This window comes from Streptomyces sp. NPDC001532, assembly GCF_040298625.1.
In the GTDB taxonomy this organism is placed as follows: Bacteria; Actinomycetota; Actinomycetes; order Streptomycetales; family Streptomycetaceae; genus Streptomyces.
Map to the genome: position 1 here is coordinate 112,409 of NZ_JBEPAL010000002.1, position 111,973 is coordinate 224,381.

The window sequence follows — 111,973 nt, forward strand, 5'->3', positions numbered from 1 at the left end:
TCTGCTGGAGCTTGTTGCACTCGGCCCGGTCGCTGGCGCCGCTCATGTACGCCACGACGATCTTGTCGTCGGCCGTCTTCTGCGGGGTGACCGCGCAGATCTTCTGCGGGAGGACGATCGGGTCCCAGGTGGGCCTGCCGTCGCCGACGTCGTAGGCGACGACCTCCTTGTACGCGGCCTTCACCGCCGTCTTGTCGGTGATCCACATGCCGGGGGCGTCGGCGCCGGAACCGGGCGCGTCGGGCGCCTCCTTGTACCAGAGCACCTTCGACTCGCCCGCCTGGCGGCCCTCGTTGAGGTTGTCCGGGTCCTCGCCGCCGTCGCCGCTGCCGTCGCCCGGGTCGACCGGGGCCTCGGTGGCGGTGGGCTTGGCGTCGTCGCTCTTCTCGGCGACCGGTTCCTTCGTGCCGCCGTCGTCGTCACCGGCCGCGACCGCGTACACCCCACCGCCGACCAGCAGCAGCGCCACCACGGCCGCGCCGATGGCGAGCGCGGGCTTGCCCTTGAAGGGGTTGCGCGAGCCGGGGCCGGGCGGCGGGGTGCCGGGGGCGCCCGGGAACTGGGCCTGCGGGTAGCCGTAGCCGGGCTGCTGGCCGGGCTGGCCGTACGGGCCGGGCTGCTGCGGGTAACCGGCCTGCTGGGGCTGGCCGTAGGGGCCGGGGGTGGCGGGCTGGCCGTAGGGGCCGGGGGCGTTGTAGGGGCCCGGCTGCTGCGGGGTGCCGTACGGGCCGGGCTGCTGCGGGTAGCCGTAACCGGGCTGCGGCGGGGCGCCCTGCGGGGGCGGCGGGGTCTGCGGCGGCTGCGCGGGCGGGGGAGGCGTGCCCTGCCGCGGGTCCTGCGGGGCGCCGAAGCCGCCCGGCTGCGGCGGCTGGTTGGGCGGCTGGGTCATCTGCGGTTCCCCCTTGTGACCGATGTGGCGCCGCGCCCCGGTGGCGCTGCGTTTCCGCCACACCCGTGATTCTCAGACGTTCTCAGACGGTTCTCAGAGGGCCCTTTCTATCACCCGCCACCGACAGCGGAGCGGGCCGGATCCTCCCCTGTGCCCAAGGGAGAACCGGCCCGTGATGCCGTCGTTACGCGCCTTCACGCGCCCTTCACGCCGGCTACGCGTCCTCGGCGAGTTCGAGCCAGCGCAGCTCCAGCTCCTCGCGCTGGTTCGCCAGCTCCCGCAGTTCGGCGTCGAGTTCGGCCACCTTCGCGAAGTCCGTGGCGTTCTCGGCGATCTGCGCGTGCAGCTTGGTCTCCCGCTCGGAGACCTTGTCCAACTGCCGCTCGATCTTCTGGAGTTCCTTCTTCGCGGCGCGCTGGTCGGCGGCGCTCTTCTCCGCGGCCGGCCGGGGCGCGGCCGGGGCGACGGCGGCCGCGGCCGCCTCCTCCATGCGCTGCCGCCGCTCCAGGTACTCGTCGATGCCGCGCGGCAGCATCCGCAGGGTGCCGTCGCCGAGCAGGGCGAACACGCGGTCGGTGGTGCGCTCGACGAAGAACCGGTCGTGGGAGATGACGATCATCGAGCCGGGCCAGCCGTCGAGGACGTCCTCCAGCTGGGTCAGGGTCTCGATGTCGAGGTCGTTGGTGGGCTCGTCGAGGAAGAGGACGTTGGGCTCGTCCATGAGCAGGCGCAGCAGTTGCAGCCGGCGCCGCTCACCGCCGGACAGGTCGGAGACGGGCGTCCACTGCTTCTCCTTGCCGAAGCCGAACGTCTCGCACAGCTGGCCCGCGGTCATCTCGCGGCCCTTGCCCAGGTCGACGCGCTCGCGCACCCGCTGGACGGCCTCCAGGACCCGCCAGTCGGGGTCGAGTTCGGCGACCTCCTGGGAGAGGTAGGCCAGCTTGACCGTCTTGCCCACGGTGATCCGGCCCGCGGCGGGCTGGGCCTCGCCCTCGGTGCGGGCGGCCTCGGCCATGGCGCGCAGCAGGGTCGTCTTGCCGGCGCCGTTGACGCCGACCAGGCCGATGCGGTCGCCGGGGCCGAGCTGCCACGTCACATGCTTGAGCAGCACCTTGGGGCCGGCCTGGACGGTGATGTCCTCCAGGTCGAAGACGGTCCTGCCGAGCCGCGAGGAGGCGAACTTCATCAGTTCGCTGCTGTCGCGGGGCGGCGGCACGTCCTTGATCAGTTCGTTGGCGGCCTCCACCCGGAAGCGCGGCTTGGAGGTGCGGGCGGGGGCGCCGCGGCGCAGCCAGGCCAGCTCCTTGCGGACCAGGTTCTGCCGCTTGGCCTCCTCGGTCGCGGCGATCCGCTCGCGTTCGGCGCGGGCGAAGACGTAGTCGGAGTAGCCGCCCTCGTACTCGTAGACGTCGCCGCGCTGGACGTCCCACATGCGGGTGCAGACCTGGTCGAGGAACCAGCGGTCGTGGGTGACGCAGACGAGTGCCGAGCGGCGCTCGCGCAGGTGCTTCGCCAGCCAGGCGATGCCCTCGACGTCGAGGTGGTTGGTGGGCTCGTCGAGGACGATCAGGTCCTGTTCCTCGATGAGCAGCTTGGCGAGCGCGATCCGGCGGCGCTCACCGCCGGAGAGCGGGCCGATGACGGTGTCCAGGCCCTGCGGGAAGCCGGGCAGGTCCAGCCCGCCGAACAGTCCGGTGAGCACGTCCCGGACCTTGGCGTTGCCCGCCCACTCGTGGTCGGCCATGTCCCGGATGACCTCGTGCCGGACGGTCGCCTCCGGGTCGAGGGAGTCGTGCTGGGTGAGCACGCCCAGCCGCAGTCCGCCCGAGTGGGTGACCCGGCCGGAGTCCGCCTCCTCCAGCCTGGCGAGCATCCGGATCAGGGTGGTCTTGCCGTCGCCGTTGCGGCCGACGACACCGATGCGGTCCCCTTCCGAGACGCCCAGGGAGATGCCGTCGAGCAGGGCACGGGTGCCGTACACCTTGCTGACGTTCTCGACATTGACCAGGTTGACGGCCATTTTTCTCCTGCCCCGGGGGATCGCTCGACCTTCCAGGGTAGTCGGGGCGGCGGCCGTCCTTGCCCGGCCTCAGCCGCCGAGCACCGTCGCACCGGGTGCGGGGCCCGAGGCGGTACGGACCGTGCGGCAGGTTCCGGAGGCGCGCAGGGCCTCGGCGACCTTCGCCGCGGCGGCGGGGTCGCGCACCAGGAAGGCGGTGGTGGGGCCGGAGCCGGAGACCAGGGCGGCGAGGGCGCCGGCGGCGCGGCCCGCCGCCAGGGTGTCGGCCAGTTCCGGGAAGAGGGAGAGCGCGGCGGGCTGGAGGTCGTTGGTGACGGTCGCGGCGAGCGCGTCCGGGTCGCCCTTGGCGAGGGCGGCCAGGAGGTCGGCGGAGGCGACGGGCTCGGGGATGTCGGTGCCCGCGCCGAGCCGGTCGAACTCACGGAAGACGGCCGGTGTGGACAGTCCGCGCGCGGCCATCGCGAACACCCAGTGGAAGGTGCCGCCGACCTCCAGCGCGGTCAGCCGCTCGCCCCGCCCGGTGCCCAGCGCCGCCCCGCCGACCAGGCTGAACGGCACGTCGCTGCCGAGTTCGGCGCAGATCTCCAGGAGCTCCTCGCGACTGGCGCCGGTGCCCCACAGCGCGTCGCAGGCGAGCAGCGCGCCCGCGCCGTCCGCGCTGCCGCCCGCCATGCCGCCCGCGACGGGGATGTCCTTGGCGATGTGCAGGTGCACGTCAGGGGTACGGCCGTACCGCGCGGCCAGCGCCTCGGCGGCGCGGGCGGCGAGGTTCGTGCGGTCCAGGGGCACCTGGCCGGCGTCGGGGCCCTCGCAGGTGACGCGCAGCCCGTCGGGCGAGGGCGTGACCGTGACCTCGTCGTAGAGGCCGACCGCGAGGAAGACGTTCGCCAGGTCGTGGAAGCCGTCGGGGCGGGCGGCGCCGACCGCGAGCTGGACGTTGACCTTGGCCGGGACGCGGACGGTGACACTCACTGCTGCACGGGCTCCTCGGTGCGGGCGGACGTCTTGTGCTCGGCGATGCGGGCGAACTCCTCGACGGTCAGGGACTCGCCGCGCGCCTGCGGTGAGACGCCCGCCGCGACGAGCGCCGCCTCCGCGGCCGCCGCCGAACCGGCCCACCCGGCGAGCGCGGCCCGCAGCGTCTTGCGGCGCTGGGCGAAGGCCGCGTCGACCACCGCGAAGACCTCCTTGCGGGAGGCGCTGGTGGTGATCGGCTCGGTCCGCCGGACCAGGGAGACCAGTCCACTGTCGACGTTCGGGGCCGGCCAGAAGACCTTGCGGCCGATCGCACCGGCCCGCTTCACCTCGGCGTACCAGTTCGCCTTGACCGACGGCACGCCGTACACCTTGTTGCCGGGTTCCGCGGCCAGCCGGTCGGCGACCTCCGCCTGCACCATCACCAGGGTGCGCTCGATGCTCGGGAAGGTCTCGAGCATGTGCAGCAGGACCGGCACGGCGACGTTGTACGGCAGGTTCGCGACCAGCGCGGTCGGGGCCGGGCCGGGCAGTTCGGCGACGTGCATCGCGTCGGAGTGCACCAGCGCGAACCGCTCGGCGCGCTCCGGCATCCGCGCGGCGATCGTCGCCGGCAGCGCGGACGCCAGCACGTCGTCGATCTCGACGGCCGTGACCCGGTCGGCCACCTCCAGCAGGGCCAGGGTGAGCGAGCCGAGCCCCGGGCCGACTTCGACGACCACGTCGTCGGGCCGCACCTCGGCGGTGCGGACGATACGGCGGACCGTGTTCGCGTCGATCACGAAGTTCTGGCCGCGCTGCTTGGTGGGGCGGACGCCGAGGGCGGCCGCCAGTTCACGGATGTCGGCGGGGCCCAGCAGGGCGTCGGGGGTGGGGCTGCTCACGGCACCAGGGTACGGGGGTGCGGGGGGCGGGTCGGCCGTGGCGGGTGCCAGGCGGGTGGTCACCCCTGGAGCCGGGCGCCGCAGTGCGGCCAGGGACTCGCCCCGCGCTGGGTGTACAGCTTCTTCGCCCGCAGGGTCTGCTCGGCGGCGGGCGCGTCCTGGGGGCGGCCGGAGCCACCGAGGCTCTGCCAGGTGCGGGTGTCGAACTGGTACAGCCCGCCGTACGTGCCGGACGGGTCGACCGCGTCCGGCCGGCCGCCGGACTCGCACACCGCGAGCCCCTGCCAGTCCAGGTCGTCCGCACCCCGCACGGAGGTCGGCAGCGGCCTGGTGCCGACCTTCACCACCCGGGTCCGCGGCTCGCGCACCACCTCGGTGCGGATCCGGCGCGGCTTCTGCCGGACGCCGTTGACGGTCCGCAGGGAGTAGGTGACCCGGCGCAGGCCCGGCTGACCGGCCTGCTCGACGACCTCCGTGCCGCGGAACACCGCGGGGTCCTCGATCCGCCGCACCTGGAACGGGATCCGCTCCTCGCGCACCTCCCTGCCGCCGGTGATCCGCAGCACGGTGACGGTCTGCCCGTCGCGCGGGAAGCTGCCGGGCGGGACGGAGGTGGTGTCCTGGCCGCGCAGGGTGATCCCGGCCTGCTCGACGGCCTCGCCGACGGTCGCGGCGTTGGTGCGGAGGGTGCGGGCGCGGCCGTCGGCCATGATCGTGACGGACCGCTCGGTGCGGACGTCCAGAGTGAGGCCTTCCCGCCCGATGCGCCGGGAGCGCGAGGTGGAGACGTATGCCCCCTCCGCGCGCACCCCCAGTTCTCTGAGCGCCCCGTCCACCGTGCGTGCCGTCGTCCACGCCTCGCGCCGGTGTCCGTCGAGGGTGAGCCGGATGGGGCGCCCGTAGCGCACCACGACCTCGTCGCCGCTGGTGAGCGCGGTACCGGGGGCGGGCGCGACCACGTCGTGCGCCCCTACGGCGACGCCCTCGTCGGCGAGCAGCTCGGTCACGTCGTCGGCGTAGGTGTGCAGGGTGCGCGGGGTGCCGTCGACGCTCAGCTCGATCGCCTTGTCCTCGGCGACGAAGGCGGTGGTGCCGCCGGCGAGGAAGGCGACGACCAGGGCCCGCGGGAGCAGCCGGCGCATGGAGCCGTCCGCGCGCTCGGCGTACCGCGCCCGGCGCCGGCGTGCGGCGCGTCTGTTCGCTCCGGCGCGTACGGCGGCCGGGGGCGCGGGGGCGGGGGTGAGGTGGATCGTCGGCGCGAGGTGGAACGGGGCCGTGTGGATCGTCGGGGCGGTGTGGATCGTGGGGGCGGTACGGATCGTGGGGGCGGTGGTGTCGTGGGCGAACGCCGGCGGGTGGCCGACGTCACCGAACGTCATCGTCGGCGCGTCGTGGAAGGCGGGGGCGGGGGCGCCGCCGAACGCCTGCGCGGGCGCGATCCCGTAGCCGTGCGTGGGCACGTCCGGCCACCGCTGCACCTCGGGCCCGTCCGGCCACCGCTGGACCTCGGGCCCGTTTGGCCACCGCTCGTAGGCGGGCGCGTAGGTGTCCTCGTACGCCGGCGCCTCGAACGCCGTCCCATAATCCACCGTCTCCGCGGAGTGCGGATCGAAGCCTTCGTGGACCGGGGACGGACCGGGCGGGCCGTCCGTCATGCCCACGCCGTCGCCGCCGTACTGCGGCGCGTACTCGGCGCCGTAGCCATATCGCGCGTCCCGCGCGTACTGCGAACTGCTCACGCCGACACACTCCAGGGGGCCAGAGGGTCCAGAGAGGGGGCCCGGGGGTCCGATCGGGCCCCCAGAACCTAGCGGAGCGTCCGTCACTCTCCAAAGCGACGCGGCTACGCACCGTCGCGCGGGGCCTGAGGTGAACCCTTGTGAGCGTTACCGGCGAGTTGTCCGTCAGTAGCCGAAGGCGCGTGCCGTGTTCGCCGCGAGAGCCGTCGCCAGCGCGTCCTCGTCCATGCCGCGCACCTCGGCCATCGCGCGCACCGTGATCGGAATGAGATACGGGGCGTTGGGCCGTCCGCGGTACGGCGCCGGCGTCAGGAACGGCGCGTCGGTCTCGACGAGCAGCAGCTCCGGCGGGGCCACCGCCACCGCGTCCCGCAGGTTCTGGGCGTTCTTGAAGGTGACGTTGCCGGCGAAGGACATGAAGTACCCGGCGCGGGCGCAGATCTCGGCCATCTCGGCGTCCCCGGAGTAGCAGTGGAACACCGTCCGCTCCGGCGCGCCCTCCTCCTTCAGGACGCGCAGCACGTCCGCGTGGGCCTCGCGGTCGTGGATGACCAGCGCCTTGCCGTGCCGCTTGGCGATCTCTATGTGGGCGCGGAAGGAGGCCTCCTGCGCCTCCTTGCCCTCGGGCCCGGTGCGGAAGTGGTCGAGGCCGGTCTCGCCGACGCCCTTGACCTGGGGCAGCGCGGCCAGCCGGTCGATCTCGGCCAGCGCCTCGTCCAGTCCGGCCGTTCCGCCGGGCTCGCGGGCGCCCTGCCGGGACCAGCCTCCCCCAGCCCCAGGGGGCTGGGAGGTGCCCCCAGGGTCGCCGTGGACGATGCGCGGGGCCTCGTTGGGGTGCAGGGCGACGGTCGCGTGGACGTTCTCGTAGGCCGCGGCGGTCTCGGCCGCCCACCGGGAGCCGCGCACGTCGCAGCCGACCTGTACGAGCGTCGTCACGCCCACGGACTCGGCCTTGAGCAGTGCCTCGGCGACCGTGCCGGACTGCATGTCGAGGTGGGTGTGGGAGTCGGCGACCGGCACCCGAAGGGGCTCGGGCAGCGGCGGGGCCGCGTCGTGGGAAGACATGCCCCGATCCTACGAAAGGGGCATGCCTCGCAGCACGGGCTTGATCGCTTTCGTGACGGGCGGCGTGCTCAGCTCGCGCGGCGCTGGAACACGTGCAGCAGGTCGGACAGGTGCCAGTGGTGCTCCCGCGCGACCGCCGGCACCGGCACCGGCACCGGCACCTGAGCCGGCTCCGCGGCCTCCGCCGATCCCCCGGCCTCCTCCGATCCCCCGGCCCCCGCCGATCCCCCGACCTCCTCCGATCCCCTGGCCTCCGCCGGTCCAGCGGGCTCCGCGGGCCGGTGCGGCCGGGTCCGGGCCGCGCTCAGGGCCGAGGACACCTGCCCGGCGCGCATGATCCGCACCAGGTGCCCGTCGCAGTTGCGGCAGCCCGGCCGGCTCAGCGGCGACGGCACGATCCGCCCGTCCGCCACGTACCGCACGAACGCGCGGCCCCCGGCATCGACGTGGTGCTCTATCTCGAACGACTGCTCCCACGCGTGCCCGCAGCGCATACAGGCGAAGGAGTACGACTCGTGGACGACGGCGGTCGCCCCGCCACGCAGGCGGGTGTGCCCGGCGATCTCGCTCATACCGGCTCCAAGTGTCCGCTGGAGAAGGGCCGTTGGGGCCCTGTCACCCAGTGGAGCGCCGCCCGGCCGGGAAGGCACGCGAACTGTCCACTGTTGAACCGTTTTTGGCCGTCTCTTGCAGAAACACCCGAACCGCTTTACCGGCGGATGAGGAACACCGCCGGCGGACTCAGCCGGCGGACGACCGCTTGTCGGCGACCACCGCGTCGAAGACGACCCGCTTCGGCACCCCCGCCTCCACGGCGACCGCCGCGATGGCCTCCTTGCGCCGCTCCCCCGCCTCCTCGCGCACCCGCACCCGGCGCACCAGCTCCGCGTCGTCCAGCTCCTGCGGCCCGCGCTCGGGCGCGCCCTCGACCACCACGGTGATCTCCCCGCGCACCCCCTCGGCCGCCCACCGCGCCAGCTCCGCCAGCGGGCCGCGCCTGACCTCCTCGTACGTCTTGGTCAGCTCACGGCAGACGGCGGCGCGCCGCTCGGCGCCGAAGACCTCGGCCATCGCGGCGAGCGTGTCGTCGAGGCGGTGCGGGGCCTCGAAGTAGACGAGCGTGCGCCGCTCCTCGGCGACCTCGCGCAGCCGCGACAGCCGCTCGCCCGCCTTGCGCGGCAGGAATCCCTCGAAGCAGAAGCGGTCCACCGGCAGCCCGGACAGCGCGAGCGCCGTGAGCACCGCGGACGGGCCGGGCACGGCGGTGACCCGCACGTCCCGCTCCACGGCCGCCGCGACCAGCCGGTAGCCGGGGTCGGACACCGACGGCATGCCCGCGTCGGTGACGAGCAGTACGCGCGCGCCGCCGAGCAGCGCCTCGACCAGTTCGGGCGTACGGGCGGACTCGTTGCCCTCGAAGTACGACACGACGCGGCCCTTGGGGGTGACGTCCAGCGCCTGGGTGAGGCGCCGCAGCCGCCGGGTGTCCTCCGCGGCGATCACATCGGCCCCGGCCAGCTCCTCGGCGAGCCGGGGCGGGGCGTCGGAGATGTCGCCGATGGGGGTGCCGGCGAGGACCAGGGTTCCGGGAGTGTCTGTCACGGTTCCATCCTCGCAGGGGCCATGCACGGGACTCACACAGCGCCGTTCCCTACGATGGCGCGGTGACCAGTACCGCGTCCTCCACGGACACCCGGCAGGACCAGGCCGCCCCCGACCCGAGGCAGTCGTGGCAGCGGCGGCTGCGCCGTTTCGGCCACCTCGCCAAGCCCGGCGGCGACGTCCGGGACCGTCTGGTGCCGCCGTACGCCGAGCCGAGCCCGCGGCTGTGGGCGGCGCTCGGGGTGCCGCACGGGCTCGCCACCCGGATCGTGCGCTGGTCCGGCTGGCTCGGACCGCTGCTGGTGACGCTGTTCGCCGGTGTGCTGCGGTTCTGGAACCTGGGCAGCCCCAAGGCGGTGATATTCGACGAGACGTACTACGCCAAGGACGCGTGGGCGCTCGTCCACCGCGGTTTCGAGGTCAACTGGGACAAGAACGCCAACGGCCTGGTCCTGGACCTGGGCAGCAAGGTCGACATCCCGGCGGACGCGGCGTACGTGGTGCATCCGCCGGTCGGCAAGTACGTCATCGGGCTGGGCGAGCTGATCTTCGGGTTCGACCCGTTCGGCTGGCGGTTCATGACGGCGCTGCTCGGCACGCTGTCGGTGCTGATGCTGTGCCGGATCGGCCGGCGGCTGTTCCGCTCCACGTTCCTGGGCTGCCTGGCGGGCGCGCTGCTGGCGGTGGACGGTCTGCACTTCGTGATGAGCCGGACCGCGCTGCTCGACGGCGTGCTGATGTTCTTCGTGCTGGCCGCGTTCGGCTGCCTGGTGGTGGACCGCGACAAGGCGCGCGCGAGGCTGGCCGCGGCACTCCCGGTGGACGCCGACGGCCGGGTCCGTCCGGACGCGTACGCGGCGGAGCACACCCGCCTCGGGTGGCGGCCCTGGCGGCTGCTGGCGGGGCTGATGCTGGGCCTGGCCATCGGCACCAAGTGGAACGGGCTGTACATCCTGGCCGCGTTCGGGGTGCTGACGGTCCTGTGGGACGTGGGCTCCCGCCGGGTGGCGGGCGCGCGGCAGCCGTATCTCGCGGTGCTCCGGCGCGATCTGGGCTGGGCGTTCCTGTCGACGGTGCCGGTCGCGGTCGTCACCTACATCGTGAGCTGGACCGGCTGGATCCTCTCCCCGAGCGACGGCACCGGCGGCTACTACCGCAACTGGGCCGCCACCGACGGCAAGGACAGCAGCTGGTCCTGGCTGTTCCCGGACTGGTGGCGCAGCCTGTGGCACTACGAGAACCAGGTGTACGAGTTCCACGTCGGCCTGTCCTCGCCGCACACCTACCAGTCGAACCCGTGGAGCTGGATCGTCAGCGGCCGCCCGGTGTCGTACTTCTACGAGTCGCCCGCGCCCGGCGTGGACGGCTGCCCCACGGACGCCGGCGAGAAGTGCGCGCGCGAGGTGCTGGCGCTGGGCACGCCGATGCTGTGGTGGGTGGCCTGTTTCGCGCTGCTGTACGTGCTGTGGCGCTGGCTGTTCCGCCGCGACTGGCGCGCGGGCGCGATCGCGTGCGCCGTCGTGGCCGGCTATCTGCCGTGGTTCCTGTACCAGGAGCGGACGATCTTCTTCTTCTACGCCGTGGTCTTCGTGCCGTTCCTGTGCCTGGCGGTGGCGATGCTCCTGGGCGCCCTGATCGGCCCGCCCGGCTCCGGCGAGACCCGCCGGGTGGCGGGGGCGACGAGCGCGGGGGTGCTGGTGCTGCTGATCGCCTGGAACTTCATCTACTTCTGGCCGATCCACACCGGCCAGGCCATCCCGATCGACGACTGGCGGTCGCGGATGTGGCTGGACACCTGGGTCTGACGGGCTGTCGTGAGGGCCGTCGGACCGGATGTGTGTAGCTAACAATCAGGGAAACTCGCGTCCCCGCTGTCACCACCCGCCCCTACAGTGCGAGGGATCACAACGGGGAGGGGGCGCGTCATGCGCAAGGGAGTCAAGGGGGCCGTCGTCGGCACGGTGTTCGCCGTGATGGTCGGCGGTGCGGGGTACGGGGTGTTCAACATCGTGTCCGCGCTGAACGGCGACGGGGGATCCGGCGGCACCGACACGGTGAAGAGCGGGCCGCCGAGCGGTGACGAGGTCGAGGACACCACGCGGAAGTTCTTCGCGGCCTGGGAGAAGGCGCAGGGGCGGACCGCGGCGTCGTACACCAACAACGCCGAGCAGGCCGAGCCGCTGCTGACCGCGTTCGGCTCGGAGGCCCACATCACCGGGGTGAGCATCACGCCGGGCAAGGCCCAGGGCGCCACGGTGCCGTTCTCCGTGAAGGGGACGGTGTCCTTCGAGGGCCGGTCGAAGCCGCTGGCCTACGACAGCTCGCTCACCGTGGTGCGCGGGGTGACCACCGGCCGGGCGCTGGTCGACTGGGACGCCTCGGTCGTCCATCCCCGGCTGAAGGACGGCGACACGCTGGTCACGGGCGAGTCGGCGAGCCCGCCCATCGAGGCGGTGGACCGCGACGGCACCGTGCTGACCGGGGAGGAGTACCCCTCGCTCGGCCCGATCCTCGACGAGCTGCGCAAGCGCTACGGCGACAAGGCCGGCGGCACTCCGGGCGTGGAGCTGGTGGTGCGGCACGCCGAAGGGACCGGCGCGGCCGACACACCGCTGCTGACGCTGGCCGAGGGCAAGGCCGGCGAGCTGCCGACGACGCTCAGCGCCCGTGTCCAGGCGGCCGCCGAGAAGGCGGTGCGGAAGTACGCGGAGTCGTCCGTGGTCGCCGTCAAGCCGAGCACCGGTGAGGTGCTGGCGGTCGCCAACAACCGCGAGGACGGCTGGAACGCCGCGTTCCTCGGGCAGGTGGCGCCCGGCTCCACCATGAAGATCCTCAGCGCCGCGACCTTGATAGACACCGGCCTGACCAGCATGAACGGTCCGGCGCCGTGCCCGCCCACAGCCATCTCGGAGAGCCAGACCTTCGGCAACCTGCCGGGTCTGGAGCCGAACACGAGCGCCACTCTCGCGGACAGCTTCGCCCGCTCCTGCAACACCGCCTTCATCAAGTTCGCCGACGAGGTGAAGGTCGACTCCCTCACCCGGGAGGCCGAGGACCGGTTCGGCATCGGCCGCACCTGGAACGTCGGCGTGCCGTCGTTCGACGGTTCGGTGCCGGCCGCCGGCGGCCCGGACAAGGCGGCCAATCTGATAGGCCAGGGCCAGGTGCAGATGAGCCCGCTGAACGTGGCGTCGGTGACGGCGACCGCGTCGACGGGTGCCTTCCGGCAGCCGGTGATCGTGCCGCAGGCCCTCGACGACCGGGAGCTGGCCACCGCGCGCGGTCTGGACGCGAGCACGGTCCAGCAGCTCCGGGTGATGATGAACCGCACCGCCACCAGCGGTACCGCGGCCCCCGTGATGTCGAAGCTGAGCGGCAGCATCGGCGCGAAGACGGGGTCCGCCGAGGTGGACGACCAGGCCAAGGCCAACAGCTGGTTCACCGGCTACCGCGACGACGTCGCGGCGGCCGCCATGGCCCAGCAGGGCGGACGCGGCGGTGACGCGGCGGGGCCGATCGTGGTGGACGTACTGCGGGCAGGTGGCTGATCTCACCCGTCGGGGCGGGACTCCGGGGTGGTGCCGTCGTTGGGGACGGTGAAGGCTGTGAGGTCGGTGGGGCCGTGGGTGCCCCACGGCTGAGGGGCCCCGGAGCACCGGGGACGGCGCGGAGGTTCGAAGAAGCAGTGGGCAACAGAAGGCGCGTCGCCGAGCGGCGGAAGACGAGTCCCGTCGTCGTCGGCGCAGTGATCGCCGCGGTCGTCGGCGGTGCCGGGCTCGGCGCCTACGCGCTGTTCGGCGGCGGCGCGGCCGCCGAGGACGCTGCGGCGACCGCGGAGGCGCGGACCAAGGCCGTCAGGACGGGGCCGCTGTCCGAGGCCGAGGTCACCGGCGCGGCCGAGCGCTTCCTCACCGCCTGGCAGCGGGGCGAAGCGGGCCGGGCGGCCGCCGCCACCGACGACACCGCCGCGGCCAAGGCCCTGCTCACCGGCTGGACGAAGACGGCCCGTATCAAGGACGTCACCCTCACCCCCGGCGTCCGCACCGGCGACAAGGTGCCGTTCTCGGTGAAGGGCACGGTGAGCCACAAGGGCACCAGCAAGCCGCTGGCGTACGACAGCGCGCTCACCGTGGTGCGCCGCGCCTCGGACGGGGAGCCGCTGGTCGACTGGGCGCCGGCGGTGGTCCACCCGGACCTGCGGGAGGGCGACACGCTCGTCACCGGCGAGGCCGGCACCCCGCCGGTGAAGGCGCTCGACCGGGACGGCGGCGAGCTGACCCCCGAGAAGTACCCCTCGCTGGCGCCGGTCCTCGACGGGCTGCGCGAGAAGTACGGCAAGACGGCGGGCGGCACGGCGGGCGTCGAGCTGCGGGTGGTGCGCGGCAAGGCGTCGGAGGCGAAGAAGCTGTCCGACAAGACGCTGGTGGAGCTGAGCGAGGGCACGCCGGGCACGGTGCGCACGACGCTCAGCCCGAAGCTCCAGTCGGCCGCGGAGCGCCAGGTCGCCGCGCGGGCGCGCGCCTCGGTGGTGGTGCTGCGGCCCTCGACCGGCGAGATCCTGGCGGTGGCCAACTCCTCGCAGGGCTTCAACACCGCCTTCCAGGGCTCCTTGGCGCCCGGTTCCACGATGAAGGTCATCACCGCCTCGCTGCTGATCGAGAAGGGGCTGGCCTCCGCCGACAAGGCGCATCCGTGCCCGAAGTACTTCACCTACGGCCACTGGAAGTTCCAGAACGACGACAAGTTCGAGATCAAGGGCGGCACCTTCAAGGCGGCCTTCGCGCGGTCCTGCAACACGGCCTTCATCAGCCAGGCCCCGGAGCTGGCGGACGACGACCTGACCAAGCAGGCCCAGCAGGTGTTCGGGCTGTCGATGAACAACTGGGCGGTCGGGGTGCCCACCTTCGACGGCTCGGTGCCGGTGCAGTCCCAGGCGCAGATGGGCGCCTCGCTGATCGGCCAGGGCGGGGTGCGGATGAACCCGCTGAACATGGCGTCGGTGTCGGCGACGGTGAAGTCGGGCGTGTTCCGCCAGCCGTATCTGGTGGCCCCGTCGGTGGACGGGCGGCGGCTGGCGACGGCCTCGCGCACGATGTCGGCGTCGACGCTGGCGCAGCTGCGGGACCTGATGTCCTACACGGCGGCGTACGGGACGGCGGCGGAGGCGATGGCCGGGGTCGGCGGTGACGTCGGCGCGAAGACCGGGTCGGCGGAGGTCGACGGCCAGAAGAAGCCCAACGGGTGGTTCACGGCGTACCGCGACGACCTGGCGGCGGCGGGCGTCGTGCAGGCGGCCGGGCACGGCGGCGAGACGGCGGGGCCGATCGTGGCGTCGCTGCTGAAGGTCGGCGGCTGATCCGGCCGCCGGCTGCCCGGCTGTCCGGCTGTCCGGCTGTCCCAGGGGTGCCGTGCCGTCAGTGGGCGGTGCTCACCGGGGTGGCCAGATAGGTGCGGCGCAGGAAGCGCATCAGCGCCTTGGTGTCGAACTGCACCACCGAGACGCCGTGCGGGTCGTGGAACTCCACCACGGCCTGCACCCGTCCGCACGGCCACACCCGGACGTTCCCGGAGCCGGCCGGTGCGCGCAGGCCCTGTTCGAGCAGGGAGCGGGCGAAGGTCCACTCGCGGGTGCCGGAGTGGACGCCGGGCAGGCCTATCCGGACCGAGCGCGGGTCACTGTCGGGGTCGTAGCGGAGGACGACGGGAACCGCTCCTCGTTCGTCGTCCACCCGGACGTCCGTGTCCGTGACGATGTGGGCTCGCGCGTACTGCTCGACTACAGACATCGGACGGCCCCTAACCCAGCGTGACCTGTTGGGAAGCTGTGAATCCGCTTCCACTCCAATGTCCCATATCTTTGGTTTTACGCCTGCGGAAGCGGTCTGCGACGAGATCCTGTCGCTCTTGCAAGACGTTCGCATTAAGCCACTATCATCGAACGGTGCATGTACCCGACGGATTCATCAACGCCCCCACCTCGGTAGCCACCGGAGTCGTCGCCGCGGCCGCCGTCGCCGTCAGCCTGCGCGGCGCCCGCCGTGAGCTGGACGAGCGCACCGCGCCCCTGGCCGGCCTCGTGGCGGCGTTCGTCTTCGCCGTCCAGATGCTCAACTTCCCGGTCGCCGCCGGCACCAGCGGACATCTGCTCGGCGGCGCGCTCGCCGCGATACTCGTCGGCCCCTACACCGGCGTCCTGTGCATATCCGTTGTCCTGCTCATGCAGGGCATCCTCTTCGCCGACGGCGGTCTGACCGCGCTCGGTGTGAACATCACCGACATGGCCGTGGTCACCGTGATCGTCGCCTACGCCGTCTTCCGCGGCCTGGTGAAGGTGCTGCCGCGCACCCGCCGCTCCGTCACCGCCGCCTCCTTCGTCGCCTCGCTGCTCTCCGTCCCGGCCGCCGCCCTCGCCTTCACCTTCCTGTACTGGATCGGCGGCACCACCGACGTCTCCATCGGCAAGGTCGCCACCGCCATGGTCGGCGTGCACGTCCTCATCGGCATCGGCGAGGCCGCGATCACCGCGCTGACCGTCGGCGCCGTCATCGCCGTACGCCCCGACCTGGTGTACGGGGCCCGCGACCTGCGCCGCCCGCTGAAGCTGCGGATCGGTGGCGAACTGGTCGACGCGCCCGCGCCCGAGGTCGCCGTGGCGGCCCGTGCCTCCCACCGCAAGCTGTGGCTCGGCGGGCTCGCCGCCTCCCTGGTGCTCGCCGGGTTCGTCAGCTTCTACGCCTCCGCCGATCCCGACGGCCTGGAGAAGGTCGCCGCCGACCAGGGCATCGACAAGAAGGCGGAGGACCACGCCAACGCCGACTCCCCGCTCGCCGACTACGGCGTCAAGGACGTCGACAACGCCCGGCTCTCCGGCGGGCTCGCCGGAGTGATCGGCGTCGGTCTCACCGTCGTCGCCGGCACGGGTGTGTTCTGGGCGGTGCGCCGCCGCCGCGGCGGCGACACCTCGCCGTCCTCCACCGTCGTCGAGAACGTCTGACCCGCCATGGGCGCGGGTCACGCACACCGGCTGTACCGGCACGGGCACTCGCCCGTGCACGGGCTGCCGCCGCACACCAAGCTCGCCGCCGTCTTCGCCTTCGTGCTGGTCGTGGTCTCCACGCCGCGCGAGGCGATGTGGGCGTTCGGGGTGTACGCGGCGCTGCTGGCCCTCGTCGCGTACCACGCGCGCGTGCCCGCGGGTTTCCTGCTCAAGCGGCTGCTGATCGAGGTGCCGTTCGTGGCGTTCGCGGTGCTGATGCCGTTCGTGGCGGAGGGCGAGCGGGTCGAGGTCCTGGGCCTCTCGCTGAGCGTCAGCGGTCTGTGGGGCGCCTGGAACGTGCTGGCCAAGGGCACCCTCGGTGTCGCCGCCTCCGTCCTGCTGGCCGCCACCACCGAACTGCGCGAGCTGCTGCTGGGCCTCCAGCGGCTGCGGCTGCCGCCGCTGCTGGTGCAGATCGCCTCCTTCATGATCCGCTACGGCGATGTCATCGCCGACGAGATGCGGCGCATGCGCATCGCGCGCGAGTCGCGCGGGTTCGAGGCGCGCGGGGTACGGCACTGGGGAGTGCTCGCGAAGTCCGCGGGTGCCCTCTTCATCCGCTCCTACGAGCGCGGCGAGCGCGTGCACCTGGCCATGGTGAGCCGGGGGTACGCCGGTGCCATGCCGGTCATCGACGAGGTGACCGCGTCCCGCGCGCAGTGGTCGTACGCCCTCGCCCTGCCGTCCGCCGCGCTCGTCGTCTGCCTGCTGGGATGGACCCTGTGACCGAAACGACCACCGACACCGCCCCCTCGCTGGAGGTCTCGGGCCTGGCCTTCGCCTACCCGGACGGGCACCAGGCCCTGTTCGGCGTGGACTTCTCGATCGGGCGCGGCGAGCGGGTCGCGCTGCTCGGGCCGAACGGTGCCGGCAAGACCACCCTCGTGCTGCACCTCAACGGCATCCTGACCGGCGGCGCCGGCACCGTGCGAGTCGCCGGGCTGCCGGTGGGCAAGCGGCACATGGCCGAGGTCCGCCGCAAGGTCGGCATCGTCTTCCAGGACCCGGACGACCAGCTGTTCATGCCGACGGTCCGGGAGGACGTGGCCTTCGGTCCGGCGGCCGCCGGGCTGAAGGGGGCCGAGCTGGAGGCGCGGGTGGACCACGCGCTCGAGCAGGTCGGCATGGCGGCGTTCAAGGACCGCCCGCCGCACCACCTCTCCTTCGGGCAGCGGCGCCGGGTGGCCGTCGCGACCGTGCTCGCGATGGAGCCGGAGATCCTGGTCCTGGACGAGCCGTCGTCCAACCTGGACCCCGCCTCCCGCCGCGAGCTCGCCGACATCCTGCGCTCCCTGGACGTGACGGTGCTCATGGTCACCCACGACCTGCCGTACGCCCTGGAGCTGTGCCCGCGCTCGCTGATCCTCAGCGAGGGCACCATCGCGGCCGACGGCCCGACCGGCGCGCTGCTCTCGGACGACACCCTGATGCGCGCCCACCGCCTGGAGCTGCCCTTCGGCTTCGACCCGCGGTCCGTGACAATGGGCGCGTGACGGGTCAAGACGACGAACTCGCCGACGCGGGCGCCGGGGCCGCCGGGCAACTGCTCCTCGACCAGCAGCTGTGCTTCGCCCTGTACGCCGCCCAGCGGGCGGTGACGGCCGCGTACCGGCCGCTCCTCGACGAGCTGGGCCTCACCTACCCGCAGTACCTGGTGCTGCTGGTGCTGTGGGAGCGCGGCGAGACGACGGTGAAGGAGCTGGCGGGCGCGCTGCGGCTGGACTACGGCACGGTGTCGCCGCTGCTGAAGCGACTGGAGAGCGCCGGTCTGGTGCGCCGGGAGCGCGCGCCGCACGACGAGCGCTCGGTGCTGGTCGCGTGCACCGGGCGCGCGGAGGAGCTGCGGGAGCGCGCGGCGCGGGTACCCGGCGCCCTGCGCACGGCGACGGGGCTCGATCCGGCGGAGGTCGCCCGGCTGCGCGAGGAGCTGTGGCGCGTCGCCCGCCGCGCGGACGACGCGGCGGCCCGCGCCCGCTGACGCCGACGGGCGCGCCCGGCACCCGCCACCCGGCGCCCGCGCCGACCAGCCGACTGTTACCCACGGTTGCCACCCCCTGGTCGCACCCCGCGAACCTACTCATCGGTACCTTGTGCACAATGCATCCGGACGCCGCCTCCGCGCGCTCCGCGCTGCCCGCCGCCGTGTCTGCCCTGGGGGAGGTCCCGCCGTGTTCGAAGGCGCCACCGTCGACACCCGCCCGACGAAGATCATGTACGTCGCCGAGGCGACCGCGCACGGCGGCCGGGACGGCTATGTCACCAGCCAGGACGGCCAGCTCGAACTGCGGGTCGCGATGCCGCCGGAGCTGGGCGGGGACGGCAACGGCACCAACCCGGAGCAGCTGTTCGCGGCGGGCTACAGCTCCTGCTTCCACAACGCGCTGGTCCTCGTCGGCCGCCGGGAGGGCTACGACCTGAGCGGCTCCACGGTCGCCGCGAAGGTCGGCATCGGCCCCAACCCGCAGCGCGGCTACGGCCTCGCCGTCGCCCTCAGCGTCTCGCTGCCGGTCCTCGACCAGGAGGTCGCCTCGCAGCTGGTGGACGCGGCCCACGAGGTCTGCCCGTACTCGAACGCCACCCGCGGCAACATCGACGTCACGATCCTGCTCGGCTAGCGAGAACGGGCGAGAAGCGGCCCGGACGGAGGAATCGCAGGCCGTCCGGCCGCGTTGCACCCACTGTCGCAGGTGAGTCACCGGAACGGAGTACGGACGTGGACGTGGATGTGAACGGCTCGGTCGCAGCGGGGTTCGAGCCGGTCAGGGACGCGTTCGTACGGAACTTCGAGACGCTGGGCGACCGGGGCGCCGCCGTCGCCGTCTACCGGGACGGGCACAAGGTCGTGGACCTGTGGGGCGGCACCCGGGACGTCGACGGCACCGAACCCTGGCAGCCCGGCACCGCCCAGATCGTCCGCTCGGCCACCAAGGGCGTCGCCGCGGCCGTCCTGCTGCTGCTCCACCAGCGCGGCGAGCTGGACCTGGACGCGCCGGTCGGCGAGTGGTGGCCGGAGTACAAGGCGGCGGGCAAGGAAGGCACCCTGGTCCGCCATCTGCTCGCGCACCGCGCGGGCGTGCCCGTGCTGGACCGCCCGCTGACCGTCGCGGAGGCCGCCGACCCGGTGCTCGGCGCGGCGGCGGTCGCGGCGCAGGCGCCGGTGTGGGAGCCGGGCACGGACCACGGGTACCACGCGCAGACGTACAGCTGGCTCACCGGCGAGCTGGTGCGCAGGGTCACCGGCCGGCCGATCGGCGAGTGGATCGCGCGGGAGATCGCGGGTCCGGTGGGGGCGGACTTCTGGCTGGGGCTGCCCGAGGACCGGGCGGCGCGCGCCGGCCGGGTCGGGCCGGTGGCGGCCCCGGAGGCGTCCGGCGCCCTGCGGACCCGGCCGAAGCGCGCGGTCGCCGACGCCTACGCCGACCCGGACTCCCTCACCCGCCGCGCCTTCGCGGCGATCACCCCGCAGCCCGACGAGAACGACCCCGCCTACCGTGCGGCCGCCCTCCCGGCCTCCAACGGCGTGGCCACCGCGGACGGCCTGGCCCGTGTCTACGCCGCACTGATCGGCGAGGTGGACGGCGGGACCCGGCTGTTCGCCCCGGAGACGGTCGAGCTGGCGCGCGGCGAGCAGTCCGCGGGCCCGGACCGGGTGCTGGTCGTCGGCACCCGCTTCGGCCTGGGCTACATGCTGCACGGCAGCGCGTCCCCGCTGCTGTCCCCCGGCTCCTTCGGCCACCCCGGCCGCGGCGGCGCGCTCGGCTTCGCCGATCCCGGGTCGGGCATCGCCTTCGGCTATGTGACGAACGGGTTCCGCAAGAGCGTCACGGCCGACCCCAGGGCGCAGGCCTTGGTGAGGGCGGTACGGACCGCCCTCACCGCGTCCTGACTCCCCGCCCGGACCCCTCAGACGTGGATGGGGTGCGAGATCCGCCCCGACGCCGAGTCGATCTCGCCGTGCGCCTTGGTGAGCAGTTGCATGGCGAGTTCGTTCAGCGCCCGCGCGCCGGCGATCTCCTCGCCGACCCTGGGCTGATTCGCGTCCGTGTGGTGCCTGCTGGCGCGGCCGCGGGACCGTACCTCGGTACCGTCCGGCAGGCGCACCAGCGCGACGGCCTCGGTGTGCTGGGTGTCCTCCTTGAATTCCAGCTCGACGTGCCATCCCACTGCGGTGTGCATCATGACGATCACCTCCGGAAGACCTGATTCCAGGGTGCGCCTGAAGGCGTACGGATGCATCCATTCGGGGATGTTCCGGATGTATTCGACGAAAAGGCAGGACCGGCGCGAGGACGGGCGGACGGAACATGGGCACTTATGCACGGCTCGGCAAGGTCGACACCTGGTACGCCGAGCACGGCGCCGGTGAGCCGCTGGTGCTGCTGCACGGCGGGCTGGTGGACTCCCGGTTCTTCGAGCCGAACCTGGGGCCGCTCGCCGAGCACTTCCACGTCTACACACCGGAGCGCCGGGGCCACGGCCACACCCCGGACGTACCGGGCCCGATCACCTACGGGCTGATGGCGGACGACACCGTCGCCTTCCTGGAGGCGGTCGTCGGCGGCCCGGCAGACCTGGTCGGTCACAGCGACGGGGCGGTCGTGGCGATGCTGGTGGCCATGCGGCGGCCGGATCTGGTGCGGCGGCTGGTGATGATCAGCGGCGGCTTCAGCAAGGACGGCGAGGCGGCGCCGGACGCCGGCTGGGACGTGGACGCGATCTTCGAGTTCCTGGGCCCGTCCTACGGCGAGGTGTCACCGGACGGCATCGGCCACTTCAAGGTGGTGGCGGCGAAGATCGGCGAGATGGCGGCGCGCGAGCCCTTCCTGAAGCCCGCCGACCTCGCCGCGGTGACGGCCCGTTCGCTGCTGGTCTTCTCGGACGACGACCTGGTGACCATGCGGCACGCGGCGGAGATGTACGAGGCGCTGCCGAACGCGGAGCTCGCCGTCGTCCCCGGCACCTCGCACTTCCTCACCCAGGAGAAGCCGGCCCTGGTCAACTCGCTCGTCCTGGACTTCCTCACCCGGGAGCCGGTCGCCACGGTGGCCCCGATCCGCCGGGCCCGCAGGCCCTGACGCGCCGGCGGGCGCACCGCCCGCTCCTCACCCCGCGTGCAGCATCAGCCCGATGCCGATCACCAGCAGTCCCGCCGCCGCGATCCGCGGCATGCCGAACCGCTCTTTGAAGAACACCGCCCCGATCGCCGCCCCCACGATGATGGACGACTCCCTGAGCGCCGCGATCGGCGCCAGCTCCGCCCGGGTCTGCGCCCACAGCACCAGCGCGTACGCCACCACGGACATCAGCGCGCCGAGCAGCCCCAGGGCCGCGTACGGGCGCAGGGTGGACGCGAGGTCGCCGCGCCACCGGTACAGGGCGTAGGCCGGGATGACCGTCCCCTGGATCAGCATCAGCCAGGCGATGTATCCGAGCGAGGTGCCGGAGGCGCGCACGCCGAGCCCGTCGACCAGGGTGTACACGGCGATGGTCAGGCCGGTGGCCAGCGCCGCCCCGATCGCCGCCCAGTCCGGGCGCCGTCCGCGCAGCCCCCACAGGGCGACTCCGGTCAGTCCGGCGCAGGACAGCGCGACGCCCGCGGCGGCCCAGCCGTCCGGCACCTCGTGCGCGAAGACGGCGGCCAGGACGGTGACAACGAGGGGCGCGCTGCCGCGGGCGATGGGGTAGGCCTGGCCGAAGTCGCCGAGCCGGAAGGACCGCATGAGCAGGGCGTAGTAGGCGATGTGGACGGCGGCCGAGCCGAGCAGGTACGGCCACGCGGCCGCCGCCGGGAACGCCGCGAACGGCACCAGGGCCAGCCCGATCAGGGCGCCGCCGCCGGATATGAGGGCGAACCCGACCAGCTTGTCGGTGATGCGGTGGGCGATGGCGTTCCAGCCGGCGTGGGTGACCGCGGCCGCCAGCACGGCCGCCGTGACCAGTGGGGTCACGCGTTCGGCTCGCGGACGTCCACCAGGGTGCCGCCGGCGTGTGCGACGAGCGTCTCGGGTTCCATCGGGAAGACCGTGTGCGGGTCGCCGGCCGCGGCCCACACCACGTCGTGGCCGAGCAGGCCGCGGTCGGCGAGGACGCGGGTCCTCGTGCGGTGCCCGAACGGCGGCACCCCTCCGATGGCGTACCCGGTGGTCTCCCGGACGACGTCGGCCCGGGCCCGGGTGACCTCGGTCGCGCCGAGCGCCTGCCGCACCAGTTCGAGGTCGACGCGGGAGGCGCCGTCCATGAGCACGAGGACCGGGACACGGTCGGCGGAGAAGATCAGCGACTTGCAGATCTGGCTCAGCTCGCAGCCGATCGCGGCGGCGGCCTCGGCGGCGGTACGGGTATGGTCCGGGAACCGGCGGACCCGTCCCAGCACCTCCGCCAGCCCCAGCTCCCGCAGGGCCTCGGCGAATCGTGGGTGGGCTCCGGCGTTCCCGGTGTCGGTGGCAGCGCTCGTCATGGAGGGCAACCTAGCGGTGCGTGTACACGGCACGCGACCGTGTTTCGCGCGCCGGAACGGCCCATGGGAACGAGGAAGCCGGTGAGGGCGCCCCGTCCCCACGGAACCCTCACCGGCTGGTCTCATTCGGTGCGCGCGGTCAGGCGCGGGCCAGTTCCCGGTCCTCGTCCGGGTCCTTGCGGCCGTCGGAGGCGGTGCGCAGGCCCTCGCCCTCCACGTCCACGTTGGGCAGCACCCGGTCCAGCCACTTCGGCAGCCACCAGGCCTTCCTGCCGAGCAGCGCGAGCACCGCCGGGACGATCGCCATGCGGACGAGGAACGCGTCGAAGAAGACCGCGATGGCCAGGCCGAAGCCGATCATCTTGACCATGGACTCGCTGGAGCCGATGAAGCCCGCGAAGACCGCCATCATGATCACCGCCGCGGCCGTGACGACCCGCGCGCCGTGCTTGAAGCCGGTCACGACCGCCTGGCTGGGCTTCTCGCCGTGGACGTACGCCTCGCGCATCCGGGTCACGAGGAACACCTCGTAGTCCATCGCCAGACCGAAGACCACGCCGACCATGAAGATCGGCATCATCGACATGACCGGGCCGGTCTCCTCGACGCCCATGAGGCCGGACAGCCAGCCCCACTGGAAGACCGCGACCACCGCGCCGAGCGCCGCCATCACGCTGAGCAGGAAGCCGAGGGCCGCCTTCAGCGGGACGAGGATCGAGCGGAAGACCACGATCAGCAGCAGGAAGGCGAGACCGACGACCAGCGCGAGATACGGCAGCAGCGCGTCGTTCAGCTTCTGCGAGACGTCGATGTTCATCGCCGTCGCGCCGGTGACCAGCACCTGCCCGTCCTTGCCCGCGGTCAGCTCGGCGCCGCTGTCGCGGATCGCGTGCACCAGGTCCTCGGTGGTGACCGAGGACGGCTTGGCGTCCGGGACGACGGTGATGGTGGCGGTGTCGCCGGCCTTGTTCGGCGCGGGCGGGGTCACCGTCACCACGTTGTCCAGGCTCTTGATCTCGCCGGAGACGTCGTCGAAGAGCGCCTGCGCGTCCGCGCTGCCCTTGCCGTCGACGACGACCATCAGCGGCCCGTTGAAGCCCGGCCCGAAGCCCTCCGACAGCAGGTCGTAGGCGCGGCGCTGGGTGGTCGAGGTCGGCTGGGAGCCGTCGTCGGGCAGGCCCAGTTCGAGCGAGGCGGCCGGGACGGCGGCGGCGCCGAGGCCGAGGATGCCGAGCAGCAGCACGGCCACCGGACGGCGGACGACGAAGCTGGCCCAGCGGGTGCCCATGTTGGGGCGCGCCGGCTTCTTCGCGGCGCGGCCGCCGCCGAGCAGCTTGCTCTTCTCGCCCGTCGGGCGGACCCGGCGGCCCGCGTAGCCGAGCAGCGCGGGGATCATGGTGAGGGCGATCAGCACGGCGATGGCGACGGTGCCCGCGGCGGCGACGCCCATCTTGGTCAGCATCGGGATGTTGACGACCGACAGGCCGACCAGGGCGATCACTACGGTCAGACCGGCGAAGACGACCGCGGAGCCGGCGGTGCCGACGGCCCGTCCGGCCGCCTCCTCGCGTTCGCGGCCCTCGGCGAGTTCCGCGCGGTAGCGGGAGACGATGAACAGGGCGTAGTCGATGCCGACCGCGAGGCCGATCATCGTGGCGAGGGTGGAGGTCGTCGAGCCGAGGTCGAGTGGGCTGGCCAGCGCGGTGATCGTGGCGACGCCGATGCCGACGCCGATGATGGCGGTGAGCAGCGGCAGCCCGGCCGCGAGCAGCGAACCGAAGGTGATCACGAGGACGACCGCGGCGACCGCGATACCGATGATCTCGGAGCTGCCGGTGTGCGGGACGGCCTGGAGCGCGTCACCGCCGATCTCCACGGTCAGCCCGGCGTCCCGCGCGTCGGCGGCGGCGTCCTCCAGGGCGTCCTTGCTGGCGTCCTCCAGCTCCATGCCGGAGACCTTGTAGGAGACCTGCGCGTAGGCGATGGTGCCGTCCTTGCTGACGGACTTCGCCTGGTACGGGTCGGCGACGGAGGCGACCTCGGAGCCGTCGGACAGCTCCCGCACGGTCTTCTGGACCGTCGCCTTGTTCTCGGCGTCGGTCATCTTCTCGCCGGCGGGCGCCTTGAAGACGACGCGCGCGGTGGCGCCGTCGGCGCTCATGCCGGGGAAGCGCTCCTCCAGCAGGTCGAAGGCCTTCTGGGCCTCGGTGCCGGGGATCGAGAAGGAGGTGGTGCCGGGGGCGGGCGCGCTCGCCGCGCCGACACCGGCGAGGGTCAGCAGCGCCACCCATATCAGGGCGACGACGTGGCGTCGCCGGAAGGCGAGCCGGCCGAGTTTGTAGAGGAACGTGGCCACGAGGGCTTACTCCCGGTCAGGTCGTTGATGGTGCGGGGCAGGGGTGATGGCGCCCGCGGGGAGGCAGGGGTCATCGGCCCGACGACGTGAGCGGTCGCGTCAGGTGCTGGTCGGAGCGTTGCTCAGGTGGTGGGGACGCCGAGGGCGGGGAGGACCACGGCGTCGATGTACGAGATGAGGAAGTGCTGGGTCGGCGGCAGTTCGTCGATCAGCGTCCGGGTGGCGAACGCGCCCAGCATCATGTGCAGCACGAACTCCATCGCCGGGTTGTCCGCACGGACCTCACCGCGGTCGACGGCGCGCCGCAGCACCCGCCTGAACTCGTCCAGCTCCGGTTCGACCACCAGTTCCTTGAACGCCCGCAGCAGATCGGGGTTCATGTGCACGGCCATGGCCAGGGCCCGCATCAGCGCGGAGTTCTGTTCCATGGCGCAGTCGTCCTCGCGGGTCACGAGGGCGAGGAGGTCGCCGCGGAGCGACCCGGTGTCGACGTCGGCGACGCCGCCCGGTTTCATCTGCCGCATCGCCGTCGCCACCAGTTCGGCCTTGCCGCCCCACTGGCGGTAGAGGGTGGCCTTGCTGGAGCGGGTGCGGGCGGCGACGGCGTCCATGGTCAGGGCGTCGTAGCCGACCTCGCGGAGCAGGTCGAGCACGGCGGCGTACAGCTCGGCCTCGCGCTCGGGTGTGAGCCGGCTGCGACGCGGGGTCGCGACTTCGGCCATGCCCTCACCTCTTCCTGGTCTCCGAACGACACGGTTTCGTACGCGTCCACAGTAGCGCGGCCGCTCAGCGAAACGAAACGGTTTCGTTCGTGTGCTGGGTCACGTCTGTTCGAGCCGCATAAACATCCGCATGGACATCCACGCAGGCATCGCATAGACATCCGGTCCCCGGTACCCCCACACCCCGGATCAACGCCCCGAATCCGCACGAGTTGCCCGGCTCCCGGCACCGGAAAAGCATGAAGAGGTGACCTATCTGCGCCTGCCCCACCTCCACGACGACCGGCTGTGCTTCGTCGCCGAGGACGACCTCTGGCTCGCACCCCTGGACGCCCCCGGCCGGGCCTGGCGGCTCACCGTCGACCGCACCAAGATCGGCCACCCGCGCTTCTCGCCCGACGGCCGTCACATCGCCTACACGAGCTGGCGCAGCCTCGTCCCGGAGATCCATGTGATCCCGGCGGCGGGCGGCCAGTCCCGCCGGCTCACCTACTGGGGCAGCCCCGACACCCAGGTCTGCGGCTGGACACCCCCCGAACCCGACGGCACCGCCGACATCCTCGCCGTCGCCTCCCACGGCCAGCCCTTCTCCTACTTCACCTGGGCCTACAAGGTCTCCCCCGACGGCGACCCCGGCCGCAAACTCCCCTGGGGCCCGGTCTCCGACATCCAGGTCGCCGACCTCGCCGACGGCCACAAGACCCTGCTGCTCACCGGCACCCCGCCGCACGAACCCGCCGCCTGGAAGCGCTACCGCGGCGGCGCCATGGGCCGCCTCTGGCTGCACGGCAGGCGGCTGCTCGCCGACCTGGAGGGCCACCTCCACTCCCCGATGTTCGTCGGTGACCGGATCGCCTTCCTCTCCGACCACGAGGGCGTCGGCAACCTCTACTCGTGCGCCCACGACGGCTCCGACCTGCGCCGCCACACCGACCACGACGCCTTCTACGCCCGGCACGCCGCCAGTGACGGCACCCGGGTGGTCTACCAGTGCGCGGGTGATCTGTGGCTCGTCGACGATCTGGCACCCGACTCCGTGCCGCGCCGGCTCGACGTACGGCTCGACGGGCCGCGCACCGGCCGCCGCCCCTACCAGGTCCCGGCCGCCCAGCACGTCGACGGCCTCTCCGTGGACGACACGGGCCGCGCCAGCGCCGTCGTCGTCCGCGGCAGCCTGTACTGGCTCACCCACCGCGACGGCCCCGCCCGCACCCTCACCGACACCCCCGGCGTCCGGATCCGGCTGCCGGAGATGCTCGGCTCCGGCGCCGAGGTGGCCTATGTGACGGACGCCGACGGCGAGGACGCCGTGGAGATCGCCTATCTGCCGCGGGCCACCGGCGACCGCGAGCCCCGGCGGCTCGCCTCCGGCGAACTCGGCCGCGTCCTCGAACTGGTCTCCGACCCGCAGGGCGACCGGCTCGCCATCGCCTCGCACGACGGACGGCTGCTGCTGCTCGACGCGACCGAGGAGTCCGGCGGCGAGGTCACCGAGCTGATCCGCTCCATCAACGGCCCCGTCCGCGACCTCGCCTTCTCGCCCGACGGGGCCTGGCTGACCTGGTCCCACCCGGGCATCGGCCGCAGCCTGCGGCAGATCAAGATGGCCCGGATCAAGGACCGCTTCGTCATCGACGTCACCAACGGCCGCTTCGAGGACGAGAACCCCGTCTTCACCCGCGACGGCCGCTACCTCGCCTTCCTCTCCTGGCGCGGCTTCGACCCGGTCTACGACGTCCACACCGGCGACCTGTCCTTCCCGCTCGGCTGCCGCCCCTACCTCGTCCCGCTCTCCTCCGCGACCCCCTCCCCCTTCGCCCTCGACCCCGACGGCCGCCCCGCCGCCGGCGGTCTCGGCCCGATCGGCGACACCGGGGACACCGGCGACGAGGAGGGCGGCGAGGGCGGCACGGCCACCGTCGAGGTCGAGGGCCTCGCCAACCGGGTCACGCCGTTCCCGGTCGCCGCCTCCAAGTACTCGGCGCTGCACCCGGTCGCGGGCGGCGGACTGGTCTGGCTGCGCTGGCCGATCTCCGGCGCGCTCGGCGAGACCTTCGTCAACCCCGACGACACCAGCGGCCGTCCGACCCTGGAGTACTTCAACATCAACAAGGCCAAGCGGTCCGAACTCGTCGGCCACCTCGACTGGTTCGCCGTCAGCGGCGACGGCAGCCGTCTCGTCGTCGTCGACGAGGGCGACCTGCGCGCGGTCCCCGCCACCGAGTCCGGCGACAGCGACACCACCACCTGGATCGACCTGCGCCGCATCCTGCACGAGGTCGACCCCGGCGCCGAGTGGCGGCAGGCCTACGCCGAGGCGGGCCGGCTCATCCGGGACTACTTCTGGGAACCGGGCATGTGCGGCATCGACTGGGACGCCGTCCTCGCCCAGTACCGCCCGCTGGTCGACCGCGTCGCCTCACCCGACGAGTTCGCCGACCTGCTGCGCGAGGTCCTCGGCGAACTCGGCACCTCGCACGCGTACGTCTCCGCCGCCCGCCGCAACGAGGGCCCGCCCCACTACCAGCGCTGGCAGGGCCTGCTCGGCGCCAACCTCGCCCGCCGGGACGGCGGCTGGACGGTCCGGCGCATCCTCCCCGGCGACTCCTCCGACTCCAAGGCCCGTTCCCCGCTGGCCGGTTCGGGCATCCGCGAGGGCGCGATCCTCACCCACGTCGACGGCCGGCCCGTCGACCCGGTCGCCGGCCCCTACCCGCTGCTCGCCGGAGCGGGCGGTACGACGGTGGAGCTGACGTTCACCCCCGCCGAGGGCGAGGGCCGCTCCCGCCGCGTCGCCGTCGTCCCGCTCATCGACGAACGGCCGCTGCGCTACCAGGACTGGGTGGCCAAACGCCGGGAGGTCGTACGGGAGCTGAGCGGCGGCCGCTGCGGCTATCTGCACATCCCCGACATGGGCGGCTCCGGCTGGGCCCAGTTCAACCGCGATCTGCGCATGGAGGTCTCCCGCCCCGCCCTCATCGTCGACGTACGCGGCAACGCGGGCGGCCACATCAGCGAACTCGTCATCGAGAAACTGACCCGCACCATCCTGGGCTGGGACCTCACCCGCGACGCGGCACCGGTGTCCTACGCCTCCAACGCCCCGCGCGGCCCGGTCGTCGCGCTCGCGGACGAGGCGACCTCCTCCGACGGCGACATGATCACCGCCGCCTTCAAACTCCTCGGCCTCGGACCGGTCGTGGGCCAGCGCACCTGGGGCGGAGTCGTCGGCATGACCGGCCGCCACCGCCTCGGCGACGGCACCGTCATCACCGTCCCGATGAACGCGGCCTGGTTCGACGCGTACGGCTGGTCCGTCGAGAACAAGGGCGTCACACCCGACCTGGAGATCCTGCGCACCCCGCTGGACTGGGCCGAGGGCCGCCACGCCCAACTCGACGACGCGGTCCACCTGGCGCTGAACCTGCTGAAGTCCAACCCTCCGGCCACCCCGCCCGACTACTCGGCCACGCCGGACCGTTCCCGCCCGAAGCTCCCCCCGCGCACCACCTGAGAGACGGGAACGCTCAATCACCTCAGAGGCGCGGGCTGCTGCGCGAGGACCCCGAACCCGCCCGCACCCGACGACGCACCCGCCAAGTCGGGCAACAGCACAGGGGCAAAAGCACAGGGTGCCCCCTGAGACAGAGGGCACCCTGAGTTCCGGCCGAAGCCGAGCGCGGCGACTAGGCGTCGTAGTCGTCCACGAGGCGGTCTTCCTGCTCACGCCGCTCGCGCTCCTCGCGCTCCCGCGTCGTCGGCTCGTCCTCACGACGCTGGCCGCGGCGGTTCTGGACCTGCTCCCGCGTCTGGTCCATCTTCTCGCGCGCCTGGTTCTGCCACTGCTCGGCCTGGTCCTGGAACTTGTCCTTCATGCCCATGTGGTGTCACTCCCTGAAAGGGTTGGGGGATGGGGCTCCCTCAGATTCACACGGGCCACCACGCTCTGCATGTCGATCAGTCACGCTGTGTAGCGCGCACCGCGCGGGCCTGCTCGTCCGCCGCTCCGCCGGCCCCCACCAGCCCGGTGCGCATCCCCTCCAGCCGGTCCGCGAACCGCCGCATCTCCCGTTGTCCGACCGTCCCGATCAGCGCCGGCAGGTACCCGCGCACGCCCTGCATCCCGCGCAGCCACCACTGCCCGTAGACATGCGCGGAGCGCCGCTCGATCCCGGCCACCAGCCGGTCCACCGCCGGGCCCAGCGGATACGTCTTGTTCGACGGCCACGGCAGCCGCTGCCGCAACTCCCGCATGACGTCCTCCTGGTCGGCGCCGCGCACCATGTCGGTGTCCGTCCAGGACAGGTAACCGACGCCCACCTTCACGCCCTTGTAGCCGACCTCGGCGCGCAGGCTGTGCGCGTACGCCTCCACGCCCGACTTGGACGCGCAGTACGCGGTCATCATCGGCGCCGGGGTGATGGCCGCGAGCGAGGCGATCTGGAGCAGGTAGCCGCGGCTCTCGGTCAGCACCGGAAGGAAGGCCCGCGCGGTCACCGCCGAGCCGATGAGGTTGACCTCGATGACCCGCCGCCACGCCTCGGGATCGGAGTCGGCGAACGGACCGCCGGTCGCCACACCGGCGTTGGCGACCACGATGTCGACCTTCCCGAACCGCTCCTTCACCTCCCGCGCCACCCGCGCCATCGCCTCGTGGTCGGTGACGTCGGCGTACCAGTGCTCGCTCTCGCTGTGCAGCCGCGAGGCGACGTCCTTGAGCGCGTCCGGCTCCAGCCCGACCAGCGCGACCTTCACCCCGCGCGCGGACAGCTTGCGCGCCAGCAGCTCACCGACGCCGCGCGCGGCCCCCGTGACGACCGCGACCTGCCCTTCGAGGCTCACTCCGGTCATGCGCCCTCCCTCACCTTCGCGTACGTCGTGACGAGTTCCCGTATCTTCCCGGTGACCAGCTCGGGCGCCTCCACCGGTGTCATGTGGCCGAGCCCGGCCAGTTCGCTGATCCCCACACAGTTCGGCAGCGCGGCGACGAGCGCCCGCGCCTGCGCCGGCGGCGTGAGCCGGTCGTGCGAGCCGACGACGACCGCCGTGGGCGCGCTCAACTTCCGTACGCCGTGGTCGAGATCGAGCAGTTCCAGGACGCTCGCCCAGGAGTGGCGCACGGCGCGCGGGCAGGCGTGCACGATCCGCGCGCACGCCTCCACCATGTGCGGGTGGGAACCGGCGCCCATGGTCCCGTACTTGAGGATCCGTCTCGCGAGCGGCGTCACCGGGCCGAGCGGGGCGCGCGAGCCGAGGACGCGCCCGGTCAGCCAGGTCCGCAGCCGCCCCGCGCGCAACGGCAGGACCGTGGCGGCGGCGACCAGGTTGGAGCTTCCCGTGCTGCACAGCAGGACGGCCGCCGCGTGCTCCCGCACCCGTGGGCGCTCGGCGGCCGCCATCACGGTCATCCCGCCCATGGAGTGGCCGACGAGCACCGCCTTCTCGCCGGGCGCGAGGGTGGCGGCGAGCACGGCGTCCAGGTCGTCGGCGAGGGCCTCGGTGCTGCACGCCCGGCTCACGGGGCTGCGGCCGTGGCCGCGCTGGTCGTAGGCGACGACCTTGTGGTCGGCGGCCAGGGCGCGGAGCTGCGCCGCCCAGAAGGCGGTCGAGCAGGTCCAGCCGTGGATCAGGACGACGGCGGGCGCGTCCTTCGGCCCGTGCACCTCGACGTGCAGCCGCGCGCCGTCCGCGGAGACGACGGTCAGCTCGCGGGCGGGGGCGGGCGGGGCGTAGGGACCGGAGACGACGTGCAGGAGGCGGCTCATATGGCGGCCTCGGTGGCGGCGGACTCGGCGGCGGGCTCGGCGGCGCCGGTGCTCTCGGCGGTCTTCGCGGGCGGTCGCAGCACCTCGTACTCCATGAGATCCACCCGCCGGGTGGCCCGCCGGAACTCCGCCGTCGTACCGGGCCAGACGGTGGTGTTGCGGCCGCTTGCGTCCAGGTACCAGCTGGTGCAGCCGCCGGTGTTCCACACCGTGCGCTTCATCCGCCCCTGCACCCGCCGGTTCCAGGCGTGCACGGCGCTGGGACGAGCGTCGAGGGCCGCGCGGCCGCCGAGCACGTCGAGCTGCCGTACGAAGTCGGCCAGGTAGTTCAGCTGGGACTCGATCATCAGGATCATCGAGGAGTTCCCGAGACCGGTGTTCGGCCCGATGATCGTCATCCAGTTCGGGAACCCGGCCGCGGAGGCGCCGCGCAGGGCCTCCATGCCGCCCTTCCACACCTCGGCGAGGGTCCTGCCGTCGGCGCCGACGACCCGCTCGGCGATCGGCATGTCCGTGACGTGGAAGCCGGTGCCGAAGATGATCGCGTCGGCCTCGGTCTCGGTGCCGTCGGCGGCGACCAGGGTCGAACCGCGGATCTCGGACAGCCCGGAGGCGACGAGGTCGACATTGGGCCGGGCGAGCGCCGGGTAGTACTCGCTGGACAGCAGGATCCGCTTGCAGCCGATGCGGTAGTCCGGGGTCAGCTTGGCGCGCAGCGCCGGGTCCTTGATGGCGCGGGCCATGTTGCGCTTGGCCAGCTGCTCGACGAAGCCCAGCTCGCCCGGGTGCTTGGTGAACGCCTGGACCTGGAGCTCGCGGATGCCCCACAGGAGTCCGCGCCGGGCCTGGGTGGTGAACGGCAGCTGCCGGTGCAGCCAGCGCTCCAGGCCGCTGATCGCGCGGTCCATCCGGGGCATCACCCACGGGGGCGTGCGCTGGAACAGGGTCAGCCTGCCGACCTGCGGCTGGATGGCGGGCACGATCTGGATGGCGGAGGCACCGGTGCCCACCATGGCGACCCGCTTGCCCTTCAGGTCGTAGTCGTGGTCCCAGCGGGCCGAGTGGAAGACCTTGCCGGGGAACGACTTGAGGCCCGGGATCTCGGGGATCTTCGGGTCGGACAGCGGGCCGGTGGCGGAGACCACGAGGTCCGCGGTGAGCCGGCCGGAGCTGGTCTCGATCTCCCAGCGCAGCTGCTCCGCGTCCCAGGTCATCATCTTGACCTCGGCGTCGAAGCGGAGGTGCGGCCGCAGTCCGAAGGTGTCGGCGACATGCTCCAGATAGGCGCGGATGTGCCGCTGCCCGGAGAAGGTGCGGGGCCAGTCGGGGTTGGGGGCGAAGGAGAACGAGTACAGGTGGGACGGTACGTCGCAGGCGCAGCCCGGATAGCTGTTGTCCCGCCAGGTGCCGCCCACGCTGCCGGAGCGTTCCAGCACCACGAAGTCCGTGACGCCCTCCCGCCGCAGCCGCACCGCGGCCCCGAGTCCGCCGAACCCGGACCCGACGATCGCCACCCGTACATGCTCGTGCTCGTGCTCGGCCATCCCGAAGCCTCCACGCGTCGCTCGTGACCATGCCAGTGAACACTGGCGCAATGGGGAGCGTAGAGGAGAGCCGTACTCACCGGTAGGGGTCGGAACGAGGAAAGTTACCGACGGTACGACTTAGGGTTCCACCGTGGCAGACAAGGCAGAGAAGCAGGCGGACACCCGCGAGTACCGCATGGAGGAGCTGGCCCGCCTGGCCGGCATCTCGGTGCGCACCCTGCGGTTCTACCGCGAACGCAAGCTCATCCCGCCACCCCGCCGCGAGGGCCGTATCGCCTGGTACGACGACCACCACCTGGCCCGGCTGCGCACCATCAGCGCCCTGCTGGAGCGCGGCCACACCCTCAACGGCATCGCCGAACTCGCCGAGGCCTTCGACCACGGCCGCGACGTCGGCGACCTCCTCGGCCTGGGCGCCCCCACCGAGGAGACCCCGGTCCGCCTCACTCCCGAGGAACTCGCCGACCACTTCGCCGGCCAGGCCACCCCCGAGAACCTCGCCGCCGCCATGGACCTCGGCTACCTCGGCACCGACGGCGAGGAGATCGTGCACATCAGCCGCCGTCTGCTGGAGGTCTCCTCGACCCTCGTGCGCGAGGGCATCCCGCTCGCCGAGGTGCTGTCCGCCGCCCAGCGCGTGCGCACCCACGCCGACGCCCTGGCCGACCTCTTCGCCGACCTCATCCTCCGCCACGCCGCCGAGGACCAGCTCCACCACCTGCGCCCCCTGGCCCGAAGCGTGGTGGAGGCGGAACTCTCCCTGGCCCTGGACCGCCGTCTGCGCCGGCAGGAGAAGCCGGACTGACCGGCGCGGTCAGAGGTCGTAGACGACGGTGACCGGCGCGTGGTCCGACCAGCGCTCGGCGTGCGTGGCCGCCCGCTCCACGAACCCCTTGACCGCCTTGGCCGCGAGATCGGGCGTGGCGACCTGGAGGTCGATCCGCCACCCCGTGTCGTTGTCGAAGGCCCTCCCCCGGTACGACCACCAGGTGTACGGCCCCTCGACCTCCGGGTGCAGCGCCCGTACGACGTCGACGTAGCCGCCGGCCTCCGGGGTGAGCACCTGGGTCAGCCAGTCGCGCTCCTCGGGCAGGAAGCCGGAGCTCTTGGTGTTGCCGCGCCAGTTCCTCAGGTCCGCCCGCTGGTGGGCGATGTTCCAGTCGCCGCAGACCAGCACCTCGCGCCCGTCGGCGGCGGCGCGCTCGCGCAGCTCCTTCAGATGGGCGAGGAACTCGTCCATGAAGCGGATCTTCTCGTCCTGCCGCTCGGTGCCGACCTCGCCGGACGGGAGATAGAGGGAGGCGATCGTCACACCGGGCAGGTCGACCTCGGCGTACCGCCCGGCGAGGTCGAACTCGGCCGAGCCGAAGCCGATCCGCACGCGGTCGGGTTCGCGCCGGGTGTAGAGGGAGACGCCCGCGCGCCCCTTGGCGGCGGCGGGGGCGTGCACCACATGCCAGCCCTCCGGCGCCCGCACCTGCTCGGGCAGTTGCTGCGGCTCGGCGCGCACCTCCTGAAGGCACAGCACATCGGCGCCGGTACCGGCGAGCCACTCCACGAAGCCCTTCTTCGCGGCGGCGCGCAGCCCATTAACGTTCACGGAGGTCACAGTGAGCACCCCGGCACGATACCGGCACACTGGACCGTGCCCGGATTTCCCTACTGCATAGATGTACGATGCCCCACATGAATATACGTCGCGTCCGCTTCGACCACCCCGACGCCGTCAAGCTCAACGACGAGGTCCAGGCCGAGTACCACGAGCGCTACGGCGACGGCGGCGACGCCACCCCGCTCGACCCGGCCGACTTCGAGCACCCGAACGGCGTGTACCTCATCGCCTACGACGAGCTGGACCGCCCCGTCGCCACCGGTGGCTGGCGCCGCCAGGACGAGAACGACGAGGGCAACCAGGACGGCGACGCGGAGCTGAAGCGGATGTACGTGATCCGGGAGATGCGCGGCCTCGGTCTCGCCCGGCGCATGCTCGCCGCGCTGGAGGAGGACGCCCGGACGGCCGGCCGTACCCGCATGGTCCTGGAGACCGGCACCGAGCAGCCGGAGGCCATCGCCCTGTACACCTCCAGCGGTTACGAGCCGTGCGGCAAGTTCGGCTACTACCGCTTTCACGAGGCGAGCCGGTGCTTCGCCAAGTCACTGGCCTGACGTCCGGCCCCGGCGGCGCCTGACAGGGCGTCATCGGGCGGGGCGCGATACGAAGCGACGCGACATGCAGAGAACCCCGCCCGATCAACCGATCGGGCGGGGTTCTCTCAACCGACTCCGAGTTTCCTCGGGGCAGTTGTTGCGGTGGACCTGAGGGGATTCGAACCCCTGGCCCCCTCGATGCGAACGAGGTGCGCTACCGGACTGCGCCACAGGCCCTTGCAACGAGTGAAACTTTAGCACCCCGATCGGCCTGCTCGGAAATCCTCTCCGGGCGGGGCCGCCGTGCCCGCGTCGGGCGAGACCCACGTCACGTCGGGTGCCGCCCGGCGCGTCACTCGTTGGCCGCGCGGGGCCGCTCGCCGTCCTCGTACTGGTCGAACAGCGGCGTACGTCCCCGCTCCCGCGCCCGCCGTGCCGAGGCGGCCCGCCGGGCGTCGCTGCGCCCGCCGGCTTCCGGCCGGTCCGCCGCGAGGTCCGCGTCCCCGTCCGCGGACTCCTCCTGGGACGGCTCGGCGGCGGCCCGGGTCTCCTCCTCGCGCGCGACGGGGCTGGACCGCGCGGAGCTCCACGCGTCCGGCGCTCCGAGGTCGACGTCGGCGGTGGCCCGGGGCGCGACCGGCGCGGTCACGTACGTCGGGAGCGGTACGGGCACCGGGTCCCAGCTGTCGCCGTGGCCCGGCCGCCGCTGCCGCTCGCGCTGCTGGTCGACCCACTCGGCGTGGTCGGTCTGCTCGACGAGCGCCCGCCGGTCCGCGGCGAGCGCGGACAGACCGGGGTCGGTCTCCGGTTCGGGGCCCTCGTCGGGCTCGTCGCTGTCGGCCGGGGCGGACAGCTGGCGGCGCGGCTGGCGCATCCGCTCGCGCAGCCGCTGGGCGGCGGCCTCGGCCTGACGGCGGTCCATCTGGTAGGCGAAGCGACGACGCTCCTGGGTGCGCAGGTACCCGATGTACGCGCTGAGCATCACGGCGGGCACGGCGGGCGCCCACAGGAAGGCGAGCCCTCCGACGGCGGCGACGATCGAGCCCAGCGTGAAGGCGAGGAAGAGCATCACCGTGGTGCGCCGGCGGCGCGCGAGGACCTTGGTGCGCCGGGCACGTGCCGCGGCCGCCTCGGCCCCGGCGGCTCGCCGCGCGTTCGGCACCGGCTTGCGCGCGGGCGGCGCGCCGGCGGCCGCCTGCCCGGGCACCGGGTCCGACGCCGGCGCGGGGGCCGGGACGGACGCCTGGCCCGCGGCGCGCGCCGGGGCCGATGCCGGTCCGCGTACGGGCGCGTCGCCTGCCTGGTCCGCCGGTGTGGCGGTCCGCTCCCGCGCCGGCTCGGCCCGTTCCGCTCCCCGCACCGCGAGGGGCGCCTGGGTCTGGGGGCGGGTCGGGGGCACGGCGAAGGCCCGGACGTCCACCGAGTCGGTGACCGCGTCCGGGTCGCTGCGGGCGGGCTCCTCCTCGTCGGCGGAGCGCGCTTGCAGGTCCTTGGCGTATCGGCGCTCCATGCCGGCCCTTCCGGACAGCAACCGGATGGCTGTGCTGAAGCGTTCCGTCGGACGGGCCTCGTTCAGCTCGTCCTGCCTACGGAGCCACATCGGCACCAAGTAGGCGGCCCAGGCCCCGACGATGACTGCGTAGATGAGGCCGCTGCTGCTCACGCCTCACACGGTAGAGGGGTTTGCGGGAGGCCATCCGCCAATTGAGCCGGTGTGTCGCACGATCTGGCTGATATTTCGAGCTTTTTTTGTGATCGATGCGATCAACACCCTGTCGAGACCGCCAATTCCGCGGTCCCGAGCCGTCATACGCCGATCAATTTCGAACACATATTCAATTTCTGTGTCAGGCGGGATTCCCGGGCGCGTTCTGCGCGTTCCGCGGCCCCTCCGAGGCGCGATCACCCTGGCCGTCCCGCATCCGGCCGCGCCGCCAGCGGTTGAGCAGCCCGTCGGGCACTTCCTCGGCGGTGAGCGCGAAGACCAGGTGGTCGCGCCAGGCGCCGTCGATGTGGAGATAACGGGGCCGCAGCCCCTCCTCGCGGAATCCGAGTTTCTCCACGACCCGGCGGCTGGGCCCGTTCTCGGGGCGAATGCAGACCTCCACGCGGTGCAGCCCCACGGTCCGGAAACAGTGGTCCACGGCGAGCGCCACCGCGGTCGGCATCACACCGCGGCCGGCGACCGCCTCGTCCACCCAGTAGCCGACGTGGCCCGAGCACATCGAGCCCCAGGTGATCCCCGCGACCGTCAACTGCCCGACCAGCCGCCCCTGGTACTCGATGACGAACGGCAGCATCCGGCCCGCGTTCGCCTCCGAGCGCAGATGGCGGACCATCTGGCGGTAGGTCGGCCGGTGGATGACCGGGCCGCCGGGGGCGGGCGGCGGGATGGTCGCCTCCCAGGGGCGCAGCCAGTCCCGGTTGCGCCGGTTGACCTCGCGCCAGGCCCGCTGGTCGCGCAGCTTTATCGGGCGGAGGACGACATCGCCCTCCACCAGCTCGACGGGCCAGGACGGGTGGCCGTTCAGCTCGCACCCCCAGGGCCTGGGGTGCCGTCGCCGGCCGGCGGCTGGGGGGCGCCGGGCCGGGGATGGTCGCCGCCGCGGATCTGGTCGACGGCGTGGACGAGCAGCGGCTCCAGGACGGCGAGTCCGTCGCGGACGCCGCCGGTGGAGCCGGGCAGGTTCACGATCAGCGTCCGGCCGGCCACTCCGGCCAGGCCGCGGGAGAGCGCCGCGGTGGGCACCTTGTCCCGGCCGTGGGCGCGGATGGCCTCGGCGATGCCCGGCACCTCGTGGTCGAGCACCGCGCGGGTCGCCTCGGGGGTGCGGTCGGTGGGCGAGATGCCGGTGCCGCCGGTGGTGACGACGACGTCGTACCCGGCGTCGACGGCCGCGCGCAGCGCGTCCCGCACCGGATCGCCGTCCGGGACGACCTGCGGGCCGTCGACGGCGAAGCCGAAGGCCCGCAGGCCGTCGGCGATCAGCGGGCCGCCCTTGTCCTCGTAGACACCGGCGGCGGCCCGGTTGGAGGCGGTGACGACCAGCGCGCGGTACGAACCGGCGGTCCCGGAGGCGTCCGCGTTCATGACCGGCTCCAGTCGCCCGACTTACCGCCCGTCTTCTCCTCCACCCGTACGTCCGTGATGACCGCTCCCTTGTCGACCGCCTTGACCATGTCGATCACGGTGAGCGCGGCGACGGAGACCGCGGTGAGGGCCTCCATCTCGACGCCCGTGCGGTCCGTCGTCCGCACCGTGGCGGCGATCTCCACGGCGTCGTCCGCGACCGACAGGTCCAGTGTCACACCGGACAGCGCCAAGGGGTGGCAGAGCGGGATGAGGTCCGGGGTGCGCTTGGCGCCCATGATGCCCGCGATACGGGCGGTGGCGAGGGCGTCGCCCTTGGGGACCCCTTCGCCGCGCAGCAGCTCGACCACGCGGGGCGAGACGAGGACGCGTCCGCTGGCGCGGGCGGTCCGCGCGGTCACGTCCTTTCCGGAGACATCGACCATACGGGCGGCGCCCGCGTCGTCGATGTGCGTCAGTCGGTCCTGCTCAGGGGGGCCGGGGGTCGCCCCCCGGGAAGGCACTGTCATGGTGTGTGGCGCTCCCGGTCCGGGCCCGTCGCGGTGCGGCGCACAGGCCTGCTGTGCGCGACACGGTACCGCCAACACCGGCCGGTCAGCCGAGCAGGACCACTTCGACGTCGGTGCCCGGCGCGACGGACTCGACGTCCTCGGGGACGACGATCAGCGCGTCGGCGTGCGCGAGGGCCGCGACCAGGTGCGATCCGGCCCCGCCGACCGGCTTCACCGTGCCGTCGGCGTAGGTGCCGCGCAGGAACTGCCTGCGGCCCTTCGGCGAGGTCAGCGGCTTGTCGGCGGTGAGGGTGGCGCGGGTCCGGGGCCGGTGCACGTCCGTGAGGCCCATGAGGGCGCGGATCGCGGGGCGGACGAACAGTTCGAAGGAGACGTACGACGACACCGGGTTGCCGGGCAGGGCCAGCAGCGGGGTGTGGTCGGGGCCGATGGAGCCGAAGCCCTGGGGCTTGCCGGGCTGCATGGCGAGCTTGCGGAACTCGATGCCGCTGCCCGGCTCGTCCTCGTCGCCGACGTGCGACAGCGCCTCCTTGACGACGTCGTACGCCCCGACGCTGACGCCGCCCGTGGTGACCATGAGGTCGGCCCGGACGAGCTGGTCCTCGACGGCGGTGCGCAGGGTCTCGGCGTCGTCGGCGACGGCGCCCACGCGGTAGGCGATGGCGCCGGCGTCCCGGGCGGCGGCGGTGAGGGCGAAGCTGTTGGAGTCGTAGATCTGGCCGGTCGCCAGTTCCTCGTCGGGCTGGACGAGTTCGCTGCCGGTGGACATCACGACCACGCGCGGGCGGGGACGCACGCGTACGGTGCCGCGGCCGATGGCGGCGAGCAGCGCGATCTGCGGCGGGCCGAGGACGGTGCCGGCCTCCAGGGCACGGTCGCCGGCCTTCACGTCGCTGCCCTTGGCGCGCACATGCGCGCGGGCCTCGCAGGGCCGGTGCACGCGCACCTGTCCGGCCGCGCCCTCGGGGGCGAGGCTGCGGGCGCGCATCGCGGTCACCGGGCCCTCACCGAGGCCGCCGTCGGTCCACTCGACGGGCACGACCGCCTCGGCGCCGGACGGCAGCGGGGCACCCGTCATGATGCGGGCGGCCTGGCCGGGCCCCACATGCAGCAGGCCGGCCTGGCCCGCCGCGACATCCCCGACGACGTCCAGGACGGCGGGGAACTCCTCGCTCGCGCCCGCGACATCCGCGACCCGCACCGCGTACCCGTCCATGGAGCTGTTGTCGAACGGCGGCAGGGACACCGGCACCGTGATGTCGTCGACCAGGAGGCAGCCCTGGGCGTCGAGCAGGTTCAGCTCGATGGGTTCGAGGGGGCGGACGGTCGCGAGGATGTCCTCCAGGTGTTCGTCCACCGACCAGAGGTGGTCCTGGTCGGCGGTGCGGGGCGCGGCGGTGCTCAAGGTGGCTACATCTCCTCGGTGACGTAACTGCGGAGCCAGGTCCGGAAGTCCGGTCCCAGATCTTCACGTTCGCACGCGAGTCTGACAATGGCACGCAGGTAGTCGCCACGGTCGCCGGTGTCATAGCGGCGGCCCTTGAAGACGACGCCGTGCACCGGGCCGCCGACCTTCTCGTCCTGCGCCAGCTGCTGGAGGGCGTCGGTCAGCTGGATCTCGCCGCCGCGGCCCGGCTCGGTCTTGCGCAGTATGTCGAAGATGTGCGGGTCGAGGACGTACCGGCCGATGATGGCGTAGTTCGACGGGGCGTCGGCCGCGTCCGGCTTCTCCACCAGACCGCTCACCTTGACGACGTCGCCCTCGGCGGTGGACTCCACGGCCGCGCAGCCGTAGAGGTGGATCTGCTCGGGCGCCACCTCCATGAGCGCGATGACGCTGCCGCCGTGCTGCTCCTGGATCTCGATCATCCGCGCGAGCAGCGGGTCGCGCGGGTCGATCAGGTCGTCGCCGAGGAGGACGGCGAAGGGCTCGTCGCCGACGTGCGGGGCGGCGCACAGCACGGCGTGGCCGAGGCCCTTGGGGTCGCCCTGGCGGACGTAGTGCATCGTCGCGAGGTCGCTGGACTCCTGCACCTTGGCGAGCCGTTCGGCGTCGCCCTTCTTCTGAAGGGCGCTCTCCAGCTCGTAGTTGCGGTCGAAGTGGTCCTCAAGCGGACGCTTGTTGCGTCCTGTGATCATGAGGACGTCGTCGAGGCCCGCCGAGACGGCCTCCTCGACCACGTACTGGATCGCCGGCTTGTCGACGACCGGCAGCATCTCCTTGGGAGTGGCCTTGGTGGCCGGCAGGAACCGGGTGCCGAGGCCTGCTGCGGGGATGACAGCCTTGCTGATCCTGGGGTGCGACTGAGTCATGCCCGACACCATATCCGGTGCCTTTGTAGGGAATCTGAGGCTCCGGATCATTGACGCTCATATGAGCGCATTGGAACAGTACGGGAGATGCGGGTGAGTCACCACGGACCGGTGTCCGATCCTGACAAGCGAGGGTTGCGGCGCGAATTCCTCGCCGTGAGGAACAGGTTGACAGCCGATGACGTGCGGGAGTCGGCGGCGGCGCTGGCCGCGCGGGCACTGGAGCTGCCCGAACTGGCGCATGCGCGCACGGTGGCGGCGTATGTGTCCGTGGGGAGCGAGCCGGGGACGCTCGCCCTGCTGGACGCGCTGCGCGCGCGAGGTGTGCGCGTCCTGCTTCCCGCGCTGCTCCCCGACAACGACCTGGACTGGGGCGTGTACGCCGGTGAGGGCTCCCTCGCCCGGGTCCGGCACGGCGGGCGGATGGCCCTGCTGGAGCCGGCCGGCGACCGGCTCGGCCCCGAGGCGGTGACCGCCGCCGACGCGGTGCTGCTGCCGGGCCTGGCGGTGGACGCGCGCGGCATGCGGCTGGGGCGCGGCGGCGGGTCGTACGACCGGGTGCTGGCCCGTCTGGAGCGGGCGGGCGCGCACCCGGCGCTGGTGGTGCTGCTGTACGACTCGGAGGTCGTCGAGCGCGTCCCGGAGGAGGCGCACGACCGGCCGGTGCACGCGGTGGTGACCCCGTCCGGGGTCCGGCGCTTCCCCTCCGCCCGGTAGCCCTCACCAGGGGGCGTGCCGCCTGTCCCGCGCGCCCCTCCCCAGCGCATCACCACCCCCTCATCCGGCGCGCGCGCAGCCCTCGCGCGCCCCTGCCCTCGCCCGCCCCTATGGGAACGGCCCTCCACGCGCGCGTGGAGGGCCGTTCCGGGTGGTGCGTCGTGTGCCGTCAGTGGCTCACGGCTTGAGGACGAGCCGGTCCTCGGTGTTCTTGTCGACGGCCTCGTCCGAGAAGGCCCACGGCAGCAGTTCGCCTTCTGCCCACTTGTCCGTCTGGTCGGTGTAGTGGGCGCTGTAGGCGTGCCCGGAGGCGCCGGTGAGGTTGATCCACCGGGACTTGTCGAGGTCGCCGAGGTTCACCACCATCCGCATCGACGGCACCCAGACGACGCCGTAGCCGCCGGCGGCGTTCCAGCCGGTGGCGTTGACCGTGGCCTCACCGCCGCTGAGCTTCCAGGGGCCGCGGTTCAGGGCGTACTGGAGGAAACCGGGGCCCTCGGTGCCGAGGGTCTGGTTCTTCAGGAACAGCCGGTGCAGACGGCCCCAGCTCCAGGTGTCGATGTCCTTGCCGAGCTTCGCGGTCAGCTCCCAGCGGGCGTCGATCATGGCGCGCACGAACAGCTCGTCACGGTTGTCCGCGTCGGGGCGGGTGCCCGACTTGGGCGTCTTCCACCAGTCGCTGTCCTCGTCGTCCATCAGGTTGCGCACCACCTCGAACCAGCGGTCGCCGCCGTCCGGCTGCGCCTGGTCGGCGTCGCGCTGGCCGCACTCGCGCACCCGGGTGTCGTCGTCCACGGGACCGGTGGTGTTGACCGGCTCGACCCACAGGCACTGGCCCTTGACCCGCAGCTCCTTGGGCAGCTTGTTGCCGAAGGCGAGCTTGAGGATGTTGCGCCAGACGGAGTTGAAGTAGGCGGCCGCCGCCGAGTCCGCGTCCTGGGTGTAGTCCCAGCCTTCCAGCAGCTTCTGCGCCTCGCGGACGTCCTTGTCGTCCACGTCGAGCTTCAGCAGCTGCGGCACCAGCAGCTTGGCGATCTCGCTGCTGTTGTCCATCTGCATCTGGCGCATGTCGTCGGTGGAGATCTTGCCGTCGCCCTTGATCTTCGACTCGATCAGGTCGGTGATCCGCTGGCTGCGGGTGCCGTAGCCCCAGTCCGCGGTGAGCGTGTAGGGGTAGGCGTCCTCGTCGACCACGGCCTGGTTGGCGGTGACGACGTAACCGCGCTTCGGGTCGTACTCGTACGGCAGCTCGTCCTGCTCGATGTAACCGGTCCAGCGGTACTTCGGGTCCCAGCCGGGCGCCGGGAGGTGACCGTCGTGGCCCTCGGCGCGGGTGGGGATCCGGCCGGGCAGGGTGTAGCCGATGTGGTTCTCGGTGTCGGCGTAGACGAGGTTCTGCGAGGGCACCTCGAAGAGGGCGGCCGCCGCGCGGAAGCCGTTCCAGTCGGCCGCCCGGTCCATCGCGAAGACGGCGTCCATGGTGCGGCCCGCGTCGAGAGCGGTCCAGCGCAGCGAGATGCCGTAGCCGTCGCCGCGGTCGGGTGCCGCGGTGTCGACGGCGGCCTTCTTGCCGACCTTCACCAGTTCGTCGTCGCGGTCGGACAACAGGGGGCCGTTGTTGGTCTCCCGGACGACGATCTCCTTGGAGGCGCCACCGGCGACCTTGATGGTCTCCACGCGGGTCTCGAAGGGGACCACCTTGCCGCCGTACAGGTAGCCGTCGCCGGTCAGCTTCTCCAGGTAGAGGTCGCTGACGTCGACGCCGGAGTTGGTCAGGCCCCAGGCGATGTTCTGGTTGTGGCCGATGACCACGCCCGGCATGCCCGCGAAGGTGTAGCCCGAGACGTCGTACTGGCAGGCGCGGGACACGGTCCGGCAGTGCAGGCCCATCTGGTACCAGACGGACGGCAGCGAGGGCGACAGGTGCGGGTCGTTGGCCAGCAGCGGCTTGCCGGTGATGGTGTGCGCGCCGCCGACGACCCAGGAGTTCGAGCCGATGCCGTTGCCGTTCACGCCGACGGCCGCGGGGAGGTCGTCCAGGACCTCGTAGAGGCCGGACAGCTGGGTCTGGAGGGCGTCGGTACCGGTGGCCGTGCCGGTGCCGGTGCCGGTGCCCGTGGCGGTGCCGGTCCCCGTGCCGACGCCGGTGCCGACGCCGGTGCCGGTGCCGGTGCCCGTACCCGTGCCGACGCCGGTGCCCGTGCCGGTACCTGCACCCGTGCCCGTGCTCGTGCCGCCGTCCTGTTCGAACGTCTGCGTGAGCTCGTCGTACTGGCCCTCCTGGACGATCGCCTTGTTCCGGTCGTACGGGTACGCCGGGTACAGGTCCTCGATCTGCTGGGGGCCGAGGCGGCTGGTCATCAGGGAGCGGTCGATCTCGTCCTGCATGTTGCCGCGCAGGTCCCAGGCCATGGCCTTCAGCCAGGAGACCGAGTCGACCGGGGTCCACTCCTGGGGCTTGTAGTCGTTGCTGAAGCCCAGGGCGGCGTACTCCAGGGAGATGTCCTTGCCTTCCTTGCCCTTCAGGTAGGCGTTGACTCCCTTGGCGTAGGCCTGCAGGTACTTCTTCGTGGAGGCCGACAGCTTGGTGTCGTACTCCTCCCGCGCGGTCCGCTCCCAGCCGAGCGTGCGCAGGAACTCGTCGTTGTCCACCTGGCTCTTGCCGAACATCTCCGACAGGCGGCCGGCGGTCATGTGACGCCGCACGTCCATCTCGTAGAACCTGTCCTGCGCCTGGACGAAGCCCTGCGCCATGAACAGGTCCTCGTCGGACGAGGCGTAGATCTGCGGGATGCCGTAGCCGTCCCGCTTCACGTCCACGGGCCCGGAGAGGCCGTCGAGCGTGATCGATCCCTTGGTCTGCGGGAAGGAGGCGCGGACGGTGCTGACGGTCCAGTAGGCCCCGAAGGCGACGCCACCGATGACGGCCAGCACCAGCACGAGCACGAACAGACGGGCTTTGCGCCCCTTCTTCCTGCCGGACTTGCCGGGCTTCTGACCCGTTGAGGCGGTGGTGTTGGGGGGCATCGCTGTCCTTGCTGTCCTAACGCGAGCGGCAGGCCGGGCTGTGACTATGAAAGAGCGCTGGAGCAACCATAGGCGCAGGGCCCAGTCGGCCTTGACGCGGAGTCGGGAACCAGCGCGCACGGACGTTCGATCTTGCCTGGCGAACGTCAAGAAATCGTCAAGAGTTAGGTAAGGTAACGAAGTAGTTGGTGCGGAGTGGGCTCACCTCCGTGTCGGATTCGCACTGAGCGTCCACGCGCTGAAGCGTCCACGCGCGCGTGAGGCGTGAACCAGGGAAGGGAACGGCCGCTGACTGTCCACCACCTCAACCAGCTCCTGCTCGTCTGCTCGCTCGTCCTGCTCGTCGCCGTCGCAGCGGTCCGGATCTCCTCGCGCAGCGGGCTCCCCAGCCTGCTCGCGTACCTGGGCATCGGCGTCCTCATGGGCCAGGACGGGATCGGCGACATCCACTTCGACAACGCCGAGCTCACCCAGGTCATCGGATACGCGGCCCTCGTCGTGATCCTGGCCGAGGGCGGTCTGGGCACGAAGTGGAAGGAGATCAGGCCGGCCCTGCCGGCCGCCTCCGCGCTGGCGCTGGTCGGGGTCGCGGTGAGCGTGGGGGTCACCGCCACGGCGGCACACCTGCTGATCGGGCTGGAATGGCGCCAGGCGCTCATCATCGGGGCGGTCGTCTCCTCCACCGACGCGGCGGCCGTCTTCTCGGTGCTGCGGAAGATCCCCCTCCCCGCGCGCGTGACCGGCACCCTGGAGGCCGAGTCCGGCTTCAACGACGCCCCGGTCGTCATCCTGGTGGTCGCCTTCTCCACCGCCGGTCCGATCGAGCACTGGTACGTCCTGGTCGGCGAGATAGCGCTGGAGCTTGCCATCGGCGCGGCCGTCGGACTCGCGGTGGGCTGGCTGGGCTCCTGGGGACTGCGGCACGTGGCGCTCCCGGCCTCCGGCCTCTACCCGATCGCCGTCATGGCCATCGCCGTCGCGGCGTACGCGGCGGGCGCGCTGGCGCACGGCAGCGGCTTCCTCGCCGTCTACCTCGCGTCCATGGTGATGGGCAACGCGCGGCTGCCGCACTGGCCGGCCACGCGCGGTTTCGCCGACGGCCTCGGCTGGCTAGCGCAGATCGGCATGTTCGTCCTGCTCGGCCTGCTGGTCACCCCGCACGAGCTGGGCGACGACATCGTGCCCGCGCTGGTCATAGGCCTGGTACTGACGATGGTGGCGCGCCCGCTGAGCGTCGTGATCTGCCTGGTGCCCTTCCGGGTGCCGTGGCCGGAGCAGACGCTGATGTCCTGGGCCGGACTGCGCGGCGCCGTGCCCATCATCCTGGCGACCATCCCCATGGTGAACGGCGTCGACGGCAGCCGCCGCATCTTCAACATCGTCTTCGTCCTGGTCGTCGTCTACACCCTCATCCAGGGGCCGACCCTGCCCTGGCTCGGCCGCAAGCTGCACCTCGGCGACGGCTCCGAGGCGGCCGACCTCGGCATCGAGTCGGCACCCCTGGAGCGGCTGCGCGGGCATCTGCTGTCCGTCGAGATCCCCGAGGAGTCGAGGATGAACGGCGTCGAGGTGAACGAGCTGCGGCTGCCCGCCGGGTCCGCGGTCACCCTGGTCGTGCGCGACGGCAAGTCGTTCGTACCGCTCCCGACGACGGTGCTGCGGCGCGGGGACGAGCTGCTGGTGGTCGCCACCGACCCCGTACGGGACGCCGCCGAGCGCCGCCTGCGCGCGGTGAGCCACGGCGGCAAGCTGGCGGGCTGGCTGGGGACGAACGGCGCGGGCGGACCCCACCGCCACCGGCACTGACGCGCCGGCCCCGGTGCGGGTACCGACCAGGGGCCCCTCTTTCACAGGCACCGCGGCTACTGGTGCTCGTTTTCACAGGTGCAACGCGCGTAGACACCTGTACGATAAGGGTTGATCAGATCGAACCAACTCTGCCTGACGCAGAGCTGGCGCGACCGTATGGCGGCCGCGCGCCCCCGTGACGGGTGCCGGTATCTACCGCAGTCCAGCGCAAGAGGACAGCTCTCGGCGCCGTGCCCCCCACGAAGGGGCCGCGCTACCAGGCGGCAGAAAGGCACGGGCCGTGGCGTCCACGGTCACCACCGAGCCGTCGAAGGAAACGACGGCACCCTCCCGCCCGGGATACGGGCAACTGCTGCGCACGCGCGGCGCCTGGACGTTCCTGCTCCCCGGCTTCGCCGCCCGCCAGCCGTTCGCGATGCTCACGATCTCCATCGTGCTGCTCGTGCAGCACACCACCGGCTCCTACGGGGCGGCGGGCGCCGCCGCGGCCGTCACTGGCGTCTCGATGGCGCTGTTCGCGCCCTGGAGCGGACGCCTCGCGGACCGCTTCGGCCAGCGCGCGGTGCTGATCCCCGGCGTGCTCGTGCACACGCTGTCGGGCCTCACGCTGACCGCGCTCGCGCTGGCGCACGCCCCGCTGTGGGCGCTGTTCGTGGCGGCCGTCCCGACCGGTGCCTCGGTGCCCCAGGTCGGCCCCATGGTGCGCGCCCGCTGGGGCGTGAAGCTTCAGGGCTCGCCCCTGATGACCACCGCCGCCGCCTTCGAGTCCGTCACGGACGAGCTGACCTTCGTCCTCGGCCCGCTGCTGGCGACCGCCCTGTGCACCGCCGTCGACCCGGCGGCCGGACTGGTCACCGAGGCGGCGCTGACCCTGGTCGGCGGTCTGCTGTTCGCCGCGAGCAGGAGCACCCAGCCCGCGGTCGCCGCCGACGGGCACGCGCGCGTGGAGCACGCCTCGGCGCTGCGCGTCCCCGGAGTCCGCGTGCTGATCGTGGCGTTCCTGGGCATCGGCTCGGTCTTCGGCGGCATGCAGGTCTCGCTGGCCGCGTTCACCGAGTCGATCGGCGAGCCCGGCCTGAACGGCGTCCTGTACGGGACCTTCGCCGCGGGCAACATGATCTCGGGCCTGGTCTGCGGCGCCATCGCTTGGAAGGTCGCCCCGCAGCAGCGCCTGGTCGTCGGCTACGCGGCGCTCGCGCTGGCCGCCGCCGGCCTGTGGGCCGCCCACTCGGTGCTCGTCCTGGCGGCCCTGGGTCTGCTGGTCGGCATGTGCATCGCGCCCGCGCTCGTCACCGGCTACACCCTGGTCGAGGACCTGGTCCCGGCCGGCGCCCGCACCGAGGCCTTCACCTGGCTGACCGGCGCGGTCGCGCTCGGCCAGGCGGCCGCCGTCACCGTCGCCGGACAGCTGGAGGACCGCCTCTGGGGCGGTGCCGGTTTCCTGGTGCCGCTCGGCGGCACGGTGCTCGCCCTGGTCACCCTGGTGGCGCTGCGTTCACGGCTGTCGGCGCGACCTCTCAGCCGTACCGTGGCGCGTGGCGTGGGTCACCGCTCGCCGGTCACGGTGGACTGATCCGCTGGAATACGTCACTATGGACCGTCGTTAGCACTCATTGAGTGAGAGTGCCAGGAGGAAGACAGTGCCGACCTACCAGTACCAGTGCACCGAGTGTGGCGAGGGCCTTGAGGCGGTGCAGAAGTTCACCGACGACGCCTTGACCGAGTGCCCCAACTGCGGTGGCCGCCTCAAGAAGGTGTTCTCCGCGGTCGGCATCGTCTTCAAGGGCTCGGGCTTCTACCGCAACGACAGCCGCGGCTCCTCGTCGAGCAGCTCGCCGGCGTCGAAGTCGTCCGGCTCCGCGTCGTCCTCGTCGACGTCGGCCTCGTCGACGACGTCCTCGACGTCCTCGTCGGACTCCAAGACGTCGGGTTCCGGGACCTCCACCACCGGCACCGCCGCGTAACACGCTTCCGCGAGACCCCGCTGTCGTACGGCAGTGGGGTCTTCGGCGTTCCTCCCGCCGCTTGCCTGTGCGGTGGCCGCGGCGGCTACTGTGCTGGCCATGGCGAACGCAGAGATCGGTGTCATCGGCGGGTCCGGCTTCTACTCCTTCCTCGAGGACGTGACCGAGGTACAGGTGGACACGCCCTACGGGCAGCCCAGCGACTCCCTCTTCCTCGGCGAGATCGCCGGCCGGCGGGTCGCCTTCCTGCCCCGGCACGGCCGTGGCCACCATCTGCCGCCGCACCGGATCAACTACCGGGCCAACCTGTGGGCCCTGCGGTCGGTCGGCGCGCGCCAGATCCTCGGCCCGTGCGCGGTCGGCGGCCTGCGGCCCGAGTACGGCCCCGGCACCCTGCTCGTCCCCGACCAGCTGGTCGACCGTACGAAGTCCCGCGCGGCGACGTACTTCGACGGCCTGCCGCTGCCGGACGGCACCGTGCCGAACGTGGTGCACGTGTCCCTGGCCGACCCCTACTGCCCCACCGGGCGGGCGGCGGCCCTGAAGGCGGCGCGCGGCCGGGACTGGGAGCCGGTGGACGGCGGCACGCTGGTCGTCGTCGAGGGTCCGCGGTTCTCGACCCGTGCGGAATCGTTGTGGCACCAGGCGCAGGGATGGTCGGTGGTGGGCATGACCGGTCACCCCGAGGCGGCGCTCGCCCGTGAACTCGAACTCTGCTACTCCTCGCTCACCCTGGTCACCGACCTGGACGCGGGTGCCGAGACCGGCGAGGGCGTCTCGCACGACGAGGTGCTGCGGGTGTTCGCGGCGAACGTGGACCGGCTGCGCGGCGTGCTCTTCGACGCGGTGGCCGCGCTGCCCGCGAACGAGGAGCGGGACTGCCTGTGCACGAGGGCGCTGGGCGGGATGAACCCGGGGTTCGAGCTGCCGTAGCGGCGGCGGCGGAGCAGATGGAACGGCTGAGCGGGGGGAACGGGCGGAGCGGGGGTGGAGCGGGCTGAGCGGCTGGAGCGGGCGGAACGGCACGTTCGGGTGAGGGAGTTCTCCCCAACCTGCCGGTGATCCACCGGCCTCGGCGGGCGGCGGCGAAAAGCCTCATCGTGGGCTCGAACCGATCGCTCGTCGAAGGTGGTGGCCTCGTGTCCTTCGCCCGCCCGTCCGCTTCCCCGTCCGCTCCCCCGCTCGCTTCCCCGTCCGCTCCCTCGTTCACTTCCCCCTCCGCTTCGCCGTCCGCTCCGCTCCAGCCCAGCCCTCCGGGCATCGATGTGCCCGCGACCAGTGAGGTGCCAACCACCAGTGAAGTGCCGCAGTTCGCGCCGGTCCGTGTGCGCGGCGGGCGGTTCGGGCCGGGCCGGCTCGTGCGGCACCGGCGGCGTGCGCTCGCGGCCGGGCTCGCCCTGACCGCCGCGGCCCTCGTGGCGGCCGGCCCGCGCGCTCCGGCGGACAGCCACCGCGACGACCGGGCGCGCGGGCACCCGGCCACGCATCAACGGGTGCCGGCGGCCTCTGGTGTGCCGGGACCCGGTGTGCGGGAGCGGCCCGACGCGCGGCTGGTGACCGCCCCGGTGCGGATCGCCGACGCCGCCACCGTGCGGCTGCTGCGGCCCGGCGACCGGGTCGACGTCATCGCCGCCGCGGAGCCGGCGACCGGAAGCGAGGCCCGGGTGATCGCGCGCGGGGTCCGGGTGACGGAGGTGCCCGAGCCGCTGCACGAGGCGGTGGACGAGGCGGTGGACGGCGGGGCGCTGGTCGTCCTGTCGGTTCCGCGTGCCACCGCCGCGCGGCTGGTCGGGGCCGGTGCGACGGAACGGCTGGCGGTGACGCTGTGCTGAACCGAATCCTTGGCCCGCTGCGCGATCCGCTGTCTCGTCCCTCGTTGGAGCGACCGAGGTGGACAGGGCGGGCCGGCCGTGCCGTAGGTTGCGGAGCGTTTTGTTCCACAGCCTGTGCGTACGAGGAGAGTCCCCGAGGTGAGCGAGAAGAAGGAGCCGGGCGTCTGGCAGGGCTTCAAGGCCTTCCTGATGCGCGGGAACGTCGTCGATCTGGCGGTGGCGGTGGTCATCGGCGCCGCCTTCACCAACATCGTGAACTCGGTGGTGAAGGGGATCATCAATCCGCTGGTCGGAGCGATCGGCACGAAGAACCTCGACAGCTACAGCTCATGTCTGAAGGGTCCGTGCGAGGTGGCGGCGGACGGCACCGTCACCACCGGGGTGCAGATCATGTGGGGCTCGGTCCTCGGCGCGGTGCTCAGCTTCGTGATCACCGCTGCGGTCGTGTACTTCCTGATGGTTCTCCCGATGGCCAAGTACCTGGCCCGTCAGCAGGCCCGCAGGCTGGCGCGGGAGGGCACGAAGGAGGTCATCGAGGTGACCGAGCTGGAGGTGCTGAAGGAGATCCGCGACGCGCTGGTCGCGCAGCGGGGACCGAGCCGCACCGAGGCCTGACGGGCTCGGCGCAGGGCGAGGCGGTCCTGGGCGTCCGGGCCAGGACCGCGGCCCGCGGGGTGCTGCGGACGGTGCTGCGGACGCTGCTCCGCAGGGCCCGGCCGGCCGGGTCGGCAGGGTCTGGATCAGCTGGGTCGGCTCATGAGGCCCGGTCGGATCGGCGGGCCCGACCGGCTCACAGGTGGTGGGGCGGCTTCTCGTCGAGGAAGCGCTTGAGGTCCGCCGCGGCGTCGCCGCCGGTGCTCGGCCGTTCGCCCCAGCCACGGTCCGTGTCGTCGAAGGACTGCTCGTCCAGCGGATCGTCGAAGATCAGCGCGGCCTTCGGGTCACGCGGCTCGGGGGTGGGGGCAGTGCTCATGCCCCCAGGGTACGGCCCCGCGGCCGACTCGCGCGGGGGCCTGCCGCCGGGCCGTACGACGAGCGCGCCGGCATCGCGACACCGGGCGGCCGTCGGAGGCGAGGGGCGGAACCGTGCGCAGGATATTTCGCCCGTTATCTGTTGTATTGGGACTCATGACGTCCCGTTCGACTCCGCCGTCCGCCCCGGCGGGCGGGCCGGCCTCCAGGAAGCCGCTGCGCAGGCTCACGGCACGCGGGCGCGGCGAGCCGCACCGCGTCGCCTCCCCTTTGGAGCTGTTCTTCGACCTGTGCTTCGTCGTGGCGATCGCCCAGGCGGGCCTCCAGCTCGTGCACGCCGTCGCCGAGGGCCACGCGGGCGAGGGCATCCTCAACTACGCGATGGTGTTCTTCGCCATCTGGTGGGCCTGGATGAACTTCACCTGGTTCGCCTCGGCGTACGACAACGACGACGCGCTCTACCGGGTCGTCACCCTGGTCCAGATCGCCGGTGTGCTGGTGCTGGCGGCCGGGGTGTCGAGCGCCTTCGACGACCACGACTTCGTCGTCGTCTGGCTCGGCTACCTGATCATGCGGCTGGCGATGGCCGCGCAGTGGCTGCGGGCCGCCAGATCCGCGACGGGCGCGGAGCGGACCACCGGGCTGCGGTACGCGGCCGGCGTGCTGCTCTGCCAGGTCGGCTGGCTGGGTCTGGTGGTGCTGCCGGAGCCCGCCCGTCCCTGGCTGTTCCTGGTGATGGCGATCGCGGAGCTGTGCGTGCCGGTGGTCGCGGAGAGGGGCTTCGCGACGTCCTGGCATCCGCACCACATCGCCGAACGGTACGGACTGTTCACCATCATCGTGCTCGGCGAGACCATCGCGGCGGCCACGGTCGCGGTGAAATCGGGGGTCGACGAGAACGACGCCCTGGGCGAGCTGCTGCCGATCGCGGCGGGTGGCCTGCTGATCGTGTTCTCCGCGTGGTGGATCTACTTCGTGGTGCCGATCCACGGCCATCTGCGCTCCAACCGGCAGGCGTTCCTGTGGGGCTACGGCCACTACCTGATCTTCGCCTCGGCGGCCGCGATCGGCGCGGGCCTTGAGGTGGCGGTCGAGCAGACGGTCGGCAAGGCACACATCTCCACCCTGTCCGCCTCCGCCGCCGTCACCCTGCCGACGGCGCTCTATCTGCTCACCGTGTGGGCGCTGCACTCCCGGTACTTCAAGGTGGGCCTCGCCCAGCAGGCGGTGCTGCCGGTGACCGCCCTGCTGGTGATCTGCTGCTCGTTCCTGGGCGACTGGGCGGTACCGGCGGCCGGCATCGTGACGGCGCTCGCGGTGGCGACGGGAGTGACGCTGACGGCGCGCATGGTGGCGCGGGACAGCAGGGCGAAGGGGGCGGCGACGGGGGCCGCCTGAGCGGGGTGGGGGCCGGGGGAAGGGGGGCGGGGGCGGGGGGGGGAGGCCCCCGGGGGGAAGGGTCCCGGGGGTGAAGGCCCCCGAGGGGAAGGGACGGAGAGTCCCCGACGGAGGGCCGCGGCACCAGGCGCGCACGCGTGGGGCGCACCGGCGCAGGGCGTGTGCCGGGGCGGGCCAGACTGGCTCCATGACTGTTGACGCTCTGACGGACGTGGCAGGCCTGCGGGTGGGACACGCGACGCGCCGGGGGGACGGGTGGCTCACCGGCACCACCGTCGTCCTCGCACCCGAGGGCGGTGCCGTCGCCGCGGTGGACGTGCGCGGTGGCGGTCCCGGCACCAAGGAGACCGACGCGCTCGATCCGCGCAACCTGGTGCAGAAGGTCGAGGCGATCGTGCTGACCGGCGGCAGCGCCTACGGACTCGACGCGGCTTCCGGGGTGATGGCCTGGCTGGAGGAGCGGGGGCGCGGAGTGCGGGTCGGGGTGGATCCGGCCCATGTCGTGCCGGTCGTGCCGGCCGCGTGCGTCTTCGACCTGGGGCGCGGCGGCGAATTCCGGGCCCGGCCGGACGCCTCCGTGGGCCGGGAGGCGGTCGAGGCGGCGGCGGCCGGCGGGCTCGGCGCGCCGGTACGGGAAGGCTGTGTGGGCGCCGGCACCGGAACGCTGGTCGGAGGCCTCAAGGGCGGGGTCGGCACCGCGAGCGCCGTCCTCGGTTCCGGGGTCACGGTGGCCGCGCTGGTGGTGGCCAACGCGGTGGGCTCGGTGGTGGATCCCGGGACGGGGGTGCTGTACGGCGAGTTGTTCCAGGGGCGGGTGGACTACCCGGAGGCGCGCGTGCACGAGGCCGCGCGACGGCGTATCGCGGAGTCGGCGGCGAAGAACGCCCCTCCGTCGCTCAACACCACGCTCGCGGTGGTCGCCACCGACGCGGAGCTGTCGAAGGCGCAGGCGCAGAAGCTGGCCGGCACCGCGCACGACGGGATCGCGCGCGCGGTCCGGCCGGTGCATCAACTCAACGACGGGGACACGGTGTTCGCGTTGGCGACGGGCGCCCGCGCGCTCGACGCCGCGAGTCCGCTGGCGTTGAACGAGATCCTCGCCGCGGGCGCGGATCTGGTGACGCGCGCGATCGTGCGGGCGGTGCGGACGGCGGAGTCGGTGGACGGGCCGGGTGGAGTGTGGCCGTCCTACACGGAGTTGTACGGCGAGCCGTACGGGGAGGCGCACAAGGGCCGGTGATTGTCGCGGTTGTGTCACGCGATGGCGTTCACCGCGTGCGGATGGGAACCCCACCCCTCGGTGTTCCCTTCTTTCTCCACGCCTTGGAGCGGACCGCGCACATCGGATGAACCTGGAGCAGCTCGTGACAACGCCGGACATAGCAAAGCGGCGCACGCTGGCGGCCTGTGCCGCCATGGTCGTCGGCACGCTCGGCCTCAGTGCCTGCGTCGGCAGCGCACAGGCCGACAACGACCGCGAGGAGGACGGCGGCGGCAAGAACGCGGCCGCGGCGATCGTCTTCTCCGCGAAGAACGGCTCGACCGGCGCCTCGATCAACTCGACCGGGGTGAAGGTCCGCGACGGCCGGCTGACCTACGTGAAGATGACGGTGGCGGACACCGGGCAGGCCGTGCCGGGCGCGCTGGCGGCGGACGGCAGGAGCTGGAAGCCGAAGGAGCAGCTGGAGCGGGGGACGAAGTACGAGATGGCGGCGACCGCCGAGGGGACGGACGGTGAGGACACCGCGGCCAAGTCGGTGTTCACGACGGTCACCGAGGCCAACAGCTTCATCGGGACGTACACGCCGGACGGCGGGACGACCGTGGGCGTGGGGATGCCGGTGTCGTTCCGGTTCGACAAGGCGATCGACGACCGGAAGGCGGTGCAGTCGCACATCTCGGTCACCTCCAGCAGCGGGCAGAAGGTGGTCGGGCACTGGTTCGGCGCGCAGCGGCTGGACTTCCGGCCCGAGGAGTACTGGAAGGCCGGCTCCAAGGTGACGATGAAGATCGACCTGGACGGCGTGGAGGGCGCGAACGGGGTGCACGGAGTGCAGAAGAAGACCGTTACCTTCACGGTCGGGCGCTCGCAGGTCTCGACGGTCGACGCCGCCACCCAGACCATGACGGTGGTGCGGGACGGCAAGACGGTCAAGACGGTTCCGATCTCGGCGGGCGACCCGCAGAACACCACCTACAACGGGCAGATGGTGATCTCGGAGAAGTTCGAGCAGACCCGCATGGACGGCTCCACGGTCGGCTTCGACGGCGAGTACGACATCTCGGACGTGCCGCACGCGATGCGCCTGACGGACTCCGGGACCTTCGTCCACGGGAACTACTGGTACGACCAGGCCAACCCGCCGTTCGGCCGGGAGGGCACCAGCCACGGCTGCGTCGGCCTGCGGGACGTGCGGGGCGCCCAGGGCGACACCCCGGGCAAGTGGTTCTACGACAGCTCGCTCCTCGGGGACGTGGTGATCGTCAAGAACTCCGCGGACGACACCGTCGCACCGGACAACGGGCTCAACGGGTGGAACATGGCGTGGAGCGAGTGGGTCGCCGGAAGCGCCGTCTGAGGGCCGCCACTCCTTGATCAACAGCGGTCGGCACTTGGCCAACGCCGCCTCGACCAGTCGTTTTTGACTGCCTGTCGGGTCGCGCGGGAATTTACCGGGCGGCCCACCCGTTTTCCCGGCGTACGTTTTCTCGGTTCCCGGACATGATGTCCGACCGAGGGGCTACGGTATGCACCCACAAGGTGACATGCAGCAACGCCAGGAGAAACCTTGAGCGTTCCGTACGAGACCGAAGCGTACGAACCACCCGAGTCGCCCGAGTCTCCGGAGGAGCATCTCGCGCGACTGCTCGGTCGCGCCCTGAACTCGTTCGAACTGCCCGACGACGCCGTACGGCGACTGGACAGTGCGCTGGCCTACGACAGCTCGCTGCACTCCGCGCACCACAGCGCGGGGCTGCACCGTGAGACGTACCGGCACACCTGGCTGCTCGCCGACGGCTCGGCGCTCACGCTGTGGGAGCTCGTCCACAACACCGCGCGGGGCCGCGCCGCGCAGCACGAGGTGTACGTGGACGAGGAGGAGCTGCGGGCCGCCACCTCCCGGCTGCCGCTGCCCGCGGACACGCCGGACTTCGAGCTGCCGGTGCTGGTCCAGCTGTCGCCGGTGCCGGGACCGCGGCACGCCTACGCACCGGACGATTCCGCGGACCACGCGCGCCGGCTGCTGCGGCGCGCGGAGAACACGGACCGGCCGGGAGCGGAGACGGCCGCGCTGCTGGCGACGGCGTGCGCGCACCAGATCACGCAGGCCTTCGGGCGCCCCTGCCGGGCGGGCCGCGCCGGTCTGGGCTTCTCGCTCTACGAGCACGCGTTCCTGCTGCGCGACGGCGCGGAGATCTCCCTCTGGGAGGCCGAGCACACCGCCACCCCGGACGGGCGGCACATGTGCGAGGTGTACACCTCCGAGGAGGCGGCGCGAGAGGCGATGGAGCGGCGGGCCGCGCAGATGTCCTGAGGGCGCGCCGGTCCGAAGCCTTGCCCCGGCCCACCCCTCGGGCGTGTCAGTGGCCGTCGGCGAACTGGCGGATGAGGCCCGCGAAGGCGGCCTGTTCGGCCGGGGTCAGTTCGACGGACTCCACGTGCGAGGCGTGGTTGCGCTGTTGCGGGAGCGCGGCGAGCGGGCGTGCGCCGGTGCGGACGGCGGCCCAGGCGTCAGCGGCGGCGCCGGCCTCGGCGCCCGAAGCGGCTTCCGGGCGCTCGCGGCGGAGCATGCGGGCCAGGCCGGTCACCCAGGCCACGGCCACCAGGGCGAGGCAGACCACGCCCGCACACTGAAGGATCGAGACGTGCTCAGGCATACGCCCCAGTAGACACCACGGTCCGGGACTTTGATCCCGGACCGTGACGTATCTCGCAGGTGCCGCAGTTCCCTTCAGGTGCCGTGAACGGCTCACAGCGTCCGCAAAGGGACATGAGTCCCAGGGTCGGTCCTAGGCGGCCACCGGCTGCCTCACCTCGGCGGTCGCGGCCGCCGGACCGTCGGACTCCTTGTCCGTCCCGGTGCCGGGCGCCGCCGTGCGCAGCCCCTTGAGGAGGATCACCAGACCGGCCGTGACCACCGTGCCGGCCGCGATGGCCAGCAGGTAGAGGAACGGCTTGCCGATCAGGAAGGTGACCCAGACGCCCCCGTGCGGGGCGCGCAGGGTGGAGCCGAAGGCCATGGTCAGGGCGCCGGTGACGGCGCCGCCCGCCATGGAGGCCGGGATGACCCGCAGCGGGTCGGCGGCCGCGAACGGGATCGCGCCCTCGGAGATGAAGGAGGCGCCGAGGACCCAGGCGGCCTTGCCGTTCTCGCGTTCGGCGGTGGTGAACAGCTTCTTGCGCAGGGTGGTGGCGAGGGCCATGCCCAGCGGCGGGACCATGCCGGCGGCCATCACGGCGGCCATGATCTTCATCGCGGAGTCGCTGGGTGCGGCGACCGCGATGCCGGCCGTGGCGAAGGTGTAGGCGACCTTGTTGACCGGCCCGCCGAGGTCGAAGCACATCATCAGGCCGAGCAGCACGCCGAGCAGGACGGCGTTGGCGCCGGAGAGGCTGTTCAGCCAGTCCGTCAGGCCCTGCTGGGCCTTGGAGATCGGTTTGCCGATCACCACGAACATCAGGAAGCCGACGACCGCCGAGGAGACCAGGGGGATCACCACCACCGGCATGATGCCGCGCAGCACGGCCGGTATGTGGACGCGCTGGATCGCGAGGACGACACCACCGGCGATCAGACCGGCGACGAGACCGCCGAGGAAGCCCGCGCCGATGGTCACGGAGATCGCGCCGCCGACGAAACCGGGCACGAGACCGGGCCGGTCGGCCATGCCGTAGGCGATGTAGCCGGCGAGGACCGGGACGAGGAAGCCGAAGGCCGCCGCGCCGATCTGGAAGAACAGCGCGCCCCAGCTGTCGGCCTGGCCCCAGGCGAAGTGGTCGATGACGGACTTGGCCTCGTTGACCTCGTAGCCGCCGATCGCGAAGCCGAGGGCGATGAGCAGACCGCCCGCCGCGACGAACGGCACCATGTAACTGACGCCGGACATCAGCCACTTGCGCAGCTTGCTGCCGTAGCCCTCACCCGGCTCACCGGCGCGCTCCACCGGCGTACCGGCGGGCTTGGCGGCGCCCGCCGACTCGCCGCGCGCCGCCTTGTCGCGCACCTCGGCGATGAGCGTGGCCGCGCGGTTGACGGCCGCCTTCACACCGACGTCGACGGTGGGCTTGCCGGCGAAGCGGTCCTTGTCGCGTACGGGCACGTCGTGGGCGAAGATCACGCCGTCCGCCGCGGCGATGACGGCCGGGTCGAGCCGGGTGAAGCCGGCCGATCCCTGTGTCTCCACGACGATGTCGACGCCCGCCTCACGGCTCGCGTTCTCCAGCGACTCGGCGGCCATGTAGGTGTGCGCGATACCGGTGGGGCAGGAGGTGACGGCGACGATACGGAAGGGACGCTCGCCGCCACCGGATGCGCTCGGACCGCCGGTGGTACCCGCGGCGGTGCTGCCGGCTTCGGCGGAGCCTGCCTCGGCACCGCCCGCTCCGGTGGGGCCCGTGGCGGTGGGGCCCGTGGCGGCGTCGGCGGAGGCCGCCACCGGCGCCGCCACGGAGTCTTCGGAACCTCCCGCGGCCGTGCCCCCGGCCGCGCCCCCGGCCGTATATCCGTCCGCGCCCCCGGCCGTGTCTCCGTCCGCGCCCCCGGCCCGGTCCTCCGGCTCGTCCCCGCGGATGAGTGCCGCCGCGGCCGCCGGGTCGTCGACCGCCCGCAGGGCGTCGGTGAAGGGGGTGTTCATCAGCTGCCGGGCGAGCGACGACAGGATCGTGAGGTGGGCGTCGTCGGCGCCGGCCGGAGCGGCGATCAGGAAGATCAGGTCGGCGGGGCCGTCGGCGGCGCCGAAGTCGACACCGGCGGAGCTGCGCCCGAAGGCGAGCGTCGGCTCGGTGACGTGCGCGCTGCGGCAGTGCGGGATGCCGATGCCGCCGTCGAGGCCGGTCGGCATCTGCGCCTCCCGCGCGGCCACGTCGGCGAGGAAGCCGTCCAGGTCGGTCACCCGGCCCCGAGCGACCATGCGCTGGGCGAGGGCGCGCGCCGCCGCTTCCTTGGTGTCGGCGGACAGGTCGAGATCGACCAGTTCCGCGGTGATCATGTCGCTCATCGCGGGCTCCTTCGCTCGCGTACCGCCCGGCAGGTGGGGTGGGCGGGAGGGGGGACGGGGGTGCGGTCGGGGTGTGCGGGGGCGGGCCCAGCCAGGTGGGGGTGGTGCCCATGGGCCGCGGCGAGTAACGGGGAGCCTCGCCGGCTCGGCGCCGCGGTGAGGAACGTGACCGCCTCGGCCGGCGGCGTGCGCCCGCTCATGACACGGCCTCCCTCAGCGCCCGGTCCAGCGGCACGTCCGCCGTCACCGACACCGAGGCCGGGTCCAGGTCGGACGGGGTCGGCATGACGCTGCCGGGGAGCCGGACGGCGGCGGCGCCGTGGGCGATCGCGGAGGCGAGGGCGTCGGGGCCGCTGCCGCCGGCGATCAGGAAGCCCGCGAGGGAGGAGTCACCGGCGCCGACGTTGCTGCGTACGGTGTCCACGGCGGCGGTGCCGAACCAGGTGCCCGCGTCCTCGACGAGGAGCTGTCCGTCGGCGCCCAGGCTCGCGAGGACGGCGCGTGCGCCCCGCTCGCGCAACTCCTCGGCCGCCTTCGCCGCGTCGCCCACCGTGGCGAGCGGCCGCCCTACGGCCTCGGCCAGTTCCTCGGCGTTCGGCTTCACCACGTCGGGCCGTGCGCGCAGCGCCTCCAGCAGGGCGCGCCCGGAGGTGTCCAGGGCGATGCGCGCGCCCCCGGCGTGCGCCCGCGTGACCACATCGGCGTACCAGGACGGCGCGAGCCCTCGGGGCAGGCTTCCGCAGCAGGCGATCCAGTCCGCGTCCCGCGACTGCTCGCGCACGGTCTCCAGCAGCAGCTCCTGCTCGGCCGCCGACAGTTCCGGCCCCGGCGCGTTGATCTTCGTGAGCACCCCGTCCGACTCCGCGAGCGCGATGTTGGAGCGGGTGGCGCCGGCGACCGGCACCGGCGCGACCTCGATGCCCTGGGCGTCGAGCAGGTCCGCGACGAGCGCGCCCGGCGCACCGCCCAGAGGCAGCACCGCCACCGTGCGCCGTCCGGCGGCCGCGACGGCGCGCGAGACGTTCACGCCCTTGCCACCGGGGTCCATGCGCTCGGTCTCGGCGCGGATCACCTCACCGCGCCTGAGGGCCTGGACCTCGTAGGTGCGGTCGAGGGACGGGTTGGGGGTGACGGTGAGGATCATGCGCGCACCACTTCCGTGCCGCCGCGCTCGATGGCGGCGGCGTCCTCGGGGCTCAGCCCGCTGTCGGTGATCAGCAGGTCCACGTCGCTCAGGTCGCCGAAGCGGGCGAAGTGCTCCTGGCCGTGCTTGGCGGAGTCGGCGAGCAGCACCACCCGGCGGGCGGCGGCGATCGCGGCCCGCTTCACCGCGGCCTCGGCGAGGTCGGGGGTGGTCAGACCGTGCTCGGCGGAGAAGCCGTTGGCCGCCACGAAGAGGACGTCCGCGCGGATCTCGCCGTACGCGCGCAGCGCCCAGGCGTCCACGGCGGCGCGGGTTCGATGGCGTACGCGCCCTCCGACGAGGTGGAGCTGGATGCCCGGGTGGTCGGCGAGGCGGGCGGCGATGGGCAGGCTGTGGGTGACGACGGTGAGGGAGCTCTCCAGCGGGACGGCGGCGGACAGGCGCGCCACCGTCGTACCGGCGTCGAGGATCAGCGTGCCCTCGGCGGGCAGTTCGGCGAGGGCGGCCTTGGCGATGCGGTCCTTCTCGTCGGCCGAGGTCGACTCACGCTCGGCGAGGTCCGGCTCGAAGTCGAGGCGCCCGGCGGGGATCGCCCCGCCGTGCACGCGGCGCACCAGGCCGGCCCGGTCGAGGGCCTTCAGATCGCGGCGGATCGTCTCCGCCGTCACCTGGAACTCCTCGGCCAACGACAGGACGTCCACCCGGCCGCCGTCCCGGGCGAGCCGGAGGATCTCCTGCTGCCGCTCCGGTGCGTACATGTCCGTTCGCCTCCGAGTGTGCCCGAACGTGTGGTTCCAAACGCAGAATATGCCGGGCTTCTCGGAAAGTAAACAGGTTCGGGCCCCATCCGGGCGTGATCGGGCATGAGCGCACGAGCGGAGATGAGGTGTCTCCGCGCCAGGCCGGGGCGCTCCGGCGCCGTCGTCGGCGGGCGGGACGCGGGACGCCATGCGTGAGGGCCCGGATCTCAGCGCCTCAGCACTGAGATCCGGGCCCCGCCCCTTCCGACGCCGGCCGCGCCGCACCGGCCGACCGCACCGGCCGCGCCACGCCGGTGGACCGCACCGGCCGACCGCCGGCGCCTACCTCACGAGGACACCAGCTCCGGCTCCGCCGCCCCCTCGGTCCGCGCCGCCTCCGACCCCTCCACATGCTGGGCCGGCCGCTTGGGCAGCGCGGACATCAGCAGGAAGATGACGCCCAGCACCGCGGCCACCCAGCCGAGGGCGTACTGGAAGGCGTCCACGAAGGCGGGGCCCATCTGCGCGGCGGGCAGGTGCTCGTCGATCACCCCGAAGAAGACGACCGACACCAGGCCGAGCCCCAGCGCGTTGCCCATCTGCTGCACGGTGTTGATCAGCCCGGACGCGGAACCGGAGTGCTCGCGCGGCACCTCCGACAGCACCGCGTCCGTCAGCGGGGCGACGATCAGGCCCATCCCGGCGCCCATGACGACCAGGGGCAGCGCCATCTGCCACGGCGCGATGGACAGGCCGTAGCGGTCGGCCTCCCAGAGGTAGAGCAGGACGCCCGCGGCCATCACCAGGGCGCCGGCCTGGAGCACCTTGCGGCCGAAGCGCGGGACCAGCTTCTGCACGGACAGGCCGGCCGCCGTGGAGACGGCGATGGAGAACGGGACGCCGGTCAGGCCGGCCTTCAGCGGAGTCCAGCCCAGCCCGTACTGGAGGTACAGCGTCCACACCAGGAAGAAGATGCCGAGCGCCACGCCGAACACGGTCTGCACGGCGATGCCGGCCGCGAAGCTCTTCACCCGGAACAGGGACAGCTCGACGAGCGGGGAGCCGTCGCGGGCGGCCTTGCGCCGCTCGTACGCCACCAGCGCCGCGAAGACGACGAACGCGCCGGCCATGGACAGGTGTCCCCACAGCGGCCAGCCCAGCTCGCGGCCGCGGGTCAGCGGGTAGAGCAGCATCAGCAGGCCCAGCGTCACCAGCGCCACGCCGACCAGGTCCAGCTTGAGCGCGCGCGGGGCCTTGGACTCGGTGATGAAGCGGCTGCCCAGGATCAGGCCCGCGAGGCCGACCGGCAGGTTGATGAGGAAGATCGGACGCCACTCCAGGCCGAACAGGTTCCACTCGGTCAGCAGCGCGCCGAGCAGCGGACCGGACACCGCGCCGAGACCGACGATCGCGCCGAACAGCCCGAACACCTTGCCCCGTTCGTGCGCCGGGAAGGTCGCGTGCACGATCGACAGGACCTGCGGGACCATCAGCGCCGCCATGGCGCCCTGGAGTATCCGCGACGCGACCAGCATCTCCGGGTTCGCGGCGAGACCGCACAGCGCCGAGGCGACGGTGAAGCCGGCGATGCCGATCAGGAAGACCCGCTTGCGCCCGTGGATGTCGCCGAGCCGGCCGCCGGTGATCAGTCCGGCCGCGAAGGCGAGGGCGTAACCGGCGGTGATCCACTGGATCTGGGCGAGGGACGCGCCCGCCTCCCGCTGGATCGACGGGATGGCGATGTTGACGATCGTGACGTCGACGAGGTCCATGAAGGCCGCCGTCATCACGATGGCCAGCGCGAACCAGCGGCGCCGATCCGGTACGGAGGCGTTCGTACGACCTGAAGGGGTCTCGGTGAAGGTCATGCCCCGAAGTTAGAGCGCCACTAGGACAGATCGCGTCCTATCTCTGCGGCATCCTCGACACCATGACGACGGACACCCCGGCCCGGCTGCTCCAGCTCCTCTCCCTCCTCCAGACCCCGCGCGAATGGCCCGGCGGCGAACTGGCCGGCCGGCTCGGCGTCTCCCGGCGCACGATCCGGCGGGACATCGACCGGCTGCGCGAACTGGGCTACCCCGTACAGGCCACGATGGGCTCCGACGGCGGCTACCGGCTGGTCGCGGGCAAGGCCATGCCGCCGCTCGTCCTCGACGACGAGGAGGCGGTGGCGATCGCGGTCGGCCTGCGGGCCGGCGCCGGGCACGCCGTCGAGGGCGTGGACGAGGCGTCCGTACGGGCGCTGGCCAAGCTGGAGCAGGTGCTGCCGTCCCGCCTGCGCCACCGCGTCGCCACCCTCCAAGCCGCCACCACCCCGCTGACCAGCGGCGACGGGCCGAGCATCGCACCGGAGACGCTGACCGTCATGGCGTCGACGGTGGCCGGCCACGAGCGGCTGCGGTTCGCCTACCGCGACAAGGACGGCACCGCCTCCCGCCGCCAGACCGAGCCGTACCGGCTGGTCTCGACCGGCCGCCGCTGGTACCTCGTCGCCTACGACCTCGACCGCGCCGACTGGCGCACCTTCCGCGTCGACCGGGTCAGCGAACCCTTCGCCACCGGCGCCCGGTTCATCCCGCGCGAACTGCCGACGGGCAGCGCGGCGGAGTATCTGCGCCAGTCGATCCGGCACCGCCAGGAGACCTACGACTTCACGGTCACCTTCGCCGCGCCCGCACCGGTGATCGCGGCACGCCTTCCGGCGGTGGTGGGAACTCCGGAACCGCTCGACGAGACGAGCTGCCGAGTGCGCGGGACCACCGGCGACCCGGTGGAGTGGCTGGCCGTACGACTGGCCATGCTGGGCCATGAGTTCGAGGTCCGCGAGCCCGCCAAACTCGTGGCGTGCGTCAGGGAGCTGGGCGCCCGGATGACCCGCGCGGCAGGCGAGGCACACGGCTGATGCCTGCCGGGCCGACGGATCCGTTGTTCGCCGGCGCGCGAGGCCCCGGCTGCGGGTCGCCGGGCCGACGGATCCGTTGCTCCGCCGACGGGCCAGGCCCGCGACTGAGGCACGCCGAGCCGACGGATCCGTGTTCGGTGGCAAGCGAGGCCCCGGCTGCGGGTCGCCGGGCGGGCGGATCCGTCGCTCCGCCGGCGCGCGAGGCCCGCGACTGAGGCACGCCGAGCCGACGGACCCGTTGTTACGCCGACGGCGAGGCCCCGGCTGCGGGTCGCCGAGCGGGCGGACCCGTTGCTTCGCCCGCGAGCGAGGCCCGCGACTGAGGCACGCCGAGCCGACGGACCCGTTGTTTCGCCGGCGGGCCAAGCGCACGGCTGAGTCCCGGCCGAGCTGACGGATCCGATGTATGGCCGCCGAGCTGACGCCGCGCCGAAGCCCGCCGCGCCGACACCCGCCGGGCTAACGGCCCTCCCACCGGAAGTCCCGCAGCGCCGCCAGATTCCGCAGCGCCAGCGCGGCCGGCCCGTTCGCGCCGGTCGCGGGCGCGCCGCCGATCGCCCAGTTCTCCACGGCCACGCGTACGGCCGCGCTCGCGACGGCGGCGGCGAAGCGCGGGTCGGGCGCGACCTCCGCACCCTCAGCAAGTGCCGTCCCTTCAGCCTGTTCCGCCGCTTCAGCCGGTTCCGCCGCTTCAGCCGGTTCCGACGGCTCCACCGCTTCCTCTGGTTCCTCCGGCTCCCCGGGCTCCGCCACCCGATCCGCCGGCCCTTCCGACCCTTCCGGCTTTTCCGCCCGCGCCTCCGCCCGCTCCCCCAGCCGCTCCTCCAGTACGGCGGCCAGCGTCACCTCAGCCTCCTGGCACACCTCGGCCCACACCTTCCGCAGTGCCGGACTCTCGACGGCCAGACGGATCAGGGTGCGGACCCACTCCCAGGACGCGGCCGACACCCCGCCGCCCGGCGACAGGGTGTGCTGGGCGGCGTGCTCCAGCGCCGCGAGGACGGACAGCTCGGCGGGGGCCTCCCGTACCGCCTCGGCCCAGCGCTGGGCACCGGCGGCGTAGAGCGGGGCGACGGCCTCTTCCTTGCTCGCGAAGTAGCGGTAGAAGGTGCGCGGGGCGATCCCCGCAGCGTGGGCGATGTCCTCGGCGCGGGTGCCGCGCAGCCCGTGGGTCACGAAGAGGCCGGCCGCGGCACGGGCGATCTCCGTCCGGGTGGCCGCCTTGCGGCGCTCGGTCAGCGAGGCGGGCGTTCGCGCGGCCGAGGAGGAAGACGTCGGGTGCTGTGCGGGGGTGGTGCTGCTCACTCCGTCAGGCTATGCCGATGTGGCACAATCTGCCATCCGGCGGGCCACCCCGGGGTTCAGGTACGGGGTGCCCCGCCGGGCCAGCCATGGGCGCGTGCGCCCGGGCGGGTGGCGCGTGCGCCTGGACACGCGGAAGCCGGGCTCCGACGCCCGGGGGAAGGCGCCGAAACCCGGCTGGGAGAGTCCCGGCGCCGGGGGGAGTGCGTCGGGACGTGGCTCTGCCGCGAGGGCTCCGCTTGTGACGGCTCGGCTGTGCGGGCTCAGCCGTGGAGGTTCCGCTGTGGGGCGGTTCGCCTCCGAACTGCTGTACCCGGAAGTCTTGTTCCCGGGCATCCATGGGTTGAAGCGACGTTACATCGCCACATTTGCGCGGGCTTTCGCCACCCGGCGTACGCGGCGACGCCCCGTCGTGCGCCGTCCGACGGGCCGTCACCACCACAACTCAGGCACCGTTACTCACGCCACCGCGCCTCACGCAACCCCGCGAGTCCTGTGCCACCCCGCGGGCCCTATGCCACCTCGCGAGCCCTACGCCACCGCGTCGAACCCGGTGTCCCGCGCCAGCTTCTTCAGCTCCAGCAGCGCGTGCTTCTCTATCTGCCGGATACGCTCACGCGTCAGACCGTGCTCCTTGCCGACCTCGGTCAGGGTGCGCTCGCGGCCGTCCTCGATGCCGTAGCGCATCTTGATGATGGAGGCCGTGCGCTGGTCGAGGCGGCCGATCAGGTCGTCCAGTTCCTCGCTGCGCAGCAGCGTCAGCACCGACTGCTCGGGAGAGACCGCGGAGGTGTCCTCCAGCAGGTCGCCGAACTGGGTCTCGCCCTCGTCGTCCACGGACATGTTCAGCGAGACCGGGTCGCGGGCCCAGTCGAGCACGTCGACCACGCGCTCCGGCGTCGAGCCGAGCTCGGCGGCGATCTCCGCGGGCTCCGGGTCCCGGCCGTGCTCGCGGTTGAACTCGCGCTGCACTCGGCGGATCCGGCCCAGCTCCTCCACCAGGTGGACGGGCAGCCGGATGGTGCGCGACTGGTCGGCTATGGACCGGGTGATGGCCTGACGGATCCACCAGGTCGCGTACGTCGAGAACTTGAAGCCCTTGCGGTAGTCGAACTTCTCCACCGCGCGGACCAGACCCGCGTTGCCCTCCTGGATCAGGTCGAGCAGGGGCAGGCCGCTGCGCGGATACCGCCGGGCGACGGCGACGACCAGACGCAGGTTGGATCGGATGAAGACGTCCTTGGCCCGCTCGCTCTCGGCGACCAGAGCCTCCAGCTCCTCGCGGGTGGCGTCGGCCTTGGACTCCTCGAACCCGTCGAGGACCTGCTGCGCGAACACACCCGCTTCGATGATCTGGGAGAGCTCGACCTCCTTTGCGGCGTCCAGCAGCGGCGTACGCGCGATCTCGTCGAGGTACATACCGACCAGATCGCGGTCCGCGATCTCGCCGCCATGGGCGCGAACACTGCTTGCCGCGCCGACGGTCTCGCCGGCGGCGGACGTACGACGGGCGACGGCACGGGTTGCCATGCGTGCTCCCTTGCGATGTGAGGTCAGCGGGTGGTCCTTCGGACACTCAGCACCGGTCCCGGACCCTTCGATCCTCGTCCGAGTGCCCTGCATCCGATGGAAACAACGACTGGAATCCGGACAGAATTCCCATGCCGACCCTCGATTTTTCTGATCATGCAGTACCCTGTGCCGCCACATGGGGAGGCCAGATGCCGTCGGAGCAGCCAGAGGTGCAGGTCAGGCCGGGAGTCGAAGACGACCTCGCAGCCCTCACCGACCTCTACAACCACTACGTCCGTGAGACGGCCATCACATTCGACACCGAAGCCTTCACTCCGGAAGAGCGCCGCCCTTGGCTGCTCTCCCACCCTGAAGACGGCCCGTACCGCCTGATGGTTGCCACGGACACCGGTTCCCGGCAGATCCTGGGTTACGCCACCTCCAGCCCCTTCCGTGCCAAGCCCGCCTACGCGACCTCCGTGGAGGTCACGGTCTACGTCGCCCCGGACGCCGGCCGCCGCGGGATCGGCTCCCTGCTCTACCGGGCCCTCTTCGAAGCCCTGGCCGGCGAGGACGTGCACCGCGCCTACGCCGGGATCGCCCAGCCGAACGAGGGCTCCACCCGGCTCCACGAGCGCTTCGGCTTCCGCCACGTCGGCACGTACCGCGAGGTGGGCCGCAAATTCGGCCGCTACTGGGACGTGGCCTGGTACGAAAAGGAGCTGTGAGACGCGCCGACCCGGGCCGCCGCCCCTCAGCCGAACTGCACCGAGCGCTTGGCCAGCCCCATCCAGAACCCGTCGATCACCGACTTCTGTTCCCCCAGCTCACCGGTCGCGTCCGCCGCGCCCATGGTCACGAACAGGGGCGCGAAGTGCTCGGTGCGCGGGTGGGCGTAGCGGCCCGCCGGGGCCTTGTGCAGGAAGTCCAGCAGGGCGTCGACGTCCCGCTCGGCGAGGGCCCGCCGCCCCCACTCGTCGAACTCCGCCGACCAGCTCGGCACGCCAGGTCCGGTGTGGCGCAGCGCGGCGAGGTTGTGGGTGAAGAAGCCGGAGCCGACGATCAGCACGCCTTCGTCGCGCAGCGGGGCGAGCGTGCGGCCGATCTCCATCAGCTTGACCGGGTCGAGGGTCGGCAGTGAGATCTGGAGCACGGGAATGTCGGCGGCGGGGAACATCTCGACGAGCGGGACGTAGGCGCCGTGGTCGAGGCCGCGGTCCGGGATGTCCTGGACCGGCATGCCGGGGGCGCGCAGCAGCTTGCGCACGGACGCGGCCAGTTCGGGGGCGCCCGGGGCGTCGTAGCGGACGCGGTAGTAGTGCTCGGGGAAGCCCCAGAAGTCGTGGACGAGCGGGACCGGCTCGGTCGCGGCGAGGGCGAGCGGGGCCTCCTCCCAGTGGGCGGAGACCATGAGGATCGCCTTGGGGCGCGGCAGGGCGGCCGACCAGGCGGCCAGTTCTCCGGGCCAGACCGGGTCGTCCGCGAGGGGCGGGGCGCCGTGGCTGAGGTAGAGGGCGGGCATACGCTCCGGCGCGTCGGTGGCGGCCATGATCAGCGACTCCTCAACTTACTTGAACTCTCAACGTTCCCTTCCTTCACCGTACGCCCCATTTGTTTAAGCTTCAAGGAGAGCGCCCGTACAGTGGAATCCATGAACACGGCACCCGCATCCGACCCCGCGGAGCCCCGCTGGCTCTCCGCCGAGGAACAGCTCGTCTGGCGTTCGTACATCGAGGCCGCCACCTTGCTGGAGGACCACCTCGACCGTCAGCTCCAGCGTGACGCGGGAATGCCGCACGTGTACTACGGCCTGCTGGTCAAGCTCGCCGAGTCCCCGCGCCGCCGGCTGCGGATGACCGAACTCGCCAAGTACGCCAAGATCACCCGCTCCCGGCTCTCGCACGCCGTCGCCCGGCTGGAGAAGAACGGCTGGGTGCGCCGCGAGGACTGCCCGTCCGACAAGCGCGGCCAGTTCGCCGTCCTCACCGACGAGGGCATGGAGGTGCTGAGCCGGTCCGCGCCGGGCCATGTGGCCGCCGTACGGCAGGCGGTCTTCGACCGTCTCAGCCCGGAACAGCAGAAGTCCCTCGGCGAGATCATGAGGATCGTCGCCGAGGGACTTCAGCCCACCGAAGCGGGAGCGGACCTGCCCTGGCTGCGTTAGCGGCGGACCGGCCCTGGCTGCGTCAGCGGCGGACCGGCCCTGGCTGCTTCAGCGGCGGGCCTGCGCTGGCTGCTTCAGCGGCCGGGGGTGGTGGGCCGGCTCGGTGAGGCCGCCACCGGCCGGTGGGTTCACCACCGGCCGTCGGACCGCAACCGTTCACCGGGCCACCGCGGTCAGTGGGACACGGAGGTCAGTGAGCGACCACCGGGACCGGCACCGCGTCCTCGGCCGAGGCGTCGGAGCCGGCGACCGTCGTGCCGCCCGGACGGCCGGCGTTGACGAAGGTCAGCGCGATCACCGCGGCGACCACCAGGATGCCGACGGCGAACCAGATGGCGCTGGTGTAGCCCTCCACCATGGCCTCCAGCTGCACCAGCTGTTGCTGGGAGGGGGAGGTCGCCGAGCCGAGGTGGTCGGCGATGTACGAGGTGGTCGCGGAGGCCGCGATCGTGTTCAGCAGGGCCGTACCGATGGCGCCGCCCACCTGCTGCGAGGTGTTGACCATCGCGGAGGCGACACCGGCGTCCCGCGCCTCGACACCCTGCGTGGACAGGGACATCGCCGGCATGAACGCCGTACCCATGCCGAGACCGAGCAGCAGCATCGCCGGCAGCAGCAGGGCCGCGTACGAGGAACCGATCTCCATCTGGGTGAGCAGCAGCATGCCGAGCGCGGCGACCAGGAAGCCGGGGCCCATCAGCAGCCGCGGCGCGACCCGGGTCATCAGACGGGTGCCGATCTGGGTGGAGCCCGTGATCATGCCCGCGATCATCGGCAGGAAGGCGAAGCCGGTCTTGACCGGCGAGTAGCCCTTCACGATCTGGAGGTAGTACGTCAGGAAGAGGAACAGGCCGAACATCGCGATGATCGCGAGACCCAGCGAGAGGTAGACACCGCCGCGGTTGCGCTCGGTGATCACGCGCAGCGGCAGCAGCGGCGCCTTCACCTTGGCCTCGATCAGCACGAACGCCAGCAGCAGCACGCCGGAGCCGACGAACATGCCGATGGTGACGGTGTCGCTCCAGCCGTCGGACTCGGCGCGGGTGAAGCCGTAGACCAGCGCGACCAGGCCGAGGGTGGAGAGGATCACGCCCGGGATGTCGAGCGGGGAGCGGTTGCGGCCGCCCTCCGGCTCACGGATGACGAACCAGGCACCGGCCGCGGCGGCGATCGCGAACGGGATGTTCACGAAGAAGGTCCAGCGCCAGTCCAGGTACTCGGTGAGGAAACCGCCGAGGATCAGACCGACGGCGCCACCGCCACCGGCGATCGCACCGTAGATGCCGAACGCCTTGGCGCGCTCCTTGGCATCGGTGAACATCACCGCGAGCAGCGAGAGCGCGGCGGGCGCGAGCAGCGCGCCGAACACGCCCTGGAGCGCGCGGGCACCGAACATCATCGCCTCGTTGGTGGCGGCGCCACCGAGCGCGGAGGCCACGGCGAAACCACCCAGACCCACGAGGAAGGCGTTCTTACGGCCCCACAGGTCGGCTATCCGGCCACCGAACAGCAGCAGACCACCGAAGGCGAGCGCATAGGCGGTCACCACCCACTGGCGGTTGCCGTCCGAGATGCCGAGGTCCTGCTGGGCGGAGGGCAGGGCGATGTTCACGATGGTCGCGTCGAGCACGACCATCAGCTGGGCGAGGGCGATGAAGACGAGCGCCTTCCAGCGCCCGGGATCGGGGAGCGGAACGGCGGAGGCGGAGGCCTTGCCGGCGGACTGAGACATAGAGGTACCCACTTCGGGACTTCGGTGGAGCAGTGACGGAGCGTGCGACAGAGCGTGTGGCTGAGCGTGCGACAGAGCGTCGTGCTGCTCGACGGTCGAACTGGAAAATAACCGTCAAACAAGCTGATAACGGGTCAAAAGAAAAAACGAAGAGCAACGACTCGTCGTCATCGACGGTCGTGGCAGTTCAACTGGACGGCGGGACGTGCTGCTCGGTGGTCAGGGCCGACGGAGGTCCTCCATGGTCACGGCCGCCCCGGGCAGCACGGAGCGGGCCGGGGCCCGCAGTCCGTCCAGGTACACCTGGAGATGACGGTGGACGAAGCGGTCCGCACTCACGCATCCGGTGCCGGCCGGGGGCCGGCTGAGCTGGGCCACGGCGACCATCAGGTCACCGACGCCGACGTCGGGGCGGAGCTGACCGGCCCTCTTGGCCCGGTCCATGACCTCCTCGACCAACTCCTCGAAGCGTTCGCGCGCGGCCTCCAGGTCCGGGTGGTTCTGGTCGAAAGCGCTGGTGACCATGGGGCACAGCGCGCTGATCCGCTCGTCGGCGGCGGCGTGCGCGATGCGCTCCAGGGCCGTGAAGGCGTCCCCGGTGTCCGCGAGGGCCCGCTCGGCCGCGAGCGCCGTACGGTCGATGACCGAGCAGACGACCTCGCGGACCAGCGCCTCGCGGTCCGGGAAGTTGCGGTACACCGTGGCATTGCCGACCCCCGCGCGACGGGCGATCTCGTCGAACGGCACATCGGGGCCGAACTCGACGAACATCTCCCGGGCGGCGGTGACGATCCGCTCCCGGTTGCGCAGGGCGTCGGCGCGCGGCCGGGTCACCTTGCGCCGTTCGGGGGTGGCGGTCTGCACGGCGTACTCCTTGGACTGTGGATGACGATCCGGGGAGTGGATCCCCGTTTCGCTCGGACACAGGTCTAAACGGGGAATCGATCCCCGGTTATTTCCCTCCCAGCAACAAATCTCTTGTGACCTGAATCACATACTCGGGCCGAGAAACCCACGATCGGTCTCCTCCAGCGAGCGTCTCTGCCCCTCGCGTCACAGGGTGATCGAAAGGGTGCAGCCGGTGACCGGCGGCTGCCTGGAGCGAGGGGTCCATGCATGCAGCCGCATCCGCCCAGCCGCGGGATACGCCCGGTACGACGTACGGGGGGCGGGGTGGGACGGCTGCGACGGGGGCTGAGGTCGCTGGGGCGGTTGGGGGTGGGGCTGGGGCTGTTGCGGGGTGAGGGGCTCACGGGAGGCGTGGAGCTTCGGCCGGGTGAGGGGTTCCCGGGCGAGGGATCTCCGGGCGAGGGATCTCCGGGCGGCGGTGAACGTGCTCGGCACGACAAGCCGAACCACGAGCCGGAACCGAAGCTCGGGCCGGAACCGAACTCGGAACCTGAGCCGGAGCCGAAGCTCAGGCCGGAACCGAACCCGGAACCTGAGCCGGAGCCGGAGCCCGGGCCGGAACCGAGGCTCAGGCCGGAACCGAACCCGGAACCGGAGCGGAACCCCGTGCCGGGGCCGACTCCACATCTGCGGCGCTGGGCCGCACTCGCCGCGGTCACCGCGCTGACGGCGGCGCTCAGCACCTCCGCCGGTACCGGCCGGCTGCCCGGCGGCCCGGCCACGGCGGGCGCGCGCCCGATCACCGCCGCCGACGCCACCACCCTGGCCCCCTGCATGATCCGCAGCGAGCTGGACATCCAGATGTCCGAAGGCATCCCGACCTCCGACAGCTACTCCCCCTCCACCGGCACGGTCCGCGCCCTCACCCTGATGATCGACTTCTCGGACGCGCCGGGACAGGGCAAGGCCATGGACCGCTACGCGGAGTTCTTCCCGCAGACCCAGAAGTGGTTCCGCACCAGCTCCTACGGCCGCCTGGACTACCGTCCGGAGGCCCCGATCCGCGACTGGCTGCGCATGCCGAAGCCCTTCGAGGCGTACGGCCTGGAACGCGGCGCGCCCTTCGACCCGGGCTACCGCAAGCTGGTCCAGGACATGATCGCCGAGGCCGACCCGAAGGTGGACTTCCGCTCGTACGACCTGCTGAACGTGCTGGTCACCCCGAACGCGGGCCCGTCCGCGCTGGACACCGTGCTCTCGGTGACCTTCGCCGGCAACACCGAGGCCCCGACGGCGGACGGCGTGCCGGTGGCGAACGCGTCCTTCGTCTACTCCCGCCAGGACGACGGCTCCGGCTCCTACGACAGCACCGGCTACCGCGTACTGCCCCACGAGAACGGGCACGTCTTCGGCCTGCCCGACCTGTACACCCAGGAGGGCGGCGGCGCGGTCGGCCACTGGGACATCATGAGCGAGGACTGGGGGGCCAACAACGATCTGCTCGGCTGGCACAAGTGGAAGCTGGGCTGGCTGGACGCCGACCAGGTGGCCTGCGCGTCCGCGCCCGGCACCACCGACCACACCCTCACCCCGCTGGCCCGCGCCGGCGGCCCGAAACTCCTCTTCGTCCCCCTCGACGGCCGCACCGGGTACGCCGTGGAACTGCGCACCCGCGAAGGCAACGACGAGGCGGTGTGCCGCCCCGGCATCCTGATCTACAAGGTCGACGCGGCCGTGGACACCGGCCAGGGCCCGGTGAAGGTCTACGACTCCACCGGCGACAGCGGCGGCTGCACCCGCAGCCCCAACGTCCACGCGGAACTCTCCGACGCGCCGTTCGCCCCCGGCGACACCTTCAAGGACCTGAAGAAGGGCATCCGCATCTCGGTGGCGTCGGCGCACCTGAAGGGCAACCACGTCATCCGGGTGACCCGAAGCTGACGAACTCCCGGGCCCCGCAGGGGAATCGGCAGCCACACTGGCCCCATGCACCCGAGCCCGAGTTCAAGCCCGACCCCGACCCTGACCAAGTACACCCACTCCTGCGTACGGCTGGAGCGCCCCGGCGGCGGCACGCTCGTCATCGACGCCGGCATCTGGAGCGAACCCGCGGCCCTGACCGGCGCGGACGCGGTCCTGGTCACCCACGAGCACGCCGACCACGTGGACCTGCTGCGCCTGAGAGGACTGGGCGTCCCCGTCCACGCCCCCGCAGCCGCCCACCTCCCCGGCCTGGACTTCATCGCCGTCACCCCCGGCGAGGAGTTCACCGCGGCCGGCTTCCACGTGACCGCCCACGGCGGGCAACACGCCCGTATCCACGGCGACCTCCCGGACTGCGCCAACCTCGGCTACCTCGTCGACGACGCCGTCTACCACCCCGGCGACTCCCTCCACCGCCCCGACCGCCCGGTGGACACCCTGCTGGTCCCCCTCCATGCCTCCTGCGCGAAGGGCCTACGGCATCCACGACGCCCAGATCAACGAACGCGGCCTGAGCAGCGTGAACGGCTGGCTGACCCAGGAATGCCCGGACCGCTACCGCTACCTCCCGCCAGGAACGACCGCCTGACGAACCCCGGACACCAACCTCCGCCACCACCCCGCCCCTGATCCACCACCCGCTACACTGGCCGCGGGCCACAGGCACCACCACCTGCCGGCCCACTGCCTTCGTAGCTCAGGGGATAGAGCACCGCTCTCCTAAAGCGGGTGTCGCAGGTTCGAATCCTGCCGGGGGCACAGCAGTAAGGGCCAGCTCAGGAGGGGTTTCCTCCCGAGCTGGCCCTTTACCGTTCCGGGTTCCGTGCCACACGCCCGCCACCACGTCCTCTCGGCACCCGTCGGAGCGGAAGGAAGGCCCGCCACTCAGCGACAGCGGGGGCGGATCACTCACACCGAAGCAGCTCCCGGCCGAAGTCGTTCCGCCGACCTTGCGTGATCGCTATTGTGCAGCCACCAGCACGGGAGGTCCCATGGCTGACTACGCCACCCACGCTCAGAACGCTCGCGAGTTGCTCGAAGTGATTGATGCCAAGTCCGCGGTCAAAAAGCGCCTGTACGACGCCAATGCAGTCATCGCGGCCGCCCAGGTTGAGGCGATCCTGGCGCTTGCCGCCGCTATAGCCGGGCAAGGGACAGGCGCAGACCCCCGCTGATCCGCCGCAACCGTCCGGAGTTCGCATCGAGAGGTTCAGCCCGTGCCACAGCCGTGCCAGAAGGAGCGGGGAATCACGGGCACGGTGGGTGACTGACGACTCCTCAGACCGACACCAGCACGAGCACCGATCCCGCAGGTCAGCCGCCACGCGGCCCAAACTCGCTCCTGAAGCGGGTGTCGCGGGTTGGGATCCTGCCGGAGGCACCGAGGCGAAGGCCCCGGACGGGTTGTCCGGTCCGGGGCCTTGCCCGTGTTGGTCAGCGTTCAGTGCAGGCGGCGTCCGGTACCCCGTCGGTGGCGTTGTGCCCGCTGTGGAGGATCTCCCGCTGCCAGCGGTGTCGTGGTTGGGTGTGCAGCCGCCAGTAGTGGTCGGCGATGACATCCGGGTCGAAGGCCGTTCCGGGCTCCACCGGCCCGTCGATGGTGACGGTGGCCACGTGCACACCGGACGCCCCGTACTGGTCGTCCAGCAAGGTCACCAAGGTCCGCACGCCGGCCTTGCCCAGCGAGAGGCTGACGTATTGCGGTTTCGGCTCGGGCATCCCACCGGTGATCAGGAACGACCCGCTGCCACGTTCGGCCATCGCCGGCATCACATGGGATGCCGTGGTGATCGCTCCGACCACGTTGACCGCCCACGTATCCAGCTGCGCGCGTACCGACAGCTCACCGAGCGAGTCCGGCCGGACGGCCGCCGCGTTGTACACCACGACGTCCGGCAGGCCGAACTCACCGATCGCGGTATCCAGCGCGGAGCGCAGGGAGGAAGCGTCGGTACTGTCGGCCGCCACGGCGTGGACCGGTGATCCGACGGAGGCGACGGCGGCGGCCACCGTCTCCAGCGTTCTCTCGGACCGCGCCACCAGCGCGACCGGCAGGCCCTCACGCGCGAAGCGACGGGCGACCGACTGACCGACGCCCGGCCCCGCTCCGATGACTACCGCTCCGGGCATGGTGTTCCCCTCTGTCGTCAGGACTTCCGGCGGAGGAAGGCTAAGGTCTCTCATCGGTGTGAAGGTCAACCACGGACGGGGAGTTCACGTGCGGATCGGTGCCTTGGCCCAGGCGACCGGGGTGAGTGCCCGGTTGCTGCGGTACTACGAGGAACAGGGATTGCTCCGGCCGGTCCGACGCCCCAACGGCTACCGCGAGTACGCCGCAACCGACATCGCCGCGGTGGGACGCATCCGCACCCTGCTCGGGGCCGGCCTGCCGACCGCGGTCATCGCTCGGATCCTGGCCTGCGTCCCCGACGACAGCGCGCAGCCCGTTCCCTCCGGATGTCCGGATGCGATCGCCCACCTGCGACGAGAACACGCGCGAATCGACGACTTGATGACACAGCTGCGCACCTCTCAGCAGGCGCTCGGCGCGCTGCTCGACGCAGCCCTGCAGCACCCCCACAGCGAGATCACCGAGGAGCCGGAGGTCCCATGAAACGGTGAGAGCGACTCGTCCCATGGAAGCCGCCGTATGCCCCCGGAGCGGCCCCCGATCGGACGGCAGGTGATCGCAGCTTTCCAAGCCGAGCGCTCCGGGGAGACGCCGTGGTCGGGGAGGCTCGTGAGCAGCCCGGCCCATGATCGCGGTGGCCGCTGGGGCGGGGTACCGTCCTGTGTACTGACGCGGGAGGACAGGTGGCTGGTGATGTTCGGTTCAGCTGGGAACTGAGCGGCAGCGGGTGGGCGACGTATCGGATCGCGGACGGCACGTCCGAGCGGGAGGACGTCGTCAGTTACTGCACGGATGCCCTCCTCGACGTGTTGAGCGCATTCGCGGGGCTCTACGGAGAAGGGGGCGACCAGCGGGTCTCCTTCGATCTCGAGCCGGCCGAGGTGAGGTGGAGGCTTCGGCGTCGAGGGTCGGACGTGGAGATCGACATCTACCGGTTCCCGGACTTCCACGAGAGCTGGAACGCGCCCGATGACGACGGCACCCGCTGCTGGAACTCCACACAGCCGCGCGGCGTGCTGAGCCATGCGGTGATGGAGGCCGCCGAGAAGGTGTTGCGGCTGCACGGCGAAGTCGGCTACCGGAAGAAGTGGGTACAGCACGACTTCCCCACCGCCGCACTGGAGGATCTCCGACAGCTGCACCAGCGCAACGACGACTGCCACGCCGAGCAAGGCCGCGTCCATCCTGATGCGTAACGCTGAGGCCCATGTCAACGAGCCCAGGCATGGGCCAGTGCTTGGACCGCTAGCGCCAGTCTCCGCGGGCCCGTCGGCGGTCGTCGCGGATTCGTTCCTGGCGGTCTCGGCGGCGTACGAAGTCGCTCGGTTCCAGGTCGCCTTCCGTGAGCCGGCCGATCACGAGTCCGACGACGCCCAGCCCCAGTACGAGGAGGAACGCCCAGAAGTTGCCGAAATAGGCGGCGAAACCCAGCGCCATTCCGGCCATCAAGCCCACCACGGCCCTGCTCATCACGCGCTCCTTCACGCTTCGTGCCGGCTACCTGAGCCGCTGACCCTCTTTCTCCTCGTCCTCCTCCTCGTCAGGGAGCTTCACGTCGCTGACCAGGATGTTGACTTCGACGACTTCCCGGTCGGCCATCCGCTCCACCGCGGCGATCACGTTCTCCCGTACCTCACCGGCCACGTCCGTGATCGAGAAGCCGTACTCAACGACGATCTCCAGCTCGACGGCCGCCTGCTGCTCTCCGACCTCGACCTCGACCCCGCGGGTGACGGACTTGCCGCTACCGGCGCCGGGCATCCGCTCCCGCATCGATCCCATCGAGCGGGCGAATCCGCTGCCCAGGGCGTGGACGCCGGGCACGTCCCGCGCCGCCATTCCGGCGATCTTCTCGACCACCACGTCGGCGACGGTCGTCCGGCCGCGTGAAGCGGGTGCGCCGACATGCCTTGCGCCGGTGTTCTCAGTCATCGGGATGTTCCTCCCTCGCGAGGCCCACCTCGCACTTATTGTCCAATTATATTCGGTTTGGCATTTCTCACCCACTTCTGGACCGCTGCGCGGTGTGCGACGCTCTCGACAGGGGACTCGCTTGCGTGTGCGACATCGCGTGTCCCAGCGGCTGCCGGAAGGCTCCTGGGGGCGCAGCACCCGTCGGCCCCCTTCGGAGAGAGCTTCGCCATCATGAGTAGTGACACCTTGGTCCGCCCCCCGCCTCCAGAGGCGTCCGGCAGTGACTTCGCCCGATTGTCGAGAAAGATCGCCGCTGCCGGGCTGCTGGGGCGCCGCCCCGGCTACTACGCGCTGCGGATCACGGTCGTGAGCGGGCTCTACCTCGGCGGGTGGGCCGCCGTCGCGATCGTCGGTGACAGCTGGTGGACACTGGCCGTCGCCGCCTTCCTGGCATTCATGTTCGGCCAGGTCGCGCTGCTCGCCCACGACGCGGCCCACCGCCAGGTGTTCCGCCGGCGCCGGGCCAGCGAGGTGTCCGGACGGATCGCCGGTGCGGGGATCGGGATGGGCTACGGATGGTGGCAGGACAAGCACACCCGCCACCACGCCAACCCCAACCATGAGGAACTGGACCCCGACCTCGACCCCGACCTGCTGGTCTGGTCACAGGACCAGGCCCGGGCCGCCAAGGGGCCGGCCCGGCTGATCGGCCGCTGGCAGGCGTTCCTGTTCTTCCCGCTGCTGACGCTGGAGGGCTTCAACCTGCATGTGTCGAGCGTGAGGGCGCTGGCCAACCGCTCGCTCAAGCACCGCACGCTCGACGGTGTTCTGCTGTTCGCGCACTTCGCGGTCTACCTGACCGTGCTGCTGTTGCTGCTGCCGCCCGGCATGGCGATCGCCTTCCTCGCCGTCCACCAGTGCCTGTTCGGCGTCTACCTCGGTTCCGTCTTCGCGCCGAACCACAAGGGCATGCCGATCCTCAAGGGCGACGACCGGCCGGACTTCCTGCGCCGGCAGGTGCTCACCTCACGCAATGTGCGCGGCGGGATGTTCACCGACATCGTACTGGGCGGGCTGAACCACCAGATCGAGCACCACCTGTTCCCCAGCATGCCCAGCCCCAACCTGCGCAAGGCCCGGGCCATCGTGCGGAGCCACTGCCAGGTACTGGGTCTGGAGTACGTGGAGACCGGGCTGATCGCCTCCTACCGGCTGGCCCTCGCCAGTCTCCACCGGGCCGGGGCACCGCTCCGGCACGCCCGCGGTCCTGTCTGAGAGAACCGGCGCGGGCCGTCAGCCCGTCAGAGCGACGTACCGCGTCCGCTCCCGCTTCCGGTGTCGATCAGGATCTGTTCCGCCTGGCTGACGTTGTCCGCCCGGACCGCCTGCGCCATCGCCACGCGGGCGGCGTCCGGTGCCGTGTCCGGCGGGACCACCAGCAGCGAGAAGATGTCCTGGTCTCCCCGGGTGATCAGGACGGTGCCGTCGCCGACCGGGAAGCTGTCGATGTGCACCACCTGGTCGTCCACGACGAGACGCGTCGGGAGATCCTCCCAGGCCGCGGTGTCCAGTCCCACGCGGGTCACCGGGCCGATGTGCGGGATGAGGGCGCTCAGCAGCGCGGGCAGCTCCGCCGCGATGTCGCGCGAGCGCGGCCACCACGCGCCGTCGAGGACGCCTTCGCGTGAGGCGATCGTCTCCAGCCGGAGAAGCGCACACCCCGGCCGCACGGCCTCGTGGACGCCGCTGGGCAGACGCCGGGCAACAGGTGGTGTGTCCGAGCTGGTCATTGCGTACCACCCGTCTGAGGACCGGTGCGACAACGGAACCGCCTCGCACTTGCCACGCTACTCCTGGTGCCGTATATGGCAGGGATGCGCCTGTCCGGGTCACTTCCGCACAGTCCCCGAGCGAGCGACGCGCCGTGCGGGTAGGTCGTTCCTCGCAAGGTGACCCCCGGCCCATGAGGAGATCAGCCATGTACGCGGTAATCCGGCGGTACGAAGGGGTGACCGACCCTGTCGAGGCGGGACGGCGGGTGGACGAGGGCTTCGTGCCTCTGCTGCGCCAGGTCTCCGGGTTCGTGGCCTACTACTGGGTCGATGCCGGGGACGGGGTGATGGTGTCCACCAGCGTCTTCGAGGACCAGGCCGGGGCCGAGGAGTCGATCCGGAGGGCGGCCGACTTCGTACGGGACAACCTCGCGTCGCTGCTCCCCAACGGCCCGCAGGTCACCGCCGGCCAGGTGGTGGCCGCGGGGTAGCGGCTGCGGCGCCGTCGAGTCGAGTCGCGCCGGTCTCGGGGATCGCCGGTGGGTCGTCAGGGCGTCCGAGCCGCGGCGGTGCTCGGGGGTGCTTCCGTCTCCGTCGTGTCCTCCGCTTCCCATCTCAGCAGGTCGCCCGGCTGGCAGGCCAGTACCTCGCAGAGTGCGGCCAGGGTGGTGAAGCGGACCGCCTTGGCGCGGCCGTTCTTCAGGACCGCGAGGTTGGCGGGGGTGATGCCGACCCGGTCCGCCAGTTCGCCCACGGACATCTTGCGCCTGGCGAGCATCACGTCGATGTCGACGACGATCGGCATCAGATCACCTCGGCGAGTTCGGCCTGCAGCTGGGAGGCTTCGGCGTCACGGGCGACGGCCTGGGCGAGCAGCATGCGCAGGACGAGGACGACGAGCGCCACGCCCAGGATCGCGAGGCCTACGCCGCCCAGCAGGAGGACGATCCCCGGCGCCACCGCCTCGCCCGGGGCCAGGAACACGCCCAGGGTGAAGACCAGGAGCGCGGCGGTCACGACCGCGCCGATGACGATGTGGACGTAGCGGAAGGCGGCGTGCGAGAAGACCGTCCCTCGGCGCACCATGGTCACCAGCCGCCATACGCAGACCAGGACCACCTGGACCGTCACGACACCCAAGAGCACGATCACGATGACCGCCGGTCGCAGGTCGAAGTCCCTGAGGTCGGCCGCCAGCAGCGGCACCATCACCCCCTGCACGAACAGCGAACCGGCGAGCAGCCCCACGAGCACCGCCCGCAGCGCCAGCACCGTCAGTCTCCCCATCGCCTTTCCCTCCCTCTCTCTATGGAGTACCGAAACACGATGGAAATCTATCGAGAAACGATAGGTGTGGCAAGAGGATGCCCGCCGCAGCTGCTCCCAGGACACAGCGGCGCCGCCCACAGGGGCTCGGCTTGTGCATGCCGTCTGTCACAGCACCCGAGGCAGCGGCGACGAGCGGGCGGTAGGGCCTCAGGGTGTGGGAAAGGGCCGCGCCGGGGTGGTGGTCCCGGGGCGGCCCTTTCTGGTGGGTCAGAGGGTGGAGCGGGCGCTGGTCAGGGCCGTGCCGAAGGCGATGTCCGTGTAGCGGAGGGTCAGGCCGGTGGACTTGCCGGAGAGGGTGGTGGAGCCGGTGGGGGCCGGGCCCGTGGTGGTGCCGCGGGCCGTCCAGACGAGGCCGTCGGTGTTCTCGCCGGGCGCGCCGACGACCGCCTCCGCCTTGCCGTCCTTGTTCAGGTCGGCCAGGTGGGTGGCCGCTCCGAAGGCGTCGCCGCGTTCGGCGGAGCCGGGGACGCCGGTGGTGTCCTGGCTGTAGGTGACGGACTTCGAGGCCGTCAGGCCCGTCGCCGAGCCCTTGAGGAGGGTGGCCGAGCCGGCGTAGTAGAGGGAGCCGACGGCTTCCTGCGGGGCGCCGACCAGGACGTCCGCGTACTTGTCGCCGTTGGTGTCGCCGACGCTCAGGGTCGCGCCGAACAGGTCGCCGTCCTCGCCGGCGCCCGGGACGCCCGCGGTGTCCTGGTGGAGGATCTGCGGCTTCTGGTCCACGCCGATGCCCTGCGGGCCGCCGTACAGGACCTGGATCTCGCCGCCCCTGTGCGCGGGGGTCTGCCCGGACATCAGGGAGCCGTCGTACGGGTTGCCGGTGACCAGGTCGCCGTAGCCGTCGCCGTCGACGTCGCCGATCTGGCCCAGGAGGCCGTCGGCGAGTGGGAGTTCGGTGTAGGTGCCGTCGCCGTCGTCCAGGTGGACGGGGCCGCTGACGTCGCCGTCGGTGGGGCCGGGCAGCCAGAAGCGCTCGGCCTTGCCGTCGCCGTCGACGTCTCCCATCACGACGCCCCGGTTGGTGCCGAGGGCGTTGACGAAGGTGCGGGCGGCCGGGCGGCCGGTGCGGGTGAAGGGGCCGGTGTAGGTGGTGCCGCCGCACTGGCCGGTCACGCCGAGGTCGGGCGCGCCGTCCCCGTTCACGTCGCCGGCCGCGATGCCCGCGGCGAACTGGCAGCCCTCGTCCAGTCCGGTCGGGGTGGCGATCGCGGCGCCGCCCTTGAGGCCGCCGGAGCCGCCCCAGACGACGGTGAGCGAGCCGATGCCCGCCATGGTGCCGGCGGCTTCACCCGGCGTGCCGACGAGCAGGTCGGCGTAGCCGTCGCGGTCGAGGTCGGCGGAGGTGACGGCCGTGCCGAAGCCGTCCCACTCCTCCGGGGCGCCGGGGACGCCGGTGGTGGCCTGGGTGATGACGGTGCGGCGGGTGGCCGTCACGCCGTTCGCCGAGCCGTAGAGGACGACGACCGCGCCCGCCGCGTCGACCGATCCGTTGGCGGCGCCGGGCGCGCCGACGGCCAGGTCGCGGTAGCCGTCGCCGTTGAAGTCGTCCTGCACGGCGGCGGTGTTGGCGCCCTTGTACGGGCTGGCGGCCGAGGCGGCCGGGGCGGGCAGGGCGACGGCCAGCGCGGCGGCGGCCACGGCCACCGCCGCGGCCAGGGTCGTACGGGAGGTGGTCATCGCGTCTCCGGGGAAGAGGGGTCGGGTCGCCGGGCCGTGACCGCGGCCGGTCGGGGCGTGTGCGCGCGCCGGCGTCATCGCGCCGTCACCGCCTCCCCGAGCCGCGCCGCCCCGGCCGAGCCGAGGCCGGTGGCCGCCGGGCTCAGGGTCTTCGCGCCGGTCGCGGTGAGCGAGCCGGCCGAGCCGCGCAGGAACCACAGGTTGCCGGTGCCGCCGTTCTCGCCGGGAGCGCCGATCAGCAGGTCGGCGTACCCGTCCTTGTTGGTGTCGGTGAGGCGTACGGCCGTGCCGAACGCGTCGCCGGTCTCGGAACCGCCGGGCACGCCGGGGCTGTTCTGGGTCCAGACGCGGGCGTGGGCGGCGTCCAGCTCGGCGGTGGTGCCGCGGACGACGGTGACGGCGCCGCTCCTGCCGTCCTCGCCGGGGGCGCCGATCACCAGGTCGGCCTTGCCGTCCTTGTCGGTGTCGCCGATGGTGACGGACGCGCCGAAGCGGTCGCCCGCCTCGCCGGCGCCGGGCACGCCCGCGGTGTCCTGGGTGATCGTCTGGATCCGGCTCGGGGAGCCGTAGGCGGCGTCGAACCAGATGGTGACCTGGCCGCCGAGCGCGTTGCCGGGACTCTGCGCGGGGTCCTCGGGGTTGCCGACGACGATGTCGGGGGCGCCGTTGCCGTTGAGGTCGCCGACGGCGGAGACGGTGCCCGCGGGCAGGGTGTGGTGGTCGAAGCCGCCGGGTTCGTAGAGCGTGGTGTGCGGGTCGTCGCCGTGGCCGTCGTAGCCCCAGCCGCCGTCCGAGACGCCGCGGCCGTGCGCGAGGAGTCGGTCGGCGTCGGTGCCCGGGAGGTCGACCGGGGTGAGCGCGAGGATGCCGTACGCCGGGTTGAAGTCGTGGCCGTTGCCGCTGGTGCCGGTCTGCGCGGACAGGTCGGCCGGTACGTAGGTGACGTCGGCGTCGTTGGCGCCGACGGCGATGGACAGCTTGCCGTCGTTGACCGGGTTGACGGCGTTGTAGGTGCCGACGGCGAGGGTGCGGCCCCAGGCGTCGTGCGAGGAGGGCCACGGGTCGGTGACGCCCTTGGCCTTGACCGGGCCGGAGGCGGTGCCCCAGACGACGGTCACCGAGCCGCCGCCGGCGTCCCCGGAGACGTCCTCGCCGGGCGCGCCGACGACGAGGTCGCTGTAGCCGTCGGCGTTCAGGTCGTGCACGACGACCGAGGCGCCGAACCGGTCACCTGCCTCGGCGGTGCCGGGGATGCCGGTGGAGTTCTGGCTGAGGACGGTGCGCCTGGCGGCGTCGACGCCCTGTGCGCCGCCGTAGAGGATGACGACGGCGCCGGCCTTGGCGCGGCCCGCCACGGTGGCGTCCGGCGCCGAGACGACGACGTCGCGGTAGCCGTCCTTGTTGATGTCACCCGGCGTGCCGGTGGCGGCCTGGGCGCCGGCCGCGAGCAGCGGGGTCAGGCCCGAGGCCAGCAGGGTGGCGGACATCAGCAGGGTGCGTTTGCGCACGGGCTCCTCCAGAAGGGCATCCGGGACGAATGGCGGTGCACCGACGCCCGTTTCCCCGGGGGCTCGCGCGCGGGCGCGGCTGGTCGGCGCACAGGAGACGTCCGGTGGGGCCGGAGGGTTGTACGGGGCGGGAGAGTTTTTTCGAACCGGCGTCCAACCGGTGTCCAACCGGTGCCCGCGCCGTGCCTGTTGGGCGCCCGGTCGGCGCCCGCTCGGCGTCTACTCGGCGCCTTCTCGGCGTCTACTCGGCTCCCGGCAACCGCACCGGCGCGGTGTTGCTCACCTGCTGGAAGATCACCGAGGTGCGGAATCCGGTGACCTCGGGGCGCTTGCTGAGGTGGTCGGTGAGGAAGGCGTGCAGGTGGTCGAGGTCCTGGACGGCCGCGTGGAGGAGGAAGTCGTCGCCGCCCGACAGGACGAAGACGTGGAGGACCTCGGGCAGGCCCGCGGCGAAGGTCTTGAAGCCGTCGATGACCGCGCGGCTGAGGGGCCGCACCTGGACGGATACGAGGGCCTGGACACCGCGGTTGAGGGCGGCGGGGTCGATGTCGGCGTGGTAGCCGCGGATGACGCCCCGGCGGTGCAGGGACCGGACCCGCTCCAGACAGGTCGAGGGGGCGATGCCGAGTCTGCGGGCGAGTTCGCGGTTGGACTGCCGCGCATCCGTCTGGAGCAGCCGGACGATCGCCGAATCAAGTTCGTCCATAGGCGGTCACCGTACCCCAACTTCAGCCATACGTTCGGTGGTTGACCCACATCGCCGTTCGGTCGCGCAGCATGGGAGCCGTCGTATCGGACGAATGAAGGGACGGCAGGCGCATGCTCGACCATGAGCGGGTCGTGATCCACACCGGGCGGCGTTCCCGGCTGCCGGTGATCGTGGCCGTGCACTCCACCGCGCTCGGCCCGGCGGCCGGCGGTCTGCGGCTGTGGCACTACCCCGACTGGCGGGACGGGCTGACCGACGCGCTGCGGCTGTCGGCGGCGATGACCTCGAAGTTCGCCGTGGCGGGGCTGCCCAGCGGTGGCGGGAAGGCGGTCGTCGTGCTGCCGGAGGGCGCCCGGCTGGACGCCGGCCGCCGCCTCGACGTGCTGCGGGACGCGGCGGACGTCGTCGACTCGCTGGGCGGGTCGTACGCCACCGGCCCGGACGTCGGCACCGGCCCCGACGACATGGCGGTCGTCGCCGAGAGCACACCCCATGTCTTCTGCCGGCCGGAGCACCTGGGCGGCAGCGGCGACTCCTCCCCGCACACCGCGGTCGGCACGCTCGCCGCGCTGCGGGCCGTCGTCCGGCGGCTGCACGGCAGCGCCGACCTCGACGGCCGTACGGTCGCCGTCGTCGGTCTGGGCCGGGTCGGGGCCCATCTGGCGCGGCTGCTCGCGGCCGAGGGCGCGCGGCTGACGGTCGCCGACATCGACCCCGGCAAGCGGGCCCTGTGCGACGAGCTGGGCGCCGTATGGCGGTCGCCCGAGGAGGCGCTCGGCGCGGACGTCGACATCGTCGTCCCGGCCGCGCTCGGGTCCGTGCTCAGTGATCGGACCGTGGCCGGGCTGCGCTGCCGTGCGGTGGTCGGGCCGGCGAACAACCAGCTCGCGGCCCCCGAGGTCGCCGATCTGCTGCACGGGCGCGGCATCCTCTGGGTGCCCGACTACGTGGCGAGCGCCGGCGGTGTCGTCAACGCGGTCAGTGTGGAGGTGCACCGGCTCGGTCCGCTGGAGGCCCGCGCCCGGGTGGAGGCGATCGAGGGCACGGTCGAGGATCTGCTGGACGGCGCCGAGCGCTCCGGTCACACCCCGGCCCGCGTCGCGGCCGAGCTGGCCCGCCGCCGACTGGCGGGTCACGCCACGGCACAGGGCTGAGCAGACGCCGCACGCCGGTCCAGCGCGCGGCGGTCAGCACCTCGTACCGCCCCCGTCCGCCCCGCCCAGGACGCGTGCCCCGTGCCCCCCGTCCGCCCCACCCAGGATGCGTGCCCCATGCCCCCCGCCGAGCATGGGATCCGGTCGGATCTGGAGGGTGCCCATGAGTGGGGACGAGGTCGGGGGCGGTTCCGCGGCCTGGCGGAACCTGGTGGTGGCCACGGTCGGCTTCACCCTCACCTTCTGGGCGTGGAACCTGGTCGCGCCGCTGGCCGGTGATCTCGACGAGCGGCTGCACATGACCTCGTTCGCGCAGTCGGTGCTGGTGGCCGTGCCGGTGCTGGTGGGGTCGCTGGGCCGGGTGCCGGTGGGGGCGCTCACCGACCGGTACGGGGCGAAGCTGATGTTCCCGCTGGTGAGCGCGTTGACCATCGTGCCGGTGCTGCTGTTGATCCCGGCCCGGTCGAACTATCTGGCGCTGATCCTGGTGGGTTTCGTGCTGGGCCTGGGCGGGACGACGTTCGCGATCGGCGTGCCGCTGGTGAACTCGTGGTTCCCGCCCGGCCGCCGGGGTGCGGCGCTCGGCGTGTTCGGCATGGGCATGGGCGGTGTGGCGCTGTCGGGGTACTTCACGCCCCGGATGTACCGGCACGGCGAGAACCTCCCGTTCCTGGTGCTGGCCCTCGCTCTCGCGGTGTACGCCGTGCTCGCCGCCGTGCTGATCAGCGACCGGCCGGACCGCCCGGTGCCGTCCACGCCGCTCACCGCGCGGCTCGCGCGGGCCGGGCGGCTGCGGGTGACCTGGGAGCTGTCGGCGCTGTACGCGGTCGGCTTCGGCGGCATCGTGGCGTTCGGCGTCTACCTGCCGACGTATCTGAAGACCTGGTACGAGCTGGACGGGACCGACGCGGGCACCAGGGCCGCCGGATTCGCGCTGGTCACCGTGGTCTTCCGGCCGATCGGCGGATGGCTGTCGGACCGGGTCCATCCGGCCGTGGTCACCTCCTGGGCGCTCGGTCTGGTGGCGCTGTTCGCCGTGGTGCAGTCCTTCGATCCGGAGCTGGTCCCGGCCGGCACGGTCTGTCTGCTGGCGATGGCCGCCGGCCTCGGCACCGCCAGCGGTTCGGTGTTCGCGCTGGTCGCCCGGGTCACGCCGCAGGCGCAGGTGGGCAGTGTCACCGGCATCGTGGGCGCGATGGGCGGCCTCGGTGGTTTCGTGCCGCCGCTGGTGATGGGCGCCGTGTACAGCGCGCGGGGCTCCTACGCGATCGGTTTCATGCTCCTGTCCGATCTGGCGCTGGCCGGCTGCGTCTACGCGTACGGCCGGATGCGCACCACCAGCGTCTCCGCCGCCGAGACGCGTCCGGAGGCCGAGGCGCGGAAGGTCCCGGCCGACTGACGCCCCCGCGGCGCGCCCTCGGTACCCTGACGGAATGGGCGAAACCGTGGCCGCAGGTGAGCAGATGGGCGTCGTGACCGCGCTGGTGCGGTCGGCGTTCCTGGTGAACGCGGTGTACGCCGAGTCGGGCCGGGCCTTCGGGCTGACCCCGCAGCAGGGGCAGTTGCTGTGCGTGCTGATGCCCCAACCGTACGGGATGAGCGAGCTGGGTTCGATGCTGGGGCTGGCGAAGTCGAGCCTGACCGGTCTGGTGGACCGGACCGTGCAGCGCGGGCTGGTCCGGCGGGAGCCGGACCCGCGCGACGGCCGTGCGGTGCGGGTGGCGCTGACCGAGGAGGGCGCGACGCTCGCCGCGGAGTTCTACGCCGCCACCTGCCGCCGGATCGACGAGCTGCCGCGCACTCTGGCACCCGGCGAGCGGGAGCGGCTGGCCGCACTCCTCGCCCGGGTCGTCGTCGACAACGAGGTGCCGCAGGTGTTCAGCGAGCCGGAGCCGCGGCCGTAGCGGAGGCCTCGGGAGCGGCGTCCGGGGCGGCGGCGTCCAGGGAAGCGGCGGTCGGCGCGGGAGCCGTGCCGAACAGTTCCCGGAACCGTCCGACGAACAGGTCCGCCCCCTTGTACCGCGCGACCACCTCGGCGGGCAGGACCGCCGGCTCGTCCGGCCTCTCCTCCGACGGCATCTGCCCGACGCCGCGCTCCGGTCCGAGCGGCAGCAGCACGGACGGCACCGGCGAGGGCCGGTAGACGGCGCCGGGCCGCTCCCCGCGCACCTGGGCGCGCACGTTGGCGGCGACGACCTCCGCGTGCCGCATCGCGTAGCCGGCCATCTTGGCCTCGGGCAGGTCGGTGAGGTCGCCGAGGGCGTAGACGTGGTCGTAGCCCTCGACGGTGAGCCGTTCGGTGACGTGGACCCGCCCGGCGGCGGTACGGCGGGTCAGCCGTCCGTCGGCCAGGTAGTCGCCGTTGGTCCGGCCGCCGTGGGCGCGGAACCACAGGTCGGCCGAGATCTCGTCCCCGGTGGTCGTGCGGACGGTGAACGGCTCGGTGTGTCCGGGCTCGCCCGGAGGCTCTTCGGCGAGCGCGGTGCCCAGCCGTACCTCCACGCCCAGTTCGCCGAGCTGCCGGAGCAGGTCGGCGCGCAGTCGTGGTGCGAAGCCGGGCAGCAGTTCGGGCGCGGGGTCGACGAGCACGACGTCCTTGCCGGGCCACACGGACTTGATCTCACCGGCCAGTTCCAGTCCGACGGGTCCGGCGCCGGCGACCAGGACCCGTCCGGCCGCGGCGAGTTCGCCGTGCGCGGCGCGCAGCCGGGCCAGCGCCTCGGCGGTGTCGTCGGTGCCGGCCTTGGCGGGGAAGGGGTAGGCGGAGCCGGTGGCGAGGATCAGGTAGTCGGCCTCGATCCGGCGTCCGCCGGCCAGCCGTACGCCGCCGGGGTCGGCGGAGACCACGCGGTCGCGGACGACGGTGCCGCGCTCGAGCAGCCCGTCGTAGCGGAAGAACATGTTCTGCGCCCAGTCCGGACGGACCAGGGCGCGCAGCGATCCGGCGGCGTGCTCGAAGGCGTCCTTGGGTTCCACCAGGACGACCTCGGCGTCGGCGTCCAGCGCCTTGGCGACGGCGGCACCGCCGTATCCCCCGCCCACGACGACGACCTTGTTCATGGCACTCGGCTCCCCCTCGGCGGCATGCGGACATTGCATGCACAGGCATCAGTTCGTGTTACGAACCATATTAGTTCGTTGCACGAACTTCAATGCCTTCCGTCCTCCGCGCCCCGAGCAGCCCCCGCGCCAGCACGCCGGTCACCGCGATCGACGCCCCCGCCGTCACCGTCATCGCCGTCGCCGGGGAGGCGAGCTGGGCCACCGCGCCCGCCAGCGCCGCGCTCACGCCCTGCATCGTGAGCATCCCGGCGGAGTGCAACCCGAGGGCGTGGCCGGACAGTTCGTCCGGGGTGAGCGCGAGCAGCCGCTCCTGCTGCACCAGGCCCGCCCCGAACCCGGCGGACGCCACCAGCACCAGCGCCCCCGCCACCAACACCGACGGCCGCAGGAAGAACAGCAGGTAGGGCCCGGCGAGCAACAGCAGCAACGGCACCCCGAGCCGCGCCCGCCGCTCCGGCGGCAGCAGCCGGCCGACCGTCACGTCCCCGGCGAACATGCCGAGCGCCGCGCAGGCGAACAACGGCCCGGCCGCCGTGGGCGCGTAGGAGACGTACAGCGACTCGCAGCCGACGATCAGCCCGTTGGGCACCCACAGCGCGAGATACAGACGGCGGCGCGAAGGCGAGGACCACAGCGTGGAGTTGGCCCGCCAGGTCGCCCGGACCGAGGGGCGGCCGGTGGCGCGCGGTGGACGGGCGGTCAGGCCGAGCCGCAGGGTGAGCCCCGCCGCGGCGTACAGCAGCGCCGCCAGCAGCAGCGCCACCCGTGGCGTCAGCACGGCGACCAGGACGCCGCCCGCCGCGTACCCGCCGATCTGGGCCAGTCCGCTCATCATGTTGAAGACCGAACGCCCCAGCAGATAGCGCTCCTTGGACAGGATCTCGGTCAGCAGCCCCCACCGCACTCCGCCGCCCAGCGAGGCCACCAGCCCCTGTGCGAAGACCACGGCGAGCACCGCCGCCACCGGCAGCCCCGGCACCGCGAGCACCGCCGTACCGGCCGCGAAGGCGAGCGCCACCGCGGTGAGCGTGGCCCGCGGCGGCAGCCGGTCCGCGCCCGACAGCAGGAAGGTCGCCCCGGCCACCTGGGCCAGCGACGGGCCGAACATGCTCACCGCCGCCAGCAGCGGCGACCCGGTCGCCCGGAACACCAGCGTGCCGAGCGCGAGACCGCCGAGCGTCTGGGCTGCGGTCTGGGCGGCGGCGGAGACGAAGAGCGGAGTGAACTCCGGCGTACGGAAGAGGCCTGCATAGCCCGGTGAACTGCGCATGCCCGGAGTCTCCGGCGCCCGCGACCGGCCGGTTATTGTTTCGCGCACACGCGAAACCACGGGGCGGGGGCGGTCATGGGCTGGTGGCGGGTGGACGCCGACACCCTCGCCCGCGGCCGTTTCCTGCTCTCCCCGTACGCCGAGACCTTCGCGAGCCTGAAGCTGCTGCACGCCGGCACCGGCGCGCACCCGGGCGAGCGGGACTGGCTCCGCGCCCACCTGCCCGGCTACCGGGCCCGCCTGGCCGCCGACCCGGTGACCGCGCTGCTGGTACGGGCCGGACTCGGCCGGGACTGGATCGCCGACTTCCTCACCCCCACCCCGCTGGACGGCGAGGACTTCCCCCAGGCCGTCGCCCGGGTCCGCGCGGCCCGCCCCGGCACCGCCCGCGCCGACCTGTGCCGCTCCCTCGCCGGACCGCTCCCCGACCGGCTGGACCGCGACGACCTGCCGGAGCGGGCGGGGGCGCTCCTGGAGTACGTCTGGGCCGAGACCGTACGGCCGACCTGGGCCCGGCGGCGCCGCGTCCTGGAGGCCGACGTGGTCGCCCGGACCGCGCGGATGAGCCGGGGCGGCTGGGCGGCCGTCCTGGACACGCTGCGGCCCGGGACGCGCTGGCTGGGCACCAGCCGGTTCCAGGTCAATGCGCACGCGTACCCGCCGCGCGACATCTCCGGCGCCGAGCTGGTCCTCGTCCCGGTGACGCCGCGCGCCGGCTGGGTGTCCTGGGAGGAGCCGGAGCGGAACCGGTACGCCCTGGTGTACCCCTGCTCGGGCCCGCTCGCCGGCGACCGCGCCCGGCAGGTGCCCGCGAGCCTCGGCGCCCTGCTCGGCGGCGCCCGGGCGGCCGTCCTCGACCTCCTCGACTCCCCGCTGAGCACCACCCAGCTGACCGCCGTCACCGGGCAGGGCCTCGGCTCGGTCGGACGGCATCTGCGGGTGCTGCGGGAGGCGGGACTGGTGGAGCGGCGGCGCGCCGGACGGTCGGTGCTGTACGCCCGCACGACCGCCGGGGACGTGCTGGTCGAGGCGTCCGTCACCGGGCGGGGCTAGCATCCGCCCATGACGACCAACGCATCCTCTTCCTCCTCCGGGCCCTCCGTTCTCGACGTCGACATCGACGCTCTCCAGGGCGGGCCCGCCGACCTCAAGCAGTACGCCGGCCAGGTCGTGCTCGTCGTGAACGTGGCCTCCAAGTGCGGGCTGACCCCGCAGTACGCCGGTCTGGAGCGGCTCCAGGAGCGCTACGCCGACCGGGGCTTCACCGTGCTCGGCGTGCCCTGCAACCAGTTCCTCGGCCAGGAGCCGGGCAGTGCCTCGGAGATCGCCGAGTTCTGCTCGGCGACGTACGGCGTGACCTTCCCGATGACCGAGAAGGTCGAGGTGAACGGCGAGGAGCGGCACCCGCTGTACGAGCGGCTGACCGGCTTCGCCGACGCCGAGGGGCACAGCGGTGACATCCGCTGGAACTTCGAGAAGTTCCTGATCGGCCGTGACGGCACCGTCGTCGCCCGGTTCTCGCCGCAGACCGAGCCGGAGGCGGCGGCGGTCGTCGAGGCGATCGAGGCGCGGCTCGGCTGAGTCGACCTTTCCCCTGGGGCAGGCCGGAGCCTCCTGAACGCCGGGCGCACCAGGCCGCCCGGTGACGGAGGATGCACAGGTGGACGAGGAACTGCTCACCATCGGGGCGTTCGCCGCACGGGCCCGCCTCTCGGCGAAGGCCCTGCGGCTGTACGACCGGCTCGGCCTGCTCGCCCCGGCGCATGTCGACGCGGCCAGCGGCTACCGCTACTACCGGGCGGACCAGGCCGAGCGGGCCCGGCTGGTGGCGCTGCTGCGGCAGCTGGACATGCCGCTCGCCCGGATCGCCGAGGTGGTCCGCGCGGACGGCGCCGAGGCGGCCGGGCTGCTCGCCGCCTACTGGGCGGACGTCGAGGCCCGGCTGGCCGGTCAGCGGACGCTCGCCGCGTACCTCCGTGGACGGCTGTCGGGGAGGAGCTCCGAGATGTACGAGACGTTCACGATCGAAACGGCCGAGGTACCGGCGCAGGTGGTGATCACCGAGACCCGGCACACCCTCGCCGACGAGCTGCCCGCGTGGATCGGGGCGTCACTGGGGCGGCTGGAACGCGCGGCCCGGGAGTGCGGCGGCGTGACCGGCGCGCCGTACGTCGTCTACCACTCCGAGGTCTCCATGGAGAGCGACGGGCCCGCCGAGGCCTGTGTCCCGGTCGCCGACGAGGCGGCGGCGCGGGCCTGGGCCGAGGCCCGGGGCCGGGCCTGGCAGACGCGGGTCCGGGTGGAACCGGCCCGGCGTCTGGCCTACACCAGGATCGCCAAGGCGCAGGTGGCGCACCCGCAGATCCTGGCCGCCTTCGAGGCGGTGGAGCAGTGGCTGCGGGAGCGGGGGCTGGAGGCGGCCGGGCCGTGCCGTGAGGTCTACTTCGCGGACTGGGACGCGGCGGGCGCCGAGGATCCGGTGTGCGATGTGGCGTTCCCGATGACGGGCTGACACAAGCCGAGCCCCCTCGGCAAGGACGGCGGGCTCGTCGAGAGGGCTCTTCTTGGTGCTGCTTGTGCGGTTGTCGGCCGGTCGTCGCGGGCCGTGGCCCGATCGGCGTCCGATCGGCCTCCGATCGGCGGGGGGAGGATCAGTCAGATCCTCTCCCTACGCCTTCACCGATGCCACGAACGCGTTCCACGCGCCGGCGGGGAAGGCCAGGACCGGTCCCTGCTCGACCTTGGAGTCCCGGACGGCCATCGCCGCGCGGGCCGGGGACTTGATCTCCACGCAGGCGCCGTTGCCCTGGGAGTAGGAGGACTTGACCCACTGGTCCTGAGCGCCCTGCTTGATCGCCATTTTCACTCCGATGAGACAGTTGCTGAGTTGCTGTGATTGCGCCAACGTTCTTGCGTCATTGGCGTGATCGACGCTACTCGCCAACTTCGGAGGGCGGAGAGACTATTCACTCGACCGGATGGCATATTCCAGTGGGGTCTTCCATCCCGCCCGGGCGACGGTGTACCTTGCGGCGCCTTACCGGCGACCGGCGTAGTCCTTGACCACCTCGCCGATGAATTCCCGGGTTTGCTCCACATTCAGCGCCTGCGCCCGTAGATGCTCGTACATCACGCTGTATTTCTGGACATCCTGTGCCTTTTCCAGATAAAGGTCGCTGGTGACGCCCTCGATGTAGACGACGCTCGAATCGGCGGCGTCCGGGAACTCCAGAATCGCGTACTGCCCGCTCACGCCGGGATGCGCGCCCATCGAGAACGGGATCAACTGCACCGTGACGTGCGGCAGCTGTGACATCTCCAGCAGGTACTCCAGCTGCTCGATCATCACCTGTTTACTGCCGACCTCGCGGCGCACCGCCGCCTCGTCCAGCACCGCCCACAGCCGCAGCGGGTTCTCGTCGGCGGCAATACGTTCCTGCCGACGCAGCCGGACCTGCACCCGTTTGTCGATGTCGGTCGGGGTCGCCTCCGGTAGCGCGCCCACGATCAGCGCCTCGGCGTACTGCCGGGTCTGCAACAGGCCCGGCACCACCTGCGGGTCGTACACGCGCAGGCTCGCGGCGTCCGTCTCCAGGCCGATGTAGACGCTGTAGGGGATGTCGCCGAAGGAGTGCCACCAGCCCTGCTGGCGGGAGTCCTTGGCCATCTGCATCAGCGAGTCGACGATCCGGTGGTCCTCCACCTCGTACACCCCGCACAGATCGCGGACGTCGCGCTGGCTGATGCTGCGGCGGCCGTTCTCCAGGCGGCTGATCTTCGACTGCGACACCAGCAGCCGCTCCGCCACCTCCTCGGCCGTCATGCCCTTGAGCTCGCGGAGCCGGCGCAGCTCCTGGCCCAGCCGGCGCCGCCTGACGGTGGGATTGACATTGGACGCCACGGGACGCGCACCTCCGGCTGCTGCCTCAAACTTGCAACTTTGCGTATCTGCTGCTCAGCAGACTGCCACCAAGGTGCTTCCGACCGCTGGGAAACAGCGGATATACGGCGGGTACACGCCAGATCCACACATGTGGACATGCGTCCGCGCGGGGCGGCGGAAGCGTCCGTCGTCCGAACGACGCTTTCCACCACCCCGCGCGGCTCGCGGCTCCCGAACGGGTCTGTGCTGCGGTGCGGCTCAGTGAGCCACGGCACGGGCCATGCTGCCGTGGCGCGGCTGCGCCGGTACACCGCGTGCGGGTTCCGGGGCCTGACGGCCTGTCGGTCCCGCGGCACGACGCGGCTGTGCCACCGCGCCGTTCTGGACGTCCATCACGGCGTGCGCCACGAGGCCGCCCATGGGGTCGTGCCTGATCAGGTCCCGCAGCCGGGAGCGGGACGAGCGTCCCTCGTTCCCCGGATACAGGTGCTTGCCGAGACCGACCGCGTGCGCCAGTGCGGCGAGCGCCGCGGTCCGCGGGTCCGGCGGTACGCCGGTGCGGATCGCGTTGTCCAGCCGGGCCTTGATCTCCCGGCTGATGTCGGTGTCCGTCGCCTGGTAGCGAGTCGTCGGCAGCACTCCGCACATCTGGCCCTCCACGGCATGCACCATGCCGCAGCGTTCCAGATGCGAGAGGTACGTCTGGCGTAGCCCGAGACGCGGCCCGCCGATCCAGTGGACGGCACGCACCGGAGCGCCACGCCTTCGCAGCAACTCCAACGCGCAGTCCAGTGTCGGATCTCCTGTCGGCCGTGGTGCCACCACGGCGATACGATCCCCGTCTGGGGCTATCCGTCCGGCCAGCGCCAGCTCCACTAGCTGTGCTCCGGCCAGACCCAGGTCGAGCGACTGCGGCTGTGCAGTGGTACCCGTGGCCGGGTCCAGTGCCAGCAGCAGAAGCTCCTCCGGAAGTGTTCTGCGGCTCCTGCCCATCCATGCCTCCCCGCGTGGATGAAAGACAGGGTGACCCCTCTCACATTGGTCTGTCGAGGGTGCGTGACCGGTTCGTAGTGGAACCAGTAGCTATGTCGTTCTCGTCTACCGCTTGGGTTTAGCCCGCACACAGGACACTGGTACATGGTTCGGACAGTGGTTGGCCGAGGTGTCCGGGCAGCGTTCGGTTCGGTAACGCACGGGAGCGTGCGGCATGGAGGAGGCATCGGTGGCGGGCGAGTCCCCCGACAGGTCGAAGCAGCGCGAGTCGTCGGAAGAACCGACGTCGGGGAGCGCGGGTCCGGTTCCCGAGGCCAGGAGTGAAGTGAGCGATCCGCGCCTCGCCGTGGCGCGCGCCGCCGTCGACACCGCGACGCGGGTCCTCTCCGCGAAGGAACTCGCCGAAGCCCGCGGCACGGACGGCTCCGGCGACGAGAAGCTCCGCGCGGCGGTCGCCGCGTGGGTCCGCTCCGGTCCCGCGGAGGGCGCGACGGACGCCGACGAGGCCGATGGGACCGACGGGACCGACGCGGACGCGGCGGACGGGGAGGACGGCTCCACGGCGGGCGTGGAGGACTCTGCGGCGGACGCGGACGGCTCTGCGGCGGACGTGGAGACCGAGGGCGCGGGCGACGGCGGGGACGAGGCGGAGGGCGCCGCGGACGCTGCGAGCCGCCAGGCCGAGGCCGACGCCGACGCCGCGAAGGGCGCTGCGCGCGGCGGGGACGAAGCTGACGCCGAGGGCGCCGGGGGCGTGTCGGCCGACGAGGACACGGCTGACGCCACGAGCGAGGCCGAGGCCGAGGTCGACGAGACCGAGGCCGACGAAGCCGACGAAGCCGAAGCCGAAGCCGACGAAGCCGAGGACTCCCCGCGCGCCGAGAAGGCCGCCGCCACGGCGAACGCCTCGGCCGCAACGGCCGCGGACGCGGCGGACGCGGCGGACGCGGCCGAGGACGGGCAGGAGCCGGGCGGTGCCGAGTCCGAGGGCGCCGCGGACGAGGACGAGGGCACCGAGGCCGTGGCCGAGGGCGGCTCCGACGACGAGTCGGATGCCGCCGACGGCGAGCGCGGCGCGGGTGAGGACGCGGAGGACGAAGGCGAAGCCGAGGCCTCCGCGGTGGACCAGCCCACCGCCGTCTTCAAGGCCGTACGGCCCGCGGAGCCGGCCGTGGACCAGCCGACCACCATGCTGAAGATCGGCGGCGCCGCCAAGAAGCCCGAGGGCGAGGCGGAGGGCAAGGCGGAGCCCGAGGCCGAGAAGAAGCCCGCGGCCGAGGCGGAGCGCACGAGCAAGTTCGTCGCGCTGAAGCCCCTGGACGCCCCGGAGAGCCGCAAGCCGCGCGCCGAAGCTCCCCCCGCCGCTCCCGCTCCCGCTCCCGCCGACGCCACCGCCGCCGTCCCCCAGGTGGGCCCGGAGCGGACCACGCAGCAGCCGCTGCCGCCGAGGCCGCCGCTGGACCTGCTGGCCGAGCTGACGAACACGCCGCCGCCTCCGCAGACGCCGCTGCGCACCGCCGTGCGCCGGGTGAAGATCTGGACGCCGCTGGTGCTGCTGCTGGTGGTCGTGTTCGCGGTCGTCCAGTCGATGCGGGAGCTGCCGGCGCCGACCCTCCGGCTGACCGCCGAGGAGAGCTTCATCTTCGACGGTTCGAAGGTGGACATCCCGTGGCCGCAGGACGGTCAGGCCGCCCTGGACGTCCAGGGCATCGGCTCGTTCGGCTCGTCCGGCGAGCAGAAGCCCGTGCCGATCGCGAGCGTCGCCAAGGTCATGACGGCGTACGTCATCCTCCGGGACCACCCGCTGAAGAGCGGCGAGGAGGGCCCGAAGATCAAGATCGACCAGGCGGCGGAGGACCAGTCGCAGGCCGGTCAGGAGTCGACGGTCAACGTCTTCGCGGGTGACGAGATCTCCGAGCGGGAGGCGCTGGAGAGCATTCTCATCGCATCCGCGAACAATGTCGCGCGTCTGCTGGCCCGCTGGGACGCGGGCTCCGAGAAGGACTTCGTGGCGAAGATGAACGCCACCGCGGAGGACCTCGGCATGACGAACAGCACGTACACCGACCCGTCGGGGCTGAACGACTCGACGGTGAGCACGGCCGTGGACCAGGTGAAGCTCGCGAAGGCCGCGATGACGCAGCCCGCGTTCCGCGAGGTCGCCGCGATGATGTCGTACGACGACTACAAGGGTGTCAACCACTCCAACTGGAACCAGCTGGTCGGCAAGAACGGCGTGGTCGGCATCAAGACCGGCACGACCACCTCGGCCCTGGGCAACCTGGTGTTCGCCGCGAAGAAGGACATCGACGGCGAGACCCGCACGATCGTGGGCGCCGTGGTGCGCCAGCCTCCGGGCGGCGTGGACAACACGATCCTCGCGGGCGCCCTGTCCGCGGGCGATCAGCTGATCCGGGCCGCGCAGGACGCTATGGAGCCGGCCACGATCATCAAGAAGGGCGCTGTCGTCGGCTATGTGGACGACGGTCTCGGCGGCCGTACCCCGGTCGTCGCCACGGAGGACGTGACGGCGGTCGGCTGGGCGGGCCTGGAGGTCAAGCTGTCGTTCGCGGCGGACGAGCTGCCGCACACGGCGAAGGCCGGTGCCAAGGTCGGCACGCTGACCGTCGGCGACGGGGCCACCGCGGGCGCGGTGAAGGTGCCGGTCGCGCTCCAGCGGGACCTGGTCGAGCCGAGCTTCACGGACAAGCTGACCCGCATCGGCTGACCGGACCGGCCGACCCGCATCGGCTGACCCGGACCGGCCGACCGGATCCGCCGGCCTCCGCCGCCGTACCCCGCGCACCCCGCCGGGGCGCCCCCCACCAGGGCGCCCGTCGGCGGGGTGCGTGCTAGCGTCACGAAACGGGACAGGCCGCCCGTGTGCGTGGACGCGGACGGAAACCCGGGGTGATCCGGACGGAAACGGCCGGGAACCCGTGGGGGAACAGAAGAACGGGACACGGGGAGTGCCTTCAGGTGGCGACTGCGGAGCCGACACGCACCGATGACACCGGTCCGGGCCCGGGAGACGGCCCGCGAATACGCGTACCCGCGGACCCGCCGGAGCGGCCCGGGGACGGCGGCGAGGTCTCGGGGCTCGCCACCGTACGGGAGTGGACGGCACGGCATCCGGTGCTCTTCGTCACCGCCGTGGCCGGCGTGCTGCACATCGTCTGGTTCTTCACGTTCGCGAACAGTGGCGGCGATCTCGCGGCGCAGGACGCCTGGGCGGAGTTCGTCGGCCGGCACCCGGACTCGGCGTACAACCTCGCGTGGTACGGCGGTATGCACCCGGTGTCGTACAGCGTGGTCTCGCCGTATCTGATGTCGGTCCTCGGGGTGCGGACCACGATGATGATCGCGGGGACGCTGTCGGCGGCCCTGCTGACGTTGATCCTCATCCGCAGCCGGGTGGTGCGCGATCCGCTGTGGCCCGCGCTGGCGGGTGTGTTCGGGCTGCTGGGCAACGCGGCCTCGGGCCGGGTCACCTTCGGGCTGGGCAACCTGTTCGCGCTGGCCGCGGTCGCGGCGGTGTTCTGCTGGCCGTACCGCTGGCGCTACAAGCGCTGGGCGAAGGCGCTGTGCGCGGCTCCGCTGGCGGCGCTGGCCACCATGTCGTCGCCGGTGGCGGGCCTGTTCGTGGGTCTGGTCGCGGTGGCGCTGTTCCTCCAGAAGCGGCGGCCGGGCGCCTGGGCGCTGGGCCTCGGGCCGTCCGCGGTGGTGGCGGTCTCCGCGTGGGCGTTCCCGTTCTCCGGCACCCAGCCGATGTCGTTCGGCTCGGCCTCGCTGCCGTTGCTGTACGCGGCGCTGGTCCTGCTGCTCGTGCCGCGCGAGTGGGTCACCGTGCGGATCACGTCCGGGGTGTACTTCCTCGCGGTGCTGCTGGTCTGGCTGATCAGTTCGCAGATCGGCTCGAACATCACTCGGCTGGCGATGCTGTTCGCCGGGGCGGCGCTGGTCGCGGCGGTGCCGTTCGCGGTGCCGCGGTCGCGCAAGTGGTACGCGCTGGTGGTGGCGTGTGCCGGTTTCGTGGGCTGGATCGGCTTCAAGTCGGTCGACGACGTCGTGCACACCACTCCGCGCGCCTCCTGGGCCCGTGAGCTGGCCCCGCTGGTCAACGAGCTCCAGGAGGTGGGCGCCGCGAAGGGCCGGGTCGAGGTGGTCCCGGCCCGCTCGCACCGCGAGGCGTCCGCGCTCGCGCCGTACGTCAACCTGGCCCGCGGCTGGAACCGCCAGGCCGACATGGAGCGCAACCCGCTCTTCTACGACGACACCCTCAACTCGGCCAACTACCACCTGTGGCTCAAGCGCTGGGCGGTGCACTTCGTGGTGCTGCCCAAGGACGAGCCGGACGGTGACGGCGGGCAGCGCGAGCGGGAGCTGGTGCAGCGCGGTCTGCCGTATCTGGAGCAGATCTGGGGCGACGCCAACTGGCAGTTGTTCCGGGTGACCGATCCGGCGCCGCTGGCCGATCCGCCGGCCACGGTGGAGCGTGCCGAGCAGGGCGAGATGACGCTCCGGGTGAGCGAGCCCGGCCGGGTGCTGATCCGGGTGCCGTACTCCCCCTGGCTGAAGCTGGTCGACGCCGAGGGCAAGGGCGTCGAGGGGCCGCGGGAGTCGGAGGAGTCCGAGAACCGTCCCGAAGGGGAGCCGAAGGTGTTCGAGAACCCCAACGGCTGCCTGATGGAGACGGAGGAGGACGAGAACAAGGACAGGTGGACGGTCCTGCTCGCTCCTCGCGCGGGCACCTACCGCCTCGCCTCGCCGTACGACCTGCCGCGCGGGACGCCGTGCCCGGAGGAACTGCGCCGGCCCTGACCCGTTGAGGGCCGTGCCCCCTTAAAGGCCCTGAAGCGCTGGAAGGCGCGCTTCCGATGGTTCAGATAGGTGAACGGGAGTCATCAGGCGAAACTTTTTTACCTGCTCTTGACCTTCCGGTTCCTTGTCGCGCCCATGTGACCGCACTCACGATGAGCGGGCCGTTCACAAGGCGGATCTGGGCGGACCCTGGGAGGGTGGCGCATGAACAGTCTCGACTGGGCCGTGCTCATCGGCTACTTCGGTGTGATGGTGGCCATCGGCGTCTGGTCGCACAAACGCGTGGACAACGTGAGCGACTTCTTCACCGCCGGCGGCAAGATGCCGTGGTGGCTCTCCGGCATCTCGCACCACATGTCGGGCTACAGCGCGGTGATGTTCACGGGGTACGCGGGCATCGCCTACACCTACGGCGTCACGTCGTTCGTCACCTGGTCGTTCCCGATCGCCCTGGGCATCGCCATCGGCTCGAAGCTGTTCGCCCCGCGGATCAACCGGCTGCGCTCCCGGCTGCACGTGGCCTCGCCGCTGGAGTACCTGAAGAACCGCTACGACCTGAAGACCCAGCAGGCGCTGGCCTGGTCGGGCATGCTGCTGAAGATCGTGGACGTCGGCGCGAAGTGGGCCGCGATCGCGACCCTGCTGTCGGTGTTCACCGGCATCTCACTGAACCAGGGCATCCTCATCACCGGCTGCATCACGGCCGTCTACTGCACGATCGGCGGCCTGTGGGCGGACGCGCTGACCGAGCTGGGCCAGTTCGTCATCCAGCTCCTCGCCGGTGTGGCCATGTTCGTCGCGGTGGTGATGGAACTCGGCGACAAGGGCATCGGGTTCTTCGACGCGTGGGACCAGCCGGCCCTCCAGGGCCATGAGAAGCCGCTGGTCGCCGACTACGGCGCGGTGTTCCTGCTGGCGTTCCTCTTCATCAAGCTCTTCGAGTACAACGGCGGCATGCTCAACCAGGCCCAGCGCTACATGGCCACCTCCAGCCCCAAGGAGGCCGCCCGCTCGGCCCGGCTGTCGGCGGTGCTGTGGCTGGTCTGGCCGCTCGTCCTCTTCTACCCGATGTGGATGTCGCCGCTGCTGGTGGACGCCCAGAAGCCGGACGGCTCCGACTCCTACGGCCTGATGACCGAACAGCTCCTGCCGCACGGTCTGCTGGGCCTGGTCATCGTCGGCTTCTTCTCGCACACCATGGCCATGTGCTCCTCCGACGCCAACGCCATCGCGGCCGTCTTCACCCGTGACTGCGCGCCGGTGATCTCGGCGAAGGCGCGGGCCTGGAGCCAGCGGACCGGGCTGATCGCGGCCCGCGTGGCGACGGTGGTCTTCCTCGGCCTGTCCATGGCGGCGGCGACGCAGGTCAACTCCCCGACCTTCAAGGACATCATCACCGTCGTCATCAAGTGGGTCGCGGGGCTGATGGGCCCGATGGCCATCCCGATGATGCTCGGTCTGCTCCGCCCCTTCCGCCGCTCCGGCCCGACCGCCGCGATCACCAGCTGGGCCCTGGGCCTGTTCACCTTCTGGCTGGTCAACTACCCGATCAACTGGAACGTCGAGGGCGGCGTCCCGCTCCAGTACCAGGTGTCGATCCCGCTGGCGGTCTCCCTGATCCTCTACGTGCTGATCGGCTTCCTCAAGCCGGAGGACACCCCGGAGCGGCTGGCCATCATCGAGCGCATCAACACGGACGACGACGATGACGCCGCCGGTGCGGCGGCGCCGATCCCGGCGCAGCAGGGCGGGGCGCCCGGGGTGGCGGTCAAGGACTGACCGGCTTCCCGGCCCCTGGGGACCGTGCGGACACAGCCACCACGAGGGCTGCGACCGCACGGTCCTTTCCCGTCCAGCGCGGTGCCCCTCACCCCTCGATGTCGACCGCCGTCCCGTACAGCCGCTCCACCCTGAGCCGGATGACCACGCGGCGCTCGTCGACCTGCTGCTTCAGGAACGCGTCCGCGTCCTCGGGCCGCGCGATCTCCGGCAGCGCCGCCAGCAGCTCCCGGCCGACCGCGTCACCGGGGACGGTCGTCACCTCGGACACCTCGGCCTCGCCCTCCGCCACGGCGAAGGACCACACGTCAGCACCCGGCACGTGCAGCGCCGCGCGGGGCTCCCGCCGCAGGTGCTTGACCTTGATCCGGTCCGCGGTGGTGGAGAACCGCACGATGCGTGACTCGGGGTCCCAGCTGTAGACCATGGTGGTCAGATGCGGATGGCCGCTGCGCTTCACGGTGGCGAGCGTGCCGAACTGCCGGCTGCCGAGCAGATCGGAGAGATCGCCGTCGGACAGGACGCGTGGTGCGGGGCCTTTGGTCATGCCGGGTCAACTCCCGGCCCCGCAAAGGCATTCCCGCATCAGCCCCGTGGATACCTCGCCAGCCACGCCGGGGACGCCGCCGATGGGGTGTGGAGGGCTGGGCCCTGGGTCATTTCCATGGCGAAGTCGTCGGCGAGTTCCAGGAGGGTGGGGCGGCCTTCGAGTTCGGCGAGCCAGGACGGGGGCAGGGCCGTCTCGCCGTGCAGGGCGCCGAGGAGGCCGCCGGCGAGGGTTGCCGTGGCGGCGGAGGGGCCGCCGTGGTTGACGGCGAGGCGCAGGCCGTGGCGTACGTCCTCGCCGACGAGGGCGCAGTAGAGGGCGGCGGAGAGGACGTGTTCGGCGGTGCCCTCGGCCGCCAGTTCCTCCACCCGTCCCGGCGTCGGTATCCCCTGCCGTACGGCGCCCAGTGCCTGCTGCAACGCGCCCGAGACCGGTTCGTGGCCCGGCCGGGCGGCCAGCATCGCCAGCGCGTGCTGCACCGCGCCGTCCAGGCTCTCGCCGCGGGCCAGGCCGTGCACGACGACGGCGTACGTGCCCGCGGCCAGGTAGGCGGTCGGGTGTCCGTGGCTCTGTGCCGCGCACTCCACGGCCAGCTGTGCGACGAGCTGCGGCTCCCAGCCGACGAGCAGCCCGAAGGGCGCGGAGCGGGCCGCCGCCTCCGGTCCGGCCTCGCCGGGGTTCTTCGGCGCCTCCAAGGTGCCCATGGTGTCGTCACCGAACCCGATGAGCAGCGGGCGGGCGGGGTCCCGGCGGGCGTACAGCCACTCCTCGCGGGCCAGCCAGCCGTCGTCCTTGCGCCGCTCGTCCGGCCCCCAGTCCCGCTGGGTCGCCGCCCAGCGCAGGTACGCCCGGTGCACGTCGGTCGGCGGATGCCAGGCGCCGGTGTCGCGGCGGACCTGGGCGCGTATCAGGCCGTCCACGCTGAACAGGGTGAGCTGGGTGAGGTGGGTGACGGCGCCGCGCCGCCCGTACGCGGGAGCCAGGTCGACGACGCCCTCGGGCCCGTACGTCTCGCGGATCTCCTCGATGCCCAGCCCGTCGACCGGCGCGCCGAGCGCGTCCCCGACGGCCGCGCCCAGCAGTGTGCCGCGCACCCTGCTCCGGAAGTCCTGCTGCTCGACCCGCCCCCAGACAGGCCCGGCTGTCGGACTCACCTAGACCTCCCAGAGCACCGTCCGCCCGTACGTACGACGCGAGCACTGTAATCGAACGGGAACGGTCGGCTCAGGGGATGTATCGGTCGCTTTCAGCCGTACCAGGTGACATTGCAGACGTAGACGCAGGCGTGCCGGGGCACGGGCAGGAAGCTGACGAAGCCGCGTCCGCCGAGGATGTCGAACTCCCGCAGTCCGCCCTCTCGGTCGACAGGCCTCCCGATCGTGACGGAGTCACGTCCGAGCGCCGCCAGTTCGGCGGCGACCAGTCGGTCACGACCCGGCCTCCGCCTCGGCGTGCTCGCGGATCGTACGGATCTCGCGCGGTCCCGGCAGTCACGGCAGCGGCCCGGTGCCGGGGCCCGGAAGGCTCTGTCGCAGCCGTCGCAGGTCTGGAGGGGGTCCAGGCGGGGGGCCGAGGGGGGTGGTGGGGTGACCGGGAGGGGTGGGGGCAGGAGGGTGGTGAGGCGGCCGGCCAGGAAGGCGGCCGGGTGGCGGATCGGGTCCTCGGGGAGGCCCGTCGTCAGGGTGCGCTGTACGACCGCCGCGGGCACCCCGCGGTCCAGCCAGGCCGCGACCGCCGGGGCCAGCCGGTGTACGTCCCGTTCGCTCAGGACGAGCCGGGCGTCGTGGGCGCGCAGACCGGCGAGGACGTCGGCGGCGTCGGACGGCGGCGACGGCGGCGACGGCGGCGACGGCGGCGCGGGCGCGGGTTCCGCTGTCGGCTCGAGCTTCGGCGCCGCCGCCGTCACGGCGAGTCGGGGCTTGTTGTACGAGACGGTCCGGGTGACGACTCGGCCCGATCGAAGACGCTCATTGGGACGCGCGAGGTATCCGTGCTCCTCCAGTTCGCGCAGCGCCGCCGCGATCCGGATCTCGCCCTCGGGGAACTTCGCGGCCAGCGTCTTGATGCCGACCGGCGTGCCCTCCGGCAGCGACTGGATGTGGGTCGCCAGGCCGATCGCCGTCAGCGACAGCTCACGGTGCTGGGCCAGGTGGTTGCCGACCACGGTGAAGTGGCTCTCGTGGCGTTCGGTCACGTGCCGTACTCCGGAGGAGTAACGGCCGGACGCCGGGCGCGCGGGCGCGTTAGGGTGCTGCTCAGTCATCGGGAAGCGCCTACTTCCTAGGTGATCAGGCCCTCGCATTGGGATGGCAGTCCCGGCGAGGGCCGAAGCATGTCTGCGGTTGTCCGGGCTGACGCTGCACCACAACTGACCTGCCGCGCCAGCCGAGTTCGGCATATTCACTCCGGCGAGTGATCGCCGGGGGCGGCGGGGGTGGGTTCGGTTCTTCCCCCGGTACTCAGTCTTTGACGTCGGGCCCGGCCGGGTCACGCGCCGCCGCGACCCGGTGCGAGTTCCGCCCATACGGTCTTGGCGGCGGCCGGTGCCTCCACCACGCCCCAGCACCGCGCGAACGCCGTCACGACGCGCAGCCCCCGGCCCGACTCCGCGTCGTCCACCACCGGGTCCGGGAGACACGGGACCCGGTCGCCCCGGGCGTCGGCCAGCTCGATGCGGAGGGTGCGGTCGGGGCGGAGCCTCAGGGTGAGGCGGAAGTCCCGGCCCGCGACCCGGCCGTGCGTCACCGCGTTGGCGGCCAGCTCGGCGACCACCTGCGCGGCGTTCTCGTACGGCTCCCCCCAGTCGTCGAGCTGGCGTTCCGTGAGCAGGCGGGCGAGGCGGGCGCCTCTTCTGGTGGCCGAGAGCTGTACGGCGAATTCGTGGTTCACGTCACCCAGCGTGGCCAAGCTTCCCTACCCTGAACAGCGATGACGCCGGTACAGAGCGTGACTGTACGGGCGCATGGCGTCGTCGTACGGCTCGTACGTCAGGAGGGGCACGAGTGGAGGACGAGGAAGCCGAGGCCGTACTCAAGGCGGTCGGGCGGCAGATCAAGGTGTGGCGCGAACAGGCGGGCCTCAAGCAGTCGGAGCTGGCGTCCGCCATCGGTTACGGCGAGGAGATGGTCTCCTCGGTGGAACGAGGGCGGCGCGTCCCCAAGCCGGAGTTCCTGGACAAGGCGGACGAGGTGCTGGGGGCCGGCGGGAAGCTGGCGTCCATGAAGGCGGACGTGGAGCGGGCGCGGTATCCGAAGAAGGCCAGGGATCTTGCCAACCTTGAGGGTGAAGCGGTTGACCTGGGGGCCTACGCCAGTCACCTCATCCATGGCCTTCTCCAGACCACGGAGTACGCGGAGGCGCTGTTCGCGATGCGGCGACCGCCTTATTCGGAGGACGACATCGAACGTCACGTGGCCGCGCGGATGGCTCGAAAGGTCGTCTTCGAGCGCTCGCCGCGCCCGCACATCACCTTTGTCCAGGAAGAGGTGACGCTGCGGCGCCCCATCGGAGGCAAACTGGTGCTGCGACGTCAGCTCGAACACCTGCTGGAAATCGCGAGGTTGCGGCACGCAGTGATCCAGGTGATGCCAACCGATCGCGAGGATCACGCGGGCATGGGCGGCTCGCTCCAGTTGCTGAAGCTCCGGGACGGGAAGACCTTGGGACACCTGGAGGTCCAGTTCCTCAGCCGACTGATCAGTGACCCACGTGAGGTTCAGACCCTGGAAATGAACTATGGAATGATCCGGGCGCAAGCGCTCACGCCCCGGGACTCACTGGCGTTCATTGAGAAGGTTCTAGGAGAAGAGACATGACGCCCACGCTGAAGTGGTTCAAGAGCAGCTACAGCAGCAACGAAGGCCCTGAATGCGTCGAAGTCGCCATAGCCCCCGCCGACTCCACCGTCCACGTCCGCGACTCCAAGAACCCCCTCGGCCCCCGACTCACTCTCACCCCCGACGCCTGGAGCACCTTCCTATGGACGTTCACTCGGCGCTGGGACGAGACATGACCGCCCCGCTGGAGTGGTTCAAGAGCAGCTACAGCAGCAACGACGGCCCCGACTGCGTCGAAGTCGCCATAGCCCCCACCGACTCCACCGTCCACGTCCGCGACTCCAAGAACACCCCCGGCGGACACCTCACCCTCTCCCCCGACGCCTGGGGCGCCTTCCTGGGAACGTTCGTTCGGCGTTGACAGCGGGTTCATCGGAGGTTCGCGCTCCGCTTCTCGGGTCGCCGAACGATCTGCGGCATGACCTTCAAGACTCATGTCGGTGTCGCCGCGCTGGTCGTCGGGCTCACCGCTCCCGTCGCCACGGCCGCGCCCGCGCACTCGGCCCAGCACATTCCGTTCACCGCCGCCGAGGTGACCGCGCAGGACGACGGGTCCTACGCGATCACCTGGAAGGCGCCGGGGGTGCGGAAGGTCGTGGTGCGGGCGAACGGGCGGGTCGTCGCCTCCGGTGCGGCGAGCGGCAGTGTCGTCGTGCGGGGGCTGCCCGGTGCCGACCGGCAGTGGTTCGATCTCGTGCCCGAGCACGGCGGCAGTCTGCGGCTCGCGGACCGGCTGGTGCGGCTGGACGGGACGGTCAATCTGCGGGACGCGGGCGGGTACCGGACGAAGGACGGCCGGTGGGTGCGGATGGGCGTCGTCTACCGGTCGGACTCGCTCGGCAAGCTCACCGACGCTGATGTGGCGAAGCTGAAGCGGCTCGGGCTGGCGGCCGACTTCGATCTGCGGACCACGCAGGAGCGGACCGCCGATCCGGACCGGGTGCCCGAGGGGGTGAAGTACGTCGTCGCCGATGTGATCGGTGACGGCTCGCCGGTCTTCACCATGCCGGAGACCGCGGACGAGGCCGCCCGGATGATGATCGACGGCGAGAAGGCGATGGTCAGCGGCGCGGGCGCCAAGGCCGCGTACTCGTCCGTCTTCGCCGACCTCTCCGACGGGGACGCGGACGGCGTCCTGTACCACTGCACCGCCGGCAAGGACCGCACCGGCTGGGCCAGTGCCGCGCTGCTGACCGCGCTGGGTGTGCCGCGCGAGACGGTCATGGCGGACTACCTCGCCTCCAACGACTATCGCGCCGAGGCCAACGCAGCGATGCTGGCCGCCCTGCCGCCGGCCCAGGCCGCCGTGTACAAGCCGCTGCTCGACGTCCGTCCCGAGTATCTGAACTCCGGGTTCGCGGAGGTACGGGAGGAGTTCGGGTCGTTCGCCGCGTACGAGCGGGAAGGCCTCGGTCTGAACGCGGCCGAACTCATGCGACTGCGCGCCGAGTTGCTCGTGGGGTGATCTTCTGGCTCATTCCGCACCGGCGGCGGGGCCGGATGGGGAGGATGTGTGTCATGACCACAACCTCTCGGACCCTCCCCCTCGCCGCCACGCTCCTCACGGCCACCGTGGCGCTCTACATGGCGCTGGTCGCCTTCGGGAACATCACGGACTTCGGGACCAACCAGCAGTTCGTGCAGCATGTCCTCGCCATGGACACCACGTTCAAGGACGACGACCTGATGTGGCGGGCGATCACCAGCAAGGGGCTCCAGGACGCCGCGTACGTCGCCATCATCGTGTGGGAGACGGCCGCCGCGCTGGTGCTGATCGCCGGTACCTGGTTCTGGGCCCGGCGGGACCACGTACGCGGGCAGCGCTTCGCCACGTACGGGCTGCTGATGGTCATGCTGCTGTTCGGGGTCGGGTTCATCGGGATCGGCGGCGAGTGGTTCGCCATGTGGCAGTCCGGTGACTGGAACGGACTGGACGCCGCCACCCGGATCTTCCTGTTCAGCGGTGTCGTGCTGGTCGTGAACCACCTGCCGGGCGTCCGGCAGCCGGCGCCCGACGCCCGCTAGGCGTCCTCCCGGTCAGGCCCGGTGCCACATGTCCGACAGGCGTACGCCGTGCCGCAGGCGCAGCCGCCGCAGCTGCCAGCGGGCCAGGAGGACCAGAGTCACCGGGCCGGTGAGGCCCAGCGCCAGGCGCAGGGGCATCGAGACCTTGTCGTACATCGGGTCGCCGAGCGTGGGCAGGCTCAGGCAGAACATGAGGACCGTCGGCAGGAGGACCGGCAGGCAGTCGTTGACGTCGGCGGTGCGCCCGCCGTTGAGGACGAGCAGCGCCAGGCCGTACAGGCTGAAGCCGGCCAGCCACAGGCCGCAGGCGGTGGACACGGGCGAGTCCCGGTCCGGCGGCCAGTCGAAAAGACCGGTCGCGCCGGCGACGACCCAGGACGTGTAGGTGAGGACGAAGGCGAGGAACGGGCCGCGCCACAGCTTGGTCGCGGCCCACTTCCGGCCCTTGGGCGTCATCGCGACCGCCACGCCGTAGATGTTGAAGATCAGCAGCAGACTGCCGACGGCCCAGCCGAAGCTCTCCCAGAACCGGCCGGGGATCTCACGCGCGGGCACGAGGCCGAGGACCAGCCAGGCGGCCACGGTCATGGCGAGGCCGAGCGCGCCGCGCCAGAGCTGCGCCCGGTCCATCGCGCGGTCCCTGACCCGGTCGGGCCGGGTCGGCGAGCACAGGCGGTGTGCGGCGACCACCGGCACCAGCCAGCCGAGCCACCACAGGACGCCGCGCCGCGCCCGCGGGACGGTGCGGACGAGCGGCGCCGGTGCCAGGCGGGGCGGTGTCCCCGGTGGCGGCGGTGGTGTGCTCGGGCGTCTCGTACTCGGCTGTGCCACTGCTGCCCCCCGGTACCGGTGTGGGCAACCACCGTAGGCGGCGACGGAGTTGGCGTCACCAGTGCGCGACGGCGCCGGGCGGGACGCCGCCTACTCGACGACCCGAACCGTCGTCCCTGTCGTCGCGAACGCCCACAGTGCCGTGCCGTCGGGCTTCTTCATGCGGATGCCGCCGGTCTGCGCGCCGGCGGCGGCCGGGGGCGGGGACGAGCCGTCGACGGCGTGCGAGAAGGCGATGTTCACGCCGGACTTCGCGGCGAAGTAGACGATGTGCTCGATGCGGACGCCGTCGGAGCCGGTGGTGACGGGCTCGGAGCGGGTGCCGACCGGATAGCCGCCCGGCTCCGGGTCGACCGTGCCCGGCCAGACCGCGAAGGTGCGGCGCGGGGTGTCACTGGCGTCGATCAGCCAGACCCGGTCCTCGGAGAGGGAGTAGACGATACGGCGGCCGGTGCCGGAGGCGTCCGGTACGGCCGCCGGGGACGACGCGGTGGGCTTGGGCTTCGCCGTCGCGGTCGCCGACGGGGTCGGTTCCGTCACCGTGGCGACCGGACGGGTGCCCTGGGTGGCCTGGACCGCCAGTACGGCGACCGCCGCTATCGCGCCGGCGGTCAGGCCGGACACCCAGGCCCAGGAGGGAAGCCGGCGGGCAGGCACGGGCACGCATCTCCTCAGTCTCCGGCCCCCGGTACCGGACCGTACCGAGGGGTCGGATCATCGTACTGTGCGTACTGTGCGGCGCCTGAGGGCCGTCCGTCAGTCCAGGACCGGCAGCAGCTCCGGCAGGTGGCCGTCGGACGCCTCCGCCGCCCGCCGGCGCTCCTCGGGGACCTCGCCGTACAAGGTGGTGCGCGGCTTCGCCGGGCGGCCCGCCGCGTCCGCCACCGCGATCAGGTCCTTGACCGACTTGTACGAGCCGTAGGAGGAGCCCGCCATGCGGGAGATCGTCTCCTCCATCAGCGTGCCGCCCAGGTCGTTGGCGCCCGAGCGCAGCATCTCCGCCGCGCCCTCCGTGCCCAGCTTCACCCAGCTGGTCTGGATGTTCGGGATGTACGGGTGGAGCAGCAGCCGGGCCATCGCGGTGACCGCGCGGTTGTCGCGCATCGTCGGGCCCGGCCGGGCGATGCCGGCCAGGTAGACGGGCGCGTTGGTGTGGATGAACGGGAGGGTGACGAACTCGGTGAAACCGCCGGTGCGCTGCTGGATGCCGGCCAGCGTGCGCAGATGGCCGAGCCAGTGGCGGGGCTGGTCGACATGGCCGTACATCATCGTCGAGGAGGAGCGGATGCCCAGTTCGTGGGCGGTCTCGACGACCTCGATCCAGGTCGCCGTGGGCAGCTTGCCCTTGGTCAGGATCCAGCGGACCTCGTCGTCGAGGATCTCCGCCGCCGTGCCCGGGATCGAGTCCAGTCCGGCCTCCTTCGCGGCCGTCAGCCACTCACGGATCGACAGACCGGTGCGGGTGGCGCCGTTCACCACCTCCATCGGCGAGAAGGCGTGGACGTGCATACCGGGCACGCGTTCCTTGACCGCCTTGGCGATGTCGAAGTACGCCGTGCCGGGCAGGTCCGGGTGGATGCCGCCCTGCATGCAGACCTCGACCGCGCCGACGTCCCAGGCCTGCTGGGCGCGGTCGGCGACCTGGTCCAGGGAGAGGGTGTAGGCGTCGGCGTCGGTGCGGCGCTGCGCGAAGGCGCAGAAGCGGCAGCCGGTGTAGCAGACGTTGGTGAAGTTGATGTTCCGGGTGACGATGTACGTCACGTCGTCGCCGACCGCCGACCGGCGGACGTCGTCGGCGACCCGGGCGAGCGCGTCCAGCGCCGGGCCGTCCGCGTGCAGCAGCGCCAGCGCCTCGGCGTCGGTCAGCTTCGTCGGGTCGTCGGCCGCGGTGCGCAGGGCCTGCCGCACGTCGGTCTCGATGCGCTCGGGCACCATGCCGGGAGCGGCGGCCTCGCGCAGTTCGTTCCAGTCGCCGTAGACCTCGTCGAAGTCGTCGCGGCGGTCGGAGGTGCGGCCCTCGCTGTCGATCGCCGTGTGCAGGTCGGTGCGGCCGGTCGCGGTGAAGACCTCCTCCGGCTCCTGCCAGGGCCGGCCCTGGACCACCGCGTCCGGCAGCGCCAGACCGGTCGCCGGGTCGGCGAGAGCGCGGACGTGCGGCAGCAGCCGCGGGTCGAGCCAGGGCTCGCCGCGCTTGACGAACTCCGGGTAGACGCAGAGCCGTTCGCGCAGCTCGAAGCCGGCCGCGGCGGACCGGGCCGCCAGTTCCTCGATCTGCGGCCAGGGCCGCTCCGGGTTGACGTGGTCGATGGTCAGCGGCGAGACCCCGCCCCAGTCGTCGATGCCGGCGCCGATCAGCCGCTCGTACTCGGAGTCCACGAGGTTCGGCGGGGCCTGGAGGCAGGCGGACGGGCCCATGATGTGCCGGGCGACGGCCACCGTGGCGACGAGCTCGTCGAGTTCCGCGTCCGGCATGCCGCGCATCGCGGTGTCCGGCTTGGCGCGGAAGTTCTGGATGATCAGTTCCTGTATGCCGTGGTAGGCGCGTGAGACCTTGCGCAGCGCGAACAGGGACTCCGCGCGCTCCTCGTAGGTCTCGCCGATGCCGATGAGGAGGCCGGAGGTGAAGGGGACCGAGGAGCGGCCCGCGTCCTCCAGGACCCGCAGCCGTACGGCGGGTTCCTTGTCCGGCGAGCCGTGGTGCGGGCCGCCCGGCTCGGACCACAGCCGGGTCGCGGTGGTCTCCAGCATCATGCCCATGGACGGCGCGACCGGCTTCAGGCGCTGGAAGTCCGTCCACGTCATCACACCTGGGTTCAGGTGCGGGAGCAGTCCGGTCTCCTCCAGGATGCGGATGGAGATCGCGCGGACATAGGCGATGGTGTCGTCGTAGCCGTGCGCGTCGAGCCACTCGCGCGCCTCCGGCCAGCGGTCCTCGGGCTTGTCGCCGAGGGTGATGAGGGCTTCCTTGCAGCCGAGGGCGGCGCCCTTGCGGGCGACGTCCAGGACCTCGTCCGGAGACATGAACATCCCGTGGCCGGCGCGGCGCAGCTTGCCGGGGACGGTGACGAAGGTGCAGTAGTGGCACTTGTCCCGGCACAGCCGGGTGAGCGGGATGAAGACGCTCTTCGAGTAGGTGATGACGCCGGACCGGCCCGCCGCTTCGAGGCCCGCGTCGCGCACCCGGGCGGCGGAGGCCGCCAGGTCCGTCAGGTGCTCGCCGCGGGCCTGGAGCAGGACCGCCGCCTCGGTGACGTCGAGCGCGACGCCTTCCCGGGCGCGTTTGAGGGCGCGACGCATGGAGTTCTCGGTGGGGCCGGTTCCGGAGGTCGCGGAAGTCGTCATCC

105 protein-coding genes, 2 tRNA genes and 1 pseudogene (1 of these 108 only partly in view) are annotated in these 111,973 nt (G+C 72.2%); 49 read left to right on the top strand and 59 right to left on the bottom strand.

The genetic code is table 11. The annotated features are described in order from the left end of the window. The 8 genes from ABT232_RS03130 to rsmI form a co-directional block, all read right to left on the bottom strand. Positions 1 to 889, bottom strand: partial view of an outer membrane protein assembly factor BamB family protein gene (locus ABT232_RS03130; protein ID WP_351835070.1) — the start only. The gene continues 917 nt to the left of window position 1, outside the view; only the first 889 of its 1,806 coding nucleotides appear in the window; its start codon is at positions 887 to 889; its stop codon lies off the left edge, out of view. A gap of 214 nt (positions 890 to 1,103) precedes the next feature. Then, positions 1,104 to 2,909 carry an ABC-F family ATP-binding cassette domain-containing protein gene (locus ABT232_RS03135; protein WP_351835072.1) on the bottom strand — a complete coding sequence of 602 codons (1,806 nt, stop codon included), beginning with the start codon at positions 2,907 to 2,909 and terminating at the stop codon, positions 1,104 to 1,106. A gap of 69 nt (positions 2,910 to 2,978) precedes the next feature. Continuing rightward, positions 2,979 to 3,881, bottom strand: coding sequence for a 4-(cytidine 5'-diphospho)-2-C-methyl-D-erythritol kinase (locus tag ABT232_RS03140; RefSeq protein WP_351835074.1), 903 nt, complete (start codon positions 3,879 to 3,881; stop codon positions 2,979 to 2,981). Beyond that, a complete protein-coding gene (gene rsmA, locus ABT232_RS03145) occupies positions 3,878 to 4,768 on the bottom strand; it encodes a 16S rRNA (adenine(1518)-N(6)/adenine(1519)-N(6))-dimethyltransferase RsmA (RefSeq protein WP_351835076.1) in 891 nt (296 codons plus the stop codon). Before rsmA ends, ABT232_RS03140 begins: the two co-directional genes overlap by 4 nt. A 59-nt stretch (positions 4,769 to 4,827) precedes the next feature. Continuing rightward, positions 4,828 to 6,147: a resuscitation-promoting factor gene (locus ABT232_RS03150; protein ID WP_351835645.1), complete on the bottom strand. Its 1,320-nt coding sequence runs from the start codon at positions 6,145 to 6,147 to the stop codon at positions 4,828 to 4,830. Positions 6,148 to 6,672: 525 nt separating this feature from the next. Further along, the gene (locus tag ABT232_RS03155; RefSeq protein WP_351835078.1) at positions 6,673 to 7,572 is read right to left on the bottom strand and encodes a TatD family hydrolase; all 900 of its coding nucleotides are present in this window, start codon (positions 7,570 to 7,572) and stop codon (positions 6,673 to 6,675) included. A gap of 68 nt (positions 7,573 to 7,640) precedes the next feature. Next, positions 7,641 to 8,144, bottom strand: coding sequence for a hypothetical protein (locus ABT232_RS03160; RefSeq protein ID WP_351835081.1), 504 nt, complete (start codon positions 8,142 to 8,144; stop codon positions 7,641 to 7,643). Between the two features lie 169 nt (positions 8,145 to 8,313). Further along, positions 8,314 to 9,174: a 16S rRNA (cytidine(1402)-2'-O)-methyltransferase gene (gene rsmI / locus ABT232_RS03165; protein ID WP_351835083.1), complete on the bottom strand. Its 861-nt coding sequence runs from the start codon at positions 9,172 to 9,174 to the stop codon at positions 8,314 to 8,316. A gap of 62 nt (positions 9,175 to 9,236) precedes the next feature. Here rsmI and ABT232_RS03170 point away from each other — a divergent pair, with 62 nt between their 5' ends. From ABT232_RS03170 to ABT232_RS03180, 3 genes are all read left to right on the top strand, one after another. Continuing rightward, on the top strand, positions 9,237 to 10,979 hold the full coding sequence (locus ABT232_RS03170) for a dolichyl-phosphate-mannose--protein mannosyltransferase (RefSeq protein ID WP_351835086.1): 1,743 nt from the start codon (positions 9,237 to 9,239) through the stop codon (positions 10,977 to 10,979). 120 nt (positions 10,980 to 11,099) lie between these two features. Next, positions 11,100 to 12,722, top strand: coding sequence for a penicillin-binding transpeptidase domain-containing protein (locus ABT232_RS03175; protein WP_351835089.1), 1,623 nt, complete (start codon positions 11,100 to 11,102; stop codon positions 12,720 to 12,722). Positions 12,723 to 12,859: 137 nt separating this feature from the next. Further along, positions 12,860 to 14,530, top strand: coding sequence for a penicillin-binding transpeptidase domain-containing protein (locus ABT232_RS03180; RefSeq protein ID WP_351835091.1), 1,671 nt, complete (start codon positions 12,860 to 12,862; stop codon positions 14,528 to 14,530). A 58-nt stretch (positions 14,531 to 14,588) separates the two neighbouring features. On the opposite strand, the gene ABT232_RS03185 is transcribed toward ABT232_RS03180, so the two are convergent. Next, the gene (locus ABT232_RS03185; protein WP_351835093.1) at positions 14,589 to 14,960 is read right to left on the bottom strand and encodes an SsgA family sporulation/cell division regulator; all 372 of its coding nucleotides are present in this window, start codon (positions 14,958 to 14,960) and stop codon (positions 14,589 to 14,591) included. A gap of 155 nt (positions 14,961 to 15,115) precedes the next feature. On the opposite strand from ABT232_RS03185, the gene ABT232_RS03190 reads away from it, so the two are divergent. The 6 genes from ABT232_RS03190 to ABT232_RS03215 all read left to right on the top strand — a co-directional run bounded on the left by ABT232_RS03190 (position 15,116) and on the right by ABT232_RS03215 (position 20,096). Beyond that, entirely contained in the window at positions 15,116 to 16,168 is a 1,053-nt protein-coding gene (locus ABT232_RS03190) for an energy-coupling factor ABC transporter permease (RefSeq protein ID WP_351835095.1), read from the top strand. Between the two features lie 6 nt (positions 16,169 to 16,174). Further along, positions 16,175 to 16,936 carry a cobalt ECF transporter T component CbiQ gene (gene cbiQ, locus ABT232_RS03195; protein ID WP_351835097.1) on the top strand — a complete coding sequence of 254 codons (762 nt, stop codon included), beginning with the start codon at positions 16,175 to 16,177 and terminating at the stop codon, positions 16,934 to 16,936. Then, positions 16,924 to 17,703 (top strand): energy-coupling factor ABC transporter ATP-binding protein, encoded by a 780-nt coding sequence (locus ABT232_RS03200; RefSeq protein ID WP_351835098.1) that lies wholly within the window; start codon positions 16,924 to 16,926, stop codon positions 17,701 to 17,703. The genes cbiQ and ABT232_RS03200 overlap by 13 nt, the downstream gene beginning before the upstream one ends. Then, positions 17,700 to 18,188: a MarR family winged helix-turn-helix transcriptional regulator gene (locus tag ABT232_RS03205; RefSeq protein WP_351835100.1), complete on the top strand. Its 489-nt coding sequence runs from the start codon at positions 17,700 to 17,702 to the stop codon at positions 18,186 to 18,188. The genes ABT232_RS03200 and ABT232_RS03205 overlap by 4 nt, the downstream gene beginning before the upstream one ends. A gap of 232 nt (positions 18,189 to 18,420) precedes the next feature. Further along, the gene (locus ABT232_RS03210; RefSeq protein ID WP_450871584.1) at positions 18,421 to 18,825 is read left to right on the top strand and encodes an organic hydroperoxide resistance protein; all 405 of its coding nucleotides are present in this window, start codon (positions 18,421 to 18,423) and stop codon (positions 18,823 to 18,825) included. 104 nt (positions 18,826 to 18,929) lie between these two features. Next, the gene (locus tag ABT232_RS03215; protein ID WP_351835648.1) at positions 18,930 to 20,096 is read left to right on the top strand and encodes a serine hydrolase domain-containing protein; all 1,167 of its coding nucleotides are present in this window, start codon (positions 18,930 to 18,932) and stop codon (positions 20,094 to 20,096) included. Positions 20,097 to 20,113: 17 nt separating this feature from the next. Here ABT232_RS03215 and ABT232_RS03220 read toward each other — a convergent pair whose 3' ends face one another. Then, the gene (locus ABT232_RS03220; protein ID WP_351835105.1) at positions 20,114 to 20,389 is read right to left on the bottom strand and encodes a DUF1876 domain-containing protein; all 276 of its coding nucleotides are present in this window, start codon (positions 20,387 to 20,389) and stop codon (positions 20,114 to 20,116) included. Between the two features lie 125 nt (positions 20,390 to 20,514). Here ABT232_RS03220 and ABT232_RS03225 point away from each other — a divergent pair, with 125 nt between their 5' ends. Next, a complete protein-coding gene (locus ABT232_RS03225) occupies positions 20,515 to 21,285 on the top strand; it encodes an alpha/beta fold hydrolase (RefSeq protein ID WP_351835107.1) in 771 nt (256 codons plus the stop codon). 27 nt (positions 21,286 to 21,312) lie between these two features. On the opposite strand, the gene ABT232_RS03230 is transcribed toward ABT232_RS03225, so the two are convergent. The 4 genes from ABT232_RS03230 to ABT232_RS03245 form a co-directional block, all read right to left on the bottom strand. Further along, a complete protein-coding gene (locus tag ABT232_RS03230) occupies positions 21,313 to 22,158 on the bottom strand; it encodes an EamA family transporter (RefSeq protein WP_351835110.1) in 846 nt (281 codons plus the stop codon). Beyond that, complete coding sequence (locus ABT232_RS03235) at positions 22,155 to 22,667, bottom strand: YbaK/EbsC family protein (protein WP_351835112.1); 513 nt, start codon at positions 22,665 to 22,667, stop codon at positions 22,155 to 22,157. Before ABT232_RS03235 ends, ABT232_RS03230 begins: the two co-directional genes overlap by 4 nt. A 139-nt stretch (positions 22,668 to 22,806) precedes the next feature. Continuing rightward, positions 22,807 to 25,023 (bottom strand): MMPL family transporter, encoded by a 2,217-nt coding sequence (locus ABT232_RS03240; RefSeq protein ID WP_351835115.1) that lies wholly within the window; start codon positions 25,021 to 25,023, stop codon positions 22,807 to 22,809. Between the two features lie 122 nt (positions 25,024 to 25,145). Continuing rightward, entirely contained in the window at positions 25,146 to 25,745 is a 600-nt protein-coding gene (locus ABT232_RS03245) for a TetR/AcrR family transcriptional regulator (protein WP_351835117.1), read from the bottom strand. A 247-nt stretch (positions 25,746 to 25,992) separates the two neighbouring features. Here ABT232_RS03245 and ABT232_RS03250 point away from each other — a divergent pair, with 247 nt between their 5' ends. Further along, complete coding sequence (locus ABT232_RS03250) at positions 25,993 to 29,259, top strand: S41 family peptidase (protein WP_351835120.1); 3,267 nt, start codon at positions 25,993 to 25,995, stop codon at positions 29,257 to 29,259. 172 nt (positions 29,260 to 29,431) lie between these two features. Here the strand turns inward: ABT232_RS03250 and ABT232_RS03255 are convergent, their stop codons facing one another. The 4 genes from ABT232_RS03255 to ABT232_RS03270 form a co-directional block, all read right to left on the bottom strand. Further along, positions 29,432 to 29,626, bottom strand: coding sequence for a hypothetical protein (locus ABT232_RS03255; protein WP_351835122.1), 195 nt, complete (start codon positions 29,624 to 29,626; stop codon positions 29,432 to 29,434). Positions 29,627 to 29,702: 76 nt separating this feature from the next. After that, complete coding sequence (locus tag ABT232_RS03260; protein ID WP_351835124.1) at positions 29,703 to 30,596, bottom strand: SDR family oxidoreductase; 894 nt, start codon at positions 30,594 to 30,596, stop codon at positions 29,703 to 29,705. Further along, the gene (locus ABT232_RS03265; RefSeq protein ID WP_351835126.1) at positions 30,593 to 31,510 is read right to left on the bottom strand and encodes an alpha/beta fold hydrolase; all 918 of its coding nucleotides are present in this window, start codon (positions 31,508 to 31,510) and stop codon (positions 30,593 to 30,595) included. The genes ABT232_RS03260 and ABT232_RS03265 overlap by 4 nt, the downstream gene beginning before the upstream one ends. After that, positions 31,507 to 33,054 (bottom strand): flavin-containing monooxygenase, encoded by a 1,548-nt coding sequence (locus ABT232_RS03270; protein ID WP_351835129.1) that lies wholly within the window; start codon positions 33,052 to 33,054, stop codon positions 31,507 to 31,509. Before ABT232_RS03270 ends, ABT232_RS03265 begins: the two co-directional genes overlap by 4 nt. 178 nt (positions 33,055 to 33,232) lie before the next feature. On the opposite strand from ABT232_RS03270, the gene ABT232_RS03275 reads away from it, so the two are divergent. After that, positions 33,233 to 33,862, top strand: a complete 630-nt coding sequence (locus ABT232_RS03275; protein WP_351835651.1) for a MerR family transcriptional regulator — start codon at positions 33,233 to 33,235, stop codon at positions 33,860 to 33,862. Positions 33,863 to 33,871: 9 nt separating this feature from the next. Here ABT232_RS03275 and ABT232_RS03280 read toward each other — a convergent pair whose 3' ends face one another. After that, positions 33,872 to 34,675 carry an exodeoxyribonuclease III gene (locus ABT232_RS03280; protein WP_351835132.1) on the bottom strand — a complete coding sequence of 268 codons (804 nt, stop codon included), beginning with the start codon at positions 34,673 to 34,675 and terminating at the stop codon, positions 33,872 to 33,874. Positions 34,676 to 34,743: 68 nt separating this feature from the next. Between ABT232_RS03280 and ABT232_RS03285 the strand changes: the two genes are divergently transcribed. Then, complete coding sequence (locus ABT232_RS03285) at positions 34,744 to 35,223, top strand: GNAT family N-acetyltransferase (RefSeq protein WP_351835135.1); 480 nt, start codon at positions 34,744 to 34,746, stop codon at positions 35,221 to 35,223. Between the two features lie 145 nt (positions 35,224 to 35,368). Here the strand turns inward: ABT232_RS03285 and ABT232_RS03290 are convergent. The 7 genes from ABT232_RS03290 to galU all read right to left on the bottom strand — a co-directional run bounded on the left by ABT232_RS03290 (position 35,369) and on the right by galU (position 41,121). Further along, positions 35,369 to 35,442, bottom strand: a tRNA-Ala gene (locus tag ABT232_RS03290). Positions 35,443 to 35,557: 115 nt separating this feature from the next. Next, on the bottom strand, positions 35,558 to 36,868 hold the full coding sequence (gene sepX / locus ABT232_RS03295; protein WP_351835138.1) for a divisome protein SepX/GlpR: 1,311 nt from the start codon (positions 36,866 to 36,868) through the stop codon (positions 35,558 to 35,560). Between the two features lie 184 nt (positions 36,869 to 37,052). Further along, positions 37,053 to 37,703, bottom strand: coding sequence for a GNAT family N-acetyltransferase (locus ABT232_RS03300; protein WP_351835140.1), 651 nt, complete (start codon positions 37,701 to 37,703; stop codon positions 37,053 to 37,055). A 29-nt stretch (positions 37,704 to 37,732) separates the two neighbouring features. Next, positions 37,733 to 38,296 carry a MogA/MoaB family molybdenum cofactor biosynthesis protein gene (locus tag ABT232_RS03305; protein WP_351835142.1) on the bottom strand — a complete coding sequence of 188 codons (564 nt, stop codon included), beginning with the start codon at positions 38,294 to 38,296 and terminating at the stop codon, positions 37,733 to 37,735. After that, a complete protein-coding gene (gene moaC / locus ABT232_RS03310) occupies positions 38,293 to 38,805 on the bottom strand; it encodes a cyclic pyranopterin monophosphate synthase MoaC (RefSeq protein ID WP_351835145.1) in 513 nt (170 codons plus the stop codon). Before moaC ends, ABT232_RS03305 begins: the two co-directional genes overlap by 4 nt. Positions 38,806 to 38,890: 85 nt before the next feature. Further along, the gene (gene glp, locus ABT232_RS03315; protein WP_351835148.1) at positions 38,891 to 40,213 is read right to left on the bottom strand and encodes a molybdotransferase-like divisome protein Glp; all 1,323 of its coding nucleotides are present in this window, start codon (positions 40,211 to 40,213) and stop codon (positions 38,891 to 38,893) included. A 5-nt stretch (positions 40,214 to 40,218) separates the two neighbouring features. Beyond that, positions 40,219 to 41,121 (bottom strand): UTP--glucose-1-phosphate uridylyltransferase GalU, encoded by a 903-nt coding sequence (galU, locus tag ABT232_RS03320; RefSeq protein WP_351835151.1) that lies wholly within the window; start codon positions 41,119 to 41,121, stop codon positions 40,219 to 40,221. An 87-nt stretch (positions 41,122 to 41,208) separates the two neighbouring features. On the opposite strand from galU, the gene ABT232_RS03325 reads away from it, so the two are divergent. Next, positions 41,209 to 41,838, top strand: coding sequence for a 5-formyltetrahydrofolate cyclo-ligase (locus tag ABT232_RS03325; protein ID WP_351835154.1), 630 nt, complete (start codon positions 41,209 to 41,211; stop codon positions 41,836 to 41,838). A gap of 177 nt (positions 41,839 to 42,015) precedes the next feature. Here ABT232_RS03325 and ABT232_RS03330 read toward each other — a convergent pair whose 3' ends face one another. After that, positions 42,016 to 44,865, bottom strand: coding sequence for a penicillin acylase family protein (locus ABT232_RS03330; protein ID WP_351835157.1), 2,850 nt, complete (start codon positions 44,863 to 44,865; stop codon positions 42,016 to 42,018). A gap of 264 nt (positions 44,866 to 45,129) precedes the next feature. On the opposite strand from ABT232_RS03330, the gene ABT232_RS03335 reads away from it, so the two are divergent. From ABT232_RS03335 to mscL, 6 genes are all read left to right on the top strand, one after another. Then, positions 45,130 to 46,671 carry a potassium/proton antiporter gene (locus ABT232_RS03335; protein WP_351835160.1) on the top strand — a complete coding sequence of 514 codons (1,542 nt, stop codon included), beginning with the start codon at positions 45,130 to 45,132 and terminating at the stop codon, positions 46,669 to 46,671. 283 nt (positions 46,672 to 46,954) lie between these two features. Next, positions 46,955 to 48,247, top strand: coding sequence for an MFS transporter (locus ABT232_RS03340; RefSeq protein WP_351835162.1), 1,293 nt, complete (start codon positions 46,955 to 46,957; stop codon positions 48,245 to 48,247). A gap of 67 nt (positions 48,248 to 48,314) precedes the next feature. Continuing rightward, the gene (locus ABT232_RS03345; protein WP_351835165.1) at positions 48,315 to 48,638 is read left to right on the top strand and encodes an FmdB family zinc ribbon protein; all 324 of its coding nucleotides are present in this window, start codon (positions 48,315 to 48,317) and stop codon (positions 48,636 to 48,638) included. 99 nt (positions 48,639 to 48,737) lie between these two features. Continuing rightward, complete coding sequence (locus ABT232_RS03350; protein WP_351835167.1) at positions 48,738 to 49,571, top strand: S-methyl-5'-thioadenosine phosphorylase; 834 nt, start codon at positions 48,738 to 48,740, stop codon at positions 49,569 to 49,571. A gap of 368 nt (positions 49,572 to 49,939) precedes the next feature. Beyond that, on the top strand, positions 49,940 to 50,470 hold the full coding sequence (locus tag ABT232_RS03355; RefSeq protein ID WP_502975317.1) for an RcpC/CpaB family pilus assembly protein: 531 nt from the start codon (positions 49,940 to 49,942) through the stop codon (positions 50,468 to 50,470). A gap of 138 nt (positions 50,471 to 50,608) precedes the next feature. Next, entirely contained in the window at positions 50,609 to 51,085 is a 477-nt protein-coding gene (mscL, locus tag ABT232_RS03360) for a large conductance mechanosensitive channel protein MscL (protein WP_351835170.1), read from the top strand. A 175-nt stretch (positions 51,086 to 51,260) separates the two neighbouring features. Here the strand turns inward: mscL and ABT232_RS03365 are convergent, their stop codons facing one another. Continuing rightward, positions 51,261 to 51,443: a hypothetical protein gene (locus ABT232_RS03365; protein WP_351835172.1), complete on the bottom strand. Its 183-nt coding sequence runs from the start codon at positions 51,441 to 51,443 to the stop codon at positions 51,261 to 51,263. 155 nt (positions 51,444 to 51,598) lie between these two features. Between ABT232_RS03365 and ABT232_RS03370 the strand changes: the two genes are divergently transcribed. The 4 genes from ABT232_RS03370 to ABT232_RS03385 all read left to right on the top strand — a co-directional run bounded on the left by ABT232_RS03370 (position 51,599) and on the right by ABT232_RS03385 (position 56,376). After that, entirely contained in the window at positions 51,599 to 52,840 is a 1,242-nt protein-coding gene (locus ABT232_RS03370; protein ID WP_351835175.1) for a low temperature requirement protein A, read from the top strand. Between the two features lie 187 nt (positions 52,841 to 53,027). Then, complete coding sequence (locus tag ABT232_RS03375) at positions 53,028 to 54,080, top strand: P1 family peptidase (RefSeq protein WP_351835177.1); 1,053 nt, start codon at positions 53,028 to 53,030, stop codon at positions 54,078 to 54,080. 124 nt (positions 54,081 to 54,204) lie between these two features. Further along, complete coding sequence (locus ABT232_RS03380) at positions 54,205 to 55,419, top strand: L,D-transpeptidase (protein ID WP_351835180.1); 1,215 nt, start codon at positions 54,205 to 54,207, stop codon at positions 55,417 to 55,419. Between the two features lie 210 nt (positions 55,420 to 55,629). After that, the gene (locus ABT232_RS03385) at positions 55,630 to 56,376 is read left to right on the top strand and encodes a DUF6227 family protein (RefSeq protein WP_351835181.1); all 747 of its coding nucleotides are present in this window, start codon (positions 55,630 to 55,632) and stop codon (positions 56,374 to 56,376) included. Between the two features lie 46 nt (positions 56,377 to 56,422). On the opposite strand, the gene ABT232_RS03390 is transcribed toward ABT232_RS03385, so the two are convergent. The 5 genes from ABT232_RS03390 to ABT232_RS03410 form a co-directional block, all read right to left on the bottom strand. After that, positions 56,423 to 56,719, bottom strand: a complete 297-nt coding sequence (locus ABT232_RS03390; RefSeq protein ID WP_351835183.1) for a hypothetical protein — start codon at positions 56,717 to 56,719, stop codon at positions 56,423 to 56,425. 132 nt (positions 56,720 to 56,851) lie between these two features. Next, positions 56,852 to 59,059, bottom strand: coding sequence for a PTS fructose transporter subunit IIABC (locus ABT232_RS03395; RefSeq protein ID WP_351835184.1), 2,208 nt, complete (start codon positions 59,057 to 59,059; stop codon positions 56,852 to 56,854). A 196-nt stretch (positions 59,060 to 59,255) separates the two neighbouring features. Next, positions 59,256 to 60,203: a 1-phosphofructokinase gene (pfkB, locus tag ABT232_RS03400; protein ID WP_351835186.1), complete on the bottom strand. Its 948-nt coding sequence runs from the start codon at positions 60,201 to 60,203 to the stop codon at positions 59,256 to 59,258. Further along, on the bottom strand, positions 60,200 to 60,961 hold the full coding sequence (locus ABT232_RS03405; protein WP_351835188.1) for a DeoR/GlpR family DNA-binding transcription regulator: 762 nt from the start codon (positions 60,959 to 60,961) through the stop codon (positions 60,200 to 60,202). The genes pfkB and ABT232_RS03405 overlap by 4 nt, the downstream gene beginning before the upstream one ends. Positions 60,962 to 61,290: 329 nt before the next feature. Continuing rightward, positions 61,291 to 62,811: an MFS transporter gene (locus tag ABT232_RS03410; RefSeq protein WP_351835191.1), complete on the bottom strand. Its 1,521-nt coding sequence runs from the start codon at positions 62,809 to 62,811 to the stop codon at positions 61,291 to 61,293. A gap of 62 nt (positions 62,812 to 62,873) precedes the next feature. Between ABT232_RS03410 and ABT232_RS03415 the strand changes: the two genes are divergently transcribed. Beyond that, a complete protein-coding gene (locus tag ABT232_RS03415) occupies positions 62,874 to 63,848 on the top strand; it encodes a helix-turn-helix transcriptional regulator (protein WP_351835194.1) in 975 nt (324 codons plus the stop codon). 459 nt (positions 63,849 to 64,307) lie between these two features. On the opposite strand, the gene ABT232_RS03420 is transcribed toward ABT232_RS03415, so the two are convergent. Further along, positions 64,308 to 65,153, bottom strand: a complete 846-nt coding sequence (locus ABT232_RS03420; RefSeq protein WP_351835197.1) for a TetR/AcrR family transcriptional regulator — start codon at positions 65,151 to 65,153, stop codon at positions 64,308 to 64,310. A 528-nt stretch (positions 65,154 to 65,681) separates the two neighbouring features. Further along, complete coding sequence (locus tag ABT232_RS03425) at positions 65,682 to 66,680, bottom strand: sigma-70 family RNA polymerase sigma factor (RefSeq protein ID WP_351835200.1); 999 nt, start codon at positions 66,678 to 66,680, stop codon at positions 65,682 to 65,684. A 191-nt stretch (positions 66,681 to 66,871) separates the two neighbouring features. Between ABT232_RS03425 and ABT232_RS03430 the strand changes: the two genes are divergently transcribed. Then, on the top strand, positions 66,872 to 67,390 hold the full coding sequence (locus ABT232_RS03430; protein ID WP_351835203.1) for a GNAT family N-acetyltransferase: 519 nt from the start codon (positions 66,872 to 66,874) through the stop codon (positions 67,388 to 67,390). A 26-nt stretch (positions 67,391 to 67,416) separates the two neighbouring features. Here ABT232_RS03430 and ABT232_RS03435 read toward each other — a convergent pair whose 3' ends face one another. Beyond that, positions 67,417 to 68,211 carry a dioxygenase family protein gene (locus ABT232_RS03435; RefSeq protein ID WP_351835205.1) on the bottom strand — a complete coding sequence of 265 codons (795 nt, stop codon included), beginning with the start codon at positions 68,209 to 68,211 and terminating at the stop codon, positions 67,417 to 67,419. A gap of 102 nt (positions 68,212 to 68,313) precedes the next feature. On the opposite strand from ABT232_RS03435, the gene ABT232_RS03440 reads away from it, so the two are divergent. Next, positions 68,314 to 68,826 (top strand): MarR family winged helix-turn-helix transcriptional regulator, encoded by a 513-nt coding sequence (locus ABT232_RS03440; RefSeq protein WP_351835207.1) that lies wholly within the window; start codon positions 68,314 to 68,316, stop codon positions 68,824 to 68,826. Between the two features lie 190 nt (positions 68,827 to 69,016). On the opposite strand, the gene ABT232_RS03445 is transcribed toward ABT232_RS03440, so the two are convergent. Together ABT232_RS03445 and ABT232_RS03450 are read right to left on the bottom strand one after the other, a co-directional pair. Then, positions 69,017 to 70,558 (bottom strand): MFS transporter, encoded by a 1,542-nt coding sequence (locus ABT232_RS03445; protein ID WP_351835210.1) that lies wholly within the window; start codon positions 70,556 to 70,558, stop codon positions 69,017 to 69,019. 219 nt (positions 70,559 to 70,777) lie between these two features. Then, positions 70,778 to 71,422: a TetR/AcrR family transcriptional regulator gene (locus ABT232_RS03450; RefSeq protein WP_351835212.1), complete on the bottom strand. Its 645-nt coding sequence runs from the start codon at positions 71,420 to 71,422 to the stop codon at positions 70,778 to 70,780. A gap of 651 nt (positions 71,423 to 72,073) precedes the next feature. On the opposite strand from ABT232_RS03450, the gene ABT232_RS03455 reads away from it, so the two are divergent. The 4 genes and pseudogenes from ABT232_RS03455 to ABT232_RS03470 all read left to right on the top strand — a co-directional run bounded on the left by ABT232_RS03455 (position 72,074) and on the right by ABT232_RS03470 (position 74,565). Next, positions 72,074 to 73,348 (top strand): M6 family metalloprotease domain-containing protein, encoded by a 1,275-nt coding sequence (locus ABT232_RS03455; RefSeq protein ID WP_351835214.1) that lies wholly within the window; start codon positions 72,074 to 72,076, stop codon positions 73,346 to 73,348. Positions 73,349 to 73,393: 45 nt separating this feature from the next. Then, positions 73,394 to 73,979, top strand: a pseudogene (locus tag ABT232_RS03460) (MBL fold metallo-hydrolase). A 97-nt stretch (positions 73,980 to 74,076) separates the two neighbouring features. Beyond that, positions 74,077 to 74,149 (top strand) — tRNA-Arg (locus ABT232_RS03465). Between the two features lie 233 nt (positions 74,150 to 74,382). Next, positions 74,383 to 74,565, top strand: coding sequence for a hypothetical protein (locus tag ABT232_RS03470; RefSeq protein WP_351835217.1), 183 nt, complete (start codon positions 74,383 to 74,385; stop codon positions 74,563 to 74,565). 259 nt (positions 74,566 to 74,824) lie between these two features. On the opposite strand, the gene ABT232_RS03475 is transcribed toward ABT232_RS03470, so the two are convergent. Further along, on the bottom strand, positions 74,825 to 75,520 hold the full coding sequence (locus ABT232_RS03475) for an SDR family NAD(P)-dependent oxidoreductase (RefSeq protein ID WP_351835220.1): 696 nt from the start codon (positions 75,518 to 75,520) through the stop codon (positions 74,825 to 74,827). Between the two features lie 88 nt (positions 75,521 to 75,608). On the opposite strand from ABT232_RS03475, the gene ABT232_RS03480 reads away from it, so the two are divergent. Together ABT232_RS03480 and ABT232_RS03485 are read left to right on the top strand one after the other, a co-directional pair. Continuing rightward, the gene (locus ABT232_RS03480) at positions 75,609 to 76,004 is read left to right on the top strand and encodes a MerR family transcriptional regulator (protein ID WP_351835222.1); all 396 of its coding nucleotides are present in this window, start codon (positions 75,609 to 75,611) and stop codon (positions 76,002 to 76,004) included. Positions 76,005 to 76,204: 200 nt separating this feature from the next. Beyond that, positions 76,205 to 76,717, top strand: coding sequence for a hypothetical protein (locus ABT232_RS03485; protein ID WP_351835225.1), 513 nt, complete (start codon positions 76,205 to 76,207; stop codon positions 76,715 to 76,717). Positions 76,718 to 76,766: 49 nt separating this feature from the next. On the opposite strand, the gene ABT232_RS03490 is transcribed toward ABT232_RS03485, so the two are convergent. Beyond that, positions 76,767 to 76,991, bottom strand: coding sequence for a hypothetical protein (locus ABT232_RS03490; protein WP_351835228.1), 225 nt, complete (start codon positions 76,989 to 76,991; stop codon positions 76,767 to 76,769). A gap of 27 nt (positions 76,992 to 77,018) precedes the next feature. Next, on the bottom strand, positions 77,019 to 77,453 hold the full coding sequence (locus tag ABT232_RS03495; RefSeq protein ID WP_351835231.1) for an Asp23/Gls24 family envelope stress response protein: 435 nt from the start codon (positions 77,451 to 77,453) through the stop codon (positions 77,019 to 77,021). 213 nt (positions 77,454 to 77,666) lie between these two features. On the opposite strand from ABT232_RS03495, the gene ABT232_RS03500 reads away from it, so the two are divergent. Beyond that, on the top strand, positions 77,667 to 78,710 hold the full coding sequence (locus ABT232_RS03500; protein ID WP_351835234.1) for a fatty acid desaturase family protein: 1,044 nt from the start codon (positions 77,667 to 77,669) through the stop codon (positions 78,708 to 78,710). A 26-nt stretch (positions 78,711 to 78,736) separates the two neighbouring features. On the opposite strand, the gene ABT232_RS03505 is transcribed toward ABT232_RS03500, so the two are convergent. Next, the gene (locus ABT232_RS03505) at positions 78,737 to 79,225 is read right to left on the bottom strand and encodes a DUF5994 family protein (RefSeq protein WP_351835236.1); all 489 of its coding nucleotides are present in this window, start codon (positions 79,223 to 79,225) and stop codon (positions 78,737 to 78,739) included. Between the two features lie 188 nt (positions 79,226 to 79,413). Between ABT232_RS03505 and ABT232_RS03510 the strand changes: the two genes are divergently transcribed. Further along, positions 79,414 to 79,698 carry a hypothetical protein gene (locus ABT232_RS03510; RefSeq protein WP_351835239.1) on the top strand — a complete coding sequence of 95 codons (285 nt, stop codon included), beginning with the start codon at positions 79,414 to 79,416 and terminating at the stop codon, positions 79,696 to 79,698. Between the two features lie 56 nt (positions 79,699 to 79,754). Here the strand turns inward: ABT232_RS03510 and ABT232_RS03515 are convergent, their stop codons facing one another. From ABT232_RS03515 to ABT232_RS03535, 5 genes are all read right to left on the bottom strand, one after another. Then, positions 79,755 to 80,012, bottom strand: coding sequence for a helix-turn-helix domain-containing protein (locus ABT232_RS03515; protein ID WP_351835241.1), 258 nt, complete (start codon positions 80,010 to 80,012; stop codon positions 79,755 to 79,757). Further along, entirely contained in the window at positions 80,012 to 80,494 is a 483-nt protein-coding gene (locus ABT232_RS03520) for a DUF2975 domain-containing protein (RefSeq protein ID WP_351835243.1), read from the bottom strand. The genes ABT232_RS03515 and ABT232_RS03520 overlap by 1 nt, the downstream gene beginning before the upstream one ends. 249 nt (positions 80,495 to 80,743) lie before the next feature. Beyond that, positions 80,744 to 82,210: an FG-GAP-like repeat-containing protein gene (locus tag ABT232_RS03525; protein ID WP_351835244.1), complete on the bottom strand. Its 1,467-nt coding sequence runs from the start codon at positions 82,208 to 82,210 to the stop codon at positions 80,744 to 80,746. Between the two features lie 74 nt (positions 82,211 to 82,284). Continuing rightward, the gene (locus tag ABT232_RS03530) at positions 82,285 to 83,718 is read right to left on the bottom strand and encodes a hypothetical protein (protein WP_351835247.1); all 1,434 of its coding nucleotides are present in this window, start codon (positions 83,716 to 83,718) and stop codon (positions 82,285 to 82,287) included. Positions 83,719 to 83,959: 241 nt separating this feature from the next. Further along, positions 83,960 to 84,424 (bottom strand): Lrp/AsnC family transcriptional regulator, encoded by a 465-nt coding sequence (locus tag ABT232_RS03535; protein WP_351835250.1) that lies wholly within the window; start codon positions 84,422 to 84,424, stop codon positions 83,960 to 83,962. 113 nt (positions 84,425 to 84,537) lie between these two features. Between ABT232_RS03535 and ABT232_RS03540 the strand changes: the two genes are divergently transcribed. From ABT232_RS03540 to ABT232_RS03550, 3 genes are all read left to right on the top strand, one after another. Beyond that, entirely contained in the window at positions 84,538 to 85,581 is a 1,044-nt protein-coding gene (locus tag ABT232_RS03540; RefSeq protein ID WP_351835252.1) for a Glu/Leu/Phe/Val dehydrogenase family protein, read from the top strand. Between the two features lie 163 nt (positions 85,582 to 85,744). Then, complete coding sequence (locus tag ABT232_RS03545; RefSeq protein WP_351835255.1) at positions 85,745 to 86,980, top strand: MFS transporter; 1,236 nt, start codon at positions 85,745 to 85,747, stop codon at positions 86,978 to 86,980. Positions 86,981 to 87,044: 64 nt separating this feature from the next. Beyond that, on the top strand, positions 87,045 to 87,485 hold the full coding sequence (locus ABT232_RS03550) for a MarR family winged helix-turn-helix transcriptional regulator (protein ID WP_351835657.1): 441 nt from the start codon (positions 87,045 to 87,047) through the stop codon (positions 87,483 to 87,485). Here ABT232_RS03550 and ABT232_RS03555 read toward each other — a convergent pair. Beyond that, complete coding sequence (locus tag ABT232_RS03555; protein ID WP_351835258.1) at positions 87,460 to 88,641, bottom strand: NAD(P)/FAD-dependent oxidoreductase; 1,182 nt, start codon at positions 88,639 to 88,641, stop codon at positions 87,460 to 87,462. The two genes, ABT232_RS03550 and ABT232_RS03555, sit on opposite strands and share 26 nt — an antisense overlap. 70 nt (positions 88,642 to 88,711) lie before the next feature. Then, entirely contained in the window at positions 88,712 to 89,914 is a 1,203-nt protein-coding gene (locus tag ABT232_RS03560) for an MFS transporter (RefSeq protein ID WP_351835260.1), read from the bottom strand. Positions 89,915 to 89,989: 75 nt separating this feature from the next. Here ABT232_RS03560 and ABT232_RS03565 point away from each other — a divergent pair, with 75 nt between their 5' ends. The 3 genes from ABT232_RS03565 to ABT232_RS03575 all read left to right on the top strand — a co-directional run bounded on the left by ABT232_RS03565 (position 89,990) and on the right by ABT232_RS03575 (position 92,426). Next, entirely contained in the window at positions 89,990 to 90,967 is a 978-nt protein-coding gene (locus ABT232_RS03565; protein ID WP_351835263.1) for an ArsR/SmtB family transcription factor, read from the top strand. A gap of 9 nt (positions 90,968 to 90,976) precedes the next feature. Then, the gene (locus ABT232_RS03570) at positions 90,977 to 91,495 is read left to right on the top strand and encodes a glutathione peroxidase (protein ID WP_351835266.1); all 519 of its coding nucleotides are present in this window, start codon (positions 90,977 to 90,979) and stop codon (positions 91,493 to 91,495) included. A gap of 61 nt (positions 91,496 to 91,556) precedes the next feature. Beyond that, entirely contained in the window at positions 91,557 to 92,426 is an 870-nt protein-coding gene (locus ABT232_RS03575; protein ID WP_351835269.1) for a MerR family transcriptional regulator, read from the top strand. Positions 92,427 to 92,582: 156 nt separating this feature from the next. Here the strand turns inward: ABT232_RS03575 and ABT232_RS03580 are convergent, their stop codons facing one another. The 3 genes from ABT232_RS03580 to ABT232_RS03590 form a co-directional block, all read right to left on the bottom strand. Then, positions 92,583 to 92,774 carry a DUF397 domain-containing protein gene (locus ABT232_RS03580; RefSeq protein ID WP_351835270.1) on the bottom strand — a complete coding sequence of 64 codons (192 nt, stop codon included), beginning with the start codon at positions 92,772 to 92,774 and terminating at the stop codon, positions 92,583 to 92,585. A gap of 177 nt (positions 92,775 to 92,951) precedes the next feature. Further along, on the bottom strand, positions 92,952 to 93,815 hold the full coding sequence (locus tag ABT232_RS03585) for a helix-turn-helix domain-containing protein (RefSeq protein WP_351835273.1): 864 nt from the start codon (positions 93,813 to 93,815) through the stop codon (positions 92,952 to 92,954). Between the two features lie 240 nt (positions 93,816 to 94,055). Continuing rightward, a complete protein-coding gene (locus ABT232_RS03590) occupies positions 94,056 to 94,790 on the bottom strand; it encodes a GOLPH3/VPS74 family protein (RefSeq protein WP_351835274.1) in 735 nt (244 codons plus the stop codon). Between the two features lie 214 nt (positions 94,791 to 95,004). Here ABT232_RS03590 and ABT232_RS03595 point away from each other — a divergent pair, with 214 nt between their 5' ends. The 3 genes from ABT232_RS03595 (at position 95,005) to ABT232_RS03605 (ending at position 101,390) form a co-directional block, all read left to right on the top strand. Beyond that, entirely contained in the window at positions 95,005 to 97,518 is a 2,514-nt protein-coding gene (locus ABT232_RS03595) for a D-alanyl-D-alanine carboxypeptidase (protein ID WP_351835277.1), read from the top strand. A gap of 251 nt (positions 97,519 to 97,769) precedes the next feature. Next, entirely contained in the window at positions 97,770 to 99,611 is a 1,842-nt protein-coding gene (locus tag ABT232_RS03600; RefSeq protein WP_351835279.1) for a DUF8823 domain-containing protein, read from the top strand. 204 nt (positions 99,612 to 99,815) lie between these two features. Then, a complete protein-coding gene (locus ABT232_RS03605) occupies positions 99,816 to 101,390 on the top strand; it encodes a sodium:solute symporter family protein (protein ID WP_351835281.1) in 1,575 nt (524 codons plus the stop codon). An 88-nt stretch (positions 101,391 to 101,478) separates the two neighbouring features. Here ABT232_RS03605 and ABT232_RS03610 read toward each other — a convergent pair whose 3' ends face one another. The 4 genes from ABT232_RS03610 to ABT232_RS03625 all read right to left on the bottom strand — a co-directional run bounded on the left by ABT232_RS03610 (position 101,479) and on the right by ABT232_RS03625 (position 104,826). Continuing rightward, positions 101,479 to 101,937: a pyridoxamine 5'-phosphate oxidase family protein gene (locus tag ABT232_RS03610; protein ID WP_351835284.1), complete on the bottom strand. Its 459-nt coding sequence runs from the start codon at positions 101,935 to 101,937 to the stop codon at positions 101,479 to 101,481. Between the two features lie 38 nt (positions 101,938 to 101,975). Then, positions 101,976 to 103,091 carry an ADP-ribosylglycohydrolase family protein gene (locus tag ABT232_RS03615; protein ID WP_351835287.1) on the bottom strand — a complete coding sequence of 372 codons (1,116 nt, stop codon included), beginning with the start codon at positions 103,089 to 103,091 and terminating at the stop codon, positions 101,976 to 101,978. Between the two features lie 92 nt (positions 103,092 to 103,183). After that, on the bottom strand, positions 103,184 to 104,131 hold the full coding sequence (locus tag ABT232_RS03620) for a helix-turn-helix domain-containing protein (RefSeq protein ID WP_450871582.1): 948 nt from the start codon (positions 104,129 to 104,131) through the stop codon (positions 103,184 to 103,186). 293 nt (positions 104,132 to 104,424) lie between these two features. After that, the gene (locus ABT232_RS03625; RefSeq protein WP_351835289.1) at positions 104,425 to 104,826 is read right to left on the bottom strand and encodes an ATP-binding protein; all 402 of its coding nucleotides are present in this window, start codon (positions 104,824 to 104,826) and stop codon (positions 104,425 to 104,427) included. Positions 104,827 to 104,939: 113 nt separating this feature from the next. Here ABT232_RS03625 and ABT232_RS03630 point away from each other — a divergent pair, with 113 nt between their 5' ends. The 5 genes from ABT232_RS03630 to ABT232_RS03650 are packed head-to-tail and all read left to right on the top strand — an operon-like array spanning position 104,940 to position 107,798. Then, positions 104,940 to 105,752: a helix-turn-helix domain-containing protein gene (locus tag ABT232_RS03630; RefSeq protein WP_351835291.1), complete on the top strand. Its 813-nt coding sequence runs from the start codon at positions 104,940 to 104,942 to the stop codon at positions 105,750 to 105,752. After that, a complete protein-coding gene (locus ABT232_RS03635; RefSeq protein ID WP_351835292.1) occupies positions 105,749 to 105,949 on the top strand; it encodes a DUF397 domain-containing protein in 201 nt (66 codons plus the stop codon). The genes ABT232_RS03630 and ABT232_RS03635 overlap by 4 nt, the downstream gene beginning before the upstream one ends. After that, entirely contained in the window at positions 105,946 to 106,134 is a 189-nt protein-coding gene (locus ABT232_RS03640; RefSeq protein ID WP_351835295.1) for a DUF397 domain-containing protein, read from the top strand. Before ABT232_RS03635 ends, ABT232_RS03640 begins: the two co-directional genes overlap by 4 nt. Positions 106,135 to 106,191: 57 nt before the next feature. Continuing rightward, on the top strand, positions 106,192 to 107,238 hold the full coding sequence (locus tag ABT232_RS03645) for a tyrosine-protein phosphatase (RefSeq protein ID WP_351835298.1): 1,047 nt from the start codon (positions 106,192 to 106,194) through the stop codon (positions 107,236 to 107,238). 53 nt (positions 107,239 to 107,291) lie between these two features. Next, complete coding sequence (locus ABT232_RS03650) at positions 107,292 to 107,798, top strand: DUF2165 domain-containing protein (protein ID WP_351835300.1); 507 nt, start codon at positions 107,292 to 107,294, stop codon at positions 107,796 to 107,798. 12 nt (positions 107,799 to 107,810) lie between these two features. Here the strand turns inward: ABT232_RS03650 and ABT232_RS03655 are convergent, their stop codons facing one another. The 3 genes from ABT232_RS03655 to ABT232_RS03665 all read right to left on the bottom strand — a co-directional run bounded on the left by ABT232_RS03655 (position 107,811) and on the right by ABT232_RS03665 (position 111,971). After that, positions 107,811 to 108,629 (bottom strand): hypothetical protein, encoded by an 819-nt coding sequence (locus tag ABT232_RS03655; RefSeq protein ID WP_351835302.1) that lies wholly within the window; start codon positions 108,627 to 108,629, stop codon positions 107,811 to 107,813. A 90-nt stretch (positions 108,630 to 108,719) separates the two neighbouring features. Next, a complete protein-coding gene (locus tag ABT232_RS03660; protein WP_351835304.1) occupies positions 108,720 to 109,292 on the bottom strand; it encodes a hypothetical protein in 573 nt (190 codons plus the stop codon). 93 nt (positions 109,293 to 109,385) lie between these two features. Next, positions 109,386 to 111,971: a bifunctional FO biosynthesis protein CofGH gene (locus ABT232_RS03665; protein ID WP_351835306.1), complete on the bottom strand. Its 2,586-nt coding sequence runs from the start codon at positions 111,969 to 111,971 to the stop codon at positions 109,386 to 109,388. Positions 111,972 to 111,973: the final 2 nt, after the last annotated feature.

What these genes read in the sequence shown, in the direction of transcription:
- ABT232_RS03135 (WP_351835072.1), bottom strand. Translation starts at nt 2,909, where the DNA reads ATGGCCGTCAACCTGGTCAATGTCGAGAACGTCAGCAAGGTGTACGGC.
- ABT232_RS03150 (WP_351835645.1), bottom strand. Translation starts at nt 6,147, where the DNA reads ATGACGTTCGGTGACGTCGGCCACCCGCCGGCGTTCGCCCACGACACC.
- ABT232_RS03155 (WP_351835078.1), bottom strand. Translation starts at nt 7,572, where the DNA reads ATGTCTTCCCACGACGCGGCCCCGCCGCTGCCCGAGCCCCTTCGGGTG.
- ABT232_RS03160 (WP_351835081.1), bottom strand. Translation starts at nt 8,144, where the DNA reads ATGAGCGAGATCGCCGGGCACACCCGCCTGCGTGGCGGGGCGACCGCC.
- ABT232_RS03175 (WP_351835089.1), top strand. Translation starts at nt 11,100, where the DNA reads ATGCGCAAGGGAGTCAAGGGGGCCGTCGTCGGCACGGTGTTCGCCGTG.
- ABT232_RS03185 (WP_351835093.1), bottom strand. Translation starts at nt 14,960, where the DNA reads ATGTCTGTAGTCGAGCAGTACGCGCGAGCCCACATCGTCACGGACACG.
- cbiQ (WP_351835097.1), top strand. Translation starts at nt 16,175, where the DNA reads ATGGGCGCGGGTCACGCACACCGGCTGTACCGGCACGGGCACTCGCCC.
- ABT232_RS03200 (WP_351835098.1), top strand. Translation starts at nt 16,924, where the DNA reads ATGGACCCTGTGACCGAAACGACCACCGACACCGCCCCCTCGCTGGAG.
- ABT232_RS03210 (WP_450871584.1), top strand. Translation starts at nt 18,421, where the DNA reads ATGTACGTCGCCGAGGCGACCGCGCACGGCGGCCGGGACGGCTATGTC.
- ABT232_RS03220 (WP_351835105.1), bottom strand. Translation starts at nt 20,389, where the DNA reads ATGATGCACACCGCAGTGGGATGGCACGTCGAGCTGGAATTCAAGGAG.
- ABT232_RS03225 (WP_351835107.1), top strand. Translation starts at nt 20,515, where the DNA reads ATGGGCACTTATGCACGGCTCGGCAAGGTCGACACCTGGTACGCCGAG.
- ABT232_RS03235 (WP_351835112.1), bottom strand. Translation starts at nt 22,667, where the DNA reads ATGACGAGCGCTGCCACCGACACCGGGAACGCCGGAGCCCACCCACGA.
- ABT232_RS03245 (WP_351835117.1), bottom strand. Translation starts at nt 25,745, where the DNA reads ATGGCCGAAGTCGCGACCCCGCGTCGCAGCCGGCTCACACCCGAGCGC.
- ABT232_RS03255 (WP_351835122.1), bottom strand. Translation starts at nt 29,626, where the DNA reads ATGGGCATGAAGGACAAGTTCCAGGACCAGGCCGAGCAGTGGCAGAAC.
- ABT232_RS03260 (WP_351835124.1), bottom strand. Translation starts at nt 30,596, where the DNA reads ATGACCGGAGTGAGCCTCGAAGGGCAGGTCGCGGTCGTCACGGGGGCC.
- ABT232_RS03265 (WP_351835126.1), bottom strand. Translation starts at nt 31,510, where the DNA reads ATGAGCCGCCTCCTGCACGTCGTCTCCGGTCCCTACGCCCCGCCCGCC.
- ABT232_RS03270 (WP_351835129.1), bottom strand. Translation starts at nt 33,054, where the DNA reads ATGGCCGAGCACGAGCACGAGCATGTACGGGTGGCGATCGTCGGGTCC.
- ABT232_RS03275 (WP_351835651.1), top strand. Translation starts at nt 33,233, where the DNA reads ATGGAGGAGCTGGCCCGCCTGGCCGGCATCTCGGTGCGCACCCTGCGG.
- ABT232_RS03285 (WP_351835135.1), top strand. Translation starts at nt 34,744, where the DNA reads ATGAATATACGTCGCGTCCGCTTCGACCACCCCGACGCCGTCAAGCTC.
- ABT232_RS03305 (WP_351835142.1), bottom strand. Translation starts at nt 38,296, where the DNA reads ATGAACGCGGACGCCTCCGGGACCGCCGGTTCGTACCGCGCGCTGGTC.
- moaC (WP_351835145.1), bottom strand. Translation starts at nt 38,805, where the DNA reads ATGACAGTGCCTTCCCGGGGGGCGACCCCCGGCCCCCCTGAGCAGGAC.
- galU (WP_351835151.1), bottom strand. Translation starts at nt 41,121, where the DNA reads ATGACTCAGTCGCACCCCAGGATCAGCAAGGCTGTCATCCCCGCAGCA.
- ABT232_RS03325 (WP_351835154.1), top strand. Translation starts at nt 41,209, where the DNA reads ATGCGGGTGAGTCACCACGGACCGGTGTCCGATCCTGACAAGCGAGGG.
- ABT232_RS03330 (WP_351835157.1), bottom strand. Translation starts at nt 44,865, where the DNA reads ATGCCCCCCAACACCACCGCCTCAACGGGTCAGAAGCCCGGCAAGTCC.
- ABT232_RS03350 (WP_351835167.1), top strand. Translation starts at nt 48,738, where the DNA reads ATGGCGAACGCAGAGATCGGTGTCATCGGCGGGTCCGGCTTCTACTCC.
- ABT232_RS03365 (WP_351835172.1), bottom strand. Translation starts at nt 51,443, where the DNA reads ATGAGCACTGCCCCCACCCCCGAGCCGCGTGACCCGAAGGCCGCGCTG.
- ABT232_RS03370 (WP_351835175.1), top strand. Translation starts at nt 51,599, where the DNA reads ATGACGTCCCGTTCGACTCCGCCGTCCGCCCCGGCGGGCGGGCCGGCC.
- ABT232_RS03375 (WP_351835177.1), top strand. Translation starts at nt 53,028, where the DNA reads ATGACTGTTGACGCTCTGACGGACGTGGCAGGCCTGCGGGTGGGACAC.
- ABT232_RS03390 (WP_351835183.1), bottom strand. Translation starts at nt 56,719, where the DNA reads ATGCCTGAGCACGTCTCGATCCTTCAGTGTGCGGGCGTGGTCTGCCTC.
- ABT232_RS03395 (WP_351835184.1), bottom strand. Translation starts at nt 59,059, where the DNA reads ATGAGCGACATGATCACCGCGGAACTGGTCGATCTCGACCTGTCCGCC.
- pfkB (WP_351835186.1), bottom strand. Translation starts at nt 60,203, where the DNA reads ATGATCCTCACCGTCACCCCCAACCCGTCCCTCGACCGCACCTACGAG.
- ABT232_RS03405 (WP_351835188.1), bottom strand. Translation starts at nt 60,961, where the DNA reads ATGTACGCACCGGAGCGGCAGCAGGAGATCCTCCGGCTCGCCCGGGAC.
- ABT232_RS03410 (WP_351835191.1), bottom strand. Translation starts at nt 62,811, where the DNA reads ATGACCTTCACCGAGACCCCTTCAGGTCGTACGAACGCCTCCGTACCG.
- ABT232_RS03415 (WP_351835194.1), top strand. Translation starts at nt 62,874, where the DNA reads ATGACGACGGACACCCCGGCCCGGCTGCTCCAGCTCCTCTCCCTCCTC.
- ABT232_RS03425 (WP_351835200.1), bottom strand. Translation starts at nt 66,680, where the DNA reads ATGGCAACCCGTGCCGTCGCCCGTCGTACGTCCGCCGCCGGCGAGACC.
- ABT232_RS03430 (WP_351835203.1), top strand. Translation starts at nt 66,872, where the DNA reads ATGCCGTCGGAGCAGCCAGAGGTGCAGGTCAGGCCGGGAGTCGAAGAC.
- ABT232_RS03435 (WP_351835205.1), bottom strand. Translation starts at nt 68,211, where the DNA reads ATGGCCGCCACCGACGCGCCGGAGCGTATGCCCGCCCTCTACCTCAGC.
- ABT232_RS03440 (WP_351835207.1), top strand. Translation starts at nt 68,314, where the DNA reads ATGAACACGGCACCCGCATCCGACCCCGCGGAGCCCCGCTGGCTCTCC.
- ABT232_RS03445 (WP_351835210.1), bottom strand. Translation starts at nt 70,558, where the DNA reads ATGTCTCAGTCCGCCGGCAAGGCCTCCGCCTCCGCCGTTCCGCTCCCC.
- ABT232_RS03470 (WP_351835217.1), top strand. Translation starts at nt 74,383, where the DNA reads ATGGCTGACTACGCCACCCACGCTCAGAACGCTCGCGAGTTGCTCGAA.
- ABT232_RS03475 (WP_351835220.1), bottom strand. Translation starts at nt 75,520, where the DNA reads ATGCCCGGAGCGGTAGTCATCGGAGCGGGGCCGGGCGTCGGTCAGTCG.
- ABT232_RS03490 (WP_351835228.1), bottom strand. Translation starts at nt 76,991, where the DNA reads ATGAGCAGGGCCGTGGTGGGCTTGATGGCCGGAATGGCGCTGGGTTTC.
- ABT232_RS03495 (WP_351835231.1), bottom strand. Translation starts at nt 77,453, where the DNA reads ATGACTGAGAACACCGGCGCAAGGCATGTCGGCGCACCCGCTTCACGC.
- ABT232_RS03500 (WP_351835234.1), top strand. Translation starts at nt 77,667, where the DNA reads ATGAGTAGTGACACCTTGGTCCGCCCCCCGCCTCCAGAGGCGTCCGGC.
- ABT232_RS03505 (WP_351835236.1), bottom strand. Translation starts at nt 79,225, where the DNA reads ATGACCAGCTCGGACACACCACCTGTTGCCCGGCGTCTGCCCAGCGGC.
- ABT232_RS03510 (WP_351835239.1), top strand. Translation starts at nt 79,414, where the DNA reads ATGTACGCGGTAATCCGGCGGTACGAAGGGGTGACCGACCCTGTCGAG.
- ABT232_RS03515 (WP_351835241.1), bottom strand. Translation starts at nt 80,012, where the DNA reads ATGCCGATCGTCGTCGACATCGACGTGATGCTCGCCAGGCGCAAGATG.
- ABT232_RS03520 (WP_351835243.1), bottom strand. Translation starts at nt 80,494, where the DNA reads ATGGGGAGACTGACGGTGCTGGCGCTGCGGGCGGTGCTCGTGGGGCTG.
- ABT232_RS03525 (WP_351835244.1), bottom strand. Translation starts at nt 82,210, where the DNA reads ATGACCACCTCCCGTACGACCCTGGCCGCGGCGGTGGCCGTGGCCGCC.
- ABT232_RS03535 (WP_351835250.1), bottom strand. Translation starts at nt 84,424, where the DNA reads ATGGACGAACTTGATTCGGCGATCGTCCGGCTGCTCCAGACGGATGCG.
- ABT232_RS03540 (WP_351835252.1), top strand. Translation starts at nt 84,538, where the DNA reads ATGCTCGACCATGAGCGGGTCGTGATCCACACCGGGCGGCGTTCCCGG.
- ABT232_RS03545 (WP_351835255.1), top strand. Translation starts at nt 85,745, where the DNA reads ATGAGTGGGGACGAGGTCGGGGGCGGTTCCGCGGCCTGGCGGAACCTG.
- ABT232_RS03550 (WP_351835657.1), top strand. Translation starts at nt 87,045, where the DNA reads ATGGGCGTCGTGACCGCGCTGGTGCGGTCGGCGTTCCTGGTGAACGCG.
- ABT232_RS03555 (WP_351835258.1), bottom strand. Translation starts at nt 88,641, where the DNA reads ATGAACAAGGTCGTCGTCGTGGGCGGGGGATACGGCGGTGCCGCCGTC.
- ABT232_RS03560 (WP_351835260.1), bottom strand. Translation starts at nt 89,914, where the DNA reads ATGCGCAGTTCACCGGGCTATGCAGGCCTCTTCCGTACGCCGGAGTTC.
- ABT232_RS03565 (WP_351835263.1), top strand. Translation starts at nt 89,990, where the DNA reads ATGGGCTGGTGGCGGGTGGACGCCGACACCCTCGCCCGCGGCCGTTTC.
- ABT232_RS03570 (WP_351835266.1), top strand. Translation starts at nt 90,977, where the DNA reads ATGACGACCAACGCATCCTCTTCCTCCTCCGGGCCCTCCGTTCTCGAC.
- ABT232_RS03580 (WP_351835270.1), bottom strand. Translation starts at nt 92,774, where the DNA reads ATGGCGATCAAGCAGGGCGCTCAGGACCAGTGGGTCAAGTCCTCCTAC.
- ABT232_RS03590 (WP_351835274.1), bottom strand. Translation starts at nt 94,790, where the DNA reads ATGGGCAGGAGCCGCAGAACACTTCCGGAGGAGCTTCTGCTGCTGGCA.
- ABT232_RS03595 (WP_351835277.1), top strand. Translation starts at nt 95,005, where the DNA reads ATGGAGGAGGCATCGGTGGCGGGCGAGTCCCCCGACAGGTCGAAGCAG.
- ABT232_RS03605 (WP_351835281.1), top strand. Translation starts at nt 99,816, where the DNA reads ATGAACAGTCTCGACTGGGCCGTGCTCATCGGCTACTTCGGTGTGATG.
- ABT232_RS03610 (WP_351835284.1), bottom strand. Translation starts at nt 101,937, where the DNA reads ATGACCAAAGGCCCCGCACCACGCGTCCTGTCCGACGGCGATCTCTCC.
- ABT232_RS03635 (WP_351835292.1), top strand. Translation starts at nt 105,749, where the DNA reads ATGACGCCCACGCTGAAGTGGTTCAAGAGCAGCTACAGCAGCAACGAA.
- ABT232_RS03640 (WP_351835295.1), top strand. Translation starts at nt 105,946, where the DNA reads ATGACCGCCCCGCTGGAGTGGTTCAAGAGCAGCTACAGCAGCAACGAC.
- ABT232_RS03645 (WP_351835298.1), top strand. Translation starts at nt 106,192, where the DNA reads ATGACCTTCAAGACTCATGTCGGTGTCGCCGCGCTGGTCGTCGGGCTC.
- ABT232_RS03650 (WP_351835300.1), top strand. Translation starts at nt 107,292, where the DNA reads ATGACCACAACCTCTCGGACCCTCCCCCTCGCCGCCACGCTCCTCACG.
- ABT232_RS03665 (WP_351835306.1), bottom strand. Translation starts at nt 111,971, where the DNA reads ATGACGACTTCCGCGACCTCCGGAACCGGCCCCACCGAGAACTCCATG.